The organism is Modestobacter marinus (assembly GCF_011758655.1).
Lineage (GTDB): Bacteria > Actinomycetota > Actinomycetes > Mycobacteriales > Geodermatophilaceae > Modestobacter > Modestobacter marinus.
On record NZ_JAAMPA010000002.1, the window covers coordinates 114,048 to 226,454 of the forward strand.

Sequence of the window (112,407 nt, forward strand, 5' to 3'; positions counted from 1 at the left end):
GCGGCGTGCGTCGGAGCGCGCCGGCACCGACGACCTCGCCGCGTCGTGACGGCCCGGCGGACAGCAGGAGGTACCGCGTGACCACGGAGGCTGCGCCCGCTCCCATCCGGGTGTTCCTGCTCGACGACCACGAGATCGTCCGGCGCGGTGTCGCCGACGTCCTGGAGACCGACCCGGGCATCACCGTGGTCGGCGAGGCGAAGAACGCCGCCGAGGCGCTGGCCCGGGTGCCGGCGCTGCGGCCCGACGTCGCTCTCCTGGACGTGCGGCTGCCCGACGGCGACGGCGTCGCCGTCTGCCGGGAGCTGCGCTCCCGGCTGCCCGACCTCAGGGCCGTGATGCTGACCAGCTACAGCGACGACGAGGCGCTGTTCGAGGCGGTCATGGCCGGCGCCTCGGGGTACCTGCTGAAGCAGATCCTGGGGCAGGACCTGGTCAGCGCGGTGCGCACGGTGGCCGCCGGCGGGTCGCTGCTGGACCCGGCCGCGGCGGCGGCGGCTGTGCAGCGGATGCGCCGGGCGGCCGAGCCCAGCGGCCCGCTGGCCAAGCTCAGCGACCAGGAGCGGACGGTGCTGGAGCTCATCGGGGAGGGGCTGACCAACCGGCAGATCGGCGAGCGGATGTTCCTGGCCGAGAAGACGGTCAAGAACTACGTCTCGCACCTGCTGGCCAAGCTCGGGCTGGAGCGGCGCACCCAGGCCGCGATCCTGGCCACCGAGCTCCGCCGCCCGGGTCCGGCCGCACCCCGGGGCTGACCCCCGCGGTGGCCGAGGGTGATGCCCTCAGGGCAGCGGGGCGTGCCAGCGCACCAGCGTGCCGCCCTCGGGCAGCGGCTGGACCACCGACTCCCCACCCCGCCGCCGGGCCCGCTCGGCCAGGTCGCGCAGGCCGCTGCACGCCACGGTCGGGTCGATCCCGCGGCCGTCGTCCCGGACCTCGACGACGACGGCGTCGGCGACGTCCAGGGTGACCGTCACGTGCCGGGCGCCGGCGTGCCGGACGGCGTTGCCCACCCCCTCGCGGACGACGGCGGCCACGTCGACGGCGAGGTCGCCGGTGACCAGGCTGTCGACCGCGCCGGACGTCCGCACGGTCGCCTGCAGGTCCTCGCCGGCGGTCTCGGTGACGATGTCGAGGACCTGCCGTCGCAGGCTGCCGGCGTGCTCGCCGTCGTCGGTGGTGTGCAGGTCGAAGATCGTGGTGCGGATGTCGCGGACGGTCTCGTCGAGCTGGTCGACCACCTGGCGCAGCCGCTGCCCGACGACGTCGTCCCGCACCCGGGTGGCCGTGGCCTGCAGGCTGAGGCCGGCGGCGAACAGCCGCTGGATGACGTGGTCGTGCAGGTCGCGGGCGATCCGGTCCCGGTCGGCGTAGACGTCCAGTCGCCGGGCGACCTGCTGACGGGCCGCCATGTCCAGCGCCAGCGCCACCTGGTCGGCGAACTCGCTGACCAGCGGCCCGATGGCGGGGTCGAAGCGCGGGCTGCCGCCGCGGCGGGCTGCGATCACCACGGCGGCCTGCGCGTCGGTGCTGGGCAGCGGCACGCCGATCGCGGGGCCCCAGGGTGCGGCGTCGGGGTCCGCGCGCGGGAACCCGGTCAGGTCCACGGGGGTCAGCGCGCGCCGGTCGGGCACCGTCTGCGGGGTCGGTGCCTGCCCGAGGTGCAGGCGGTGCCCGGTGACGTCGGCCAGCCCGGCGCCGGACTGCGCCCGGACCTCGTGGGTCCCGTCGTCCGGGTCGGGGCCGGACAGCAGCCAGGCGCCGTCTGCCGCGGTCAGGGTGGCGACCCGGTCGACGACCAGCTGCAGCGCCTGTTCCGGGGGCAGGCCACCCAGCAGCGTGGCGCGGACGTCGCCGACCGCGGTCAGCCACCGGCGGCGGACCTCGCCCTCGGCGTAGAGCCGGGCGTTGTCGATCGCGATGCCGGCGGCTCCGGCCAGGGCCACCAGCACCGCCTCGTCCTCGTCGGTGAACTGGCCGCCGCCGTGCTTCTCGGTCATGTAGAGGTTGCCGAACACGGTGCCGCGGACCAGCACCGGCACCCCGAGGAAGGTGCGCATCGGGGGGTGCCCGGGCGGGAGACCCACCGCGGACGGGTGCTCGCCGAGGTCGGCGATGCGCAGCGGGCGCGGGTCGGTGATGAGCTGGCCCAGCACGCCCTTCCCCTCGGGCAGGTGACCCATCCTGGCCCGCTGCGCCTCGTCGATCCCGACGGTGAGGAACTGGCCGAGGCCGCCCTCCGGGCGCAGCACGCCCAGCGCGCCGTACTCGGCGTCGACCAGCCGCGCCGCGGCCTCGACGATCCGGCGCAGCGTCGCGTCCAGGTCCAGCCCGGCCGAGACGCCGAGGAAGGCGTCCAGGAGGTCCTGCACCCGGGCCTGGGTGCGGGCCACCGTGGAGAGCCGGTCCTGCACCTCCTCGAGCAGCTCGGTCAGCCGCATCGCCGCCAGGGGGGACTCGGCGTCGGTGCCCTCCGGCCCGGCCGCCGGCCGGGGCGTCGTCCCGTCCTCGCTCATCCCGTCCAGCTCGGCACCCCCGCCCCGTCCGTCGACAGGTCCGCCGGGGCGTCCGGCACGGCCGGGCGGGGCCCGATCCGCCGGCCGCGGACGAGGCGCACCTGCACGCCGACGTAGCAGTGCCCTGCCGGGGGGACCGACGTGCTGGTCCCCAGGCCGTCGAGACGGCGCACCTCGGCCGGGTCGGTGATCAGCCGGGAGGGGCCGACCACGGTGACCGCCCACCCGGTGCGGGCACCGACGTCGACCTCGTCGACCTCGAACGCGACCACCGCACCCCGGCTCGCCGCGGCGACCGCGCTGTCGGGGTGCGTGGGGACGTAGATCTCCCCGTCGCCCCGGGTGAAGGTCACCGGCTGGACGGCGGGCAGTGCGCCCTGGGTGAAGGCGATCCGGCCGATCGGTGCGGTGTCCAGCAGGCGCAGGCACTCGGCCTCGTCCAGGGACGGCGCGTCGCGTCCGTCGTCCAGGGTGTCCACCGGGTCTCCTCGGGGTGGTGCTGAGGGGCCCGCGCGGCCGCCGTCCCCCATCGTCGGCGAGCCGGGTGGGTCCGTGCCGGTGTCCTTGGTCCTCTCCTGGCGTCCGCGGGTCGCGCGGCGCGTCGTCGACTCCACCAGGCGCGGCGGGTCCGCGGGGACGGTGCTTGTGAGCCGGCCCACATCGTGGCTAGCCTGTGGCGGACTTCGAACAGAGCGCTCGATCATCGAGCTGCGGTCAAAGGAGACCTCATGGGACGAAGGACCGCGACGACGCGTACCGCTGCACTCCTCGCAGCGATGACCCTCAGCCTGGCGGCCTGCGCCGAGTCCGACGACGGCGGTGGCGGCGGCGGCGGGGCCGGCGCCGACGAGACCGGCCCGATCAAGATCGGCGCGGTCCTCGACATCACCGGTGCCGGAGCGTCCCTCGGTGTCCCCGAGCGCCAGGCCCTCGAGCTGCTCGCCGGGCAGCTGGAGGAGGAGGGCGGCATCGACGGCCGCGAGGTCGAGCTGATCATCGAGGACAACCAGTCCACCGAGGACGGCGCCGCCAAGGCGATGAACAAGCTGGTGAACGAGGACGAGGTCGACATCGTCCTGGGCGCCAGCCGCACCGGTCCGAGCCTGGCGATGCGGCCGATCGCGGAGTCCACCGAGACGCCGATGATCTCCCTGGCCGCGAACCAGGCGATCGTCGAGGGCTCGGAGTGGGTCTTCAAGACCGCGCAGAACGACCGGGTCGTGATCGAGCGCATGATCGACTACATGGCCGAGCAGGGCTGGACGACCGTCGGCCTGGCCCGGGACGCCTCCGGCTTCGGCGAGGGCGTCGCGGAGATGTTCGACGAGATCGGCGCCGAGCAGGGCATCTCCGTCGTCGCGACGGAGAAGTTCGCCCCGGACGCCACCGACTTCACCGCACAGATGGTCAACCTGCGTGACGCCGGTGCCGACGTGAACGTGATCTGGGGTATCCCGCCGGCCGCCGGTCTGGCGCAGCGGGCCTACGACCAGCTGGGCATCGAGACGCCGGTGATGCAGAGCCACGGCATCGGCAACCAGGTCTTCCTGGACACCGCCGGGGACGCCGCCGAGGGCATGGTCGCGCCGCTGGGCCGCCTCGTCGTCGCCGACCAGCTGCCCGCCGACGACCCGCAGAAGGAGATCATCACCTCCTTCATCGACGACTACACCGCCGAGTACGGCGCCGGGCCCTCCACCTTCTCCGGGCACGCCTACGACGCCTGGCAGCTGGCCATCGACGCCCTGAGCGAGGAGGGGACCGACCCCCAGGCCATCCGCGAGCACCTGGAGGGCGTCACCGACTTCACCGGGATCAGCGGCATCTTCACGATGACCCCGGAGGACCACGCGGGGCTGCCGAAGGAGGCGCTCGCGCTGGTCACCGTGGAGGGCGGTCAGTGGAAGCTCGTCCCGGACGAGGGCAACTGACGGCGCCGTGAGCGTCGCCGTCTGTTCCTGCACGGGGGCCCTGCTCCCGGTCCGGCCGGCGGACGGGTGCGAGGTGGGTCGGTGACCGACCTGCTGCAGCTGCTGTTCGCCGGGCTCAGCCAGGGTGCGGTCTACGCACTCGTCGCCATCGGCTTCGTCGCGATCTTCACCGTCAGCGGGGTCATCAACCTCGCCCAGGGCGAGTTCGCGGCGCTGGCCGGGCTGGTGGCCATCTCCGCGGTGGGCAGCGGGCTCCCGCTGCTCGCCGCGGTGGTCCTCGCCGTGGTGTCGGTCGCGCTGGTCGCCGTGATCATGGAGCGGCTGGTCATCTTCCCGGTCAAGCGGATGACGACCCTCGTGTCGCTGATCCTCACGCTGGGTGTCTCCACCGGGCTCAAGGCCCTGATGCTGCTGGTCTACGGCCCCAACGCGGAGGGGCTGACCCCGCTCACCCCGGGCGGCTTCTCCGTCGCCGGGGTCAGCATCCGGTACCAGGAGCTGTGGATCCTGCTGATCGCCGGGCTGGTCTCGCTGGCGGTCTACTGGTTCTACGAGCGGACCCTGGCCGGCAAGTCGCTGCGCGCCTGCGCGGAGCAGCCGGTGGCCGCCCGGCTGGTCGGCATCTCGCTGACCAAGGCCTCGCTGATCAGCTTCCTGATCGCCGGGACCGTGGGCGCGATCGCCGGCGTGCTGGCCAGCCCGATCTACTTCACCTCCTGGGAGTCCGGGCTCACCCTCGGGCTCAAGGGCTTCGTCGCGGCCACCCTGGGCGGGCTGATCTCGGTGCGGGGCGCCGTGCTCGGCGGCCTCCTGCTGGGCGTGCTCGAGACGCTCACCGCCGGCTACATCAGCACCGGCCTGCGCGACGCGGTGGCCTTCCTGCTCCTGATCATCGTGCTCGTCGCCCGGCCCGCCGGGATCTTCGGGCGTACCGCGGAAGCGAGGGTCTGACCCATGGCCGGTCGACCGGTCCGTCGACTGCCCCGGATCGGGGCCCGCAGCCGCCGCAGTCGCCGCGGCGACGTCATCGGCATCGCCGTCGTGGCGCTGCTGATGCTGGCGCTGCCCCTGGTCGCCTCCTCCAGCGTCATCAACGTCGGGGTCTACGCGCTCATCTACGCCCTCGCCGCGCTCGGGCTCTCCCTGCTGATGGGCCTGGCCGGCCAGGTCAGCCTGGGCCAGGCCGGCTTCTTCGCGATCGGGGCCTACACGCAGGCGGTGCTCGTCACCCGCTACGAGTGGAGCGGGCTGCCGGCGTCGGTGCTGGCGGTCGCGGTGACGATGCTGGCGGCCCTGCTGGTGGGGCTCCCGCTGCTGCGGCTGCGCGGCCACTACCTCGCCCTGGCCACCCTCGGCTTCGGCGTGATCGTCACCGTGCTGGCCACCGAGTCCGACTTCCTGGGCGCCACCTCCGGCATCTACGGCATCACCAAGCCGGAGATGAACGGCCGCACCTACAACTCCCCGACCGAGTACTACCTGCTGCTGGTCCCGGTCGTGCTGCTGGGCCTGTGGCTGGCCCGCAACATCGTGGAGAGCCGCATCGGCCGCGCGCTGGGCGCGGTCAACGACTCGGAGGTCGCCGCCGAGTCCCTCGGCGTGGACACCTTCCGGCTGCGGGTGCAGGTCTTCGTGCTCTCGGCCGCCTACGCCAGCGTCGCCGGGACGGCGTTCGCCCACTGGCTGGGGGTCATCAACCCGAACGCGGCCAACTTCCCGCTGTCGGTGAAGTTCCTGCTGATGGCCGTGCTCGGCGGCGTGGGCAGCGTCTACGGCGCGGTCGTCGGGGCCTTCGCCGTCGAGGGCCTGGACGACGGCCTGCGCCGGCTGATCCCCGAGCTGCTGCCCGGTGCGGTCGGTGAGGTGCAGCTGATCGGCTTCGGCATCCTGCTGACCACGATCATGATCTTCCTGCCCGGCGGGCTGCACCAGCTGTGGACCGGGGCACGGCGTCGCCTGGCCGGCAGCGCTCCCGAGCCCGCCGACGACGAGGAGGAGATCCACCTCGAGACGGTGGCCGACGACGTCCCGCTGCTCGCCCGGGAGGGGCGGCCGGCCGCGGGCACGCCACTGCTGGAGGTCCGCGGGCTGACCAAGCGCTTCGGCGGGGTCACCGCCGTCGACGACTTCGACCTCACCGTCTCGGCGGGGGAGATCGTGGCGCTGATCGGGCCCAACGGCGCCGGCAAGACCACCGCGTTCAACATGATCAGCGGGGCGGTCACCCCGACCGCGGGCGAGGTCACCATGGCCGGCACCCGGGTGGAGGGGCGCAAGCCGCACGTGTTCGCCCGGGCCGGGGCGACCCGGACGTTCCAGAACCTGCAGATCTTCTCCTCGGCGACCGTGCTGGGGAACGTGATGGTCGGGCGTCACCTGCGCAGCCGCGCCGGGATGCTCGGGGCGGCACTCGTGCTGCCGGCCCGGCGGGAGGAGCGCGCCGTCGAGGAGTCGGCGCGCGAGCTGCTGGACCTGCTCGGCCTGGGGGAGGACGCCGACCGCCTCGCCGCCGACCTGCCCTTCGGCCGGCAGCGGCTGGTCGAGATCGCCCGGGCCCTGGCCCTCGACCCCGACCTGCTGCTGCTGGACGAGCCCATGGCCGGCCTGTCCGGCACGGAGCGGCGCGAGCTGGCCCGGTTGCTGCGCCGGCTGCGGGCCGGCGGCATGGCGATCGTCCTGGTCGAGCACGACGTCGAGGCGGTGCTCGCCCTCGCCGACCGGGTCGCCGTGCTGGAGGACGGCGTCCGGATCGCGCTCGGCACGCCCGACGAGGTGCGGCACGACCCGGCGGTGGTGGCGGCCTACCTGGGCGTCGAGCCGGAGGACGGTGCCGCGGCCGCGGTCGCCGAGGCGGGCGCACCGTGAGCCGGTCGCGCCCGGGCGGACCGGCCGCCGGCGAGTCCGGGGAGGGACGGTCATGAGCCTGGAGGTCCGCGGACTGCACGCCGGGTACGGCCGGCTGGCCGTGCTGCACGGCATCGACCTCACCGCCGGGGAGGGCGAGCTGGTCGCCGTCATCGGCGCGAACGGGGCGGGCAAGACGACGCTGCTGCGGGCGCTGTCCGGGCTGCTGCCGGTCACCGCCGGCACGGTGCACCTGGCCGGCACCGACGTCACCGGGTACGGGCCGGAGAAGCTGGCCCGCACCGGGCTGGCGCACGTGCCGGAGAACCGGCTGGTGTTCCCGTCGCTGACCGTGGTCGACAACCTGGTGCTGGGGGGCTACACCCGCCGGCGCGGGCCGGCGGCCGACCGGGCGCAGGCCCGCGACCGGGCGATGGCGCTGTTCCCGCGGCTGGAGCCGCGGCTGGAGCAGGCCGCCGGGACGCTGTCCGGCGGTGAGCAGCAGATGCTGGCCATCGCCCGTGGGCTGATGGCCCAGCCGCGCGTGCTGGTGCTCGACGAGCCCAGCGTCGGGCTGGCGCCGCGGCTGGTGGGGGAGATCTTCTCCGCCCTCGGCAAGCTCCGCGACGACGGCCTGACCCTGGTGGTCGTGGAGCAGAACGCCCGCGCCGCCTTCGCCGTCGCCGACCGGGTCTCGGTGATGGACCGCGGCCGGGTCGTGCTCGAGGGCGACCCGGCGGCGCTGTCGACCGACCCGCGGGTGTCCGGGGGCTTCCTCGGCGGCGGCTTCGCGGCCGACGCCGACGCCGAGGCGTCTGCCGGGCCGGCGGCACCCGCGGTGCCGCGCGCCGGCAGCGGGGCGACCCGGGCGACCGAGCGGCCGTGAGCCCCGCGGAGATGGTCGCGCTGCTGCGCGTCCGGCGCCCGGAGCTGGACGGCGACCGGCGCCGGCTGGCCCGCTGCCACACGGTGGCGGACCTGCGGACCACCGCCCGCCGGCGGCTGCCGCGGGCGGTCTTCGACTACGTCGACGGCGCGGCCGAGGACGAGGTCACGATGCGCCGCAACCGGGCCGCCTTCGACGAGTGGGAGCTGGTGCCCTCGGTGCTCCGCGACGTGGGGGAGGTGGAGCTCGGCACCGAGGTGCTCGGTGCCCGCACCGCGCTGCCGATGGTGCTGGGGCCCACCGGCTTCACCCGGATGGTGCACCCGGACGGCGAGCTGGCCGTGGCCCGGGCGGCCGCGGCCCGCGGCATCCCGTACACCGCGGCCACGATGGGCACCACGTCGCTGGAGGACGTCGCAGCCGAGGTCGCTGCCGCGGCAGGCGGCCCGACGCAGTGGTTCCAGCTCTACGTGTGGCGCGACCGCGGGCTGTGCAAGGAGCTGATCAGCCGCGCCCGCGAGGCCGGCTACCGGGCCCTGGTGCTGACCGTGGACACCCCCGTGCCCGGGGCCCGCGAGCGGGACCTGCGCAACGGCCTGACGATCCCGCCGGAGCTCGGCCTGCGCACGCTGGCCGACGGCGCCCGCCGGCCGCACTGGTGGTGGGGCCTGCTCCGCTCGGAGGCGGTCACCTTCGCCAACGTGCAGCACGTGGCCGGCGGTCCGCAGGCGGTGATGGAGTTCGTGGGCCGGCAGTTCGACCCGACCGTCACCTGGGACGACATCGCGTGGATGGTCGAGGCCTGGGGCGGGCCGTTCGTGGTCAAGGGCGTGCTGACCGCGGCCGACGCGCGGCGGGCGGCGGCGGCCGGGGTGGACGCGGTCGTGGTCTCCAACCACGGCGGCCGCCAGCTCGACCACGTCGGGGCGACGCTGACCGCGCTGACCGAGGTCGTGGACGCCGTCGGCGCCGACCTGGAGGTGCTCGTCGACTCCGGGTTCCGGCGGGGCACCGACATCGCCACGGCGCTCGCGCTCGGTGCCCGCGCGGTGCTGCTGGGCCGGCCGCAGCTGTACGGCCTGGCCGTCGGCGGGCAGGCCGGCGTCGAGCGGGCGGTCGACCTGCTCGCCGCCGAGCTGCGCCGAGCGCTCCAGCTGCTCGGGGTCACCGACGTGGCCCAGCTCGACCGCTCGGTGCTGCGCCACCGCTGACCCGCCCGGGCCCCGCCGCCGGGGCCTCTGGCGCCGCCGCGCCCGGTCCCGCCGCTGGGCCTGGGGCCGCTGCCGAGGTGTGGGCTCGGCGGCGGCAGCTCAGCCGCGGGCCGCCCGCGCGGCCGGGCCGATCCGCTGCTCCAGCAGGTCCTCGGGCAGCACCACCTGCACCGTCGTCCCGCGGCCCAGCTCCCGGCCCCGGGCGTCGGTGGCGGTGCAGGCGCAGGTCAGCCGGTTGCCCGAGACCTCCGTGCAGCGGGCCACGACGGTGACGCCGTCCCCGACCCACGCCGGCCCCAGGTGCTCGACCGCCACCGACCGGCCGATCCCCGCGTGACCGGGCTGGAGGTGCTGCAGCAGCAGCTTGCGGCCGGCCTCCTCGAAGTGCTTGGCCATGCTGTAGGTCGCGTAGACCGGGTGCACGGGGCCGAGCTCGTCGAAGTGCACGGTGAGCTCGTGGGTGACCACGACGTCCAGCGTCGCGGTCGCGCCCACGGGGATGTCGAGCGGCGGGACGTCGGGCACGGTGTCCTCCTCAGGTCGCCGGCCCGGCGGGGACCGGGGAGGTCCCCGCCGGGCGGGTGGGCAGCGGTCGGCGGGTCAGAGCCGGGGGATGGCGGACGCCGGGTCCTCGATCGCGTCGGCCACCGCCCGGATGAAGCCGGAGGCGGTCCCGCCGTCGCAGACCCGGTGGTCGAAGACGAACGACATCTGGGTGATCTTCCGGACCACGATCTCGCCGTCGACCACCCACGGCCGGTCGAGGATGCGGCCGAAGCCGAGGATCGCCACCTGCGGGTGGTTGATGATCGCCGCGCTGCCGTCGACCCGGAAGCCGCCGTAGTTGTTCAGCGTGAAGGTGCCCGCGCTGAGCTCCTCGGCGCTCGCCCGGCCCTCGCGCGCCCGGGCGGTGAGCGCGCGGATCTCCCGGTCCAGCTGCTCGGTGGTCATCGTCTCCGCGCCCAGCACCGCCGGGACGACGAGCCCGCGGTCGCTCTGCACGGCCAGGCCCAGGTTGACCCGGTCGTGCTCCACGATCTCCTGACGCTCGGTGTCCAGCCGGGAGTTCAGCACCGGGTACTGGCGCAGCGCCGCGACGACGAACCGGGCCAGGTAGGCCAGCAGCCCCGGCCCGGGGTCGGTCGCGGTGCGCGCGCTCTCCCGCAGCTCGACCAGCGGGGTGGCGTCCACGTCGACCCAGACGGTCGCCTCGGGGATCTCCGACCGGCTGCGGGACAGCGCGGCCGACACCGCCCGCCGGAACCCGTTGAGCGGGATCCGGCGCTCGCCGTCGACCGGCGCGGTGGGGGGCGCGGTGGTGGGCGCGGCGGACGACGCGGCGGACGGCTCCGGCGTCGTGGCCTCGGCGTCGGCCGGCGCGCTGGAGGCCAGCTCGACGTGGGCCCGGGTGATCACCCCGCCGCCGTGGGCTGCAGCCAGCTCGTGCAGGTCCACGCCCTTCTCCCGCGCCAGCCGCCGGACCAGCGGGGAGACGACCTGCAGCACCCCGCGACGGCCACCGGGCTCCTCGGCAGCAACGGCGGCCGGTGCGTCCGCCGGTGCGGCGGCCGGTGCGGGAGCGGGAGCCGGGGGCTGGGCGGCGGTGGCCGGCGCGGCGGCGGGCTGCCCGGCCGACCGGGGGCGGCGCCGTCGTCCTGACCCGCTGCTGGCCGTCGTGCCGTAGCCGATGAGCACGTTGCCCGAGCCGGCCTGCTCCTCCTCGCGGTAGGCCGCGGCCGCGGGGGAGTCGGCGGCGTCCGGCTGGACCGGCGCCGCGGCCGGCTCGGGCGCGGACTCCGCCGCGGCCACGGTGATCAGCGGGCTGCCGGTCAGCACGGTCTCGCCCTCGCCGGCGTGCAGCGTGGCCACCCGCCCGGCGAACGGGGTGGGCACGTCGACGACCGACTTCGCCGTCTCGACCTCCACCACGATCTGGTCGACGGCCACGACGTCGCCCTCGGCCACCAGCCAGCGGACCACCTCGACGTCGGTGAGGCCCTCGCCCAGGTCGGGGAGCAGGAAGGTCTCGGTGCTCACGACAGGTCCCACTGCAGGTCGTCGACGGCGTCGAGCACCCGGTCGACCCCGGGCAGCTGGACGTGTTCGAGCTTGGGCGACGGGAAGGGGATGTCGAAGCCGACGGCCCGGCGGACCGGTGCGGCCAGGGAGTGGAAGCAGCGCTCGGTGACCCGGGCGACGATCTCGGAGGCGACGCTGGCGAAGCCGGGGGCCTCGGCGACCACGACGGCGCGCCCGGTGGACCGCACCGCGGCGCAGACCGTCTCGTCGTCGAAGGGCACGATCGAGCGGAGGTCGACGACCTGCAGGCTGCGCCCCTCCTGGGCGGCGACCTCGGCGGCCTCCAGGGCGACCGGGACGGACGGTCCGTAGGCGATCAGCGTGGCGTCGGTGCCCTCGCGGCGGACCACCGCCTGCCCGATGCCGGGCACCTCCGCGCCGAGGTCGACCTCCTCCTTGGTCCAGTAGAGCTTCTTGGGCTCCATGAACACGACCGGGTCCGGGGAGGCGATGGCCGCGCGCAGCAGCCGGTGGGCGTCCGCTGCGTTGGCCGGGGTGACGACGTGCAGGCCGGGCGTGTGCGCGTAGTAGGCCTCGGAGGAGTCGCAGTGGTGCTCGACCCCGCCGATCCCGCCGGCGTAGGGGATGCGGATGACCATCGGCAGGGTCACCGCCCCGCGGGTGCGGTTGCGCATCTTCGCCACGTGGCTGGTGATCTGCTCGAACGCGGGATAGGCGAAGGCGTCGAACTGCATCTCGACCACCGGCCGCATGCCGTTCATCGCCATCCCGACGGCCATGCCGACGATGCCGGACTCGGCCAGGGGGGTGTCGAAGCAGCGGGTGTCGCCGAACTCCGCGGTCAGCCCGTCGGTGATCCGGAAGACGCCGCCCAGGGCGCCGACGTCCTCGCCGAAGACGACCACCGAGTCGTCCTCGGCCATCGACTCCCGCAGGGCGCGGTTGAGCGCCTGCGCCATGGTCAGCTTCACGTGCCCGGTCGTCGCGGTCATCAGTGCTCGTCCTCTCGGCTCAGCTCGTCGGCCACGACCGCGGCCTGCTCGACCAGCTGCGGTGTCGGGGTGGCGTACACGTGCGCGAACAGCTCGGCCGGCTCCGGCGTGGCGTCCCGGGCCAGTTCGGTGCGCATCCGGGCGGCGAGCTGGTCGGCGTCGGCGGTGACCGCGGCCAGTGCGGCGTCGTCGAGCAGGTCGTGCCGGCGCAGCCACGTCTCCAGCCGGGTCAGCGGGTCGCGCTGCACCCAGTCCGCCACCTCGTCGTCCTGGCGGTACCGGCGGGAGTCGTCGGCGTTCGTGTGCGGCTGCATCCGGTAGGTGTGCGCCTCGACGAGCTGCGGGCCCTCGCCGGCCCGGGCCCGCGCCATGGCGGTGCCGAGCACGGTGAGCAGCGCCGCGACGTCGTTGCCGTCGACCCGCTCGCCGGGCACCCCGTAGCCGATGCCCTTGTGCGCGAGGGAGGGGGCGACCGACTGCCGGGCGAGCGGCACCGAGATCGCGTACTGGTTGTTCTGCACCAGGAACACCACCGGCGCCCGGAAGACCGCGGCAAAGTTCAGTGCCTCGTGGAAGTCGCCCTCGCTGGTCGCGCCGTCACCGCACAGCGCGAGGGCGACGGTCGGCTCGCCGCGCAGCCGGGCGGCGTGCGCGACGCCGACCGCGTGCAGCAGCTGGGTGGCCAGCGGGGTCGCCTGCGGGGCGACCTTGTGCCGGTGGGGGTCGTAGCCGGAGTGCCAGGCGCCCTGCAGGGGCAGGAAGGCCTGGGCCACGTCGACGCCCCGGATCACCACGGCGGCGGTGTCCCGGTAGGTGGGGAAGAGCCAGTCGTCGTCGGTGAGCACCTGGGCGGCGGCCACCTGGCACGCCTCCTGCCCGTGCGAGGAGGGGTAGACGGCGAGCCGGCCCTGGCGGGCGAGCGCGCCGGCCTGGTCGTTGATCCGGCGGGCGGTGGTCAACCCGGCGAAGGCGCGCAGCAGGGCGGCGTCGTCCGGCAGCTCGTGCGTGGCCTCGTCGACGGTCCGGCCGGCCGGGTCGATGAGCTCGACCGGGTGAGGTGACGGCAGGAGGAGATCCAGGTCACGTGTCATGGTGGGATCCTGGATCAGGCGTCATCTGCACGCCAGGAGCTGGCAGAACGCGAGAGGACGTCGCGTCGGACCACCCCACATCGAGCCAGATGTCCAGCGCCCGACCGTGAAACGCACCGAGGAGGAGACACGTGGCCAGTGCCCTGGACGACATCGACCGCCGCATCCTGGACGAGCTGACCGCCGACGGCCGGATGCCCATGCGGGCGCTGGCGGAGAAGCTGCACATCTCCCGCGCCAACGCCTACGCGCGGGTCGAGCGGCTGCGGACCTCGGGGGTGATCCGGGGGTTCTGCGTCGACGTCGACCCGGTCGCGGCCGGGCTGGGCACCTCCGCCTACGTCACGCTGAACACCCGGCAGGCCGACTGGCGGCACGTCCGGGAACGGCTGCGCGCCCTGCCGGGCATCGCGCACATCGGCCTCGTCGGCGGGGAGTTCGACGTCATCCTGCTCGTCCGCGCCCGGGACAACGCCGACCTGCGGCGGCTGGTGCTCGACGAGATCCAGGGCATGCCCGGGGTGCTGAACTCGCGCACGCTGCTGGTCTTCGAGGAGCCCCCGCCGCTGGCCTGCGCCCGGGTCTGAGGCGCTGGCAGTCCCGCTGCGGTCGGTGGCGACCCTGCCACTGGCAGTCCGGCGCCGGGCGGGTCATCGTGGAGACACGGCACCCCGTCCGGGGGCGCCGGTCTGGGGACGGGGGAGCCGGTGGAGCTGTTCCTGTTCCTGGCGCTGGGCGTACTGCTCTTCCGTGCCCTCGGGCGCAGCTCCCGGCCGGCGGCCCGGCCGGCCCGGCCGCGCACCGACACCTGGCTGGACGGGGTGGTCGAGGCCGTGGTGGAGCTGGCCGGCGACGTCACCCGCGGGGTGCGCACCCTGAGCCGGCTGGACGCCGACCGCAGGGGACGGCGCGGCCGGTCGCCCTGGAGCTGACCGGCCGGCGCCGGGCCCTCAGGACAGCACGCCGAGCAGCAGCGTCACCGTCCCGAAGACGAGCCCCGAGGCGATCAGCGTGACCGTCGTGTAGCCGAGGATGTCGCGCATCTTCAGCCCGGCGATGGCCAGCACCGGCAGCGCCCAGAACGGCTGGATCATGTTCGTCCACTGGTCGCCGTAGGCGATCGCCATGATCGCGACCACCGGGTCGACGCCCAGGCTCTGCGCGGCGTCGATCATCACCGGCCCCTGGACGGCGAACTGCCCGCCGCCGGAGGGGACGAAGAAGTTGACGACGCCGGCGGAGAGGAACGCCAGCAGGCCGAAGGTCGCCGGGGAGGCGATGTCGACGACGGCGTCGGAGAACACGGCGATCAGGCCGGTCGTAGACATGATCCCCATGATCCCGGCGTACAGCGGGAACTGGAGCAGGATCTCCCCGACGTTGGCGGCGGCGTTCTTCACCAGCGCGATGAGCTCGAACGGGTTGCGGACCAGCAGGAAGATCAGCGCCAGGAAGGTCCAGTTGACGATGTCCAGGCTCGCGGTGCCGCCGTCGGCGTAGTGGTGCACCAGGTAGGCGACCAGGGCCAGCCCGACCAGCGTGGTGACCACCCGGCTGCCGTCGACCCGGTCGGCCGGGGTGACCACCTCGTCGTCCAGCGCCACCCCCTCGGCGTCGCGGACGTGCGCCGGCAGCTCGACCACGCGGTCACCGCCGCGGGGCGCGACCGCGGCGAGCGCCAGGCCGACGACCAGGATGGTGACCACGGCCGCGGTGACGTTCCACCAGGTGAAGATCGTCTCCGTGATCGGGATCGTGCCGCCGAGGGCCTCGGCGAGGAACGAGCCCTCCGTCGCGGCGGTCAGCGGCCCGGAGCCGGAGTAGCCCATGTGCCAGATGACGTAGCCGGAGTACCCGGCGGCCACCAGCAGCGGGAAGTGCAGCCGCAGGCCCCGCTCCCGCCCCTGGACGGCCAGCTCGCGGGCGAGCAGCGCGCCGACGACCAGGCCCAGGCCCCAGGTGATCAGCGAGGCCAGCGCCGCGATCACGAAGACGTAGAGGTAGGCCTGCAGCGCCGTCTTGGGCACGGCGGCCAGCCGGGTGAGCAGCCGCCGCACCGGCGCGGTGTTGGCCAGCGTGTGCCCCAGCAGCAGGATCAGCGCCATCTGGGTCATGAAGGCCAGCAGCCCCGACAGCCCGTCGCCCCAGCCGTCGAGGACCTCGATCGGCCCTGAGTCGGTGAGCAGCAGCGCGAGGGCGGCGACGACGAACGTCAGCACGACGGCGAACACGAGGGCGCTGGGGATGTAGCGCTCGACGACGGAGTTGACCGGCCGCATCAGCGCGGAGAGGCCGCTCGACCGGTCCGGGGAACTGGAGCCGGCATCCGTACGGGGGGTCCTGGTCATCGACGCTCGCTTCCGGGGAGACCGGGCGGCCGGGGCCGCGCCGGGATCGGGCTGTCAGGGCAGGCGCCGCACCGACGGGAGCGCTGACGAGGAGCGCCGGCGACGGACGGCGACCCAGGGATACTGGCACCCGCGTCGCCCCCCGCGCGCGAGGGGCGGGCGGCAGACTGCGCACGTGCGGGTCACCGAGCGGGTCAGGGAGCAGGACAGGTGAGCAGCGCTCCGGGCGGGGTCCGTGCGCTGCGGGCGCGATGGGCGGCCGGTGAGGCCTGCCACGGGATCTGGAGCCAGCTGCCGGGCGCGGCGACCGCGGCGCTGCTGGCCGGCACCGGCGCGGACTTCGTCGTGCTGGACCTGCAGCACGGCGCGCTCGCCGAGGCCGAGCTGCCCGGGGTGACCGCGGCGGTGACGGCGGCCGGCTCGCTGCCGCTGGTGCGCACCCGCAGCGCGCAGTTCGCCGACGTCGGCCGGCCGCTGGACCTCGGTGCCCACGGCGTCCTCGTCCCGACCGTGTTCGGGGCCGACCACGTGCGGGAGGTCGTCGCCGCCTGCCGCTACGCGCCGCTGGGCACCCGGTCGGCCGGGCGGCTGGCCGGCGGGGCGGACGAACCGCTGGTGCTCGTCGTCCTGGAGACCGCGGAGGCGCTGGCGGAGCTGGACGACGTCCTGGCCGTCGACGGCCTCGACGGCGTCTACGTCGGGCCGGTCGACCTCGCCTCCTCGCTGGGCCTGTCCGGCGACCCGGCGCAGCTGGGCGAGGTGCTCGCCTCGGTCATCAGCCGGGCCCGGGCGGCCGGCGTGCCGGTGGGCGTGCACGCGTTCGACGGGGCCGGTGCGGCGTCCTACGCGGCGCAGGGGGCCACGATCGTCACCGCGGCCATGGACACCGTCGCGCTCACCGCCGCCCTGTCCGAGCACCTGCGGCTGGCCCGCGGCGGCTGAGGGCGGCGGGTGCCCCGCGGCCGGCCCGGCCGCGGGGCGTCGTCTGTGGGTCGGCGTCCGGCTCAGGCGGAGGAGCGGGACGCCGGGACCGCCGCGGCGGGCTCGTCGTCGGCGACCGTGTTGGCGGGGAACGCCACGTCCGGGCGGTCGCCGCGTTCCAGCTGCTGCGGTCGGGTGCCCCGTGGCGGGGTGGGCAGCGCCCCCGGGTGCGCCCGTCCCCACTCCGACTCCACGTCGCTGAGCAGCGCCTCGAGGTAGGAGCGCAGCTGCACCCGGCACGCCTGGCTGAAGGCCTTCAGGTAGGCGACCTGCTCCTTCAGCTCCTCGGACTCCGGCTGGCCGCCGCCGACCACCGGAACGCCGTTGCCCCGCATCGTCGCGGCGGCCTCCTGCGCCGCCTCGATGATCGCGCCGGCCTTCTCCCGCGCGGCCGTGAGCTGCTCCTCGTACTGGGCGCGCGCCTCGCTGGTCATCTGCCGGCTGAAGTCCTCCGCCTCGGCCACGTACTCGTCGGCGGTCAGCTGCGCGGTCGCCAGGATCCCGACGGCCTGGTCGCTGGGGGAGGGCCGGGACGCCGCGGCGTCCACCTGCTCCTGCAGGGCCTGCAGCTGCGCGCGCAGCTCGGCGTTCTCCTCGGCGAGCTGGACGTTCTCCCGCGCGAGCCGCCCGTTCTCCTCGGTGAGCTGGGCGAGCCCGTCGGCCGCCCGGGCCACGAAGGCGTCGACCTCGCGGTCGGTGTAGCCGGGGTGCAGCATGCTCGCCGGGGTGAAGTGGACGGCACGGAGGTCGTCGGCCGTGGGCGGCCCCGCCTCGTAGCCGGACCCTGAGCTGCTCGTGGTCATTCGGTCACCTTCCCGTCGAGAGTCGGGCTCGGTCGGCTGGGGGCGAACACCTCGGTGCGGATGCGCGCCATGGGCACCCCGGAGTGCAGGAGGCGGGTCACGGTGTCCTCGATCATGGCCGGGTTGCCGGCGACGTACACGTCCCGGCTGTTCCAGGGGCCGTGCCGGAGGACGACGTCCCCGATGTCCCCGTGCTCGGACGGCGAGCCCTTCTCCTGGGACACCGCCGGCGTCACCGTCAGCCACGGGTGCTCCTGCTCCAGGCGGCGCAGGTCGGCCCGGTCGTAGAACGCGTCCTCGGTCCGCGCGCCGACGAACAGGTCGACCCGCCGGGGCGGTCCGTGCCGGGCGACCTGGTCGACGATCGCCTTCACCGGTGCCAGCCCGGTGCCGCCGGCGACCAGCAGCAGGTCCCGGTCGGAGCCGGTGTCCAGGCTGAGGTGGCCGACCGGTGGCCCGAGCCGCAGCACGTCGCCCACCTGGGTCAGCCGGACCAGCGCGGAGCTGACCGGCCCGCCGTCGCGGGCCTTGACGTGCAGCTCGAGCACGCCGTCGGGGCGGGGGGCGTTGGCGGGGGAGTACCAGCGCCACAGCCGCGGGCGCTGGTCGATCTCCAGCGAGATCGCCTGCCCCGGCAGGTACTCCAGCGGCGTCCGCGGGCGCACGTGCACGACGGCGACGTCCAGCGTGCGCCGCTCGTGCGCGACCACCTCGGCCTCCCACCAGGCCGGCTGGTCGGTCACCTCGTCGGCCGCGCCGATCATGACGTCGGCGATCAGCCCGTAGGCCTCGGTCCAGGAGGCGGCCAGCTCCTCGTCCCACTCGTCGTCGAAGTGCTCGAGCGTGGCCAGCAGGCTGGCGCCGACGGCGGGGTAGTGGGCGGCGAGCGCACCGAACTTGCGGTGGTCGCGGCCCAGTTGCTGCAGGATCGGCACCAGGGCGTCGAGGTCGTCGACCCGGGACATGACCTCGCCCAGGGCGGCGAACAGCCGGTCGCGCTGGGTCGCCATGGACACCGGGAACATCTCCCGCGTCTCCGGGTGGGTCAGGAACAGGTGGGAGTAGAACCACAGCGGGACCTGGTCTCCGTGTGCGGCCGCCTTGCCGAAGCTGGCCCGCATCGCGGGGATGTCCATGCACCCTCCTGGTCGCTGGTCCGTGGCCGGCGCGGCAGCGGTACGCTCGCCGGCGGCCTCCTGGCTGGGCCACGCCCGTGGTCGGGGACCCGGACACCCTGGGGAGTCTGGTGCTCCGGGCCGGGCCATGCCACTCCGCGGGGCAGGCCACTCCGCGGGGCAGGCCACTCCGCGGGGCCGGCCACCGGGCGGTCAGCCGGGGCCGGGGCCGCCCGAGCCGGCGGGGTACTCCTCCAGCGGCACCTCGCCGGCGGCCCAGGCCCGCAGCACCGGGTCGACGAACCGCCAGGCCTCCTCGGCCTCCGCGGCGCTGACCGCGGTGCGGCTGCTGCCGGAGAGCAGGTCGGTGAGCACGGCGACGTAGGCGGTCCGCTCGCCCGGCGCCTGCACCGCCACCCCGGCACCGGCGTGCCGGGCGCCGTCCAGCGGCACCTCCAGCCGGTCGCCGGCGAGCCGCCGGACCTCCGGCGGCCACGCGTCGGGCGCGGGCGCCCGCAGGTGCAGCACCACGCGCTTGCGGTCGGCCGCCAGCGCCTTGCCGGTGCGCAGCACGAACCGGGTGCCGGCCCACCGGGGCGTGTCCACCGCGAACTCCAGCTCGGCGAAGGTCTCGGTGCACCGGGCCGGGTCGACGCCGTCCGCGTCGACGTAGGCCGGCACCGGTCCGCCGGCGGTGTAGCGCGCCCGGCGGGTGGCCGTGACCTCGGGCACCCGCACCGACCGGAGCAGGTCCAGCCGCGCGCGGTGCAGGTCGGCCTCGGCCGGGGTCGCCGGCAGCTCCATCGCGAGCACGGTGAGCACCTGGACCAGGTGGTTCTGCAGCACGTCGCGGACCGCGCCGGTCCGGTCGTAGAACCCGGCCCGCCCGCCGGCGTCCAGCGTCTCCTCCCAGACGACGTCGACCCGGGCGAGGTGCTCGGCGCTCCACCGTCCGGCCAGGACGCCGCCCGGCCGCCGGAGCCCGGCCAGGGTGGCCACGGCCGGCATGCCCAGGAAGTGGTCGACCCGGTAGGCGTCCCCGACGTCCCCGGTGGCCTGCGCGAGCAGGGCGTTCAGCGCCCGGGCGTCGGCCAGGTCCCGGCCGAAGGGCTTCTCCACCGCGATCCGGCTGCCCGGGGGGAGCCCGGCGGCCCCCAGCGCGCGGACGGCGGCGGGGAACAGCACGGGCGGCAGCGCCAGGTACACGGCGAGCGGCCCGCTGCCGCCCGATGCCGCGACCGCGTCGGCCACGGTGCCCGGCGTGGTGAGGTCGACCCGGCGGTAGCGGGCCGCGTCCACCAGCGCCTGCCGGGCGGCCGCGGGCACGTCGCCGGCGTGCTCCTGCAGGCGGGCGGCGACGTGCCCGGCGAACCGGGCGTCGTCCCAGTCCTGCTCGGCGGCCCCCACCAGCGCGAAGCCCTCGGGCAGCCGCCCCGCCGCGAGCGACGCGGCCAGGGCGGGCAGCAGGAAGCGGCCGGCGAGGTCGCCGGTGGCGCCGAGCAGGAGGAGCCGGGCGATCACCGGCCCGCGGCGTCCCGCCAGGAGTGCTCGGGGGCGAAGCCGAGCACCCGGCGGGCCTTGTCGATCGACAGCAGCGTCTCGTGCACCCCCACGTCGCCGCGGCGCGGGACGTCCGGGAACTGGTCGGCCAGCAGCTCCTCGTTCGGGCGGGCGGAGACCGTGTCGGCGTTGGCGACGATGAACACGTCGGCCCCGGGCTCGCGGTGCTCCAGGCCGCGGCGCACCGCCTGGGCGCCGTCGCGGGCGTCGATGTAGCCCCACAGGTTCCAGCGGCGCAGGGCCGGGTCGGCGTCGTAGCCGGGGAAGGCGGCGTAGTCCTCGGGGTACATGACGTTGCTGAACCGCAGCCCGGTCATCGACAGGTCCGGGTGCCACCGGCACAGCTGCCGGGCCAGCTCCTCCTCCAGCGTCTTGACCAGCGAGTAGGTGGTCGTGGGCCGGGGTGCGTACTCCTCGTCGACCGGGACGTAGGGCGGGGTCTCGTCGAAGGGCAGGCCCAGCACCGTCTCGCTGGAGGCCCACACGATCTTCCGGACGCCGGCCCGCAGCGCGGCGCTGTAGACGTTGTAGGAGGCGGTCACGTTGTTGGCGAACGTCGCCGCGTTCGGCACGAGGCCGGGCGCCGGGACGGCGGCCAGGTGCACGAGCGCGTCGATCGGCGCGCGGTGCTCGTCGAACCCGCCCAGCGCCTCGACCGCCTGGCCGGCGTCGGTCAGGTCGACGACCGAGGACTCGACGTCGGCCCGGGGGCTGGGGGTGCGGTCCAGGGCGAGGACGTCCCAGCCGTGCTCCAGGAGGTGGGTGACCACCGCCCGGCCGAGCTTGCCGCTGCTGCCGGTGACTGCTGCCCGCGCCATGGTTCTCCTCTGTCCGCCGATGTGCCCGGGACAGCCTTCCCCGTCGCGGGCGGGACCGCACACCGGGGCCGGGACACTGGACGTCATGACCGAGCAGGAGACCGGGCCCGGCCGGCCCAAACCGGTGCCCGACCTGATCGCCCCGGGGCTGGACGTGCTGTTCTGCGGGATCAACCCGTCGCTGCGCTCGGCCGAGACCGGTCAGCACTTCGCCCGGCCGGGCAACCGGTTCTGGCCGGCGCTGCACCTGGCCGGCCTCACCCCGCGCCGGCTGACCCCGGCCGAGGGGCCGGAGCTGCTCCGCTTCGGCCTCGGGGTGACCAACGTGGTCGACCGGCCGACCCGGACGGCGGCCGAGCTGGACCCCGCCGAGCTGCGCGCCGGGGCGGCGGCCCTCGAGGCGCTGGTGGCCCGGTACCGGCCGCGGGTGCTCGCCGTCCTCGGCGTCACCGCCTGGCGGCAGGCCTTCGACCGGCCGCGGGCCACGCTGGGTCGCCAGCCCGAGCGCATCGGCGGGGTCACCACGTGGGTGGCGCCGAACCCCAGCGGGCTCAACGCCCACCACCAGCTGCCCGACCTCGCCCGGCTCTACCGGGAGCTGCGCGACGCGCCGTCCGAGGTCAGCGGCTGAGCTCCCGCCCTCAGCCCAGCAGGTCCGACAGCTCCAGGACGCCGCCGGCCGCCTCGAACTCGGCTCGCGCCGCGGCCAGCACGGCCGGGTCGACCAGGGCGTCCAGCGCGGTGAGCGCCAGGCCCACCGCGCCGTCCAGCACCGCCCGGTCGCCGGCCGGGGAGGCGGCGGCGGTCGCGAAGCCGGTGGTGTGCATGGAGGTGTCCGGGTCGGCGATGGCGATCATCGGGTGGATCGAGGGCACCCGGACGCTCACGTTCCCCAGGTCGGTCGACCCGGCGAGCGACGCCGGGGTCACCCCGGGCGGGAGGGCGGTGCGGCCGCGGCGCGCCTGGTGGCGGGTCCACCGGGCGGCGAGCTCGAGGTTGGCCCGGATCGGCAGGTAGGCCGGCAGCTCGTCCCAGTGCAGCTCGTACCCGCAGCCGGTCATCGCCGCCGCGGCGGCCATGACCGCCTCCACCCGCCGGCTGAGGTCGGCCAGCGTCTCCGGGGTCGCCGAGCGCACGTAGTACAGCGCCTCGGCCGTCTCCGGGACGACGTTGGGCCGCTGGCCGCCGTCGGTGATCACGCCGTGGACCCGGTCGGTGTCCGGGATGTGCTGGCGCAGCATCGCCACGCCGGTGTAGCCGGCGACCACGGCGTCCAGGGCGTTGCGGCCCATGAACGGCTGGGCGGAGGCGTGCGCGGCGATGCCGGTGCAGGTGACCCGCAGCTGGCGGCGGCCGAGGAAGGGCTGCACCGCGGCGTCGTAGGAGAAGGGGTGCAGCATCACCACGGCGTCCACGCCGTCGAACGCCCCGGCGCGGGCCATCAGCTCCTTGCCGCCGCCGCCCTCCTCGGCCGGGGTGCCCAGCAGCAGCGCCGTCCCGGGGACCGCGCCGTCGGCGAGCACGGCGGCCAGGCCGAGGAACGCGCCGACGGCGGCGGCGCAGATGACGTTGTGGCCGCAGCCGTGGCCGATGCCGGGCAGGGCGTCGTACTCGGCCAGCACCGCCACCGTCGGACCGCCGCTGCCGGTGCTCGCCCGCAGCGCGGTCTCCAGCCCGGACACCCCGACCTCCGCCTCGATCCCGCACCGGGCAAGCAGGTCGGCGACCGCCCGGGCCGAGCGGTGCTCCTCATAGCCCTCCTCGGGGTGGGCGTGCAGGTCGTGGCTGAGCCCCAGCAGGTCCGCCGAGGCCGCCTCGATCGCCTGCTCGGCCCGCGCGAGCAGCTCCTCGGGTGCGCCGTCGTGTGCCGAGGCGAGCGGCTGGGCGGTGGCGGCCGCGCGGTCGGTGGCCGCCCGCAGCTGGTCCAGGTGGGCGGTGTCCGCCGGGCGGGGGAGCCGGGCGTCGGCGTGGTCGGTCATGCGCCGTGTCTACCCGGTCTCGGGACGCCGGGGAGGTCCGGCGGGGAACGATCGGGGTCGACCGGTGGTTGAGCGCTTGACGGACGGCGCCCCTCGTCGTCCCCGAGCCCCAGGAGGACCCCATGCACCTCGGTGTCGACAGCTTCGTCGCAGCGGTGACCGACCCCACCACGGAGCGCCTCGTCGGCCCGGAGGAGCGGATGGCGGACCTGCTCGAGGAGATCGAGCTCGCCGACCGCGTGGGGCTGTACTCCTTCGGGATCGGTGAGCACCACCGCAGCGAGTACTACGACTCCGCACCGGCGATCATCCTGGCGGCCGCCGCCGCGCGGACCTCCCGGATCCGGCTGGGCAGCGCGGTCACCGTGCTGAGCGCCGCCGACCCCGTGCGGGTCTTCCAGCAGTTCGCCACCCTCGACCTGATCGCCAAGGGCCGGATCGACCTGGTGGTCGGGCGCGGCTCGTTCACCGAGGCATTCCCGCTGTTCGGCCTCTCGCTGGGCGACTACGACACCCTCTTCACCGAGAAGCTCGACCTGCTGCTGCAGATCCGCGACTCCGAGCAGGTCACCTGGTCCGGCCGGCACCGCCCGGCGCTGACCGGGCAGGGGGTCTACCCGCGGCCGCTGCAGGACCCGCTGCCGATCTGGGTCGGCGTCGGTGGCAGCCCGGAGTCCTTCGCCCGGGCCGGTCTGCTCGGCCTGCCGCTCATGGTGGCGATCATCGGTGGCGAGCCCCGCCAGTTCGCACCGCTCATCGACCTCTACCGCCGCGCCGGTGCGCAGGCCGGGCACGCGCCCGAGAAGCTCCAGGTGGGGCTGCACGTGTTCGGCTTCGTCGCCGACAGCGACCAGGTCGCGGCGGACACGATCTACCCGGGCTGGCACGAGATGTTCGCCAAGATCTCCCGCGAGCGCGGCTTCTCCCCGCCGTCCCGGGCGCAGTTCGACGCCACGAGCGGGCCGAACGGGGCCTTCTTCATGGGCGACCCGGACACGGTGGCCGAGAAGCTGGTCCGGATCTCCGGGCAGCTCGGCGGCGTCGACCGGATCTCGCTGCAGATGACCAACCCGCGGCTGGCGCACGCCGACCTGCTGCGCGGCATCGAGCTGCTGGGCACCGAGGTCGCCCCGAAGGTCGCCTCCGCCTGACGATTCAGTTAACCCTGGCCTTATATAAGCGACAGCTGTAGCTTCGTCGACGTGCACGCGTTCGACGTCCTCGGCGACCCGGTTCGCCGGCGCATCCTGGAGCTGCTCGCCTCCGGCGAGCAGGCCTCCGGTGCGCTGGCCGCGGTCGTCCAGGAGGAGTTCGGCATCTCGCAGCCGGCGGTCTCCCAGCACCTGCGGGTGCTGCGGGACAGCGGCTTCGCCCGGGTGCGGGCCGAGGGCGCCCGGCGGTTCTACGCCGTCGACCCGACGCCGCTGCGGGAGGTCGACGTCTGGTTCGACCAGTTCCGTCGCTTCTGGGACCAGCACCTGGACGCGCTGGACACCGAGCTGCGGCGTGGGGTGCGCGCACGAGACCACGGGGACCAGGCGTCGCCGTCCCGGCAGGGGACGGCGGCCGACACCGAGGAGTGCGCATGAGGAACGTCCTGGACGAGTTGGCGGCGGCGGAGCGGGTCGTGTCACGGCGGGAGCCCGACGGCACTGAACTGGTCTCCGCGCTGGTCCGGCGCAGCTACGACGCGGCCGTGCCGGACGTGTGGAGCGCGCTGACCGACCCCGAGCGGCTGGCCCGCTGGTTCGCCCCGGTCACCGGGGACCTCCGCCCCGGGGGAGCGTTCGCCGTCGAGGGGAACGCCGAGGGCGAGGTCCAGGGCTGTGAGCCGCCGCGCCGGCTCACCGTCACCTGGGGTGGGCCGGTCAGCATCGTCGAGGTGCGGCTGTCCGAGCGCGGCGGCGGCACCCTCCTGGAGCTCGAGCACACCGTGCCGGTCGAGTTCGTCGGCAGCGGGGCCGGGGCGCTCTACGTCGGCCCCGGCTGGGACGTCGCCGTCCTGGGGCTGGCCGGTTTCCTCCGCGGGGACGTCGTCGACGACCCGGCCGCCTGGGAGAACACGCTGGCGGGGCAGCAGGCCGCTGCGCGGTCGATCGACGCCTGGGCCGAGGCGGTCCGCGCCGGCGGCACCGCGACCGAGGAGGAGGTCGACGCGGGGATCGCCGCGGCGCGGGCCCAGTTCACCCCGGACCTGGTCAGCGGGGCCTGACCGCCGGATCGGCTGCCCGCTACCGGGCGGCTGATCGGCCGGGAGAGCCGGCACGGTCCCGACGCCCGCCGCCGTCCTGAGCCGGCGTCGCGACGGGGCGCGCGACCGTGCCGGCGGCGCGTGACCGGGGCCACTCGCCCGGTCGAGACCCGACCCTGCTGTGCACGCGACAGCAGGTGACGGCCACCATGTGTGGGTGAGCGGAGGCGGGGAGTCGGGGGCGTCGCAGGCGCAGGGCCCGCCCTCCGGCGCGTCACCGACCGGCCGCCGCCGCGCTCGCCGGCGGGTGCGCAACCTGGTGCTGCGGGGCGTCCTGCTCGTCGCCGCCGGTGCGGCGGTCGTCGTCTTCCGGGACCGGATCGCCGAGTGGTGGGACGGTCTGGTCGGCATCGCCTGGTCGTGGGTGGTCCTCGCCGCCCTGAGCCAGCTGCTCTCCCTCCACTTCCTCGCCCTGCAGCAGCGCGGTCTGGTGCGCGCCGGCGGCGGTGACGTCCCGCTGCGGCACGCCACGGTCACCATCTACGCGGGCAACACCATCGCCTCGACGGTGCCGGTCGCCGGCGCCCCGGCGAGCGCGGCGTACACCTACCGCCGGCTGCACGCGCTGGGCAACAGCCCGGCACTCGTGGGCTGGGCGCTGGCGGTCTCCGGGATCGCGGCCACGGCGACGCTGGCGGTCGTCCTGGCCGTGGGGTCCGCGGCGACCGGGTCGTTGTGGGGTGCGCTCGGCGCCTTCTTCGCCACCGCGGCCGGGGTCGTGCCGGTGCTGGGCCTGGTGCTGGTGCTCCGGCACGAGCGGTCGCGCACCGTCGTCGTCCGGTTCGCCACCGGCGTCGTCACGGCGCTCGCCCGATGGGTCCGGTCGCTGCGCGAACGGGACGTCGGCCGGCGGATCGACGAGCTGCTGACCTCGCTGGGCGCCTTCCGGCTGTCCTTCGGCACCGCGACCGCCGCCGGCCTGTTCGCGCTCGCCAACTGGGTGCTGGACGTCGCGGGCCTGGCACTGGCCCTCGTGGCCGTCGGCGCGCCGATCCCGTGGCAGGGGCTGCTGCTCGCCTGGGCCGCCGGCGCGCTGGTCTCCTCCGCGCGGCTCACCCCGGGCGGCATCGGTGTGGTCGAGGCGGCGCTCGCCTCGGCGCTGGTCGCCGCCGGCCTGCCGGCCAGCCAGGCGGTGCCGGCCGTGCTGGTCTACCGGTTGGTCAGCCTGTGGCTGCCCGTCGGCATCGGCGCGCTGCTCCTCCTGGCGGACCCGGGTTCGACGGCGCGCGGGGGCCGGCGCCGGCACGCCGGCACCCGCGGGAGCTGACCGCCGCCGGCGACCGGCCGGGCCGTCGTGGCTGCCGTGCGAGTCCAGCCGGTCGCGGGTGATCCGTCGGCGGGGGCGCCGCGATCCGCCGGGGCCTGGGTGGTCCGTCAGCGGGACGCCGTGCCACTCCGCCTGGTCCCGGGCGGGCCGTCGACGGGGACGTCTCGTTTCGCCTGGTCCCCGGCGGGCACACCGGCTGGCGTGCGTGACCTCTCCGAACACCCCTCGTCCGGCCCGGCCACCGCACCCAGCGGCCGGGCGCCGGGCGTCCCGCCCACCTTCGTCGACGGCACCCGGTGGTGGGTCGACGCCCGCCTGCGCGCGCTGGTCCAGGCCCGCATCGAGGCCCGGCTGCTGCGGCGGCTCGGCGGCCCCGTGCTCGACGGCCGGGTGCTGGAGCTGGGCACCGGCCGGCGCGGCACCGGGCTGCGGTCGGCGGTGGACACCTTCGGTGCCGCGCACGCCGACGGGATCGAGCTCTTCCCCGCCAGCGTGGCCGACTGCCGCGCGGCGGTGCGCGACCTCGGCGGCCGGGTGCAGGTCGACCAGGGCGACGCGACCCGGCTGAGCGCCGCGGACGCCTCCTACGACGCGGTGTTCGGTTACCACGTGCTGCACCACACCGAGGACTGGCGGGCGGTGGTGGCCGAGGTCGCGCGGGTGCTGCGGCCCGGCGGCCGGTTCTACTCCTGCGAGATGACCGCCCGGTTCATCGACAGCCGGCCGCTCCGCGCCGTCTCCCGGCACCCGGCCGACGGCGACCGGCCCACCCCGGAGGCACTCGCCGCGGCCTGCCGGGCCGCCGGGCTGACCGTCACCGCCCAGGAGGACCGGCTGGCCGGCTGCTGGACCGGCCTCGTCGCCACCCGGTCGTGACCGGGGACAGCCCAGCACCGGGGACGGTCGGCACCCTCCGCACGGCGCTGCGGCTGCTGCGCCGGCACGCCCCGGCGGCCTTCCTCGCCGCCGCGGCCGCCGCTGCGGTCAACGCCGTCCCCGACGTGCTGCGCCAGGTGGCGGTCTGGGACGACCCGCGGCTGAGCGCCGCGCTGGTCGTCGACGTCCTCGGCTTCCTCACCGGTCTGGTCGCCCAGCTCTGGGTCACCGGGGCGGTGGCGGGCCTGCTCGACGGCGGGCGGCTGAGCCCGTCCGGTGCACTGCGGCGTGGCTCCGCGCTGGCGGTGCGGGCGGTGCGGCGCGCGCCGGGCACGGTGCTGGCCGGGGTGGTCACCGGGGGAGCGGTCTCGGCGCTGCTGACGATCCCGGCGTCGGTCGCCGCCCTGGGCGCCGACCGGGTGCTCGGGCCGCTGGACTCACCCGACGTCGGTGCCTTCGCCGTCGCCACCGTCAGCGACTTCGTGGCCAGCACGGCCACGCTGCCGTACCTGGCGTTCGTGGTGGTCCTGGTGGCGACCGGTTGGCGGGCCGGGCAGCCGGGCACCAGCCGGTCATGACGTGGAACTGGGACGTGACCCGCAAGAGCATCGGGACGCTGTCGATCTGGCTGGGCACCGGTGCCCTCTTCGCCCCGCGGGCGATCACCCGGGTGCTGGGGGTCGACGAGCGCGCCACGCGCACCGACGTCGCCCTGCCGCTGCTGGTCCGGCTGATCGCCGCCCGGAACATCGCGATGGGCGCGGCGCTGCTGGTCACCCCCGTGCCCCAGGCCCGGCGCACCACGGAGGTCACCCTGCTGCTCACCGCGCTGGACGGGGCCGCCGTCCTGGTCGGTCGGCGCGGCGGGGACGTGGCGGACCGGAGCGCCGGGCTGTCGATGCTCGTCCTCGCGCTGTCCGCTGCCGGCGCCGTCCACTGGCACCGCCGCTGACCGCGCCCCCGGCGGACCGGGCCGGTCAGTCGGCCGTCGGCCCACCGGCGAGCAGCGCCCGCACCGCGTCGATCGTGTCGGCCTCCGCCGGGGACTTGTCCGGGCGGTAGCGCAGCACCCGGGCGAACCGCAGGGCCACGCCGCCGGGGTAGCGGGTGCTGCGCTGGGCGCCGTCCACCGCGATCTCGACCACCAGATCGGGACGCAGCAGCACGCCCCAGTCGGGGTGCTCGGCGGCGTGCCCGGGGAACGTCCGGGTCTGCCAGGCCAGCAGCTCGTCGGTCATCCCCTTGAACGTCTTGCCGACCATCACCGGCCCGCCGCCGTCGGGGTCCCGGGCTCCCAGGTGGATGTTGGACAGCGATCCCGCGCGCCGTCCGTAGCCCCACTCGGCGCCGAGCACGACCAGGTCGAGGGTGTGCACCGGCTTGACCTTCTGCCACGCCTTGCCGCGTCGGCCGGCGGCGTAGGGCGCGTCCAGCGCCTTCACCACCACGCCCTCGTGGCCGGCGGTCAGCGCGTCGTCGAGGACGCCGGCCGCCTGCTCCGGGGTCGGCCGGCGCACCCCGGGCATCCGCAGCGCCGCGTGCGCGTCGTCGGCCAGCAGCCCGGCCAGCGCGTCCAGCCGCACCGCCAGCGGCTCGTCCAGCAGGTCCCGGCCCTCCAGGTGGAGCACGTCGAACAGGAACGGGCTGAGCAGCACGCCGGCGTCGGCGCTGTCGCTGCCGAAGCGGCTCATCGTGTCCTGGAAGGCGCGCGGCCGGCCGTCGTCGTCCAGCGCGAGGGTCTCCCCGTCGAGCACGGCGGTGTCACAGGGCAGCGCCCGGACCCGCTCCACCAGCTCCGGCACACCGTCGGTCACCTCCCGCAGCGACCGGGTCCACACCCGGACGACGTCGCCGTCCCGGTGCACCTGGATCCGGGCACCGTCCAGCTTGAACTCCACGGTCACCTCGGCGCCGAGGTCGGCGAGCGCCGCGTCCAGCGACGACCCGGGGCTCGCCAGCATCGGCCGCACCGGGCGGCCCACCTCCAGCCGCACCGCCTCCAGCGCCGCCACCCCGCCGGTCAGCGCGAGCGCGGCCGTCTCCGGCAGCCGGCCGGAGAGCATGAACGCCCGGCGGACGACGGCGGCCGGGACCTCCGCCGCGGCGGCGACCGCATCGAGCACGACGCCCTCCAGCGCGCCCTGCCGGAGCTCGCCGGTGAGCAGCCGGACCAGGAACCGCTGCTCCTCCGGGGTGGCCGCGTCGAGCAGCGCGCCCAGCACGGCGTCGCGCCGCGCCGCGGACCCGGCCCCCGTCGTCCCGGCCAGCTCGGTCAGCGCCGAGTCGACGGCCGGGACGGTCAGCGTCGGCGCCTCCGCGGTGCCGCCGCCCAGCCGGGACAGGGTGCGCCAGCCGACCCCGAGCCGCCCCTGGCGGGGTTCCCCGGCCAGCCACCCGGTGACCGGCACGACCTGCTCCGGCCCGGCGGCCCGCAGCAGCCCGGCGATGGCCGCGGCCTTGGCGGTCCGGGACCGGGTGGCCGTGACCGCGGTGGACACGGTGAGGACGTCGGCGAGCAGCACCCGGTCATGTTCCCAGCCCGTCGCGCCCGAGGGCTCCCGCTCCGGGCCGCCGCAGGCCAGGATGCGGGCATGGACGTCGACGCACGGCTCCGCGACCTCGGGATCGAGCTGCCCACCCCGATGGGGCCGGGCGGCAACTACCTGCCGGCCATGGCCGCCGGGGACCTGCTCTTCCTCTCCGGCACCGGCCCGGTCCGGCCCGACGGCACGCTGGTCACCGGCAAGGTCGGCGACGGCGGGCTCGACCTGGACACCGCCCGGGAGGCCGCCCGGCTCACCGGCCTGCAGCTGCTCGCCGCGCTGCGCGCCGAGCTGGGCGACCTCGGCCGGGTGCGGCAGGTGGTCAAGCTCTTCGGGATGGTCAACTGCCGGCCCGGCTTCAACCGCACGCCCGCCGTGATCGACGGCTGCTCGGACCTCCTCGTCGACGTGCTGGGCGACGCCGGCCGGGGCGCCCGGTCGGCGGTCGGCATGGCCGAGCTCCCGTTCGACATCGCGGTGGAGATCGAGGCCGTCGTCCAGGTCACCGCGTGAGCCCGTTCCCGACGAGACCCCAGGAGACGACGTGCTGCTCGAGACGATGACCTTCGAAGAGGTGCAGGCCGCGCTCGCGGACGGGCGGTGCGACGTCATCGTGCCGTGCGGTGCGGTGGAGCAGCACGGCCCGCACCTGCCGCTGGACGTGGACGCGGTGCACGCCGACCGGCTGGCGGTCGAGCTGGCACAGCGACTGGGGACGGCGCTGGTCGCCCCCACCATCCGGGTGGGCGTCTCGCCGCACCACATGGGCTTCGCCGGCACGATCAGCCTGCGCCCGGAGACCTTCGAGGCCGTCTACACCGACTACTGCCAGAGCCTCGCCGCGCACGGCTTCCGGTCGATCCTCTGCTTCTCCGCCCACGGCGGGAACTTCGCGCCGCTGGCCGAGATGGCCCAGCGGCTGGACGCCGCCGTGGGGCCGGACTGCCGGGTGGTCGTCTACTCCGACCTCCTCGGCCTGGTCGACATCTGGCGGTCCGCCGTCGCCGACGCCGGCGGGGACCCCGACGGGGTGGGCGGTCATGCCGACGTCGCGGAGTCCTCCGTCTACGCGCACCTGCGCCCCGGGCAGGTGCGCACCGAGCGGCTGGTCCGCGGGTACAGCGGGCCGGTCGACGACGCCTTCCTGCAGCGGATGTTCACCGGCGGCGTCCGGGCCATCTCCGAGACCGGGATCATGGGCGACCCGCACGGGCTGTCGACGGCCATCGGCGAGCTGTGCGTGCAGCGGGTCGCCGACGCGCTGGCCACCCACTTCACCCAGCGGCTGGAGGCCGTGCGGACGCTGCCCTGACCCCGGGAGCGCTGCTGTCACGGTGCGCGCACGACGACCTCCGTCAGGTGGCCGCCGCGCGTGCCACCATGAGGTCGTGGCCACCACCTCCGCCTCCGCCAGCGCGCTGCTGCACCACGTGCGCACCGGACGGGCACGGAGCCGTGCCGAGCTGGTCGCGCTGACCGGCTCGTCGCGGAACACGGTCAGCGCCCGGGTCGACCAGCTGATCGCGGCCAACCTGCTCGAGGAGGGCGGCCGCGGCTGGAGCACCGGGGGGCGGCCGCCGACGCTGCTGCGGTTCAACAGCCGGGCCGGGTGCGTGCTCGCCGTCGACCTGGGGGTGACCAGCGTCGACGTCGCGGTCACCGACCTGTCGGCGGAGATCCTGGCCACCGTCGGCCACCCGATCGACATCGCCGACGGGCCCGAGGCGGTGCTGGCCGAGGTCGACCGGCTGGCCCAGGTGGTGCTGGCCGAGGCGGGCCTGACCCCGGCCGACGTGTGCGCCGTCGGGGTCGGCGTCCCCGGTCCGGTGGAGTTCTCCACCGGCCGGCCGGTGCACCCGCCGATCATGCCCGGCTGGCACGACCACCCGATCCCCAGCGCGTTCGGCCGGTACGACTGCCCGGTCTTCGCCGACAACGACGTGAACGTCATGGCGCTGGGCGAGATGGGCATCGCCGGGTCGACCGAGGACGTCCTGGTGATCAAGGTCGGCACCGGCATCGGCTGCGGCATCGTCGTCGACGGCCAGGTGTACCGCGGCGCGCAGGGGAGCGCCGGCGACATCGGGCACATCTCCGTGCCGCCGCCGCACGGGGTGCCGGTGCTCTGCCGGTGCGGCAACGAGAACTGCCTGGAGGCGATCGCCGGTGGCGGCGCCCTGCTCCGCGACGCGCTGGCGGCCGGGCTGCCGGTGACGACGACGCGCGAGCTGGTGCAGCTGGCCGCGCACGGTGACGGGCCGGCCCTGGAGCTCGTCCGCAACGCCGGGCGGACCATCGGCACCGTCCTCGCCAGCCTGGTGAACTTCTTCAACCCGCACCGGATCGTGATGACCGGGGGGGTCGCCCAGGCCGGGCCGCCGCTGCTGGCCGGCATCCGGGAGGCCGTCTACGGCCGGTCTCTCCCGCTGGCCGCGCGCGCCCTGGACATCTCGGTGAGCGCTGCCCCCGACCTGTCCGGGCGGCTGGGTGCGGCCCTGATGGCGATCGAGGGCTTCCTGGACGAGGACGCCGCCTACCAGGTGGCGCGCGCCGGTGCAGGGGCCCCGACCGCCCGCTGATCTGCGGGTCCGTCCCCCGGGCAGTCCGTCGCCATGCGGACGTGCCGGGCTCCCGGCTGCCCTGCCGCGATTGCGGTTCGGTAACGCTGCGGCGGCCCCTTGACCCCTCTGTGACGCCGGACATAGTGTGCCGCCTGACGTACTTCTGTTCAGAGCTGAGCATAAGTCTGGAGTTGGTGGCATGACCGGCGTCCCGACCGCCTGGCACGAGGGCTCCGCGTGAGCGCGCCGTCGGCGGCACCGCTGCTGGAGATGCACGGCATCGTCAAGCAGTTCCCCGGCGTCCGGGCCCTCGACGGCGTCGACCTCGACGTCCGGGCCGGCGAGGTGCACTGCCTGCTCGGCCAGAACGGCGCGGGCAAGTCGACCCTGATCAAGGTGCTGGCCGGCGCGCACCAGCCCGACGAGGGCCGGATCAGCTGGGACGGCCAGCAGGTGACCCTCGGCGATCCGCAGGCGGCGATGTCGCTGGGCATCGCGACCATCTACCAGGAGCTCGACCTGGTGGCCGGGCTGACCGTCTCGGACAACGTGTTCCTGGGCCGGGAGCGGTCCCACCTCGGGATCACCCGCCCGGCGCAGGCGAACCGGGCCGCCGGGGAGCTGCTGGCCCGGCTGGGGCACCCGGAGATCCGGCCCACCGCCGAGGTCGGCTCGTTGTCGGCGGCCAGTCAGCAGATGGTCAGCATGGCCCGGGCGCTGTCCCAGGACGCCCGCCTGATCGTGATGGACGAGCCCTCGGCGGTGCTCGACAGCGAGGAGGTGGAGCACCTCTTCCAGGTCATCCGCGACCTCACCGCCGAGGGGGTCGCCGTCGTCTACATCTCCCACCGGCTGGAGGAGATCCGCGAGGTCGGTGACCGGATCACGGTGCTCAAGGACGGCCGGACGGTCGCCACCGGGCTGCCGGCGGCCGACACCTCCACCCGGGAGGTCATCACGCTGATGACCGGCCGGACGATCGAGTACGTCTTCCCGACCCGCCGTGAGTTCCCCGGCCAGGCCGCCGAGCCGGTGCTGGAGGTGCAGGACCTCTCCCTGGCCGGCACGTTCAGCGACGTCTCCTTCGTCGTCCGGCCGGGGGAGGTGCTCGGCCTGGCCGGGCTCGTCGGCTCCGGCCGGTCGGAGATCCTCGAGACCGTCTACGGCGCCCGCAAGGCCACCACCGGCACGGTGCAGATCGCCGGACGCCGGTTGCGGCCGGGGAACGTGGCCGCCGCCGTCGACGCCGGGATCGGCCTGGCGCCGGAGGAGCGCAAGAGCCAGGGCCTGCTGCTGACCGAGCCGATCTACCGCAACATCACGCTCTCCAGCCTGGCCCGGTTCGCCCGCGGTGGCCTGCTGTCCGGCGGGGCGGAGAAGCAGGCCGCCCGGGACCAGGCCGAGGCGCTGGACCTTCGGCCGGTCGACGTCGAGCGCGAGGTCCGCACCCTGTCCGGTGGCAACCAGCAGAAGGTCGTGCTGGCCCGGTGGCTGCTGCGCGACTGCCGGGTGCTGCTGCTCGACGAGCCCACCCGGGGCGTGGACGTGGGCGCCCGATCGGAGATCTACGCACTGATCCGGGAGCTGGCCGACCGCGGCGTCGCCGTCGTCGTCGTCTCCAGCGAGATCCCGGAGGTCCTCGGCCTGGCCGACCACGTGCTGGTGGTCGCCGACGGCGCGATCGTCGCCCGCGGCCGGGCCGACGAGCTCGACGAGCACCGGGTGCTCGACCTGGTCATGGAAGGCGCGGCCCCGGTCCCGGGCGCCGCCCGTGAAGGGGACGTGGCGTGATGAGCGAGACCACCACTGCGACACCACCGGCGGGCAGCGCCAGCGGCACCTCCGACGGGGGCGGCAAGGGCCCCGGCCTGCTGGCCGGACCGCTGGGCCGCAACCTCGGGCTGGTCGTGGCCCTGCTGCTGCTCTGCGTCGTCGGCGCCCTCACCGCGCCCGGCCGCTTCGTCGACGTGGACAACGTCCTGACGATCCTGCGGCTGGCCGCCGTCGTCGGCGTGGTCAGCGTCGGGATGACGTTCGTGATCATCGGCGGCGGGATCGACCTGTCGGTGGGAGCGCTGGTCGCGCTCTCCTCGGTCTGGGCGACCACCCTGGCCACCCAGCAGATGGCCGCGGACTTCCACTGGATCGTCATGGTGTTCACCGCGATCGCGGTGGGCGCCGGGGCCGGGCTGATCAACGGGGTCGTCATCGCCTACGGGAAGCTGGTCGCCTTCATCGCCACCCTGGCGATGCTCGCGGCCGCCCGGGGCCTGGCGGAGATCCTCGCCAACCGGCGGACCCAGATCGTCCAGGACCGGAGCTTCATCGAGTTCTTCGGCGGCGACGTCCTCGGCATCCCGACCCTGGTGATCATCTTCGCGCTGGTCGCCGCGGCCGGCTGGGTGCTGCTCAACCGCACCACCTTCGGCCGCCGCACCTTCGCCGTCGGCGGCAACGCCGAGGCCGCCCGGCTGGCCGGCATCCGGGTGCAGCGGCACACCGTCTGGCTCTACGTGCTCTCCGGGGTCACCTGCGGCATCGCCGCGGTCATGCTGATGGCCCGGACGACGACCGGCAGCTCCACCCACGGCACCCTGCTGGAGCTGGACGCGATCGCCGCCGTCGTCATCGGCGGGACGCTGCTGGTCGGTGGGCGCGGCACCATCGTCGGCACGGTGCTCGGCGTGCTGATCTTCACCACGCTCGGCAACGTCTTCACGCTGAACAACCTGTCCAGCTCGGCGCAGGCCGTGGCCCGCGGCGTGATCATCGTGCTCGCCGTCCTGCTGCAGCAGCGGCTGGCCGCCGGCGGTGCCCGGCCGCGGAAGAAGGCCCGCGGGGGCGGGGGCAGCGGTGCCGCCGCCCCCGGCAACCCGACCGGTGCCCTGCCCGGCGGGTCGGCCGCCGCCGGCGGTCCGGCCGGGGCCCGCCCCGGTGACTCCGGCGGTCGCCCGCCGGCGTGAGCCCCTCCCGACCTGAGCCTGCAGCGGCGTCCCGCCGCGCCGCGGGATCAGCACCACCGTCGGCCAGCCCGTCCGGCCGGCGGCGCACCACACCGAACACCCCGACTCCTGGCTGTGCGGCCAGGACGGCGATCTGCGAGGAGAGAACATGTCTGCAACGAGGCAGCGTCCGTACGGTCGCCTGCTGTCCACCGCCGTCTGCGTGGTCGGGGCCGGTGCCCTGGTGACCGGCTGCACCAGCAACACCCCGGAGAGCTCGGGCTCCGACGAGGGCGGCGACGTCGTCGCCAGCTCCAACGACGAGACCGGTGAGACGGTGCGGATCGGCTTCTCCGCACCGGCCGCCGACCACGGCTGGATGGCCGGCATCAGCAACGCCGCCCAGGCCGAGGCGGACCGCCACGAGGACGTCGAGCTGGTCGTCGCCGAGGGCACCAACGACGTCAGCACCCAGATCGCCCAGGTGGAGACCTTCATCAACGAGGGCGTCGACGCGATCGTCCTGCTGCCCTTCGACGGCGCCGCGCTGACCCCGGTGGCGCTGCGGGCGATGGAGGCCGGCATCCCGGTGATCAACGTGGACCGCGAGTTCTCCAGCCCCTTCGCCGCCCGGGCCACCGTCCTGGGCGACAACTACGGGATGGGCGTCTCCGCCGGCACCTACGTCTGCTCGCGGCTGGGCGACCAGCCCGACGCCGTCGTCGCCGAGATCGCCGGCATCGACTCGCTGCCGCTGACCCAGGAGCGCAGCCAGGGCTTCGCCGACGCCCTGGCCGACTGCGGCCTGGACGTCGACAACCGGGTGGCCGCGGAGTTCACCGTCGAGTCCGGTGAGGAGGCGGCGGCGAACCTGCTGCAGGCCGCGCCGCAGATCGACGCGCTGTGGAACCACGACGACGACCAGGGCGTCGGCGTCCTGGCCGCGATCAACAACGCCGGTCGCGACGAGTTCTTCATGGTCGGCGGGGCCGGCTCGGCCAACGCCATGCGGGACATCCAGTCCGGCGAGTCGGTGCTCGAGGCGACCGTCATCTACCCGGCGACGCAGGCCGCCGACGGCATCGCGCTCGCCCGCCTGGTCGCCCAGGGCAAGAGCATGTCGGACCTGGTGTCCCAGGAGGTCCCGCGGGAGATCGTGCTGAACGCGCCGGTCGTCACGGCCGAGAACGTCGACCAGTACATCGACGACGCGTTCGAGTCCTGACCGCACGCCCGGTGCCGCCGCTGACCCCCTCCGGTCAGCGGCGGCACCGGTCCCACCCCTGGAGCCTGCGATGACCCTCCCTGCCCGGCCGGCGCTGCGCGTCGGAATGATCGGCCACGCCTTCATGGGCGCGGCGCACTCCCACGCCTGGCGCACCGCGCCGCGGTTCTTCGACCTGCCGCTCACCCCGGAGCTCACCGTGCTCGCCGGCCGCGACCCCGCCGGGGTCACCGCCGCGGCCGCCCGGCTCGGCTGGGCCGACACCGAGACCGACTGGCGCCGGGTCCTGGAGCGGCCCGACGTCGACCTGGTCGACATCTGCACCCCCGGCCACACCCACGCCGAGATGGCGATCGCCGCCCTGGCGGCCGGCAAGCACGTGCTGTGCGAGAAGCCGATGGCCAACTCCGTGGCCGAGGCCGAGGCGATGGCCGAGGCCGCCGAGCGGGCCGCCGACTCCGGGGTGCGGGCGATGGTCGGCTTCACCTACCGGCGGGTGCCGGCCATCACCCTCGCCCGGCAGCTGGTCGCCGAGGGGCGGCTGGGCCAGATCCGGCACGTGCGCGCCCAGTACCTGCAGGACTGGATCGCCGACCCCGCGTCGCCGATGTCCTGGCGGCTGGAGAAGGACAAGGCCGGGTCCGGCGCGCTGGGCGACATCGGCGCGCACATCGTCGACCTGACCCAGTTCATCACCGGGCAGACGCTCACCGGCGTCAGCGCGCTGCTGGAGACGTTCGTGGCCAAGCGGCCGCTGCCGGCCAGCAGCGGCAAGCTCGGCGGGGTCGGCGGCGAGGGGATGGGCGAGGTCACCGTCGACGACGCCGCCGTCTTCCTGGGCCGGTTCACCGGGGGAGCGCTGGGCACCTTCGAGGCCACCCGGTTCGCGCTCGGCCGGAAGAACGCCATCCGGATCGAGGTGAACGGCTCGGCCGGCAGCCTGGCCTTCGACTTCGAGGACATGAACGTCCTGCACTTCTTCGACGGCGGGGAACCCGCGGCCACGGCCGGCTTCCGCCGGATCGTCGTCACCGAGCCCGAGCACCCCTACGTCGGCGCCTGGTGGCCGGCCGGTCACGGGCTGGGCTACGAGCACGGCTTCACCCACCAGGTCGTCGACCTGGTCACCGCGCTGGCCGCGGGGGAGCAGCCGACGCCGTCCTTCGCCGACGGCCTGCAGGTGCAGCGGGTGCTGGACGCCGTGGAGCGCAGCGCCGCCGACCGCTCGACCTGGACCGAGATCCCCACCCACGCCGCTCAGGACGAAGGACCTCGTCCTCCCCACCACTCGCAGGCTCGCGGCGGTCCCCTGGACGAGGCCGAAGAGCCGAACGAACGAAAGGACCTCTCCTGATGCCCCGTCCCGTCACGCTGTTCACCGGCCAGTGGGCCGACCTGCCGTTCGAGGAGGTGTGCCGGCTGGCCTCCGGGTGGGGCTACGACGGCCTGGAGATCGCCTGCTGGGGCGACCACCTCGACGTCGTCCGGGCCGCCGAGGACCCGGCCTACGTCAAGGAGAAGCTGGACCAGCTGGAACGGCACGGGCTGCAGGTGTTCGCCATCTCCAACCACCTCAACGGCCAGGCGGTCTGCGACGACCCGATCGACGAGCGGCACCGCGGCATGGTGCACCCGCGCGTCTGGGGCGACGGTGACCCGGAGGGTGTGCGGCAGCGGGCCGCGGAGGAGATGAAGGCGACCGCGCGGGCCGCCCGGGCACTGGGCGTCGACGTCGTCGTCGGCTTCACCGGCTCGAAGATCTGGAAGACGGTGGCGATGTTCCCGCCGGTGCCCGAGTCGATGATCGACGAGGGCTACGCCGACTTCGCCGCCCGCTGGAACCCGGTCCTGGACGTCTTCGACTCCGTCGGCGTGCGGTTCGCGCACGAGGTGCACCCGTCGGAGATCGCCTACGACTACTGGACGACGGTGCGCACCCTGGAGGCGATCGGACACCGGGAGGCCTTCGGGCTCAACTGGGACCCCAGCCACTTCGTCTGGCAGGACCTGGACCCGGTCGGCTTCCTCTGGGACTTCAAGGACCGGATCTACCACGTCGACTGCAAGGACGCGAAGCGCCAGGTCGGCAACGGGCGCAACGGCCGGATGGGGTCGCACCTGCCCTGGGCCGACCCGCGGCGCGGCTGGGACTTCGTCTCCACCGGCCACGGCGACGTCCCGTGGGAGGCCTGCTTCCGGATGCTGAACACCATCGGCTACACCGGCCCGATCTCGGTCGAGTGGGAGGACGCCGGGATGGACCGGCTGGTGGGGGCACCCGAGGCGCTGGAGTTCGTCCGGCGGCTGGCCTTCGACCCGCCGGCCGCCGCCTTCGACAGCGCCTTCGCCAGCGGGAACTGAGGGCAGCACCCCTCCGGTGCCCGCGCACGGGGGCGGGCACCGGATGGGGCGTTCGCCCGATGTGCCGGCCGGTCCCGGCGAGCACCCTCGGCTGCACCACACCGAGGGAGGACCCGATGACCGCCACCATCAGCGACACCGAGCTCAAGGCACGCCACCGCGCCATGTGGGCCACCGGGGACTACCCCCGGATGGTCGACACCTTCCTGACCCCGCTCGGCCACCGGCTGGTCGACGCCTGCCGGGTGACCGACCGGGACCGGGTGCTCGACGTCGCCGCCGGCACCGGGAACGCGGCGCTGCCGGCGGCCGCGCGCGGGGCCCGGGTCACCGCCAGCGACCTCACGCCCGAGCTGCTCGACGACGGCCGCCGGCGGGCCGAGGCCGCCGGGCTGCAGCTGGAGTGGACCGAGGCCGACGCCGAGCACCTGCCCTTCGACGACGCCTCCTTCGACGTCGTGATGTCCACGATCGGGGTCATGTTCGCCCCGCACCACCAGGAGTCGGCCGACGAGCTGGTGCGGGTCTGCCGGCCCGGCGGCCGGATCGGCCTGCTCTGCTGGACGCCGGAGGGGATGCTCGGCGGGCTCTTCGCCACCATGAAGCCGTTCATGCCGCCCCCGCCGCCCGGCGCGCAGCCACCGCCGCTGTGGGGGAGCGAGGAGCACCTGCGGGGGCTGTTCGGCGGCCGGGTCGAGTGGACGACGCTGGACCGGGACACGCTGGAGGTCGCCGCCTTCCCGGAGGCGCACGGGTACGCCCGGCACTTCACCCGGTTCTACGGTCCGACGATCGCGGCGCGGGCCAACGCGGTCAGGAACGGCGCGGAGCAGGAGTTCGACGCCGCGCTGGACGCCTTCTGCGAGCAGTGGGACCTGGGCACCCCGGGTGCGGCCCGCTACGAGATGCAGTACCTGCTCGCCGTCGGCACCCGGCGCTGAGGCCGCAGGGGGTCCTCACCGGGTCCCGTGCGTGGGACGCTCGTCCCGTGCAGGGGCCCGGCGGGGCTGCGCTGACGGGGGCAGGCAGGCAGGCGCTGGAGCGGGCGGACTGGGCGTCCGCCCGCTCCGCCTTCGCCGCTGCCCTCACCGCAGGTGGGTCGGCCGACGCCCGCGACGGGCTGGCCCAGGCCCTGTGGTTCCTCGGCCGGGTCCCCGAGGCGATCGCCGTGCGCGAGCAGGCGTTCGAGGAGCACCTGCGCGCCGGCCGCTGCGCGGAGGCCGCCCGGAGTGCGGTGTGGGTCGCCCACCAGCACCTGCTCAGCGGCCGCGGCTCTGCGGCGCGCGGCTGGCTGGCCCGGTCCGAGCGGTCGATGGCCGGCCAGCCGCTGTGCGCCGGGCACGGCTGGGTGGCCGTCGAGGCCGCCCGCCAGGCGGCGACGGTAGCCGAGCAGGCCACGGCTGCGGCACACGCCCTGGAGGTCGCCCGGGTGACCGGGGACGGCGACCTGGAGGTGCTCGCGATCAGCCTCCTGGGACGCGCCGAGGTGCGGGCCGGGCGGTGGCGACCCGGGATGCGACTGCTGGAGGAGGCCATGGCGGCGGCGACGGCCGGCCGGGTGGCCGACCTGCACACGCTGGGCGAGGCCTACTGCAACCTGGTGCTCGGCTGCTCCTGCGCCGGGGAGTGGACGCAGGCCGCGGAGTGGTGCGCGCACGTGGAGTCCTTCGCCCGCGGCGCCGCGATCGCGCCGCTGTTCGGCGCCTGTCGCACGGTGCACGCCGACCTGCTGATCGCCGGCGGCCGGTGGTCGGACGCGGAGACGGCCCTGCAGGAGGCGCTGGCCGTGCCCGCCGGGCAGCTGCTGGAGGTGAGCGCCCCGACGGTCGCCTCGCTGGCCGAGCTGCGGGTCCACCAGGGGCGGCTGCGCGAGGCCGCGCAGCTGCTGGCGGGCCGGGAGGAGCACCCGGCGGCGCTGCGCCCGCTGGCGCTGCTGCGGCTGGCCGGCGGGCACCCCCGGCCGGCGGCCGTCCTGCTCGAGCGCGGCCTGCGGGCGGCGCCGGACGACGCGGTCGTGGCCGGCGGCCTGCTCTCCCCGCTGGTGCACGCCCGGCTCGCCCTCGGCGACGTGCCCGGCGCCCGGACGGCGGCCGACGAGCTCGCGACCCTCGGCGCGGCGACCGGCATCCGGCTGCTGGCCGCCCGTGCCGCGCTCGCCGCAGCCGGGATCGAGCTCGCCGCCGGGCAGGCTCCCGCGGCGGCTGGGCCGGCCCGCCGCGCACTCCGCGACTTCACCGGGCTGGTCATGCCCTTCGACGCCGCGCTCGCGCGGCTGGCACTGGCCCGGGCGGTGGCCCGCGACGATCCCGGCGCCGCGGTGGACGAGGCCGGTGCCGCGCTGGCCGCCCTCCAGGGGCTGGGCGCCGCGCCGGCGGTCGCCGTGGCCACGGCCCTGCTCCGCGAGTTGCGTGCGCCGGTGCGGCGCTCGGCGCGGGGCGCGGGGGCGCTGTCCGCCCGGGAGGAGGAGGTGCTGGCGCTGGTCGCCCGGGGCCTGTCGAACGCCGCCATCGGCCGGGCCCTGGTCATCAGCGAGAAGACCGCCGGGCACCACGTCAGCCACATCCTGACCAAGCTGGGGGCGCACAACCGGGCCGAGGCGGCCGCCGAGGCCGTCCGTCGCGGGGTCCCGGCCGGGTGAGCCGGGCCGGGTGAGCTGGGCCGGGTGAGCGGGGCCGGAGCCGGACCAGGGGTCGCCCGGCCCGAGGAGCACCGCTTGCCCCCGGACGGCGGGGAAGTGATGCTCCTCACATGGTCACCGCACCGGGTCCGACGTCGTCGGTCGAGGAGACGCCCGCGTCCACCGGCAAGGTGGACCGGAAGTACTACGAGAAGGAGCTCGCCCGGCTGCAGGCGGAGCTGGTGAAGCAGCAGGAGCACGTCCGCGCGCGGGGCCTGCGGGTCGTCGTCCTGTTCGAGGGCCGCGACGCCGCCGGCAAGGGCGGGGCGATCCAGCGCATCACCGAGAGCCTCAACCCCCGGCACGCGCACGTCGTCGCCCTCCCCGCGCCGACGGAGCGGGAGAAGGGGCAGTGGTACTTCCAGCGCTACGTGGCGCACCTGCCCGGCCCCGGCGAGATGGTCCTGTTCGACCGGTCCTGGTACAACCGCGCCGGCGTCGAGCGGGTGATGGGCTTCTGCACCGACGAGGAGTACGAGGAGTTCCTGCGCTCCTGCCCGGAGTTCGAGCGGATGCTCGTGCGCAGCGGCATCACGGTCCTGAAGTACTGGTTCTCGGTGAGCGACACCGAGCAGGAAAAGCGCTTCCAGAAGCGGCTGGAGGACCCGACCAAGCGCTGGAAGCTCAGCCCGATGGACCTGGAGGCACGCAACCGCTGGGTCGACTTCTCCCGGGCCAAGGACGCGATGTTCGCCGCGACCGACATCCCCGAGGCCCCCTGGTGGGTCGTCGAGGCCGAGGTGAAGAAGCGGGCCCGGCTCAACGTGATCGCCCACCTGCTGTCCCAGGTCCCCTACGACGACCTCACCCCGCCCGCGCCGGAGCTGCCGCCCCGGCCGCCGGTGCAGGACGACTACGTGCGCCCGCCCAAGGAGAGCCAGCACATCGTGCCCGACGTCGTCCCCTGAGGTCCCGGGGTCGCCGGGCGCCCGTGGTCGGGGCCCGGCGCCGGTGGCTGCCGACGCCGGGACCCGGCGGTCAGGTCACTGCCCGGCGCCGGCGACCTCCGGCTGCCGGTCCCGTCCGGCGAGCGAGGCGTACCAGGCCGTCTCGAACTCCAGGTAGCTGCCGAACGACGTCGCATCGCCGAAGGGCAGGATCTGCGTCGCCCAGAAGCCGGCGACCCCGTTGTCGCGGTCGATCCAGTAGAAGAGGTTGGCCAGACCGGCCCAGCTGAGTGCGCCCGCGGGCCGTCCCGTCGGCGCCTGCTCGTCGTTGATCATGAACGGCAGCGACCAGGACTTCGGCATCCCCGGGAAGAACTCCGCGTCGTTGGACAGCGACGGGATCACCCCGGGCAGCCCGGTCACCTTGAGGTCACCGAGGTGGTTCTGCACGGCCATCCGCACCGTCTCGGGCCGGAGGACGGTGCCGTGCTCGCCCTGCCCGTCGTTGAGCCACATCCGGAGGAAGCGCAGGTAGTCACCGACCGTGCCGTAGAGGCCGTGACCGCCCATGTCGACCTCCGGCGGCGAGGGCAGCTCGAAGTCCATCGGCGTCAGCGACCCGTCCGCGCCGCGGGAGTGCATCGAGGCCAGCCGGCTGCGCAGCCGGTCGTCCAGCACGAACGACGTGTCGGTCATCCCGAGGGGCCCGAACACCCGCTCGGCGAACACGTCGCCGAGGCGCTGCCCGGTGATCCCCTCCACCACCTGCCCGACCCAGTCCAGGTTGCTGCCGTACTCCCACCGCTCGCCCGGGTCGAACAGCAGCGGGGTGGTCAGCGCGGCCTTCGTGGCGGTGATGACGCTGGGCTGCCCGTGTTCCTCGGCCAGCCGGTTGTAGTGCTCGTTGAAGAAGTCGTACCCGAAGCCGCCGGTGTGGGTCAGCAGCATCCGGGTGGTCACCTCCCGCCGCGGGTCGCGCAGCCGCGGGCTGCCGTCGTCGCCGAAGCCGTCGAGCACCTTCAGCTCGCCGATCGCGGGGGCGTGGGTGCGGGCCGGGGCGTCCAGGTCCAGCCGCCCCTCCTCGACCAGCTGCAGCGCGGCCGTGGCGGTGACGGCCTTGGTGGTCGAGAACAGGGCGAAGACGGTGTCGGGGGTCATCGGCTGGTCCCCGCCGAGACGGCGCACCCCGGCGGTGCCGGTGTAGACGGTCTCCGTGCGGTCGGTGACCATCGCGACGACCCCGGCGACGGGGGCCTCCGCCCGGGTGGCGCGGTCGAGCACCGCGTCGGCGGCGGCGCTGAACGGGTGGGTCATGGCAGTCCTCCAGGTGGGTGGGGTGGGGGTCAGCGGATGTCGAAGCCGGGGTAGCCGGACGAGGCCGCCTCGGCGCACTTGTCCCGGTAGGCGCCGACACCGCCGGTGTAGGACAGGACGCGGCGGGGCTTGCCGGGCACGTTCGCCCCGAGGTACCAGGACGACGTCCGGGAGATGAGGTTCACGCCGGCCGTCTCGTCGTGGTGCGCGACCCAGGCGTCCTCGACGGCCTTCGTCGGCTCGATGACCGTCTTGTCGGCGGCCCGCAGGTGGGCGATCAGGTCGCTGATCCACTCCGTCTGCTGCTGCAGGCAGGTGGTCATGTTGCACAGCGCCGCCGAGGGCGCCAGCGGGACGGCGGTGGTGAGCAGGTTGGGGTACCCGTGGACCATCAGCCCCATCGTGGTGCGGATGTCCCGGCTCCAGTCCTCGGTCAGGGAGCGGCCGCCGCGCCCGCGGATGTCGATCCGGGTCAGCGCCCCCGTCCCGGCGTCGAAGCCGGTGGCCAGGATCAGCACGTCCAGCTCGTGCACCGTCCCGTCGGCCAGCACCAGCCCCTCGGGGACGACGTGGGAGATGGGGTTCTCGCGCACGCCCACCAGCTCGACGTCCGGGCGGTGGTAGACCTCCAGGTAGTCGGTCTCCAGCGGCACCCGGTGGGTGCCGAAGCCGTAGTCGGTGGGGATCAGCACGTCGTGCAGCCGCGGGTCCCGCAGCCGCTCGCGCATCTTGTCCCGGACGAACTCCGAGATCTCCTCGTTGACGTCGGCGTCGAAGAACATCTCCGCGAACGAGGCGAGCCACAGCTTCAGCGAGCCGTTGGCGTGGATCTCCTCCAGCTCCGCCCGCCGTTGCTCCGGGGTCAGCTCGGCCCAGGCGTGCGCCCACTCGTACTCGAAGCCGGTGAAGGTGCGGGGCAGGGTGTCGCGCAGCTCGGGGAACCGCGCCTTGTAGCCCGCGACGTCGTCCGGACCGAAGCGCGGGTTCTTCATCGGCAGCACGTACTGGGGGGTGCGGGCGAAGACGGTCAGGTGCCCCACCCGACCGGCGATCGTCTGGATCACCTGGATGCCGGTGGCGCCGATGCCGACCACCCCGACCCGCCTGCCGTCGAGCTCGACGCCCTCGGCCGGCCAGCGGGAGGTGTGCACGACCGTGCCCCGGAAGGTGTCCTGCCCGGGGAAGACCTCGGTCAGCGGCGCCGACAGCATCCCGGCGCAGGTGACGAGGAACTGGGTGTCGATCGTCTCGCCGCGGTCGGTCGTGACCGTCCACCGGCCGCGCTCCTCGTCGAACCGGGCGGCGGTGACCGTGGTCCCGAACTCGATGTCGCGGCGGAGGTCCAGCCGGTCGGTGACGTAGTGCATCCACCGCTCGATCTCGGGCTGGTCGGGGAACCGCTGGCTCCAGCTCCAGTCCTTGTACAGGTCCTCGTCGAACAGGTACTGGTAGATGTAGGCCTCGGAGTCGAACCGCGCACCGGGGTAGCGGTTCCAGAACCAGGTGCCACCGACGTCGTCCGCGGCGTCGTAGGCGCGCACCTGCAGCCCCTGCTGGCGCAGCTGGTGGAGCTGGTAGAGGCCGGCCACCCCGGCGCCGATGATCAGGGCGTCGAGCTCGCGGGTCGCGGAGGCCCCGTGGGTGCCGGTGTCCGGGGCTGCCTGCACGGTCATCTGATGCCCTACCCTTCGATGTGGTCTGGATCACGTTCGCGATCACATCGTCGGGGCTCCCCGACCGGGCGGACCGTCCCAGATTGGGACACTGCGTGGCCGGTCCGCGGCTGGGGCGGACCGGCCGGCGGGCACACCGTGGAGGTGACCGTGCACCAGGGGCGCGACGATCTCCGGCACGTGGCCGCTGCCCGGGCGGAGTTCCTCGAGCGTGGGGTGGCCGGGGCGACCGGCGTCCGGGACCTGGTCGTGGCCTCCTGGCGGCGCAGCCGCTCGGCCGGCGTCGACGCCGCCGAGTACCGGATCAGCTACCACGAGGACGTCGACCTGGACTCCCGGCTGGTCCGCAGCGCACGGCCGGTGATCGACCGGCTGGCCGCCGAGATGGTCGACGTGCCGGTCGCGATCGCCCTGTCCGACGCGCAGGGGCGCATCGTGCACCGGCTCGACTGCTCGACCGCGGTCGGCCGCCAGCTCGACCGGGTCGACTTCCACGCCGGCTTCGACTTCGGCGAGGGCGGCGTGGGCACCAACGGCATCGGGACCGTCCTGGAGGCGGGGGCGTCGGTCAGCGTCGTCGGTGCCGAGCACTTCACCGAGGCGCTCGTGCGGTTCGCCTGCACCGGGGCCCCGATCACCGACCCGGTGACCGGCCGGGTCCACGGGGTGCTGGACGTCAGCTCGCTCGCCGAGACCTGGACGCCGCTGATGCACACGCTCGTCCGGCGGGCAGCCGTCGACATCGGCCGCAACCTGCTGCAGGACCGCAGTGAGGCCAAGCGGGCGCTCTTCGAGACGTTCCTCCGCGCCGACGCCCGGCCCCGGCAGGCCGTCATGGCCGTCGGCGACTCGTTGACGGTGAACCGGCGGGCCCAGCAGCTCTACTCCGCCGCCGAGCAGGTCGTGGTCCACCAGCACGCGCTGTTCCTGATGAGCCGGCGGGACCGGGTCACCGACTCCGTCACGCTGGAGTCCGGCCGCACCGTCCGGCTGCGCGGGACCCGCATCCTGGTCGGCGAGGAGGTCGCCGGCATCGTGCTGCTGCTCGACGACGAACCCGGCCGGCCGCGGCCGGCCGCGGCGTCCCCGGTGGGCCATACCCGGGTGGTCGCGGGCACGGACGGACCGGCGCCGCAGGTCCCGTCGCCCGCGGGCCGGTCCCCGGGGTGGCGGACGGCGTGCGCGCAGGTCGGCGCCGGCCTCGCTCGGGGCGACCGGCTGCTCGTCCTGGGGGAGCCGGGGACGGGCCGGCGGACGCTCGTCGTCGAGCTCTTCGGCCGCCTGCACCCGACGGGGCCGGTGGTGGTGGGGGAGGTGGACCAGGTGGTCGCGGACGGGGTGCCCGCCGCGGGGCCCGGCGCCGGGCCGACCCTCGTCGTCCTCCGGCACCTGGACCGGATCGGTCCGGACGCGGCCCGCCGGCTCCCCGCCCTCCTCGACTCGCTGCCGCCGGACCGGTACGTCGTGGCGGCGACGCTGGACGACGGGCGCACGGACGCCGACCTGCCGTTCCAGGTGGTGCTGCGGGAGTTCGCCCAGGCGGTCCGGGTGCCACCGCTGCGCTACCGCACCGAGGACCTGCCACAGGTCGTCGAGCGGCTGCTCGCCGAGCTGGCCCCCGGCCGCGGGGTGCGACTGCACCCCGCGGCGAGCCGGCTCGTCGAGCACCACCCCTGGCCGGGGAACCTGGTCCAGCTGCGGGAGGCGCTGGCCGCCGCCCTGCAGCGGCGGCCGGTGGGCGAGCTGCAGCCCGATGACCTGCCGGCCTGGTGCCGCACGGGGGGCAGCAGCCGGACCCTGACCCCACTCGAGTCGGCCGAGCGGGACGCGATCGTCACCGCGCTGCACGACTGCCGGGGCAACCGCGTGCGCGCGGCGGCGTCGCTCGGGATGGCCCGCAGCTCCCTGTACCGCAAGATCAAGAGCTACGCGATCACCGACGCGTGAGCGGTCCTCCGGGAGTGCGCCGGACCGACCGGCGCGCCCAGGTGCCCGCGGGGACTACCCGACGTCGTCGAGGACGTGCCGGGAGAGCCAGTCGTTGCCGAAGGCGCCCCGCGAGTCCAGCCGGTCGACCAGGGCACGGAAGTCGGCGTGACGGGGGTACCGGGGCGCCAGCGTGGCCGCGTCGGCGAGGAAGAGCTTGCCCCAGTGCGGGCGGGCGCCCAGCGGCAGCAACCGGGCCTCCAGCTCGACCAGCAGCTCCTCGACCTCGGCCTGAGCGGGCAGCCAGGTGAAGTGCAGCCCGAGGGCGGGCTCGCCGTACGCGGTGCTCATCCAGAGCTGGTCGGCGGCGATGGTGCGGACCTCGCAGATCTGCAGCAGCGGCCGGATCCGGTCGCCCAGCGAACGCAGCTCCTCCAGCGCCTGCACCGCTGAGCTCAGGGGCACCAGGTATTCGGACTGGATCTCGTTGCCGTTGCTGGGCGTGAAGCCCATCCGGAAGTGCGGCAGCCGATCCGACCAGAGCCCCGGGCTGCCCAGCTGAGCGGTGGTCGGCGCCGGGTCGATGCCGGGCAGCGGGTGCCGCTCGGCGGTGGCCTCGACGGCGCCGAACAGGTCCCCGGCGGCTGCGCCGGGGACGTCGGTGCGGGACTTGACCCAGACCATGTCGACGTCGGCGCCCAGCAGCGTGAACAGGCTGACGCTGTAGCCCCAGGCGAGCACCTCGTCCAGGTTCGCGTACAGCGACTCCCAGGCCAGCCGCTCGAACACCCGCTGCTGCACGTCGAAGGCGGGCTCGACGTCGAGGGTCACCCGGGTGACCGCGCCGAGCGCGCCGAGCCCGACCACCAGGCCCTCGAAGTCCGCGTCGCCGCGAGCGCTCCGCACCAGCTCCCCGCCGGAGGTCACCAGCTCCAGGCCGGCGACGGCGGTCGCCAGGTTCCCGTTGCCCACCCCGGAGCCGTGGGTGGCCGTGGCCACCGCCCCGGCGATGGAGATGTGCGGGAGCGAGGCCAGGTTGTGCAGCGCCAGGCCCTCCCGCTGCAGGGCGGTGGCCAGCTCGCCGTACCGGAGGCCGGCGTCGACGGTGACCGTGCGCCGGTCCCCGCTCACCTCGACCCGCTCCGAGGTCATCGCCTCCAGCGACACCAGCTCCGCGCTGTCGCCGATCGCGGTGAAGGAGTGCCGGGAGCCCAGCACCCGGACCTGCCGCGCGTTCGCGATGGTCTCCTGCAGCTCGGCCAGCGACCCCGGCCGGTGCAGCTGTGTCGCGCGGTAGGTGTGGTTGCCTGCCCAGTTCGTGGTCGCCAGTGCCACGGGTGCCTCGGTCACGGGCCCAGTCTCTCCCAGGACACCGCTGCCGGTGCGGGACGTCCGGGGCCGCGTGGCCGCGTGGGTCAGAGCAGCCGGTCCAGGTCGTCGGGGCCCGGACCGGTGCCCCCGGAGTCGCGGACGGGGGAGGACTCGGGGACGTCGTCGTCCGGTGGTTCGTCGGCGACCGGCCCCTCCGCGTAGAGGGTGCTGGGGTCCTTGGGGTCCATCTCACGCACGGCGGGTGCCTACCCGGGCCTGCCCGGGCGAACCGCCGTGCCGGGTCACCAGGGGCCCTCGCCGCCACCGAAGAAGACCGTGATGAACATCCAGCCGAAGACCACCAGCAGGGCCAGGAACTCCAGCGCGTAGAGCTGCCAGCCGCCGTTGGCGATCTGCTTGCGCAGACCTCCGTCGTCCGAGCGACCGGGTTCGTCCGAGTCGGCCATGGGGTGCTCCTCCCAGGTCGGGAGCCACACCGCGGCGCGCGCGTGGCCGGGGCCACGCCGCGCCGGCGGACGGGCTCGGGTCCCGGGCTCGGCTCGCCCGGGTCGACCAGCACCATGCCCAGCCGGGCCGGGGTCCAGACGTGGATCCGGCCGTTCGTTCCCGGGCGGCGCCTCGGGTGCCACTTGAAGTTGCCATTGACACCCTTCCGCCGCCCTCCCTACGGTCAGCCCGTTCCACCGGACTGATCGAGGGCTCGACCCCGTTCGCCGTTCCTGGTGCTGAGGGGGAAGGCCCGCTGCCACCGTGCGATGACGCCGGTGGCCCGCCACGGACACCGGAGTCCCGCATGCCTGGACGCGCCACCCTGCCCTCCTCCTGCCCGCCGGCCGCCGCCACGGCGTCCAGGCGGCACCGACGGCGTCACTGGCCACTCGTCGCGACGATCAGCACCGGGCTGCTCGTCGGCAGCGCGGCGGCGCCGGCCGGCGCTACCGAGGGCGACTCCGAGCGGGGTCGCGGCTCCGACCGCGGTTCCGCCAGCACGACCGTCGAGCCCTTCGGCACCGCGCCCGACGGCACCCCGGTCGAGCGCTGGACGCTGAGCAACGGCGACATGACGGTCCGGGTGCTCACCTACGGCGGCGTCATCCAGACCCTGGAGGTGCCCGACGCGAACGGGGACGTGGAGAACGTCGTCCTCGGCTTCCCCGACGTGGCCGGCTACGCCTCCGACGCCGACCCGTACTTCGGGTCGCTCATCGGCCGCTACGGCAACCGCATCGCCGGTGGGACCTTCGACCTGGCCGGCGAGACCTACCAGCTGCCGCTCAATGACGGGCCGAACACCCTGCACGGCGGACCCGACGGGTTCGACGACCGGGTGTGGACGGCGACCCCCATCGGCAACCGGCACGTCGCGGCGCTGCGGCTGGACCTGGTCAGCCCGGCCGGCGACCAGGGCTTCCCCGGCACGCTCACCACCTCGGTCGTCTACGCCCTGGACTCCCACGAGCGCCTGGCGGTCCGGTACGAGGCCACCACCGACGCGCCGACCGTCGTCAACCTCACCCAGCACACCTACTGGAACCTCGGCGGCGAGGGGTCGGGCACCATCTACGACCACGAGCTGGAGATCGACGCCGACGCGTACACGCCGGTCGACGAGACGCTCATCCCGACCGGGGAAATCGCGCCGGTCGAGGGCACGCCGTTCGACTTCCGCGAGTCCACCGCGATCGGTGAGCGGATCCGGGTGGCCGACCAGCAGCTGCTGTACGGGCAGGGCTACGACCACAACTGGGTGCTCAACCGCGAGGACGACGGCGCGCGCGAGGGCTCGGACAGCGAGGACGGCCTGGAGGAGGCCGCCGTGCTGCACGACCCGGACAGCGGCCGGACCCTGAAGATGCTCACCACCGAGCCGGGGCTGCAGTTCTACTCCGGCAACTTCCTCGACGGCACGATCGTGGGCACCGGCGGCAGCGTCTACCGGCAGAGTGACGGGCTGGCGCTGGAGACCCAGCACTTCCCGGACTCCCCGAACCAGCCGGAGTTCCCCTCGACCGAGCTGCAGCCGGGGGAGACCTACCAGAGCACCACGGTGTTCATGCTCTCGAACTGAGGCCGCGCGGCCGGCTGCGGGCGGGGCTCCCCGCCCGCAGCCGGCTCACCTCAGCCGTCGGTGACGCCGGCCGCCGGCGGCTCAGGCGTCGTAGTCGACGGTGACCTCGTCGGTCAGCGGCAGCGACTGGCAGGTGAGCACGTAACCGGCGTCCACCTCGCCAGGGTCCAGCGCGTAGTTGCGGCGCATCTCCACGTCGCCGTCGGTGACCCGGGCCCGGCAGGTGCCGCACACCCCGCCCTTGCACGCGAACGGCAGGTCGCCCCGCACCTGCTGCGCCGAGTCGAGCACCGGCACCCCGCGCGGCAGCGTCAGCGTCGTGGTGCGGCCGTCCAGCACGATCGTCACCGAGCTGCTGGGGCCCTCGACGGTCTGGTCGTCGCCGCGGACCGGCTCCGGCGGCAGGTCGTCGACGTAGAACAGCTCCTGGTGCACCCGCTCGGCCGGCACGCCCAGCTCGGCGAGCAGCTCCCGGGCGTCGGTGACCATCCCGTGCGGCCCGCACAGCCACCAGTGGTCGACGTGCGGTGCGTCGGTGAGGGCGCCGACCAGGGTGCGCAGCCGGTCGCCGTCCAGCCGGCCACTGGTCAGCTCGGCGTCCCGCGGCTCGCGGGAGAGCACGTGCACCAGCTGCAGCCGGGTGCCGTAACGGTCCTTCAGGTCGGCGAGCTCGTCGGCGAACATGACGGTGTTCGTGCGGCGGTTGCCGTAGAAGACGGTGACCGTCGACTCGCCGTCCCGCAGGACGGTGGCGGCCAGCGACAGCACCGGGGTGACCCCGGAGCCGGCGACGACGAAGACGTGGTCCCCGGGCGCCGAGAGATCGGCGGTGAAGGTGCCCGACGGTGGCAGCACCTCGATCTCGTCGCCGGGGCGCACCTCGTTGACCAGGTAGGCGGAGAAGAAGCCGCCGGGCACCTCGCGGACCCCGACCCGCGGCGCGGCACCGACCGGCGCGCAGATCGAGTAGGAGCGCCGCTCGTCCCGGTCGCCGTCCACCCGGCGCAGCGTCAGCGCCTGACCGGGGCGGAACCGGTAGTCCTCGGCCAGCTCCGGTGGGACGTCGAAGGTCACCGCGACGGCGTCGTCGGTGAGCCGCTCGACCTTCGCGACCTTCAGCGGGTGGAACTGCGGTCTGCGGCGGGTGCTCGCCGTCATCAGAATTCCTTCAGGTGCTCGAAGGGCTCCAGGCAGACCCGGCAGCGACGCATCGCCTTGCACGCCGTCCCGCTGAACTCGCTGATCTCCTCGGTGTCGGCCGACCCGCACTGCGGGCAGGCCGCCACCCGCCGGGACGGGCCGAGCTGCAGGGGCACCGGACCGGTGGCGCGCACCGGCGCGTCCCCGGGCGGCGCGATCCCGCCGGCGGCCAGCTTGCGACGGCCCTCGGCGCTGATCCAGTCGGTGCTCCAGGCGGGGGAGAGGACCGTCCGGACGTCGACGTCGGCGAACCCGGCGCGGTGCAGGGCGTGCACCAGGTCCGCGCGCATCACGCCCATCGCCGGGCAGCCGGAGTAGGTGGGGGTGATCTCCACGACCACGGTGCCGTCCTCGTCCCGGACGTCGCGCAGCACGCCGAGGTCGGCCAGCGTGAGCATCGGCAGCTCCGGGTCGGTGACCGTCTCCGCCACCGCCCGCGCGTCATCCCTCCCGACAGAAATGGCCATTTCTGCCCTCACCAGGTCGCGGCCGGGTGCTCGCGGGCGGTGGCCTGCAGCTCGGTCAGCAGGGTGGTGAACTCCGGGTCGTGGTCACCGGCGCGGCCGTGGCTGGGCTGCGGGGCCGGCCACTCGGGCACGGTGAGGGTCGCCCGCTCGAGCACGAGGGTGAGCACGTCCCGCACCTCGTCGGCGAGCTCGGCCGGGTCGACGGCCACGCCGGCCGCGGTCAGCCGGGTCTCGACGTCGGTGGCGGTGAAGAGGTCGGCGAGCAGCGGCCAGACGGTGTCGACCCCGGCCTGGGTGCGGCGGTGGGACTCCGGGGTGCCGTCCCCGAGCCGGAGCACCCAGCGGGCGGCGTGGTCGCGGTGGTAGGTCAGCTCGGGCACGCCCTTGGCGGCGATCGCGGCGAGCACCGGGTCGCGGGACTCGCGCAGCCGGGCGAAGAGCGCCAGCCGCCAGGCCGAGGCGGCCAGCAGCCGGACGACGGTCTGCCCGAAGTCGCCGTTGGGGGCCTCGACCAGCCCGGAGTGGCGGAACTCGTCGGGGTCGCGGAAGTAGGCGAGCGCGTCCTCGTCGGGGATGCTCGCCGTCGCCCGCTCCCGGCTGCGGCCGAGCACGCCGACCGAACCCGCCCGGGCGAGCAGCAGCCGGGCCTGGCCGAGCAGGTCCAGCCCGCAGTTGGCCAGGGCGACCTCCTCCTCCAGCTCGGGGGCGTTGGTCACCCACTGGGTGAGCCGCTGGCACAGCACCAGCGCGTCGTCGCCGAGCATCAGGCAGTAGGCGCCCAGGTCGGCGGGGTCGATGCCCTCGGGCACGGTGGTGTCGACCCCGGCCAGCGGTTCGTCGAAGCCGGTGCCGAAGGCCCACTGCCCCTCGCCCCCGTGCGCGTGGTCCAACGCCTCGTACACGGTCTCTTCGTGAGCCATGCGGAACCTCTCTTCCGGGCACGGAGTGCACGGCCATCGGCCCCCTCGCAGGGGCCCGCTCGCCGAGGAACGAGGCGAGTGGGGGGGCGAGGGGGTCCTTCACATGTGGGGGACGTTCTCCGGGATCTCGTAGAACGTCGGGTGCCGGTAGACCTTGTCGCCGCTGGGGGCGAACAGCGGGTCCTTCTCGTCGGGGCTGGAGGCGGTGATGTCGCTGGCCCGCACCACCCAGATGCTCACGCCCTCGTTGCGCCGGGTGTAGAGGTCACGCGCGGCGTGCACGGCCATCTCGTCGTCCGGGGCGTGCAGCGAGCCGACGTGCACGTGGTTCAGCCCGCGCTTCCCGCGGACGAAGACCTCGTACAGCGGCCAGTCGCGCCGGGCGGTGGCCGGCGAGGCCTCCACCGGGACCTGCGGACCGGTGGGGACGGCGCCGTGCCCGCCCTCGGCGGTGACGTCGCCGGTGCCCGGCTCGCTCATCAGGCGTTCACCGCGTGCACGGCGGCGGCGTGCTTCTCGGCGTAGGCGGTCGCGGCCTCGGTGACCCAGGCGTTGTCGTCGCGGGCGGCCCGGCGGCGGGCGATCCGCTCGTCGTTGCACGGGCCGTTGCCGGCCAGCACCTGCTTGAACTCCGACCAGTCGATCGGGCCGAAGCGGTAGCGGCCGGTCTCGGGGTCCAGCGCGAGCTCCGGGTCGGGGAGGGTCACGCCGAGCACCTCGGCCTGGGGCACGGTCATGTCGACGAAGCGCTGGCGCAGCTCGTCGTTGCTGTGCCGCTTGACCCCCCACGCCATCGACTGCGCCGAGTTGGGGCTGTCGTCGTCCGGCGGGCCGAACATCATCAGCGAGGGCCACCACCAGCGGTCGACGGCGTCCTGCACCATTGCCTGCTGCTCGGGAGTGCCGCCCATCATGGTCATCAGCAGCTCGTAGCCCTGCCGCTGGTGGAAGGACTCCTCCTTGCAGACCCGGATCATCGCCCGGGCGTAGGGCCCGTAGGAGCTGCGGCACAGCGGCACCTGGTTGCAGATCGCCGCACCGTCGACCAGCCAGCCGATGACGCCGACGTCGGCGTAGGTGAGCGTGGGGTAGTTGAAGATCGAGCTGTACTTCTGCTTGCGCTCGATGAGCTTGTCGGTGAGGTCGGCCCGGTCGGCGCCGAGGGTCTCGGCGGCCGAGTAGAGGTACAGCCCGTGGCCGGCCTCGTCCTGCACCTTGGCCAGCAGGATCGCCTTGCGCCTCAGGCTGGGGGCGGCGAGCAGCCAGTCGCCCTCGGGCTGCATGCCGATGATCTCCGAGTGTGCGTGCTGGGCGATCTGCCGGATCAGGCCCTTGCGGTAGCCCTCGGGCATCCAGTCGCGCGGCTCGATGCGGTGGTCGGCCGCGATCGTGGCGTTGAACTGCTCCTGCAGCGCTGCGGTGTCGACTTCGTCAGGGTCGGGTGCGGCCGGGCGGTCCAGCGTGGGCGCAGACATGTCGTCCCCTCGTCGGGCGATCATTTACTGACCATGCGGTCGGTATTCAGTCTCCACCACGCGCCGCCGGGGCACAACCCGTCCCGACCGGACGGCGCGCCGCGGGTTGACAGCCGACCGGGCGAGGAGTTGGTTACTGACCACCTGGACGGTATTTGGGCGCCCTCGTGCGCCCGGCCGGCCGGCCGGCAACGACGCTCGGCGACCGCGGAGGCAGCAGCGCATGACCACAGCGACCGGGAACACGGGCACGGACGAGGGCATCCGCCGGCTGGGCTCGGCGCCCGACCCGGCGCTGCTCGACCCGGCCGAGCGGATGGGCGTCGACGAGCTGCGCGCGCTGCAGCTGGAGCGACTGCAGTGGACCCTGCGGCACGTCTACGCCAACGTGCCGCACTACCGGACGGCGTTCGACGCCGCCGGCGTGCACCCCGACGACTGCCGTGAGCTGGCCGACCTCGCGCGGTTCCCGACCACGAGCAAGGCCGACCTGCGGGAGAACTACCCGTTCGGCATGTTCGCCGTCCCGCAGGAGCAGGTCCGCCGGGTGCACGCCTCCTCGGGCACGACCGGGCGGCCGACCGTGGTCGGCTACACCGAGGACGACATCGAGACCTGGGCGACCGTCATGGCCCGCTCCATCCGGGCGGCCGGCGGCCGGGCCGGGGACAAGCTGCACAACGCCTACGGCTACGGCCTGTTCACCGGCGGCCTGGGCGCGCACTACGGCGCGGAGAAGCTGGGCTGCACGGTCATCCCGGTCTCCGGTGGCATGACCCCGCGCCAGGTGCAGCTGATCCAGGACTTCCAGCCGCGGGTGATCATGGTGACGCCGTCCTACCTGCTCACGATCATCGACGAGTTCGAGAAGCAGGGCCTGGACCCCCGCGCCTGCTCGCTGCAGATCGGCATCTTCGGCGCCGAGCCGTGGACCGAGGAGATGCGCCGGGAGATGGAGGAGCGCCTGGACATCGAGGCGATCGACATCTACGGCCTGTCGGAGGTGATGGGGCCCGGCATCGCGCAGGAGTGCGTCGAGACCAAGGACGGCCTGCACATCTGGGAGGACCACTTCTACCCGGAGGTCATCGACCCCGACACCGGCGAGGTGCTCCCGGAGGGCGAGCGGGGCGAGCTGGTGTTCACCTCGCTGACCAAGCAGGCGATGCCGGTCATCCGCTACCGCACCCGTGACCTCACCCGGCTGCTCCCGGGCACCGCCCGGCCGGGCATGCGCCGGATGGAGAAGGTCACCGGCCGGACCGACGACATGATCATCCTGCGTGGGGTCAACGTCTTCCCGACCCAGATCGAGGAGGTCGTGCTCCGCACCCCCGGGCTGTCCCCGCACTTCTCCCTCGAGCTGACCACCCGCGGCCGGATGGACCACCTGACCGTGCACGTGGAGGCCCGACCGGACTGCCCGACCGACCGCCGCGCCGCCGCGGCCGGCGAGGTCGGCCAGGCCGTGAAGGACACGATCGGGATCACGGTGGACGTCTCGGTCGTCGACCCCGAGACGCTGGCCCGCTCGGTGGGCAAGCTGCAACGGCTCACCGACCGCCGCGAGCGGAGCGGGGCGTGAGCACCGCCGGGGCGACCGCCGGCGCCGGGGAGCGCGGATGACCGTGATCCCGGCCCGGCGCGGGCGGCCCGGGCACTCCCTGGACTCGCTGCTGGACACCGCGGTGGCCGTGTTCATCGAGCGCGGGTACGAGGCGACGAGCATGGACGAGCTGGCCGCCCGGCTCGGCGTCACCAAGTCGGCGATCTACCACCACGTGCCCAGCAAGGTGGAGCTGCTGCGGCTGGCCCTCGACCGTGCGCTGAACGCGCTGTTCGCCGTCCTGGACGAACCCGGGGCGCTCGACGGTCCGGCCATCGACCGGCTGGAGCACGTCGTCCGCGGCTCGGTGCGGGTGCTGGCCACCCACCTGCCGTTCGTCACCCTGCTGCTGCGGGTGCGCGGGAACTCCGCGGTCGAGTCCGAGGCGCTGGGCCGGCGCCGCGAGTTCGACCGGGTCGTCACCGACCTGGTCCGCCTGGCCGAGGAGGAGGGCGACGTGCGACCCGACGTCGACCCCGCGGTCACCAGCCGGCTGCTGTTCGGCACCGTCAACTCCCTCACCGAGTGGTACCGCCCCGGCCGCGGCCTGGACGCCGACGCGCTGGCCGACGCGCTGGTCACCACCACCTTCAGCGGCCTGCGCACCGCCCCCGCCGCACCCGTCCCCCCGGAGGCACCGCGATGACCGCACCGATGCTGCCCAGCTACGTCGCCGGCCGCTGGTACACCGCCCCCGACGAGGGGACGCCGGTCGCCGACGCCGTCACCGGCGAGACCGTCGTCCGGGTCTCCAGCACCGGGCTGGACGTGCCGGCGATGCTCGACCACGCCCGCTCGGTCGGCGGCCCGGCGCTGCGCGAGCTGACCTTCCACCAGCGCGGCGCCCTGCTCAAGCAGCTGGGGCTGCGGCTGATGGCGGACAAGGACGCGTTCTACGCGCTGTCCCGGCGCACCGGCTGCACCGACCGGGACACCGCCGTGGACGTCGACGGCGGCTTCGGCACCCTGCTGTCCTACGCCAGCAAGGCCCGCCGGGAACTGCCCGACGACACCGTCGTGCTCGACGGCGCCCCCGAGCCGCTGGGCCGGGGCGGCACTTTCCTCGGCCAGCACCTGTACACGCCGCTGCGCGGGGTCGCCGTGCAGGTCAACGCGTTCAACTTCCCGGTCTGGGGCTTCCTGGAGAAGTTCGCGCCCGCCTTTCTCGCCGGCGTGCCGACCGTGGTGAAGCCGGGCAGCCAGACCGCCTACCTGACCGAGGCCGTCGTCCGGTCGATCGTCGACAGCGGCCTGCTGCCCGAGGGCAGCCTGCAGCTGCTCGCCGGCAGCGCCGCCGGCGTCCTCGACGGGCTGGCCGGGCAGGACCTGGTCTTCTTCACCGGCTCGGCGTCCACCGCCCGCAAGCTGCGCAGCCACCCCGCGGTGGTGGCGAACTCGGTGCGGTTCAACGCCGAGGCCGACTCGCTCAACTGCGCGGTGCTCGGCCCCGACGCCACCCCGGACACGCCCGAGTTCGGGCTGTTCGTCGACCAGCTGGTCACCGAGATGACGGTCAAGGCCGGGCAGAAGTGCACGGCCATCCGCCGGGCGCTGGTGCCCCGCGAGCTCGTGGACGACGTCGTGGAGGCGACCCGCGCGGCGCTGGCCGAGGTCGTCGTCGGTGCGCCGGGCGCCGAGGGCGTCACGATGGGCGCGCTGGCGAGCCTGGACCAGCGGCAGGAGGTGCTCCGGGCGGTGAAGGCGCTGCGCGGGGTCGCCGACCTGGTCGCCGGGGACCCCGACGACTTCTCCGTGGTCGGCGCCGACCGCGACCGCGGCGCCTTCCTGCCGCCGATGCTGCTGCGCTGCGACGACCTCTCCGCCGGCGAGCCGCACGACGTCGAGGCGTTCGGGCCGGTGAGCACGGTGCTGCCGTACGACGGCGTGGCGCACGCGGTGGAGCTGGCCGCCCGCGGGCAGGGCAGCCTGGTCGGCTCGATCGTCACCCACGACCCGGCGGTCGCCCGGGAGTTCGTGCTCGGCGCCGCGCACTCCCACGGCCGGGTGCTGGTGCTGGACCGGGACGACGCCGGGGAGAACACCGGGCACGGCTCCCCGCTGCCGGTGCTGGTGCACGGCGGGCCGGGGCGGGCCGGCGGTGGCGAGGAGCTCGGCGGCATCCGCGGGGTGCTGCACCACATGCAGCGCACCGCCGTGCAGGGCTCGCCGGACATGCTGACCACCATCGGTGGGCGCTGGGTGACCGGCGCCCAGCGGCGCGACGACGGCGTGCACCCGTTCCGGAAGTCGCTGGCCGAGCTGCGGATCGGCGACTCGGTCACCGCCGGGCCGCGGGCGGTCACCCTGGCCGACATCGAGCACTTCGCCGAGTTCACCGGCGACACCTTCTACGCCCACATGGACGAGGCGGCCGCGGCGGCCAACCCGCTGTTCGGCGGGCGGGTCGCGCACGGCTACCTGATCGTCTCCTGGGCCGCCGGGCTGTTCGTCGACCCCGACCCCGGCCCGGTGCTGGCCAACTACGGCGTGGACGCCCTGCGGTTCCTCACCCCGGTCAAGCCGGGCGCGGAGCTGACGGTCACGCTGACCTGCAAGCAGATCACCCCCCGGGGCGGCGCCGAGCACGGCGAGGTGCGCTGGGACGCCGTCGTCGTCGACGGCGACGGGAAGCCGGTGGCCACCTACGACGTGCTGACCATGGTGGCGAAGACCTGGCCCCCGGCGGCCGACCCGAGCTGAACCCGGCCGGGCACGCGGCCCGGGTCAGCCGGCGGCGGTGGAGCCGTCCGGCCGGCGGGTGACCTCGACGTGCGGCCGGGTCTGCCACAGCGCCCACTCGGCGCTGATGTCCCCCGCGGTGCGCAGCAACCGGGGGAGGTGTTCGGTGAGCAACCGGTCGGTGGAGGTCTCGGCGGCGTGCACCGTCACGTTCATCGCGGCGCGGACGGCTCCGGTGCCGTCCCGGACCGGCACCGCGACCGAGCGGACGCCCGGCGCCAGCTCCTCGTCGGCCAGGGCCCAGCCGCGGGCGCGGACCTCGGTCAGCTCGGTCTGCAGCTGGTCGGCGGAGCGGCCGATGTAGGTGGGCAGCCCGGCCCGGCTCGGCTCGGCGAGGGTGGCCTCCAGCTCGGCGGGGGAGAGGGCGGCGAGCAGCACCTTGCCCTGCGAGGTCTGCGCGGCGGGGAAGCGCGTGCCGATCTCCACCCGCAGGGTGATCAGCTTCGGGACGGCGACCCGGGCGACGTAGACGATGTCCGAGCCGTCCAGCTGGGCCATCGAGGAGGACTCTCCGGTCTGCGCGACCAGGGTCTCCAGGTGCGGGCGGGCGATCTCCCACAGCCCAAGCGCCCCGACGTAGGCCATGCCGAGGGTGAGCACCTTCGGGGTCAGCCGGAAGGCGCCGGCGGAGGACCGGACGAAGCCCAGCTCCTCCAGGGTCAGCAGCAGCCGGCGTGCCGTGGGGCGGGCCAGCCCGGCGGCGGTGGCGACGTCGCTGAGCGACATCACCGGGTGGTCGGCGTCGAAGCAGGCCAGCACGTCGAGCCCGCGCGCGAGCGCCTCCACGAAGTCCGGCCCGGTACCCCGTCCAGCCACTGCGTCCCCCTCCCCGTGCGTCGTCGTCCTGCGCTGCACCGGGCCCGGTGGGGCCCGGCGCAGCGCGGGGTGCTCAGTGTGCGGTGTGCTGGTCCAGCGAGGGCTCACCGAAGACGTTGCCCCGTGCGCCGTGCGTGGAGTGGGACTTGTACTCGGTGTAGGTGTACGGGTTGTCCAGCACGTCGTCGTCCGGCAGGTCCGGGTTCATGCCGGCCGCCCACGCCTCCGGGCCGAGGGTCGACTGCAGGTGCTCGACCGTCGCCTCGACGGTCCGCCGCACCGACGCCAGGTCGGCGCCGACGAGCTGGTGCTCGTGCTTCACCACCCGGCCGCCGACGAGCACGGTGTGCACGTCGCCGCGCTGTGCCTGGAAGGCCACGTGCCCGTAGGGGTTGAGCACCGGGAAGGAGACCGGCGACCGGTCGTTCTTGATCAGCACGACGTCGCCCTGCTTGCCCGGCTCCAGGCTGCCCAGGTCGTCCCGGCCCAGCGCCAGCGCGCCGCCCCGGGTGGCCCAGTCGACGACCTGCTCGGCCCGCAGGTGCACCTGGGTGACCGTCTGCCCCTGGGCGTGCGCCTCGAGGTGCTCGCGGGAGCGGTCGGCGCCCAGGGTGCTGCGCATCGCGGAGAACAGGTCGCTGCTCCACCACACGCTGGTGTCCATCGACAGCGAGACCGGGATGCCGTGCCGGCGCACCTGCCAGGTGGGCGGGTAGCCCTGCCCGGCGCTCTGCTCGGACTCCGTGGACACCGAGATCGAGCCGCCGGTCGCGGCGATCCGGTGGTAGGAGTCGGTGGTCAGCGTGGCGGCGTGCACGTAGACCGTCTCGGGGGTCATGAACCCGTTCTCGTGCATCAGCCGGATGCCGTCGTCGTTGGTGGCGCCCCAGACGCCGGCGTGCGTGGTGACCGGCAGCCCGAGCTCGCGCGCCGCCTCGAAGGCGGGCTTCTCCGGGAACGCCGGGTCGCCGGTGACGTCGAAGGCCAGCTGCAGCCCGAGCTTCCCCTCGTCCTGGCGGCGCTTCAGGAACGCCTGCACGGCCGGGTCGGTGGCCCACTCCCACGGGCCGGCCTGGATGTTGCCGTAAGCCAGCAGGAACCGGCCGGGGACGGCGAGCAGGGCGTCGGCGGCGGCCTCGGCGTGGTCGACGGTCTGCAGCCCGTGCGACCAGTCGACCGTGGTGGTCACCCCGGCCTCGACGGCGTCCCAGGCCGAGAGCAGGTTGCCGGCGTACACGTCCTCGGGGCGGAAGGCCTTGCCGTGCTCGAGGTAGTACCAGACGAAGTACTGGGTGAGGGTCCAGTCGGCGCCGTAGCCGCGCATCGCGGTCTGCCACATGTGCCGGTGGGTGTCGATCATGCCGGGCATGACGACGCCGCCCTGCGCGTCGATCTCCAGGGTCCCGGCCGGCACCTCCAGCTGCGGGCCGACGGCGGCGATCCGGCCGTCGACGACGAGCACGTCGGCGTCGGGCAGCACCGTGTGCGCGTCGTCCATGGTCAGCACGGTGCCGTTGCGCAGCACGACCGGGCGGTCGGTCGCCTGCCCCGCGACGTCGGTGTCGGGCTGGGACATCGTCTTCCTCCAGGCCGTCACCGGGACTGTTGCGGACGGGTGTCCGCACAACGGTCAGCCTGGCGACGGCCCTACTGTCGGGGTGATCGCGACCACATGTCAAGGCGAACCAGGCCGCGAGCCGTCCCGGTTGACAGCGGAACGGCGCGGTGGCGAGACTCGGTAGCACTCCGGACGCCCGTCCGCTTGACGGCGCTGCACCGCTCGAGGGGCGACACCCGATGACTGGACACCCACTGCCACCCGGCTCCTCGGCAGGCCCAGGACCGCTCTCCGGCCTGCTGGTGGCCGACTTCTCCCGGGTCCTGGCCGGGCCCTACGCCACCATGCTGCTGGCCGACATGGGCGCCGAGGTGGTCAAGGTCGAGAGCCCCGGCGGCGACGACACCCGCAGCTGGCAGCCGCCGGTGCGCGAGGGCGTGTCGACCTACTACCTGGGCGTCAACCGCAACAAGCGCTCCATCGCCCTGGACCTCAAGGACCCGGCCGACGCCGCCGCCGCGCAGGAGCTGGCCCGCCGGGCCGACATCGTCATCGAGAACTTCAAGACCGGCGGGCTGGGCCGCTTCGGCCTGGACTATGCGACGGTCAGCGCGACGAACCCCGGCGTCGTCTACGCCTCGATCACCGGCTTCGGCCCGCAGCCCGGTGGCGCGCAGCTGCCCGGCTACGACCTGATCGTGCAGGCCATCTCCGGCCTGATGAGCCTCACCGGCGACCCCGAGGGCGAGCCGTTCCGGGCCGGGATCTCGGTCTTCGACGTGATGGCCGGCCTGCACGCCACCATCGGCGTGCTGTCGGCGCTCAACGTGCGGCACGAGACCGGGCGCGGCCAGCACGTCGAGGTCAACCTGCTCTCCTCGGCGCTGTCCGGGCTGGTCAACCACGCCAGCGCCGTCGTCGCCGGCGGCGTCGTCCCGTTCCGGATGGGCAACAGCCACCCCAGCCTGTTCCCATACGAGCCGCTGCCCTGCGCCGACGGGGACCTGATCATCACCGCCGGCAACAACGGCCAGTTCCGCCGGCTGGTCGAGGTGCTCGGCGTGCCGGAGCTGGCCGACGACCCGCGCTTCGCCCGCAACGAGGACCGCACGGCCAACCGGGACGAACTGCGCCCGCTGCTGGTGGAGCGGCTGCGCACCCGCACCAAGCAGGACTGGTTCACCGACATCATCGCCGCCGGCGTGCCCTGCGGGCCGATCAACACCGTCGACCAGGGCGTCGCCTTCGCCGAGTCGATCGGCCTGGACCCGGTGGTGACCGTGGGGGAGGGGACGGCGGCGGTGCCCTCGGTGCGCCACCCGATCACCTTCTCCGAGACCCCGGCCGACTACCGACTGCCGCCGCCGGCCCTGGACGAGCACGGCGCCGAGCTGCGACGGTGGCTGGCCACCGAGGAGGACGCGTGACCACCCCCGAGTACCCGACCGCGCTGGGCGCCTCCAGCCGTGAGTCGATCACGCTGCTGGGCACCGACCTGGCCCGTGACGTCATGGGCACCGTCGGCTTCGGCGAGCTGGCCTTCTGGCTGGCCACCCAGCGGCGGCCCACGCCGGGGGAGACCCGGGTCTTCGAGGCGGTGCTGGCCGCGCTCGCCGACCACGGCTTCACCCCCACCGCGATCGTCACCCGGCTCACCTACCTGTCGGCGCCGGACTCGGTGCAGGGCGCGCTCGCCGCCGGCCTGCTCGGTGGCGGCTCACGCTTCCTCGGCGTCACCGAGGACTCCGGCCGGTTCCTCGACGACGTGCTGACCGGCGTGGACGGCGAGCTGCCGACCGACGACGCCGGCTGGGACGCCCTGGCCCTGGAGACGGTGACCGCCCAGCGGGCGGCGCGGCGCTTCGTGCCCGGGCTCGGCCACCACGTGCACAAGGACGGCGACCCGCGCACCCCGCGGCTGTTCCAGATCGCCACCGAGGAGGGGCTGTTCGGCCCGCACCTCTCGCTGTTCGCCGCGATCGGCCGGGTGCACCCCCAGGTGCTCGGCAAGACCCTGCCGCTCAACGGCGCCGGCGTGTGCGGTGCTGTGCTCGCCGACCTGGGCCTGCCGCTGGAGCTGCTGCGCGGCTTCGCCCTGCTGGCCCGCACCGCCGGGCTGATCGGGCAGCTGGCCGAGGAGCTGCGGCACCCGGTGGCCAACGACGTCTTCCTGTCCGTGGACCTCAACAACCGGTCCGTCGCCCCCGACCCGTACGTCCCTGACCTCAACGGAGACAGTCATGGCTGAACTGGCCGCGGTCATCGCGTCCACCCACCACCCCTTCTACTACCGGGCCAGCACCGCCACCGGTGCCGACCGGCCGCCGTTCGCCGACGAGTGGGTGGCGAAGATCGAGGCGTTCCGCGAGACGCTGACCCGCGCCGAGCCCGACGTCCTGGTGATGGTGGGCAGCGACCACTTCCACCAGCTGTGGCTGGACAACATGCCGCAGTTCCTCGTGGGCAAGGCGCCGTTCTTCGACGCCAACTTCCACAACGAGGAGCGCGAGTTCGGGCTGCCGAAGATGACGCTGCGCGGCGAGGAGGACCTCGCGGCGCACCTGCTGCGCGACGGGCTGGACCGCGACTTCGACCTGGCGTTCAGCAACGAGCTGCGGATCGACCACAGCATCACCTGCCCGATCATCACCCTCCGCCCGCAGGCGGACCTGCCGATCGTGCCGGTCTACACCAACATCTTCGCCCCGCCGCTGCCCCAGCCGAAGCGCTTCGTCGCACTCGGCCGGGCGATCCGGGAGATGGTCGAGTCCTGGGAGAGCGACAAGCGGGTGGCGGTGATCGGCACCGGGCACCTGTCCCTGGAGCTGGGCGGGCCCCGCCAGTTCGGGGAGCACGGGCCAGACCCGGAGTTCGACCGCAAGGCCGTCGAGTGGATCGCCAGCGGGGACATCGAGGGCTGCCTGGCCGAGGTGTCCCTGGAGTCCCTGCACCACCCGGGCAACGCCACCCACGGGTTCATGGACTTCATGCTGATGATGGGCGTGGCCGGCGAGGGCGCGAAGGCCGACCACGTCGACACCCTCGACCTGTTCCACACCATGGAGGCCTACTTCACCTGGTACCCCAACGGGGTCCCGAGCGGCAGCGGGGTGTCGGCATGAGCAAGTACCTGCTGGACAAGTTCCTGTTCACCGTCGACCGCGACCCCGAGCTGACCGAGCGGTACCGGGAGGACCCGGCCGGCACGGTCACCTGGTGGGAGCAGGAGATGGCCAACACCATGCTCAACTGCATCCCCGCCGAGAAGACCACCTGGCTGGCCTTCACCGACGATGAGCGCCGCGCGCTGGCCGAGCACGACCACGTCGCGCTGTTCCAGATGGGCGCGCACCCCTTCCTGACGCTCACGCTGTTCATCGCGATGTTCGAGCGCGACCACGGGCCGATGGAGTACCAGCGCGCCTACGGCAGGGCGATGGAGCACATCTCCATGCCGTACCCCGACATCGCGACCTGAGCCGGTGCGCGCCGCCGTCCTGACCGAGCCGGGTGCGCCGCCGACCCTGGCGGAGCACCCGGACCCGGTGCCCGGGAAGGGGCAGACCCTGGTCCGGGTGACCGCCGCCCCGGTCGTGCCGCTGGACCTGCTCTGCGCCTCCGGGACGTCGTACTTCGGCCGCCCGGCTGTGCCCTACGTCCCCGGGGTGCAGGGGGTCGGGGTCGTGGTGTCGTCGGGGCTGCTGGCCCCCGGGACCCGGGTCTGGTTCGCCACCTCGGCGGGGATGAGCCCGGGCGACGGCAGCCTGGGTGAGCTCTGCGCCGTGCCGGACGCCGACGTCGTCCCGCTCGCCGGGGACCTGCCCGACCCGGTCGTGGCGGCACTGGGTCTCTCGGCGGTGGCCGGCTGGATGGCGCTGACCTGGCGGGGGCGCCTCCGGCCGGGGGAGCGGGTGCTGGTGCTCGGTGCCGGCGGCGCGGTCGGCCAGGCCGCGCTGGGGGCCGCCCGCGCGCTCGGGGCCTCGCGGGTGGTCGGGGTCTGCCGGTCGGCCTCCGCGGCCGACCGGGCTCGCCGGGCCGGCGCCGAGGACGTCGTCCTGACCGGGGACGGCGACGACCTGGCCGCGCGGATCCGGCAGGCGGTCGGCTCCGACGTCGACCTCGTCGTCGACCCGGTGTTCGGTGCCGTGGCCGCGGCGGCCTGCTCGGTACTGGCGCCCGGGGGGCGGCTGGTCAACCTGGGTGGCGCGGCCGGGGACGCCGCCGAGTTCTCCTCCGCCGTGCTGCGCAGCCGCAGCATCGACGTCCTCGGCTACACGAACAACGCGCTCACCGGCGAGCAGCGGGCCGCCGCGCTCACCGCGGTGCTGCGGCACGCCGCGGCCGGGCAGCTCCGGGTGGAGCACGCCGTCCTGCCGCTGGCGCGGGTCCAGGAGGCCTGGGCGGCCACGGCGGCGGGCAGCGGGAGCCGGTCGGTCGTGGACCTGTCCGAGCCCTGACCGGACGCGCCGGTGGAGACGTACGGGACGGGTGTGACCGGTGGGCAACGCGAGGAGCATCACCCGATGAACTGCCCGGGGCGGATTGTCACGATTCGATCACGCAGCTACGTTGGCTCGGTCCAGTCGGTCGCCACGTCCCCGCCCGGGGAGCCCGACCGGACGCCGCCGAGTCGCCCTCCGGGGCGAGCCGGGGACCCACCGCACCACTGGGGTGAATCCCGCCTCCGGGCAACCGTCCGGAGCGGGTAGGGCTGCTTCCCGCCCGAACCCGTCAGCTGACCTGGTAGGCGGCCATCGGAAGACACCTGTACGGAGCACTCCTGCCCATGCGCGCCCGCACCACCACCTCCCGCTCCGCCAGCCACCGGCGTTCGCCGGCCGGCATCCGCCGCCCCGGGCTCTACCTGGGTGTCGCGGCGGCCGGGGCCGTCCTGGTCAACGTCGTCGTCGGAGTCGGTCCGGCGGCCCAGGCGGACCCCGTGGCGTCCGAGCCGGTCAGCGTCGCCGAGCAGCTGGGCCTGGCCGCCGGGTCCAACGCCGTGGACGGGGTCGAGGACCTCCGGCCGCTCGAGGAGCTCGCGGCCAGCCGGGCCACCCGGGAGGCCGAGCAGACCGCCGCCCAGCAGGCGCAGGTGGCAGCCGACCAGGCCGTGCTCGACCAGCAGGCCGCGGAGGCCGAGGCCGCCCGCGTGGCCGCCGAGGCCGAGGCCGCAGCCGCCGCGGAGGCAGAGGCGGCTCGCGTCGCCGCCGAGGCCGCGGCCGCCGCCGAGGCCCAGGCGGCCGCCGCGAAGCCGGCTCCGGCGCGGGCCAGTGCCGCGGCCCAGCCCGCAGCCGCAGCGGCCGGTACCGCGGTGTCCACGATCGCGAAGATCAACAACACCGCCGGCCCGATCAAGCCGCAGGCGCAGGCCGCCGCGAACGCCGTGGTCAGCAACGTGCCCGGCGCCGGCTCGATCACTCTGGGCGGCACCCGGCCCAGCGCCGCCGACCCGCACGGTCACCCGTCGGGGCTGGCGGTGGACTACATGGTCATGTCCGACTCCGCGCTCGGCGACGCGATCGTCGCCTACCACATCGCGAACTGGGCCGAGCTCGGCGTGGACTACATCATCTGGGAGCAGCGGATGCTCTCCTCGCCCGGCGGCTCCTGGAAGCAGATGGAGGACCGGGGCAGCGTGACGGCGAACCACTTCGACCACCCGCACGTCAACTACCGCTAGGCGACCTTGGCGCTGGCCGGGGCGGCCCAGGACGACGACGATGGGGTCGTGTTGCGGTCGGTGCTCCGGGCCGCGCTCATCGGTGTCATCGTCCTGGTCGTGGTGGTCGGCCTGCTCTGGACGTTCCAGCGCCGCCTGATCTACCTGCCCGACGACGGTCCCGTCCCGGCCGCCGCCGACGCCGTCCCCGGTAGTCGGGACGTCGAGCTGACCACCGCCGACGGGCTGGCCCTCGGTGCCTGGTTCGTGCCCGGCCCGACGGCCGACGCCCCCGCGGTGCTGGTGGCCAACGGCAACGGCGGTCACCGCGCTGTCCGGGCACCGCTGGCTCGGGCTCTGTCGGCCGCTGGACTGGCGGTGCTGCTGTTCGACTACCGCGGGTACGGCGGCAACCCGGGCAGCCCGACCGAGGCCGGGCTGGCGCTGGACGTCCGTGCGGCGCGGGACTGGCTGCTGGCCGAGGGCGGGGTCTCTGCGAACCGGCTGCTCTACTACGGGGAGAGCCTGGGCGCCGCCGTCGTCACCGAGCTGGCCGTGGCGCACCCGCCGGCCGGACTGGTCCTGCGCTCGCCGTTCGTCGACCTGGCCGCGGTCGGCCGCGAGCACTATCCGTTCCTGCCGGTCCGGCTGCTGCTGCGCGACCGCTACCCGGTGGCCGAGCAGGTCGCCCGGGTCGAGGTGCCCACCACCGTCGTCCTCGGCACCGCCGACTCGATCGTGCCGCCGGAGCAGAGCAAAGCGGTGGCCGCTGCCGCCGGGCAGCTGCACCGCACGGTCGAGGCACGCGGCGCCGACCACAACGACGCCGTCCTGCTGGACGGCGACCAACTGGTCGCCGCCGTCGTCGAACTCGCCCGGCTGACGACCGGCACCTGACCACCAAAATGGCCATTTTGGTGGTGGGGGGTGGGGGGTCAGGTGCCGCAGAAGGTCTGGTAGGTGGCGCCGAAGTCGGCGGGGGCGGGGGCGGCGTACCGCGCCAGGTCCGGTCGCTCGGTGTACGGGTGGGTCACGGCGTCCAGCAGGGGGCCCAGCGGCGCCAGGTCGCCCGCGGTCGCCGCGCTGAGCGCCTCCTCGACGAGGTGGTTGCGCGGGACGTACACCGGGTTCACCCGGTCCATGCCGTCGGCGTCCGGGGCCAGCGCGCGCCAGCGCTCCGCCCACGCGTCGAAGGTGGCCAGGTCGAGGAACAGGTTGCGCACCGGGTCGACGTCACCGCGGGCGGCGGCGCCGAGCAGGCGGAACGCGGACGTGTGGTCGACGTGGCCGGCCTGCAGCAGCGCGAGGAACTCCTCGACCAGCGGCGCGGCCACCGCGTCCTCCAGGCCGTCGGGGAGGCCCAGCTTGGCCCGCATCCCGGCCGACCAGGCCGCGTCGTACTGCGGCCGGAAGCGCCCCAGCGCCTCGACCGCGAGCTCGATCGCCCGCTCCTGCTCCTCGGCGAACAGCGGCAGCATCGCCTCGGCGAGCCGGGCCAGGTCCCACTCGGCGACGATCGGCTGGTTGCCGTAGGCGTAGCGCCCGCCGGTGTCGATGGAGCTGTAGACCGTGGCCGGGTCGTGGGCCTCCAGGAAGGCGCACGGCCCGTAGTCGATGGTCTCGCCGGAGATGGTCATGTTGTCGGTGTTCATCACCCCGTGCACGAAGCCCACCTGCATCCACCGGGCCACCAGCTCCGCCTGCGCGGTGACCACCGCGGCGAACAGCGCGAGGTACGGGTCCTCGGCCTGCGCGCCCTCGGGGTGGTGCCGGCTGATCGCGTGGTCGGCCAGCCGGCGCAGCAGCTCGGGCTCGCCGCTGACCCGGGCGTACTGGAAGCTGCCCACGCGCAGGTGGCTGCTCGCCACCCGGGCGAGGACGGCGCCGGGCAGCAGGGTCTCCCGGCGCACCGCGCGCCCGGTGGAGACGACGGCGAGCGAACGGGTGGTGGGGATGCCGAGGGCGTGCATCGCCTCGCTGATCACGTACTCGCGCAGCATCGGGCCGACCGCGGCCAGCCCGTCGCCGCCGCGGGCGAACGGCGTGCGCCCGGAGCCCTTGAGGTGCAGGTCGCGCAGCCGGCCGTCGGCGTCGGTCAGCTCACCGAGCAGCAGCGCCCGGCCGTCGCCGAGCCGCGGGACGAAACCGCCGAACTGGTGCCCGGCGTAGCCCTGGGCCACGGGGGTGGCCCCGGCCGGGACGGCGGTGCCGACCAGCAGCTGCAGCCCCTCGGGGGTCCGCAAGGCGGCCGGGTCGAGACCGAGCTCGGCCGCCAGCGGCTCGTTGAGCGCGAGCAGCTGCGGCTCGGGGGCTTCGTCGGCCTGCCAGGCGACGGCCATCTCCGGCAGCTCACGGGCGAAGCGGTGGTCCAGGCTGAGGGCCGGTGCCGGTGCGAGACTCACCCGACCGAGGCTACGTCGGATCCCGGGAGCGGCGGCCAGGTCGGATCTGGCCACCGGCCAGTCGCCGCGGCTCGGGGCACCAGGTGCACCGCCGCGGAACGGTCCGGCAGACGGTCGAGATGTGAGGACGGTGCGACATGGGTGCGGACGGACGGCGTGCGGGCCTGGCCGGGCTCGTCTTCCCGGCGCTGCTGCTGGCCGGCTGCACGGACGGCGGGCCGGAGGAGGCGATCCGCTCCTACGAGGTCGACCTGGTCGCCGCCGAAGACGGCTCGCTGCAGGTCGAGGAGACGATCGCCTACGACTTCGCCGACTCCGAACGCCACGGGATCGAGCGCCTCATCCCGGAGCGGGCCCCGTACGAGCAGACCCGCGACCGGCTGTACCCGATCAGCGACGTCACGGTGCAGAGCCCCACGGGCGCGCCCGCCGACACGGAGGTCACCAGCGAGGACGGCGTGCTGACCGTCCGGGTCGGCGACGAGGACACCGAGGTCACCGGCCGGCACACCTACGTGCTGAGCTACCGGGTCGACGGGGTCGCCGACCCGGGGGACGACGGCGACCGGCTGGCCTGGAACGCCGTCGGGACCGGCTGGGACGTGCCGATCGACGAGGTCGACGTCCAGCTGTCCGCTCCCGCAGGGCCCGTCGGCGGCGACTGCGCGGTCGGCGCGGACGACTCCCGGACCGCGTGCCCGGTGGATCGCACCGCGAGCGGGGACCTGCGCGCCCAGGCCACCGGGCTGGCGCCGGGGGAGGGCGTGACGGTGAGCGGCACCTACCCGGCGGGCACCTTCGCCGGTGCGGAGCCGGTGCTGGAGGAGACGTTCAGCCCGGCGCAGGCCTTCCGCGCCACCCCGACGACCGCGGGCCTGGCCGTCGGCGCGCTCCTCGCCCTCGTCGTCCCCGCCCTGCTCCGCGCCCGCCGCGGCCGACCGGCGCGGGCGCCCGGGCCGGGCGCGCCTCAGCTCACCCCGCCGCACGACGCCCGCCCGGCCGAGCTGGGCACCGTGCTGGACGGCCGCGCCCAGCGGCACGAGGTCATCGCCACGCTGCTGGACCTGGCGGTCCGCGGGCAGCTGCGGATCGAGGAGACCGACCCGGACGACCCGGACGACGCCGAGCAGGGTGACGGCGGACAGGACGACGACGGGCCGGACGACGACGGGGTCCCGTCGGACTGGCGGCTGGTCCGCACACCGGCCGACCCGCGAGGTCTGCGGCCCTACGAGCGGCAGCTGCTCGACGACGTCTTCGCCGACGGTGCGGTCGTGCGGCTGTCGGACCTGCAGTCGCGGTTCACGGCCGTGGAGAGCCGAGCCTGTGCGGCGATGTACCAGGACGTGGTGGAGCGTGGCTGGTTCCGCGCCGACCCCGCCGCGGTCCGGCGCCGCTGGTACGTCCTCGGCGCCGGGGTGCTCGTCGCCGGCGTCGTGCTGACCGTCGTCCTGGCCGCCACCAGCACCTGGGCGCTGGCCGGCAGCGGCGTCGTCCTCGCCGGGCTGGTCCTGCTCGGGCTGGCCGGGCGGATGCCGCAGCGCACCCCCGAGGGCGCCGAGGTGCACGAGCGGGCGGCCGCGTTCCGGGACCACCTCGCCGCCTCGGACGCCCCATGGGTGGCCGACCTCGAGCAACTCGCTGGCCCCGCGCGCACCGACCTGCGGCTCCGGCACCTGCCGCACGCGGTGGCCCTCGGCGTCGCGGAAGAGTGGACGGCCCGGGCCCAGGCGGCCGGTCCCGGCACCACCCCGACCTGGTACCGGCCGGCCGACGGCGCCGGACACGTGGCCGTGTGGCCGGCGCTGCTGGCGTTCTCCTCCCCGCAGAACCCGGCGCTCTCCCCGCCGGCGAGCGCGGGCAGTGGCACGGGTGCGACCTACGTGGGCGGCGCGGCCGGGGGAGGCGGCGGCGGCAGCTGGTGAGCCGCCGTCACAGCGGCTCGACCACCGCCGCCTCCTCGGGCACACCCAGCTCGACGGTGACCGGCGGACCGCCGTCCCGGGGCCAGCACCGGTGGTCGCGGAAGGCCAGCGGCAGCCCGCGCGCGGTGAACGGGTCGGCGGCGTCCATGGCCTGGACGTGCACGTGCGGCTGGGTCGAGTTACCCGAGTTGCCGCACTCGGCCAGCTGCTGGCCGGTCGCGACCCGGTCGCCGGCGCGCACCCGCAGCGACCCGGCGCGCAGGTGGGCCAGCACGACGTGGGCGCCCTGGTCCGGCAGCTCGAGGACCACGTGGTTGCCGGCCAGGGCCCCGGCACCGTCGCGGGCCCGGCTCGCCTGGGTCACGGCGTAGGGCACCCGGGCGGCGGGCGAGCGGCGGGCCACGCCGTCCGGCTCGCCGTCGTGCACCGCCACCACCCGCCCGGACGCCGGGGCGAGGACGGGCTGCCCGAAGGCGACGAACCGGTCGACCGGCTCGGTGCCCAGCAGCGACCGCCAGTCCCGGGTGGTCGCCGTCCGCCGGCCCTGCACGGCGGTGAAGTCGATGGCGTACGTCGTGGCGAACAGGTGCGTGCCGTGGCTCGGCACCCGCCGCGCCGGGCTGTTCTCCACCCGCCAGGTGCCCCGGAACGGCAGCGCGAGCACGACCGGTCCGGGGCCGGCCATCAGAGGTCGCGGCGGACGAAGGACATCGCGGCCAGGGCCCACACCATGACCACCCAGAGCACGGCCCAGCCGAGGTACGTGGCGGTCAGCGGCGCCGTGCTGAGGAACGGGAACGCCCCGGCCCCCTCGTCGGCGCCGCCGAACTGGACGATCGCGGACGGGTCCTGGAAGGCGTTCATCGCCCCGCGCCACAGCCCGTCGGTGGGCAGCAGCACCCTGGAGACGCTGCCGACCCGGCCGACGGCGTCGTTGCCCAGCGCCTCGCCGATCGCGCCCACCACCCCGGCCACCCAGGTCGTGCAGAACAGGCCGACGGCCACCACGCCCGAGGCCATCGGCGAGATGACCGTCGCCAGCAGCACCGTGAGGGTCAGCAGCACCACCGTCTGGGCGGCGAGCAGCGCCAGCGCGGTCGCCGGCGCCGGCGGCCAGTAGTCGACGGTGACCCGGACGACGAGGACCTGGGCCAGCCCGGCCAGGACGACGAAGCCGCTGCCGAAGGCCACCAGGCCCAGCCACTTGCCGAGCAGGAACGCCGAGCGGCGGATCGGCCGGGCCAGCATCGACAGCGCGATGCCGGACTCCGTCTCCCCGGACAGCGTGGGGCCGGCCAGGAACGCGGTGCCCAGGGCGGCGACCAGGCTGTAGCCGAACATCACCAGGTTCAGCAGGATCGACGCGGTCAGCCGGGCCTCGCCGCTGGTCAGCGACTCGGCGGCCAGCCGGGAGAAGCCCCAGCTGCTCAGCCCGAGCAGCCCGACGGTGAGCGCGACGAGCGCGAACAGCACCCGCCGCCGGGAGGCCTCGCGCAGGGTGAGCGCGGCGATGGTGAGCACCGTGCGGGTCGTGGTCACGACGGGCCCGCCGCCCGGGTGGCGGCGCCGTCCCGCAGGATGCCGAGCAGGCGCTCCTCCAGGCTGATCCGCACCGGCTCGACCGCGTGCACCCGGACGCCGAGGGCGACCAGGTCGCGCACCAGGTCGGGCACCGCCGTCCCGTCGTCGTCGGCGGAGAGGGCCACGGTGGACCACTCGCCCTCCCGGTCGACCCGGCCCACCGCGGTGAGCCGCTGCTGGGCGGCGGGGGAGAGGTCGGTCAGGTGCAGCCGCACCTCGCGCTGACCGAGCAGCTCGGCGAGGGTGCCGGAGGCGGCGACCCGGCCGCGGTCCAGGACGACGACCCGGTCGCAGACCCGCTCGACCTCACCGATCAGGTGGGAGTTGAGCAGCACCGCGACCCCGCGGGACCGCAGCTCCAGCACGATGTCGCGGACGTCGGCGCGGCCCAGCGGGTCCAGCGCGCTGGTCGGCTCGTCCAGCACCACGAACTCCGGCCGGCCCACCAGGGCGACGGCCAGGCCCAGCCGCTGCTGCATGCCCTTGGAGAAGCCGCCCACCCGGTCGTCGCCGCGGCGGGAGAGGCCCACCAGCGCCAGGCACTCGCGTTGCTCGGCGGCGGGCACCCCGGCGCCGGAGAGCCGGGCGTGCAGGGCCAGCACCTCGGCCGCGGTCAGCCAGGGCTGGTAGCGGAAGAGCTCGGGCAGGTAGCCGACCCGGGCGCGGGCGGCCGGGTCGGCGGACCGCTGCCCGAGCAGCATCGCCTCGCCGGAGTCGGGGCGGACCAGCCCGAGCAGCATCTTGATCACGGTGGTCTTGCCCGCGCCGTTGGGCCCGAGCAGCCCGACGATCTCCCCGCGGCCGACCTGCAGCGAGACGTCCTCCACGGCCAGGTGCTTGCGGTACTGCTTGCGCAGCCCGGTGCACCAGGCCGCCGGTGCCGGGGGCAGGCCCGCCACCAGGTCGGCGGCGTCCTGCACCCCGGCACCGCTGTCCACGGTGCTCATCCTCAGCGCAGGTCCCGGGCGACCGACAGCAGCTCCTCGGTGTCCAGCGAACCGGCCACCGCGGTGACCACGCCGTCGGAGACCCACACCACGGCCGCCATCGCGCCGTCGTTGCCGGTCAGCACCGTGGCCTCCTCGCCGTCGACCTCGGCCGTCGAGCTGGTCGCCAGCTCGGCGGGCACGGGGATCGGGAGGGTCGAGCCGTCGGCGGTGAAGCTCCGCAGCTGCGCGGCGACGTCCTCGGGCAGGCCGGGCAGCGACAGCAGGTGGTCGCGGACGGTCTCGAAGGGGACGCCGGAGGAGTACGCCGACGGGGCGACGGCGCGCCCCACGACGAGCGCGGGGAGCCCGGACTCGGACGACCAGACCTGGGCGACGCCCGGGCCGGCGACCAGCCGCACCGAGCTCCCGTCCAGCCCAGGCGGGGGCGGCGGCAGCACCTCACCGGCCGCGGCGGCGGCCTGGGCGGCGCGGTCGGCCGAGTAGGTGAAGGTGGCGCTGAGCTGTCCGCCCACCGAGATCATCGGCTCGCCGGTGACGCCGCCGGGCAGGTCGGCGACCTCGGGGACGTCCAGCCCGGACTCCTCGGCGGCGGTCGCCGCGTCGGGGACCTCGTGCACCTCCGGGTCGCCGGTGAGCTCGACGTCGCCGTAGGCGCTCAGGTCCGGCAGCGCGACGAGGTCGCTGCTGGTGAGGGTGAGCGGGGCGACCTCCTCGGTGCGGAAGACCTGCAGCCAGTCGTTCGCGGCCGCGGTGCCGGCACCCGCCAGCACGACGCCGAACGCCAGGACGGCGGCGGCCGGTCGCCGGAACCCGCGGGACCGGCCGGGGCGGGCCCGCTCGGGGCGGGCGGTGGACCCGGTAGCGGGTACGGCGGCGGGCAGGGCCGCGGTGAGCCGCCGCCAGCCGGCGTCGACGTCGGTGCTGCCCTCGGTCGCCAGCGCGGCGCCGACGAGGTCGGCGTCCCGGCGGGTGGCGGACAGTGCACTCAGGCACTGCGGGCACCCGGCGACGTGCGCCCGGTCGGGGTCGGAGACGCCGGCCGGCTCGTCGAGCAGGCGGCGCAGCGTGCCTTCAGTCGGATGACGCATGACGGGTCAGCTCCTTGCGCAGTGCGGATTCGGCGCGTCGGACGGTGGTGCCGACGCTGCCGGGGGACATGTCGAGTGCCGCGGCGACCTCGGCGTAGCTGAGGCCGCTGTGCCGGAGCACCAGGGCCACGGCCTGCTTGCGGGGGAGCCCGCCGAGCGCGGCCCGGACGCGGCTGCGGTCCTCGCGGGTGACCACCGTCTCGGCGACGTCAGGGGTGACGACGTCGCCGAGGCGGTGGACGGTCTCCTCCCGGGACGCGCGGCGGCGCCCGGAGCGGATCAGGTTGAGGGCGGTGTGGACGGCGGCGACGGACAACCAGCCGGGCGCCTCCGCGGCCGGCACGGTGGACCGGCCGAAGGCCAGGAAGACCTCCTGGGCGACGTCCTCGGCCTCGTCCCGGGAGCCGAGCACCCGGGCGGCCACCGCCACGACCTGCGGATAGTCGCGCCGGAACACCTCGCCGAGGTCGGACCGCACGGCACCTGCCACCGTCCCGCCCTTCCTCCCGACCCGGGCCGCCGTGCGCCCCGGCACGGGCAGCTGCAGCGCCGCCGGGGGTCCGTACCGAACGAGGTCCATGCCCCTACAGCACCGCCGCGGCCGGAGATGTGACACCCGCTCGCCACGAGCATGCCCGGCTCAGGCGGCGACCCAGCGGATCGGCAGACGCTTGACCCCGCGCTGGAAGCTCGACCGGAGCAGCGCCGGCGGCCCGTCCAGCTCCAGCACGCTGGTGCGCCGCAGCAGTTCGGCGAACAGCGCGCGCATCTGCACCCGGGCCAGCTGGGCGCCGAGGCAGAAGTGCGGCCCGTGGCCGAAGGACAGCTGCGGGTTGGGCGACCGGCGGACGTCGAAGCGGTCGGGCTCGGGGAACACCCGCTCGTCCCGGTTGGCCGAGGTGAAGGAGACGACGACCTTGTCCCCGGCCCGCACCCGGGCGTCGCCGATCGTGACGTCGCGGGTCGCCGTCCGGCGGAAGACCATCACCGGCGTCCACCAGCGCAGCATCTCCTCCACCGCGCCGGGCAGCAGCCCCGGGTCGGCCCGCAGCTGGGCCAGCGCCTCCGGGTGCGAGAGCAGGGCGATGAGGCCGCCGGGCAGCCCGTTGCGCAACGTCTCGTTGCCGGCCACCGCGAACAGCCAGAACATGTTCTCGAACTCCGCGTCGCTGACCGGTGCGTCGTCCCCGCCGGTCTGCGCGAGCAGGATGGACATGACGTCCCGGCCGGGGGCGCGGCGCTTCTCCTCGGCCAGCAGCCGCGCGTAGGCGTAGAGGTCCGGCATGCCGGCGCGGGTGCGCGGGTCGGGCAGCCGCCCGTCGGCGTCCGGTGCCGGGCGCAGCGCCACCGCCTGCCGGGCCATCGCCGTCCCGCTGCGGGCGTCGAAGACGGCGGAGGAGGCGTAGTCGGGGTCCTGCCAGCCGATCACCCGGTTCGACCAGTCGAACATCAGCCAGCGGTCCTCGGTGGGGACGCCGAGCACGTCGGCCAGGGTGACCAAGGGCAGGTCGGCGGCGACGTCCTTGGCGAAGTCGCACCGGCCCTCGCGGCGCCCGGCGACCATCCGGTCGACCAGTGCGGCCGCGGTCGCCTCGATCGAGGCGGTCAGCGCCGCCACCGCGCGCGGGGTGAACGACCGGGTCAGCAGCCGGCGCAGCCGGGAGTGGTCCGGCGGGTCGGTGTTCAGCATCATCCGGCGGACCCAGGCCAGGTCACCGGCGTCGCGGACCTGGGTGGCGCCGAGCCAGGAGGAGAAGGTGGCCGGGTCCGTGAGCACCCGCTCGACCTCGGCGTGCCGGAGGACCAGCCAGAGACCGGGGCCGTCCGGTTCGTCGACCCAGGTGACCGGGCCCGCGGCGCGCAGCCGGGCCAGCTCCGCCAGCGGTGGGCCGGTCTCGTAGGTCGCGGGGTCCAGGACGGCGGCGGTGTCCGCGGCCGGCGCCGGGGTCACAGGTCGTCCAGGAAGCGCTCCACGGTGCTCAGCAGCGCCACGGGCGTCTCGTACATCGCGTAGTGGCCGGCGTTGGGCAGCACCTCCAGCGAGGCGTTGGGGTAGTGCTGCAGGAACGTCTGCTCCATGACCGCGGCGCTCAGCGCCGGGTCGTGCTCGCCCACCACGACCCGGACCGGGACCGGGTGGCCCTGCACCTCGGCGGAGAAGTCGGTGCCCGCCCAGGCGTCCAGGTACGCCCGGAAGGCCGCGGGGTCGGACTGGTCGAGGGAGAACTGCACCATGCGCTCCAGCCAGGTGCGGCTCAGCCGGCCACCGGTGGTGAGGTCGAGGATGGCGTACCGGTTGCCCCGGTCCTCGGCGGCGCCGCGGAACAGCGGCCCGGACTGCTCGTCGAACGGGACGCCGGTGGCGGGCACCGGGCTCACGCCGAGCAGCCCGTCGACCCGGCCGCCGGCGTCGAGGAGCACGCGCTGCATCGCGCTGCCGCCCATCGAGTGCCCGACCACGGCGAAGGAGGACCAGCCCTGGGCGTCGACGGCGGCGAGGGCGTCGGCGGAGATCTCGGCGAGGCTGTACTCGCCGGCCTCGCCGCGCCGGGCGCCGTAGCCGCGGTAGTCGAGGAACAGCCAGCTGTACCGGTCGCCGTCGACCAGGTCGGGGAGGTGGCCCCAGCCGGTCGCGGAGCCGAACCAGCCGTGCAGGGCCAGGACCTTGCGCGGGCCGGTGCCGATCACGAGGGGTGCGTTCGCCATCCCGGGAGTGTCGTGGGCCACATCCGGGGAGGCAAGAGGCCCGTCAGCCCCGCCGCCGGAGCTCCAGCGACAGCCAGCCGGCGAGGGCGAGCGGCACGGCGAGGAAGCCGGTCATCGCCGGGACCGTGCCGAACGTCGAGCCCAGCCAGGCCAGCAGCAGCGGGGTGCCGAAGCCGGCGTAGGCGAAGGCGTAGAAGGCGCTGTTCATCGCGCCCCGGGCGTGCGGGGGTGCCAGCTGGGCGGTGAGGGTCAGCCCGGCGGTGAGGCAGAGGCCGCCCGCCCCGCCGAGCAGCGCCGCCGCGGGCAGCAGCAGCGCCTCGGACTCCCCGACGATCGCCGCGATGCCGAGCGAGTGCCCGACCCCGGCGAGCACCATGCCCAGCGGTGCGGCACCCCGCGGCGAGCGCCGGCCCAGCCGGGCGGCGACCGCGCTCGCGCCCAGCGCCAGCCCGGCGACCAGCCCGGCGTAGGCGACGCCGACCCCGTCGGGGACCACCAGCAGCGGCAGCAGGGTCGCGGCGATGGTCGGGAAGGCGAACACCCCGACGGCGGTGGGGGCCAGCACCGCCCAGAACGGCCGGCGGGCCTCCGGGGGCAGGCCCAGCGTCATCAGCTTGCCGCCCTGGCGTGCCTGCACCGTCTCCGGCACGGTGGCCAGCGCGCCGAGCCCGATGACCAGGACGGCGACGTGCACCAGGTAGGGCAGCGTGGTCGGGGCCGGGCCGTACTGGGCGAGCAGCCCGCTCATCGCCGGTGCCACGGCGAAGCCCAGCGACGTCGACACCGCGCCCCGGGTGGCCGCCGACTGCTGGCCGTCCGGGCCGGCGAGTTCCTGCAGCCAGGCGTTGGCCACCGAGAACACCACCCCGGAGACGACGCCCTGCAGCAGCCGCCCGGCGTAGAGCAGCGGCAGGTGGTCGACGGCGGGCAGGAACAGCAGCGAGACCAGGCCGGCGAGGACGGCGAACGGCAGGACCAGGGCCCGCCGGCCGAACCGGTCCGAGGCCGGCCCGGACAGCGTCAGCGCCGCGATGAGGCCGAGGGCGTAGCAGCCGAAGACGGCGGTGACGTCGGCGTCGGAGAGACCCAGGGTGCGCCGGTAGACCAGCAGCAGCGGCGTGGGGATGTTGGTGCCCAGGGCGACGGTGAACAGCCCGAAGGTCAGCGCGTCCAGCCGCCGCCGCACCGGGTCCCGCTGGAGCGTGTCCGCCGACATCCCCGGCACGCTACCGGCCGGTGGAGTCCTGCCCCGCCCGGACGAGCCGCGGCTCGGGTACGGCGGCCGCCGGCGGGCAGGGGCGGTCGCCCGGTGGGTCGCAGCGGACCGTCCGGAGGATGCCGACATGCTGGCTGATCGATTGACTCTCGATCGGTTACAGTCGATGATCGGCGTATGTCGACCGATCCGCGCCCGTTCGCGCGAGCCCAGGTCGCCGCGTCCCGCCGTCCGGCGGCCGGCTCCCTGGGGGCGGCGCGCTCCGAGGCGGTCGACGTCCTGGTCGTCGGTGCCGGGCTGGCCGGGCTGCACGCCGCCACGCTGCTCGCCCGGCGGGGCCACGACGTGCTGCTGGCCGAGCGACGTCCGCGCCTCGACTGCGCGATCCGGACCACCGGCATCTTCGTCCGCAAGACCCTCGACGACTTCCCGCTGCCACCCGACCGCCTCGGGCCGCCGATCCGGCGGGTGGTGCTCTACCCGCCGTCGCTGCGCCGCCCGGTGACGCTGGACAGCGCCCGCGACGAGTACCGGGTGGGGGACATGGGCGGGCTGTACCTGGCCGCCGCCCGCGCCGCGACCGACGCCGGTGTGCGCCTGGTGTTGGCCACCAGGTACGCCGGTCGGGGGGAGGGGCACTGGCTGCTGACCGGCCCGGACGGCCCGGTGCGGGTGCGCGCCCGGTTCGTCGTCGGTGCCGACGGCGCCCGCTCGGGGGTCGCCCGGGACCTGGGGCTGGACCGCAACCGGCACCTGCTGGTCGGTGGCGAGGAGGTGTTCGCCGTGCCGGGCAGCACCGACCCCCCGGCCTTCCACTGCGTCCTCGACCCCTCCCTGGCGCCCGGCTACCTGGCCTGGGTGGTCAACGACGGGGAGCACGCCCACGTGGGCGTGGCCGGGTACCCCGACCGCTTCCCCGACGGCCTGCGCCGGGCCGTGCAGCGGTTCGGGGCGAGTGCACCCGGGCTGTCCGGCGTGGTCCGGCCGGACGACGTCGAGCTGCGCGGGGGTCCCATCCCGGTGGGCGGCCTGCTGCGCCGGATCGGCTGCGCGGACGGGCTGCTCGTGGGCGACGCCGCGGGCGCGGTCTCCCCGCTCACCGCCGGTGGGCTCGACCCCTGCCTGCGGCTGTCCGAGCACGCCGCCGACGTGCTCGACGAGGCGCTGCGGACCGGCCGGCCGGGGGCGCTGGACCGCTACGACGGCGCCGCGCTGCGCCGGAGCTTCCGCGGGCGGCTGCTGCTGCGCCGGGCGCTGGCCCAGGTCCGCACCCCGGCCATGGCGGCGGCGGCGTCCACCGCGCTGCACACCCCGCTCGGCCGGGCGGTGGCGCGGCACGTCCTCTTCGGCGACCGGTCCTTCCCGACCCCCGGCTGACCGCCCCCGGAGCTCAGACCGCTGGTCAGACGGCGATGGCGGTGACGAACACGCAGACCCCCTCGCCGTCCGCGGGGTGTGCCCGCAGGCCGACGAGCCGGAGCAGCGCGAGCTCCACCCGGTGGGCCAGCCGGCGGAGCCCGTGGTACTCCATCGAGCCCGCGGTCCGGACCTCCAGCTGGTCGAACCCGGCCTGCCGGACGTGCTCGGTCAGCATCCAGTCGGGGAGCAGCGTGATGTGCCCCGGCTGGTAGTAGTGCCCGGGCCCGAAGAACACCGGGGCGCCGCGCAGCACCGTCTTCAGCAGCGAGTGCGGGTGCGTGACGTTCGGGGTGCTGACCAGCAGCCGGTCCCCGACCCGCAGCATCGACCGGATCGACCGGAGCACCTGCCGCGGGTTCTCCACGTGCTCCAGCGTCTCGACGCAGACGACGATGTCGAAGGGGCCCCGGGTCTCCTCGGTGAGCTCGGGGTGGTCCAGGTCCAGCCGGGTGATCCAGTCGTGCGGCGGCTCGAGGTCGGTGGGCACCACGTCGAAGCCGGCGTCCTTCAGCCGCATCGCCAGCGCACCGCACCCGGCCCCGACCTCCAGCACCCGGCCCCCGGCCGGGAGGGCGGCCTGCACGAGGGTCACCGCGTACTCGTGGACCCCCGGGGCCGCGTGCACGGAGTGGCCGGCGTAGGACCGGACGCTCGCGGTCCGCTGGACGGTCTGGCGCTCCACCCGGGTCACCGGCACAGGGTGCCAGGACCCCGCCCGGACGGCGATCCGAAGCCCGAGCGGGCCCCTGCGGGGGCAGCACCCGGCGCCCTGCCGCCCGCCGGAGGCGCGGGCGATACGTTGGGCGCATGTCGAACAGCTCGTCGCGGGACGTGCCCGGGAGCACCGTCCGCGAGCTGGGCCTGCCCGCCCGCGCGGTGACCGCGCTGCACCGGGCCGGGGTCGACACCGTGGCCGACCTGGCCGCGCTCACCCGGGCGGAGCTGTCCGGGATCGCCGGGCTGGGCCCGGGGTCGATCGCCGCGATCCGCGCCGTCGTGCCCGAACCGTCCACCGGCACCGCCCGCCCGGCGCAGACCCGGCCGGCGCAGCCCCGGCCGGCGCAGCCCCGGCCGGCGCAGCCCCGGACCGAGCCGGAGCCGGTCGAGGAGGAGTCGCCGGACGCGCCGGCGATCCCGTCGTTCGACTCGTTGCGCGACCCGCGGCGGCGGACGGCGTTCGACCTGCTCGTGCCGGCGACCTCGCCGGAGCCCACCCCGCCTGCCGAGCCCACCCCGCCTGCCGAGCTCGCCCCGCCAGCCGAGCCCGCACCGTCGGCCGAGCCCGCACCGTCGGCCGAGCCCGCCCGGGTGCAGGGCCCCGCCCGGAGGCAGGACCCCGCCCGGAGGCAGGACCCCGCCCCGGCGGCCACGCCGCGGCCGGCGACGCCGCCCCCGGCCGAGTACGCCGACCTGCTGCGGTGGGCCGCCCACCTGACGGTCGCGGCGGCGGCCGTCCCGCTGCGGGTGGCCCGGTGGTCGGTCCGGGAGTCACTGCGCCGGCTGAGCGGCGCCTGACCACAGCCCGTCCGACCGGCGGGGGCAGCCTGCCCCGCCGGCTCAGAACTGGAAGACGATCCGGGCGGGCACGTGCCCGGCGAGCACGTCGTCCATCGCCTCGTTGACGTCGTCGAGCTTGCGGTCGGCAGTGACGACGCGGGTGCGGCCGGCGGCGTGCAGGGCGAAGACGTCGGCGAGGTCGTTGCGGGTGCCGACGATCGACCCGATCACCGTCTTGCCGGCCAGCACGGTGTCGAAGATCGGGAGCTGCATGGTCCCGTCGGCCGGCAGCGCCACGCAGACCAGCCGGCCGCCGCGCCGCAGCGACCGGTAGGCCTGGTCGAAGGAGGCCGGCGCGGCGGCGAGCGCGACGGCGACGTCGGCGCCACCGAGGGCCTGGATCGCGGCGACGGGGTCGGTGGTGGCCGCGTTGACCACCTCGTCGGCGCCGAGCTCGCGGGCCATCTGCAGCTTGTCGTCCTGGACGTCGACGGCGACGACGAAGCCGCCGGCGATCCGGGCGTACTGCAGGGCCAGGTGGCCCAGCCCGCCGATGCCGAAGACGGCGACGGTCTCGGCCGGGGCGACCCGGGCGACCCTGATCGCCTTGTAGGTGGTGACGCCAGCGCAGGTGAGCGGGGCGGCGTCGGTGCTGGAGACGCCGTCGGGGACGGGTGTGGCGAAGTCGGCGGCGACGACGGCGTACTCGGCGAGGGCGCCGTCGACGGAGTAGCCGGAGTTCTGCTGGGACTCGCAGAGCGTCTCCCAGCCCCCGATGCAGTGCCGGCACTGCCCGCAGGCCGACCCCAGCCAGGCGATCGCGACCCGGTCGCCGATCGCCCGGGTGGTGACGCCCTCGCCCAGCTCCTCGACGAGGCCGATGCCCTCGTGCCCGGGCGTGAAGGGTGGCGTGGGCTTGACCGGCCAGTCGCCGCGCGCGGCGTGGATGTCGGTGTGGCAGAGCCCGCTCGCCTGCATCCGGACCAGCACCTGCCCGGGCCCCGGCCGGGGGGCGGGCACGTCCTGGACCTGGAGGGGTGCACCGAGTGAGGTGACGACGGCGGCCTTCATGGGCTTCTCCGTTTCGGCAGGGGGGCGTCCCGGTGGTGGGGCGCCGCGACGTCGACGATCACGGCAGCCGGCGGCCCCGGGCAGGGGCCAACGTCCCCGGCCGGCGGGACGAGGGCCTCCTGCGCCGGTCGCCTGGGACGGCGACCGTCGAGGGTGCCTGGAACCGTCCGGGCCGGGAGCCCCGAGCACCGCGCCGGGGTCGCCGCGCCCGCCCGCACCGGGACCCCCACCGCACTGGAACGGAGCACCTCGTGGAGACCGTCGTCTACGTCGCCGTCGTCATCGCCCTCTGGGTCCTCACCGGCCTCGCCGCCGTGGTCGTGCTGCTCGCCCGGCAGGGCCACCGCGCGGGGGCGTGGTACCTGATGGGCGCCGTCCTGGGGCCGCTGTTCGTCCCGATCGCCGCCGAGCGTGCCCGCCGGGACGTCGCGGTGCTGGAGCGCGCGGACGGCGGGCGCCCGGGCGGTGACCCGGGCCGGCTGACCGTCGTCGTCGGGGTGGACGGCTCGACCGAGTCCGACCAGGCGGTCCGGGCGGCCGGGCAGCTGTTCGCCGGTGCGACGTTCGTCCTGGTGAGCGTGCTGGACCCGGACGAGGGCGAGTTCCCCGACGACCCCCGGCGCGCGGCCGCCCACGACCTGCTCACCGACCGGGCGAGCTGGCTGCCGGAGGGCGCCGTGGTGGAGATCGGCTGCGGGCAGCCCGCGAGGGTGCTGCAGGAGGTCGCCATCGCCGAGTCCGCCGACGTCCTCGTGCTCGGTCGTCGCGGGCGGGGCTTCTCCCGCCGGTTGATGGGCAGCGTCGCCGCGCGGCTGATGCACGAGGCCGCCGTGCCGGTGGTGGTGGCGCCCGACGCGGTCGTCCGGGAGCAGGAGGTGCCGACCGCGTCGGGTCAGGAGCGGCCGGCCCGCTGACCGGACGCGGTCAGGCCCGCGGGGCGGACGGGGCGGTGGCCCGGTCGGCCAGCAGGCCGGCCAGCTCCTCGGCGATCTCCCCGGCCCACGCCTGCACGGCCGCCCAGTCCCGGAAGTCGCCGACCGGTGCGCGCATGGCCGTGACCATGGCCCGCTCGCCGATCCCCAGGCGGTGCGGGTCCAGCCGCCCCGGCAGGACCCGGTGCCCGCGGGCGCGCACGGACGACCGGATCGGCTCGGCGTCGTGCGGCTCGTCCGGCGGGAAGGGGGGTGCGCCGATGGGCCCGCTGCTCAGCAGCCAGACCGGCCGGCCCCGCAGCGCCGGGGCGTGCGCCGCCGCGTAGTGCCGGGCGGGCTCCAGCCACCGGCCGGCGTACACGCCGCTGCCCAGCACCACCGCGTCGAAGCCGCCCGGCTCGGGGTCGCGCTCCACCGGGACGACGACGGCGACGAGCCCGCAGCTCCGGCCGGCCGCGGACTCCTGCAGGTCCCGGGCGACCGCGCCGGCGATCTCGGCCGTGGAGCCGTGCCGGCTGGCCACGGTCACCAGGACCCGCGGTGGGGATGTGCTCATCGTCGTTCCTCTCGGCGACCGACCTGACCGGTGTGCTGCCGTCAGGGTCGGCGCTCGGCGGTGTGGCGCGCCGGGGTCCCGGGTCCTGCGGGTCAGGGACCTTCGGCCCGCCCCGGACGCGGGCCCGGGTCAGCTCCGGTCGGCGCCGCCGGGGTCCGCTCCATCGGTGGAGACGCGCACCGCCACGACGCCGGGCACGGTCCGGGCCAGGGTCTCCACGGCCGCCCGGTCACCCGCGTCGGGGCTCGTGCCGGCGGGGGCGTCGTGGGAACGCCGGACGGTGGCGACGCCGTCGGCGACCGCCACGTCCCACGCGCCGGGTTCCTGCGTGTAGCCCTCCACCAGGCCGAGCAGGTCGGCGCGGATCTCCTCGTCGGGCCGGACCAGGCTGCGCAGCAGGTCCCGCCGGCTGACGATGCCGGCCAGCCGCTCCCCGTCCAGCACCGGCGCGCTGCGCACGCGGTCGTCGACGAACAGCCGGGCGACGTCGGCGACGTCCGCGGTGACGGGCACCGTCCGGACCGACGTGGTCATCACGCCCCGGACGAGCAGGGCCGGCGGCGCGTCCGGCGCCGGCGTGCGGAGCAGGTGCAGCCGGGGGTCCGGGGGCAGCCGGTCCCGCAGGACGTCGGCCTCGGCGACGATCCCGACCAGTGCACCGTCGTCGTCGACCACCGGCAGGGCGGCGAAGCCCCGCTCGGCCAGGACCTCGGCGGCGTACTTGGCGGAGGTCTCCGGCCCCACGGTGACCACCTCGCGCGTCATGACGTCCCTGACCTGCACGGCTCCTCCAGCTCCCCAGCGGTGTCCTCGGCGGTGCCCTCGACCGTAGAGCCGCCGGCACGTCCCCCGCAGGGTCCGGCGCGGGTGCCGATCGGGACCTTGGACCCCGCCGGCGGGGACGTGCGCCCGTCCCCGCCGCCCGGCCACCCGGCGAGGGTGGGGCCGAGTCCGGCGGCGCGGCCGGACCGGGACCCGAGGAGGCCGTGATGGGCGAGGCGACGGAGCGGAGCGGCCGATCGGGAGCGACCGAGGGCGCCGGCCGGCCGCGCGTGGTGGTCGGCGTCGACGGGTCGGCGGTGTCACAGGAGGCCCTGGGCTGGGCGCTGGCCGCGGCCGGCCGCCGGGGTGCGGTGCTGGAGGTGGTGTCCACCTACCCGATCGACATCTGGTGGGCCGACGCCTACCTGACGGACCGGACCTGGGTGGAGACGGTGCGGGTGGATGCCGAGGCCCGGACCCGCGCGCTGGTCGAGGAGGCACTGCGGGGGTCGGTCACCGGCGGCACCGTCCCGGTCAAGGTGGTCGTCGTGCCCGGGGCGCCGGCCGAGCACCTGGTCCGGCTCTCCGCGGGGGCGGACCTGCTGGTCGTGGGCAGCCGCGGACGGGGCGCCGTGCGCAGCACGCTGCTCGGCTCGGTGGCGCTGCACTGCTCCACCCGCGCGTCGTGCCCGGTGGTCGTCGTGCACCCGCAGGAACCGGCCGGCCACGCCCGCGTGGTGGTGGGGCTGGACGGCTCGGCGGCGTCCCGGGCCGCCCTGGCGCACGCCGCCACGATGGCAGCCGAGCTGGGCGCGGAGGTGGAGGGCGTCGCCGCCTGGCGGCTGCCGACCTACTGGAGCGACGTCTCCGTGATGCTCCTGGACTCCGCGACCGAGATCCGCGACGCGGCGGAGCGCCGGGCGCAGGAGATGGTCACCGCGGTGCTCGGCCCCGAGCCGCGGGTGCCGGTGTCGATCGTGGCCGTGGAGGGCCCGGCGGGGGACGCGCTCGTGCAGCGCGCGGCCGGTGCGGCGCTCCTGGTCGTCGGCAGCCGGAGCCGCAGCCGGCTGCCGGGGGTGCTGCTCGGCTCGATCGCCCTGCACTGCGTGGTGCACGCCCCCTGCCCGGTGATGGTCGTGCACCCCGGAGCCCCGGCCGACGCGCCGCACCCGGAGGCAGAGCTGGCCGACGCCGGCAGCTGACCCCCACGCGCGTGGGGCGACTCGCCGTCCGGGCTCGCGCGGAAGGGTGAAGCCTGCTTCACTGGTCTACGTCGTGGAGGGGAGTACCCCACGCCACCCCGTCGTCAGCACGGCCCACGTGGCCCGGCGGGGCGGGGCTCCCGGGCAGCCGTCCGGGAGCGGGGGAGACCTCCGGTCGCAACCTGACCGGGAGGTGCCCTGTGAACGTCCCCCTGTGGATCTGGCTGGCCGTGCTGGCGGTCATCCTCGTCATGCTCGCCGTCGACCTGTTCGCCCACCGGCACGCGCACGTGATCGGCGTGCGGGAGGCCGCCGCCTGGTCGGCCGTCTGGGTCGCGCTCGGCGTCGCGTTCGGCGCCGTCGTCTGGTGGCAGGCCGGCAGCGAGTTCGGCCAGCAGTACTTCGCCGGCTACCTGATCGAGAAGTCCCTCGCCGTGGACAACGTGTTCGTCTGGGCGATCGTGCTGTCGTACTTCGCCGTGCCGCGGGAGTACCAGCACCGGGTCCTGTTCCTCGGCGTCGTGGGGGCGCTGGTGTTCCGCGGGGCGTTCATCGCCGCCGGCTCGGTGCTCATCGCCAGCTTCAGCTGGGTGCTGTACCTGTTCGCGGCGTTCCTGCTGGTCACCGGCGTGAAGATGGCCCGGCAGCGCAACGAGCACCTGGACCCCGAGCGGTCGCGGGCACTGCGTGCCTTCCGCCGGTTCGTGCCGATGACCGACGCCTACCACGGCCAGCGCCTCCTGGTCCGGATCGGCGGGCGCCTGGTCGCCACGCCCCTGCTCGCCGTGCTGGTGGTCATCGAGGTCACCGACGTCGTGTTCGCCGTCGACTCGATCCCGGCGATCTTCGCGGTCACCGACGAGCCGTTCCTGGTGTTCACCGCCAACGCCTTCGCCGTCCTGGGACTGCGCGCGATGTACTTCCTGCTCGCCGACCTGATGCACCGCTTCGTGTACCTGAAGACGGGCCTGGCGCTGGTGCTGATCTGGGTCGGGGTGAAGATGATGCTGAAGGTCGACCTGTTCTACATCCCGACGACGATCTCGCTGGCCGTCGTGGCCACGATCATCGGGGTGTCGGTGGTGGCGAGCCTGCGGGCGACCCGCGGCCAGGGCCGGGCGCCGGTGACCGGCGGAGCCGCGGCGCCCTTCCGGGTCGCCTCGGCCGAGGAGACGGCGGCGCTGGAGCCGACCTGGCGGCGGCGGGCCGGGACGACGGAGGAGGTGCACGTCGGGCGATGACCGGTGAGCGGCGGTGGACGTTCCTGACCAACCACGGGCACGTCCTGCTGGCCGTCGCCGGCGCCCCCGACCTGCGGGTCGCGGAGATCGCCGCGCAGGTGGGCATCACGCCCCGCGCTGCGCTGGCGATCCTCCGCGACCTGGAGGACACCGGGTACGTGCGGCGGACGCGGGTCGGCCGGCGCACCCACTACACCGTGCAGCCGCACCAGCCGTTCCGGCACCCCGCCGCGGCGGCGCACGAGGTGGACGAGCTGCTGGCCATCCTCGGGAGCCCATCGCCGCCGGGCTGACACCGGACGGCCGAGGCACGTCCACCGGGGCCGATGACGGCTCACGGGAAGCGCATGGGAATCGCTCAGCAGCTCACCAGATCCGCATAGCACGCTCACTGACATGAGAACAAGCCGCCCCCAGCGCATGATCGTCGCCGGAGTCCTCGCCTCCCTGCTGTTCGGGACGGCGGCCTGCGGTGCCAGCACGGAGTCCACCGCGAGCGCCGCGGCGACGTCCTCCGTCTCGGCCGCGGCGACCGGCACGACCGACGCCGCCAGCACCGCCACGGACAGCACCACCACGAGCCCGACCCTGGAGAGCCTGGTGGCGGAGGTGGCGGGCCAGTTCCAGCAGTTCGCCTACACCGATCCCGAGACCGGGACGACGATGTCCTACAACCTGTACCTGCCCGAGGACTACGACCCCTCGCAGACCTACCCCCTGGTCACCTACATCGCCGACTCCAGCCAGGTGGGCGACGACGCGACGATCCCGCTGTCGCAGTACGGGGCGCTGATCTGGGCGAGTGCCGAGGAGCAGGCGAAGCAGCAGAGCATCGTGCTGGTGCCCGCCTATCCGGAGACGATCCTGGACGACCACGGCAGCTACACGACCACGGAGTACGTGGAGATGACCGCCCGGCTGATCGAGTCGGTGACCAGTGAGTACAGCGTGGACGCCGACCGCGTGTACGGGACCGGTCAGTCGATGGGCGCCATGACGACCATGCTGCTGGCCGCGGAGCACCCGGACCTGTTCGCCGCCGAGCTGATCGTCTCCGGGCAGTGGGACGTGAGCGCGCTGGCGAACCTGGCGGGGGAGGACTTCGTCTACACCGCCGCCGCCGGGGACGAGAACGCCTCCGGTGGTCAGGTCGACGTCGAGGCGATGCTGGACGCGGCCGGCGTCGACTACAGCGCCGCCACCGAGTGGGACGCGACCTGGTCGGCCGAGGAGCTGGATGCGGCGGCCACCGAACTGCTCGCCGAGGGCAACAGCATCAACTTCGCCACCTTCGCCGAGGGCACCGTCCTGGAGGCGAACAGCTCGGCCGCCGGCGCGATGAACAGCGAGCACATGGCCTCCTTCCAGCCCGCCTACGAGATCGAGGCCCTGCGCGACTGGCTGCTCGCGCAGACCGCCGGCTGACGCAGACCGCCGGCTGACGCAGGGCGCCCGGCACCGTCCGGGCGCCCTCACCGGCGCAGCTCGACCACCTCGTCGAGCCGGCCGAGCTTCTCCGGGTTGCGGACGGCGTACATGCGGGCGATCCGGCCGTCCTCGACGACGAAGGTGACCGCGGTGTCGAACTCGCCGCCCGGGTCGATCCGGGCGGCGACCGCGCCGTTGACCAGCGGTGTGGTGATCGGCACCCCGGGCGCGACCTCCGCGAACCGGGACAGCGCCGCGGCCACCCGCTCCCGGCCCGCGAACGGGCGCCGGGCAGCGGGCGCCAGGCCTCCGCCGTCCGCGACCACCACGACGTCGGGCGCCAGCACGTCCAGCAGGGCCGCCACGTCACCGCCGGCGAGGGCGGCGAGGAACCGGTCGACGACCTGCTGCTGCTCCGGCCGGCTCACCGCCATCCGGGGACGGCGGGCGGCCACGTGCTGGCGGGCGCGGTGCGCGATCTGCCGGACCGCGGCGCTCGACCTGCCCACCGCCCCGGCGATCTCGTCGTAGGGCACGTCGAACACCTCGTGCAGCACGAGGACCGCACGTTCGATCGGCCCGAGGGTCTCCAGCACGGTCAGCATCGCCAGCGAGACGCTCTCCGCCAGCTCGACGTCCTCGGCGACGTCCGGGCTGGTCAGCAGTGGCTCGGGCAGCCACTCGCCGACGTAGTCCTCGCGGCGGCGGGCCAGGGTTCGCAGCCGGTTGAGCGCCTGCCGGGTGGTGATGCGGACCAGGTAGGCCCGCGGGTCGCGCACCACCGCCCGATCGACCTCGGCCCACCGCAGCCACGTCTCCTGCACGACGTCGTCGGCGTCGGCGGCCGAGCCGAGCAGCTCGTAGGCGACGGTGAACAGCAGGCTGCGGTGGGCCACGAAGGGGTCGTCGGTCATGCCGCGGCGAGGCCCGTCCCCGACGGGGTCGCCAGCGGCGGCAGGCCGCAGGACGCCGCGAACTCCGCCGACCGGACGCCGAGCGCGACGTTGGTCCGCGCCGAGAGGTTCATCGCGCCGATCCTGGCAGTCAGCTCGACCAGTGCGGGCGCGCCGAGGTCGGCGAGCAGGGCGGCCGACAGCTCGTCGGTCACCGCCGGTGGGGTCTGGCTCATCGCCTCGGCGTACTCCATGACCCGGCGCTCCAGCGGGGTGAAGGCGTCGGACTCCCGCCATCGCGGCACCTCGCGCGCCTTGGCCTCGTCGAGCCCGCGGTCGTGCGACAGGAAGTGGTGGAGGTCCAGGCAGAAGCTGCAGCCGACGGCGCCGGCCGCGGCCATGGCGGCGAAGGTCGCGAGGTCGCGGTCCAGCCGGTTCCAGCGCTCGGACTTCCGGCCCAGCCCCATCAGGGCCTTGAACACGGGCGGGTGCTGCCACATCACCCCGACCGGCTCCGGGACCTCGCCGAACATCCGTCGGGTCATCGCCTTCACCAGGCCGCCGTACACGCCGGTGACCTCGACCGCGGGAACGCGGGTGCTGCTCGCCATGTCTCCTCCAGGGTGTGTGGTGGGTCGACATGGAGACACCGGCCGCGCCCCGGGTGTGACAGCGTCGGTCTCGTGACCTACGGCGGTCAGTCCCCGCGCGGTCGCTGCGCGCGCGGCGTCCGGGGCATCGGTGCGTTCCACCCGAACCGGACGCCGAGCATCCGGACGGTGAAGCAGAGGGCCGCGGCGCCGACGGCCGTGGCCGGGCCGTACGCGTCGAGCCGGAGTGCCACCACGGTGGCCGCGGCCCCCAGCAGCGCCGGGATGGCGTAGAGGCCGCTGCGGAACACCGACGGGACCTGCCCGATCAGGACGTCGCGCAGCGTGCCGCCACCCACACCGGTGAGCGCACCGAGGAGCACCGCCTGCACCGGGCCGAGCCCCAGGGCGAGTGCCTTGGCGGCGCCGGTGACCGCGAACAGGCTCAGTCCGGCGGCGTCGAGCACCGTGATCGGGGTGTTCAGCCGGTCCAGTCCCGGCCCGAAGACGAAGGCCACCAGCCCGCCGACGGCGGCCACGGCCAGGTAGCGCCAGTCGCTGAAGGTCGCCGGCGGCAGGCTGCCGAGCAGGACGTCCCGGATGATCCCGCCGCCGAGCGCCGTGGTCATCCCGAGCGTGACCACGCCGACGATGTCCAGCCGGGTCACCCGCAGCGCGGTCAGCGCACCGTTCAGGGCGAAGGCGAACGTCCCGACCAGGTCGAGGGTGAGCAACAGCGTCGCCTCGGTGCTCACCGGCCGGTTCTACCAACCCGCGCCCGACCCGCTGCGGCGGGGCCACCGCGGCGCCGTGCGCCGGGAGGCTCCTGCGGTCCCGGAACGTCCCTACGATCCCGGTCATGGCCGGCGGACCCGTCTCCCAGCAGCGTCTGGCGGACCTGGCGCTGCTGCGCCGGGTCCGGGACCGGATCGACCGCGAGTACGCCCAGCCGCTGGACGTCGAGGCGCTCGCGCGCGGCGTGCACGTGTCGGCCGGGCACCTGAGCCGGGAGTTCAAGCGGGCGTACGGGGAGTCGCCCTACGCCTACCTGATGACCCGGCGGATCGAACGGGCGATGACCCTGCTGCGGCGGGGCGACCTGAGCGTGACCGAGGTCTGCTTCGCCGTCGGCTGCGGGTCGCTGGGCACGTTCAGCACCCGGTTCACCGAGCTGGTCGGGATGCCACCGAGCGTCTACCGCGAGCGGGCCGCCCGGGGGAGCGCCGGGATCCCGCCGTGCCTGGCGAAACAGGCGACCAGACCGGTCAGGAATCGAGAAGCCCGGGCGCCGGTGCTGGCCCTAGCGTCGACGCCATGGACCTGACCATCCACCACACCTTCCTGCCGCACACCGACCCGGAGGCCTCGCTGGCCTTCTACCGCGACGTCCTGGGCTTCGAGGTCCGCAACGACGTCGGCTACGAGGACATGCGCTGGATCACCGTCGGTCCGGCCGGCCAGCCGCAGACCACCATCGTGCTGCACCCGCCGGCCGCCGACCCGACCCTCACCGACCAGGAGCGCAGCACCGTCCTGGAGCTGATCGCCAAGGGCAGCTTCGCCGCGCTCACCCTGGCCACCGACGACCTCGACGGCACCTTCGGCACCATCGCGGCCAGCGGCGCCGAGGTGCTCCAGGAGCCGACGGACCAGGACTACGGCGTGCGCGACTGCGCGTTCCGCGACCCGACGGGGAACCTGATCCGGATCAACCAGCGGGCCTGACCCGTCGTGGGAGTGCCGGTCGCCCACGGCCCCGGCGCCGGGCCGGCGTCCGGCCGGTCCCCGGTGCCGGGGGCGGCGCCGCCGCCGTGGGACCCCCGGTTCGAGGGAGTCGGTCCTTGGTGCGGCGGGGGACGGCGGGCACACTCCCGACGTGATGGACGACGGCCAGGCGACGAACGGACCCGACCCCGACCCCGGCGTCGGGTCCGCCACCCCCCGCGGCGGGAGCGCCGGACCGTCCGAGCAGGTCGTGCCCCTGTTGATCCCCGGGGAGACCTGCTGGCGGATCGAGCGGGCCGCCCGTTTCGCCGTCTTCGTCGACGCGGCCGAGTACTTCGCCACGCTCAAGCGGGCCGTGCTGCGCGCCGAGCGGCGGGTGCTGTTCATCGGCTGGGACTTCGACCCGCGGATCCGGCTGGACCCGCTGGCCGGGGGCCGGCCCAAGGACGACCGGCTCGGGGCCGTGCTCGAGCGGGCGGTGGAGCAGAAGCCGGAGCTGGAGATCGGCGTCCTCCAGTGGGACCTGGGCATGCTGCGCGCCCTCGGCCGGGGCCTGCAGCCGATCGTGCTGCTGGACCGGCGCACCCCCGACCGGCTCACCCTGGCCATCGACACCCACCACCCGGTCGGCGGCGCGCACCACCAGAAGATCGTCGTGGTCGACGACTGCCTGGCCTTCACCGGCGGCATCGACGTCACCGCCGACCGCTGGGACACCCCCGACCACGCCGACAGCAACCCGCACCGCCGGTCGCCGGCCGCCGGACGTGCGGAGGGCCGGCCCGCCGGACCGTGGCACGACGCGACCAGCATGCTGACCGGTCCCGCCGCGCGTGCCGTCGCCGAGCTCGCCCGCACGCGCTGGGAGAGCGGCACCGGGCAGCGGCTCGAGCCGCTGCCGGAGGGACGGGACTGCTGGCCCGAGGAGGTCCAGCCGCTGCTCTCCGACGTCGACGTCGCGATCGCCCGCACCCGGCCGGAGCACGACGGCGTGGAGCTGGTCCACGAGATCGAGCTGCTCTGGCTCGCCGGCATCGCCGGGGCCCGCCGGTCGATCTACGTGGAGAGCCAGTACTTCGCCAACCACCGGATCGCCGAGGCGATCGCCGAACGGCTGCGGGAGCCCGACGGCCCCGACGTCGTCGTGGTGAACCCGGAGACCGCCGACGGCTGGCTCTCGGAGAAGGCGATGGGCACCGCGCGCGCCCGGGCGCTGCGGATGGTGCGCGAGGCCGACGTGCACGACCGGTTCCGGCTCTACTTCCCGGTCACCGAGCAGCGCGCGCCCATCTACGTGCACGCCAAGGTGGCCGTCATCGACGACCGCCTGCTCCGCCTGGGTTCGGCCAACCTGAACAACCGGTCGATGGGCCTGGACACCGAGTGCGACCTGGCGATCGAGGCGGTGCCGGGCGAGCCGGGCGCCGACCGGGTGGCCGGGACCATCGTCGCCTTCCGGGACCGGCTGCTCGCCGAGCACCTGGGGTGCACCCCGGAGGAGGTCGGCGCGGCGATCGCCGACTCCGACTCGCTGGTGCAGGCCATCGAGCGGCTGCGCCGGCCGACCGGACGCTCGCTGGAGCTGTTCGAGCCCCCGGAGCTCGGCCCGGTCGAGCAGGTGCTCGCCGAGACCGAGGTGCTGGACCGGGAGAAGACGCCGGACCGGTGGCGCCGGGTCGAGCGGTTCTTCGCCCGCAGCCGGCAGCCACGGAGGCGGACGCCGGCCTGACCCGACGGTCGCCGGGCCCGCCCGGGCGCCGGGCGGGCCCGGCACCGGTCGACCCGGGGCGGGTGCCTCAGGCCGCCGGTTCCTCGGCCGGTCCCGTCGGCAGGGGCAGGAGCAGGGCGTCCAGCGGCAGCCGCTCGCGCGGCGCCTGCTCCCGGGCCGCCAGCGCCTCGGGGAGCTCGGCCTGCCCGTCGTGCCGGCCGACGGCCAGGACGACGAGCGGCACCACCGCGGCCGGCAGGTCGAGCAGGGCGGCCACCCGGTCGCGGTCGAAGCCGCCGAGCTGGTGCAGCGCGAGGCCCTCGTGCTGGGCCTGCACGCTGAGGTGGGCGACCGCCTGGCCGGTGTCGTAGGCGGCCCACGGCCGCGGGGCGCCGTCCGGGCCGGTGGTCTGCGCCGCGACGACGACGAGCGCGGAGGCCGCGTGCGCCCACAGCTGGTTGCCCGCCGCCAGGGTGTCCCGGACGGCGGTGAACGCGTCCGTGCCGCGGCGGGCCACGGCGAACCGCCAGGGCTGGGTGTTGCTCGCGCTCGGCGCCCAGCGGGCCGCCTCGAGCAGCGCGGTCAGCTGCGCGTCGGGCAGCTCGTGCACCGCGTCCAGGCCGCGGGGGCTCCAGCGCTCGGCCAGGAGCGGGTGCAGGGGGACGGTGGTGACGGCGGTCTTGCGGACGGTCATGCCGGTGCAAGCGTGCCGCGGACACGGGGGCATTTCGTGCGACCGGTCACGTCGGCCGGCCGGGGCCGCCGGGGCGTGCGTCCGGAGCCGGTGTGGCGTCCCCGGTCGGTGACCGGGTGGTGCCGCTGCGGGTAGTACCGTCCGCCGGGGTCCCCGGCGGCAGCTCCGCCCGGGCCACCGGGTCCGCCCGGTGCGCACACCACGGACACACGGAGTCGCCATGCCCGGTCAGCCGGCCGCCGGAGCCACCCACGCACGCGGGAACGCGGCCGCCGTCGCCGAGCCCTTCGGCACCGCGCCCGACGGCACCCCCGTCGACCGGTGGACGCTGAGCAACGGTCCGGTGACCGTGCGGGTGCTCACCTACGGCGGCATCGTCCAGAGCGTCGAGGTGCCCGACGCCGGCGGCCGGGTGACGAACGTCGTCCTCGGCTTCGCCGACCTCGCCGGCTACGTGGAGCACAACAACCCGGGGCCGTACTTCGGCGCGCTCATCGGCCGGTTCGGCAACCGTCTCGCCGGCGGCCGCTTCACCGTCGACGGCCGCACGCACCAGCTGCCGCTCAACGAGGGGCCCAACACGCTGCACGGTGGCCCGGAGGGCTTCGACCGCCAGGTGTGGACGACCACCGACGTCTCCGACGGCGAGGTCGCCGGGGTCCGGCTGACACTGGTCAGCCCGGCCGGGCACCAGGGTTTCCCCGGCACGCTGACCACCGTCGTCACCTACACCCTGGACGCCGCGTCGCGGCTGACGGTGCACTACGAGGCCACCACCGATGCGCCCACCGTGGTCAACCTGACCAACCACACGTACTGGAACCTCTCCGGTGAGGGCTCCGGGAACGTCCACGGGCACGTGCTGCAGCTCGACGCCGAGGGGTACCTCCCGATCGACGGCACGCTGATCCCCACCGGCGAGATCGCCCCGGTGGAGGGCACGCCGTTCGACTTCCGCACGCCCACCGCGATCGGCGACCGGTTGCGGGCCGGGCACGAGCAGCTGGTGCGCGCCCGCGGCTACGACCACACCTGGGTCCTCGGCCCGACCGGCGAGGAGGAGCTGCGGCGGGCCGCGGTGCTGCACGACCCGGCCAGCGGGCGCACGCTCACCGTCGCGACCACCGAGCCAGGTGTGCAGTTCTACTCGGGCAACTTCCTCGACGGGACGCTGGTCGGCACGGGCGGGCGCGTCTACCGGCAGGGTGACGGGGTGGCGCTGGAGACCCAGCACTTCCCGGACTCGCCGAACCAGCCGGGCTTCCCGTCGACGGAGCTGCGGCCGGGCCGGACGTACCGGAGCACCACGGTGTTCGAGCTGCCGGGCGACGTCCGGGCCGGCTGAGCCCGGGGTCGGTCCGGCCGGGCCGGTGGCTCCGTAGGGTGACCGCGTGCCCGAGCGACAGCTGACCCTCATGGCCGTGCACGCCCACCCGGACGACGAGGCGACCAGCACCGGGGGCGTGCTCGCCCGCTACGCCGCGGAGGGTGTGCGCACGGTGCTCGTCACCTGCACCGACGGTGGCTGCGGCGACGGACCCGGCGGCGTGAAGCCCGGCGAGCCGGGCCACGACCCGCGCGCGGTGGCGGCCGCCCGGCAGGCCGAGCTCGCGGCGAGCTGCGCGGCGCTGGGGATCGGCCACCTGGAGCAGCTGGGCTACGCGGACTCCGGGATGAGCGGCTGGTCGACCAACGACGCGCCCGGGTCCTTCTGGACGACGCCGGTGGAGGAGGCGGCCGACCGGCTCGTGGCGCTCATCGAGGAGCACCGCCCCGACGTCGTCGTCACCTACGACGAGAACGGCTTCTACGGCCACCCCGACCACGTCCAGGCCCATCGGGTCACCATGGCGGCGCTGGCGCGGACCGGGACGACGGCCAAGGCCTACTGGACGACGATGCCGCACTCGGCGATGGCCGAGTTCGCCCGCATGGCCCGCGAGCAGGGTGTGGACCTCGAGGCCGAGCTGCCTCAGGACGGCCCGCAGCTCGGGCTGCCCGACGACCAGGTGACCACCTGGGTGGACGTGGCCGCCTACGCCCGGCAGAAGTACGACGCCCTCGCGGCGCACGGCAGCCAGGAGGAGAACATCCTCTTCCTCCGGATGCCGATGGCCGACTTCACCGCGGCGATGGGCGTGGAGACCTTCCTGCGGGTGCACGACACCACCGGTGCCGCCGTCCCGGAGGACGACCTGTTCGCCGGACTGCGCTGACCTGCCGCCCGCCTCCGTGGTCTTCCGGCAGCGACGCCGACCCGTACATGGACCCGCCGCTGCTGGGTACCCCCTGGTCCAACCGACACAGAGGAGGAACCGACATGGGCATCGTGTCCGGACTGATCAAGGCCAACCTGCTCAAGCGACTGCTCAGCCGCTTCACCGGCGGTAATCGCACGAAGTGAGCCACCCGGCCGGCTCGAGCCGGCCGCAACCGGTGCCTGCGGGCACCGGGCACCAGCCCCCACGGCGTCCCGCCGTGGGGGCTGGTGCGTTCTCGGGGGCGGTCCACGCGGGCGGAGTTGGCATCCCCGGCTCTTGGCACGCCGCGTGCGACGGCGGATGATCCGCCGCAGCGGCGGGAGGTGCGGTGACCCAGTCCCCGGAACCGGTGGAGCTCCGCCCCGGTCTCCTGGTGGTGCCGGTGCAGCGGCAGGTCCTGGACGACGTCGTGCCGGCGGCGGCGGAGCACTGCGTCCTGGTGAACGTGGGCCGGCCCTACCGCCTGCTGGAGACCCTGGACTCCCGTCAGCAGGCCACCACGGGTCTGCCCGGGGACGTCGCTGTCGTGCCCGCCGGGGCCGAGTTCGCGGTACGGACGCGGGACGGTGCCCCGCAGGACGTCTCCACGTTGGTGGTGGCCGTGGCCCCGCAGCTGCTGGACGAGGCACTGAGCGCGGCGGGGAGCCACCGGACGGCGGGCCCGGCCCCGGTCGTGGGAGCACGGTCCCCGGCCGTCGCGACCCTGGCACGCCTCCTGGAGGCCGGGCTGGACGACACCTCCGGCCTCGGCCGGCTGATGCTGGAGTCGACGGGGCTGGCACTGGTCGCCGCCCTCGCCCGGGACCACACCACGGCCCGGACGCCGACCACCGCGGCGCCCGCCGGGCTCTCCCGCGGTCAGCTGGAGCGGGTGCTCCGGCGCGTCGAGGACGACCTGGCCGGGCCCCTGTCGGTGGGCGAGCTGGCCGCCCTCGCCGCCGTGAGCGAGTTCCACTTCAGCCGGCAGTTCCGCCTCGCGACCGGCGCCAGCCCGCACCAGTACGTGCTGAGCCGGCGGCTGGCCCGGGCCCGTCAGCTGCTCACCGCGACCGACCTGCCGATCGCGGTCGTCGCCGCGCGCTGCGGGTTCGCCGACCAGAGCCACCTGACCCGGCACGTCCGGCGGGCGCTCGGGACCACCCCGGCCGCGCTGCGGGCCGCCGGCCGCGGTGCCTGAGCAGGAACGTCCCAGGACCGGGCAGGAACGTGCACGCGCGGCGCCGGCCGCCGGCGGGAGGGTGGTCCTCCCGAACCGAGCGGAGGAGACGAGGATGCAGCAGGCAGAGCGGGACCTGGCGCTGGTGCGTGAGGTGTACACGGCGTTCGAGCAGGCGGACGTCCCGCGGATCATGGCGCTGTTCGCCGAGGACGGGACGGTGGCCCAGTCCCCGGAGCTGCCCTGGGGCGGCGTCCACGTCGGGCACGAGGGGCTCGGGTACTTCCTGGCCACCTTGACCGGGCACCTGGACTCCCACCCGGAGACCGAGCGGCTGTTCGCCGACGGGTCCGGTCACGTGGTCCAGGTCGGCCGGACCCGCGGCGTGGTGCGGGCGACCGGTGCGCCGTTCGACGTGCCCGAGGTGCACGTCTTCACCGTCTCCGGCGGCCGGGTGCACCGCTTCGAGGCCTACCTGGACACCGCGGCCCTGCGCGCCGCGCTGGCCGCCCCGGCGGCGGTGCCGGCCGCGACCTGACCGGTGCCGACGGGTGGGCGCCCCGGCTCAGTGGTGCGGGCGTCCGGCGTCGGTGCCGGCAGGGGCGGGTCCGGCCGCCGGACGGGGCAGCGGCGGCATCGCCGGCGGGGCGATGAGCTCCTGGTAGGCGGCGGTGTGGGCGCGCAGTGCGGTGACCGCATCGGCGACGTCGGCCGTCGTCCGGCCGGTCGGGGCGGCCACCCGCTCGGCCTGGAACACCGCGTCGCAGACGTCGGCGACCGTGTCCAGGTACGCCCGCGCCTCCGTCGCCGGCTCGTCCCGGCACACCGTCTGCGGGTCCTGCGTCCGCTGGCGCAGGCGCTGCTCGAGCCGGCTGCCCTCGGCCTCCAGGGCCGGGAGCAGGTCCGGGACCTCGCCGAGGTGCGCCCCGGCGGCCCGGGCGGCGGCCACCTGGCGGCGCAGCCGGTCCCGGGACCGGGCGACCTCGAGCTGGAGCTCGGCGCAGGTGCGCCGCTGCCCCGGGGGCAGCCGCCGTGCCGTGACCGCGGTGGCGCCCTGCACGCCCAGCTCGCGGCCGCGCGAGGCCAGTTCCCGGCTCCGGGCCACCAGCGGGCTGCGCCGGACCCGCCGGACGACCAGCCACCCGGTGAGCAGGGCCATCAGCAGCAGGGTCACGAACACCCCACCGAGGACGGCGAGCACCGTGCTGTCCAGGGAGAGCAGCCACGACAGCTCGTCGTCGGCCCGGACGTCCAGTGCGCCGGCAGGGCCGGTCGGCAGCGGGGTGGTCATGGTGCTCCTCGTCCAGGGCGGTGGGCCGGCTGGGAGGACAACGTACCCACTCCGCCCGGCGGTTCCCGGGTCGGCTGAGCTTGCTCGTCCGGCACTGCATCCACGTCGCTGCCGGCAGCGGAAGAACTGCGTGTCCGTGATCGAGAACAGGCACGAGGCCGCGATCCCGCAGGAGACCCCGTGAACGTCGAGAACACCTTCACCTTTGACTTCTTCCAGTACACGATCGTGTCCCACGTCTTCACCTTCGGCTACGCCGCGATGGCGGCCGGCCTGGTGTACTTCGTCCTGACCAGCAAGAACTCGTTGCCCCGGTACCAGCTGTCCTCCACCTTGTCCGCGGTCGTGATGCTGTCGGCGTTCCTGGAGCTGCTGGTCATCTCCCAGAAGTGGGACAGCGCCTTCAGCTGGGACGGCGAGGCGTTCAGCCCGACCGGCACGCTGTTCTCCAACGGCTACCGGTACATGAACTGGACGATCGACGTCCCCGTGCTGTTGCTCCAGATGCTGATCGTGCTCGGGGTGACCGGCGCTGCGTTCCGCCGCGGCTGGATCGTCTTCACCGTCGCCGGACTCGGGATGATCTACACCGGCTATGCCGGCCAGTTCTACGAGGTCGAGCGCAGCGCGCCGTTCTGGATCTGGGGCTCGATCAGCACGGTGTTCTTCCTGGTGATCCTCGTGCTGGTCTACCGCACCGTGTACGGCAACGTCGGGCGGCTGCCCGCGGAGGTCCGCCCGCTGGTCAAGGCCGTGTGGTGGCTGCTGCTGGTCTCCTGGATGCTCTACCCCGGCGCCTACCTGATGCCGGCGATCTGGGACTCCGCCGACGGCGTGGTCGCCCGGCAGATCACCTACACCATCGCCGACGTCACCTCGAAGGTCGTCTACGGCATCCTGCTGGCGGTCATCGCCCGGAAGGTGAGCAAGCACGAGGGGCACGACGAGGCCGTGGCCTCCGACGTCACCATGCCCCGCGGCGGCATCACCGACGTGGCGGCTCCCGGTCGGGCTGCCTGACCCGGAGGACGGCGTCGTGACGGCGGACGCACCGCCGCGGGTGACCGCGCTGACGACCCGGCTGTCGGTCGGGGTCGTCGGCGCGGTCGTCGTGGCCGCGGTGCTGCTGCCCGACCAGCTCTCGGCGTGGGCGCTGGGGATCCTGGCCGCCGGGGTGCTGCTCGGGTTGCCGCACGGGGCGGTCGACCACCTCGTGCCGGACTGGGTCGCCGGGCGACCGGGGCGGGTGCTGCGCCCGGGGGTGCTGGTCGGCTACGCGGCCACCGCGCTGATCGCGCTGGGCGCCCTCCTCGTGGCGCCGGTGGCGAGTCTCCTGGTGCTGTTCGCCGTGTCCGCGGTGCACTTCGGCATGGGCGAGGTGGCGTTCGACGCCGAGCGGTCGGGGACGTCCTGGCGGCCCGCGTGGCGTGACCTGGCACCGGTCGTCGGACTGGGTGGGCTGCCCGTCGCGGTCCCGCTCGCCCGGTGGCCCGAGGAGGCCGACCGGGTGCTCGCGGCGCTGTCCCCGGGGCTGCCGGCGCTGCTGACCCCCGGCGTCCGGCAGGCGGCACTGGCCGTCGTCGGCGTGGCCGTGCTGGTGACGGTGCTCGGTGCGCTGGTCCACGGCCGGCCGGGGTGGGCGGGGGAGGCGGTCCTGCTCAGCGCGCTGTTCCTGCTCGTCCCGCCGGCGGCCGCCTTCGGGGCCTACTTCGGGGGGTGGCACGCGGTGCGCCACATCGGCCGGCTGCTGGTGCTCGACCCCCGCAACGGCGAGGACCTGGCGGCCGGCCGGCTCGGTGCCCCGCTCCGCCGCTACGCAGCCGCCGCCGCTGCTCCCACGGCCGTGGCCCTCGCCGGCATCGCACTGCTCGTCGCCGGCGCGCAACGGCCCGACTGGACGGCGGGCGCCCTGGCCGTCCTCCTGGGGCTGACCGTGCCGCACATGGCGGTGGTGGCGCTGCTCGACCGCCGGGCGCCGTCCCGGCCCGGGCGACGGCCGGTGCGGGTGGTCCGGTCCGCGGGCGGCTGAGTACCGGCGCCCGACCGCCCGCGGGGGGAGGGCCGCTGGGCCACCTACGAGGCGTCCCGGCGCAGCAGCGACCAGCCGCCGGCGACGAGCGCCGCCCCGGACCAGCCGACCAGCAGCGTCGTGGCCGTGGCAGCCGTCAGGTCCGGCTCCCCGAGCAGGACCCAGACGGCACCGGTGCCCGGCAGCAGCTCCCCGAGCTCGGCCAGCCACGGGACGCCGAAGCCCGGCAGCAGGGCCGGCAGCACCAGCTGGAGCAGGAACACCGTGGCCAGCGCCCCGGCGGTGCTGCGCAGCAGCAGGCCGAGCCCGACGGCCAGGACGCTCCCGGCGGCCAGCACCGCCGCGATCCCGCCGAGGCTGGCGACCAGGTCGCCGGCGGACAGGGTCAAGGTCGGTGCGATGGCCCAGGCGGCGACGTCGGCGACCAGCGCGAGGAGCACCCCGGCCACCGTGGCGACCACGACCGGCACGGTGACCCGGGCGGCCAGCAGCACCCCGCGGCGCGGCGTCCACTGCAGGGTCGGGCCGATCGACCCGCTGGCGTGCTCCTGCGTGACCGCGAGGACGGCGAGCACCAGCAGGGCGAACTGGCCGAGCAGCACGCCGAACTCGCCGGCCAGGGTCGCCGGCAGGCCGGCCGACGGATCGGCCGGTCCGGTGGCCTCGTCGTAGGCCGCGGTGGCGCCGATGCCCACGACGGTGACCGCGCCGGCCAGCAGGCACCACCACGTCGTCCGCACCGTGCGCAGGCGCAGCCACTCGGCCCCGGCGGCCCGCCGGAGGACGGTCGCCGTCCCCGGCTCCGGGCGGGGCGTCCCGGTCGTCCCGGCGGCGACCCCGGTGGCGCTCATCGCTGCACCAGCCCGACCGGCTCAGGCGCACCGGCGACCCGGTACTGGACGCTGTCCCCGGTGAGGTCGAGGTAGACCTGCTCCAGCGAGGAGTGCTCCTCGGCCAGCCGGTGCACCGCGATCCCCACCTCCAGCGCGACGTCGCCGACGGTCTCGGCCGTGGTCCCGGAGACCAGCAGGTCACCGTCGTCGGTGGGGGACACCTGCAGCCGTCGACGCAGCAGCGCGGCGGCCAGCGCGTCGGGCGACGGCGTCCGTACCCGCACCTGCTGCCGGGCGCCCTCGCCCCGCACGACCTCCTGCATCGACGCGTCCGCGATCAGCCGACCGCGGCCGATGATCACCAGGTGGTCGGCGGTCTGCTCCATCTCGCTCATCAGGTGGCTGGACAGCAGCACCGTCCGGCCTTCGTCGGCCAGCCCGCGCACCAGCCGGCGGACCCACCGCACGCCGTCGAGGTCCAGGCCGTTCATCGGCTCGTCGAACAGCAGGACGGCGGGGTCGCCGAGCAGGGCGGTGGCGATGCCCAGCCGCTGGCGCATGCCCAGCGAGTAGCCGCGCACCCGCCTCCGCGCCGCGGGCCCGAGCCCCACCTGGTCGATGACGTCGTCCACCCGGCGCACCGGGATGCCGTTCGTGCGGGCCGCGACCCGCAGGTGGTCCCGACCCCGGCGACCGGGGTGGACGGCGCCCGCGTCGAGCAGTGCCCCGGCCGCCCGGAGCGGCTCGGCCAGCGTGGCGAAGGGCCGGCCGGCCACCAGCGCGGAGCCGGCGGTGGGCCGGTCGAGCCCGAGGACCATGCGCATCGTGGTCGACTTGCCGGCACCGTTCGGGCCGAGGAAGCCGGTCACCTTGCCCGGCTGGACGTCGAAGGTCAGGTCGTCGACGGCCCGGACCTCGCCGTACTGCTTCGTCAGCCCACGCACCTGGATCATGCGCGCGGCCCGGCGGGGGCGGGACGGCGTGGCCGCCACAGGGGAGCTGAAGTCATGACAGGGAGCGTGTCGGTCCGGCGGCCCGGGGCGGATCACCCCGCGGTGCCGACCGGGTTCCCCCACGCGGGGGAGGCGGACCGGGCGCCCGAGGGGGAGCCGCCCGGCGCGGCGGTGAGCCAGGATCGGGCCGTGTCCCCGACGAGCGCGCCACACCCGGCGACCGACATCGCCGCGCGGGTGCGGGCGCTGCTGGTGGCCGCCCGCCCGGGCTGGCGCGGCCGGGCCCTCTACGCGCTGGTCAGCCTGCCCCTCGGCGGGCTGTTCCTGCTGCTCTACATCGGGCTGGTCGGCTCGGTGATCGCCGTGGTCTACGGCATCGGCGTGCTGCTGGTCCTGCTGGTGCTGGCGATCACCCGGGGCCTGGCCGGCCTCGCGCGCCGGCTGGCCCGCCGGCTGCTCGGCGTCGACGTCCCGGACGGTGAGCGGGTCCGGGACCAGCGCGGCGTCGTCCGGAGACTGCGGCGGCTGGTCTTCGCCGCCGACACCTGGCGGGCGCTGGGCTGGCTCGGGGCGCGGGTGCTCCTCGCCGTGGCCACGGCCACCACGCTGCTGCTCGGCGCCGCCGTCTTCGCCGCGCTCGGCTGGGGCATCGACTGGGACCCGATCAACGCGCTCCCGCTGCTCGCGCTCATGGCCCTGGACGTCGCCCTGACCGTGGCCGCGGTCGACCTGCTGGTGCGGCTGTCGGCCTCGGTCGCGCCCCGGCTGCTCGGTACCGCGCCGGAGCAGCGGATCGCCGCGCTGCAGCAGAGCACCCGCCGGCTGGCCGACCGGAACAAGCTCGCCCGCGACCTGCACGACACCATCGGCCACGCGCTGACCGCCAGCCTGCTGCAGGCCACCGCCGCGCGCCGCACGCTCACGCCCACCGACGACCGGCCGCTGCACCCGGACTTCGCCCGGCAGGCGCTGGGGCACATCGAGATCAACACCCGGACCGCCCTCGCGGAGCTCGACCGGGTGCTCACCGTGCTCCGGGCCGAGGACGGCGGCCGGGACCCCGCCCCGTTCGCCGCACCGACGCTGGCCGACCTGGAGGACCTGCTCGCCGGCCTGCGCGACGGTGGCCTGCCGGTCGACCTCGTGGTGGACGGGGAGGTCGACGACGTGCCCGCCGCGGTCCAGGAGCTGGCCTACCGGGTCGTCCAGGAGGGGACGACGAACGTGCTGCGGCACGCGGGCACCCCGCCGACGGTCGCCCGGGTCGTCCGCAGCGGGCCCACCCTCGTCGTCCAGGTGCACAACGACCCGGTCGCGCAGCTCGACGTCCGCCCGGGCCCCGGCGGCGGCCGTGGGCTGACGGGCCTCCGGGAGCGGGCGGTCGCCGCGGGCGGCACGTTCCGCGCCGAGCGGACGCCGTCCGGTGGGTTCGACCTGTGCGTCACCCTGCCCCTGTCGGGCGCGGCATGACCGGCCTGCGGCTGCTGCTCGTGGACGACGACGTGCTGGTCCGCTCCGGGCTGCGGGTGATCCTGGAGAGCGAGCCCGGCCTGACCGTGGTGGGCGACGCCGGCACCGGGCGGGAGGCGCTGGCCGTCGCGGCCGACACCGATCCGGACGTCGTCCTCATGGACGTCCGGATGCCCGACATGGACGGCATCGCGGCGACGGCGGAGCTGGTCGCCCGCGACCCGCAGCGTCCGCGGGGGCTGGTCCTGACCACCTTCGAGGACGACGACTACCTCTTCCGCTCGCTGCAGGCCGGCGCCAGCGGCTTCGCGCTGAAGCGGTCGGACCCCGACGCGCTGGTGGACGCCATCCGGGTCGTCGCCCGCGGCACGTCCCTGGTGCTCCCGGACCTGACCCGGCGGCTCATCGCCACGCACGCACCGTCCCGCGTCCGGGGGCCGGCTGCGCTGCCGGAGCTGACCGGCCGCGAGGCCGACGTGCTGCGGCTGGTGGCGGGCGGGCTGTCGAACGCCGAGATAGCGACCGAGCTGTTCCTCAGCCGGGAGACGGTGAAGACGCACGTCAGCAGCGTGCTGCTCAAGCTGGGCGCGCGGGACCGCACCCAGGCGGTCATCGCGGCCTACGAGAGCGGCTTCCTGACCGGCTGATCACCGGAGACCGCTTCCGCGGGGGTCAGGTGGCCAGCGATCCGGCGAACACCTGCCAGGCGAGCACGCTCTTCGCGACCAGGCTCAGCACCAGGTAGGCCTTCTCGCCGAAGGCGTAGCTGCGCCACGGGCCGACCTCCCGGTACTGCAGCCACTGGTTGACCGCGAAGCTCATGAAGAACACGAACAGCGACACGAAGATCCCGATCACGAAGCCCGGGAGCTGGGCGGCGCCGACGATGTTGGCGGTGATGGCGACCCAGGGCGCGGCCCCGGCGACGCACCCGAACCAGAACGGCAGCATCGTCGTCCGGGTGCGGCCGGGCGGGTTCATCAGCTCCTGCAGCCAGCCGAAGAGGATCATCGCGACGTTCGCGCCGGCGATGCCGATCAGTGCGCTCAGCCCGGTGATGCCGGTGTAGCTGCAGATCAGCAGCACCATGATCGTCGAGCTGATCGAGTACTCCGACCACCGGAACCGGTTGATCCCGCGGCGCAGGCCGGCCTCGTACCGCCCGCGGAGCGCGGTGGCGGTCAGCAGGTGGTCCACCGCGGCCAGCCCGAGGAAGACCGCGATGGCCGACCCCACGCCGATGTCGACCAGCGGTTCCGGCGCCGGCGGCGGCGTTCCCGGTGGGCCGGTCGGGAAGGACGTCGTCACGGTGATGGCGAAGCTGCTCGCCAGCAGCACGACGGCGACGGTTTGGGCTGCGTGCAGCACCGTGAGCGCCAGGTTCCACCGTCGCAGGCCGGCCAGGCGCGCGCCGTCCACCCCGGTCGCGACCGGTACGACCCCAGGACTGTCCGGCTTGCTCACGAGGACCTCCACGAGGGGGAGCGGCCGGGCGGGATCCCCAGCGGGAAGACCCCGCACCGTAGCGCGCCCCGGCCGGGTCGAGGGGTGGCGCGAGGAGCCCGGAGGGTGTCCGATGTGGGCCTGCGCATCGATGACGCCCGAGGAGTCTCCATGCTGCGTCCGCGGACCACCCTGCTCGCCCTCACCGCGCTGACCGCCGGTGCGCTCGCGGCCGGGGGGCCCGCCAGCGCCATGCCCCTCGATCCGCTGCCCCTCGACCCACTTCCGGTCGACCCCCAGCCCGTCGACCCGCTGCCGGAGAAGCGGTCGTGGGCCGTCGGCACCGGAGGCGCGGTCGCCACCGTGGACGCCGATGCCACCCGGGTGGGCCTGGAGGTCCTGGCCGCCGGCGGCAACGCCGCGGACGCGGCCGTCGCCGCGGCCGCCGCGCTGGGCGTGACGGAGCCGTACTCGGCCGGGGTCGGGGGTGGCGGCTTCTTCCTGTACTTCGACGCGAGCACCGGGACGGTCACGACGATCGACGGCCGGGAGACCGCACCGCTCGCGATGGGCGCGGACGCCTTCCTCGACGAGGCCGGCGAGCCCCTGCCGTTCACCGAGGCCGTGCAGAGCGGGCTGTCGGTGGGCACGCCCGGGACGCCGCAGACCTGGGCGACGGCGCTGGCAGAGTTCGGCACCTGGTCGCTCGCGGACACGTTGCAGGGCGGGATCCGGCTGGCCGACGAGGGCTTCGTCGTCGACGAGACGTTCCGGCAGCAGACCGCGGAGAACGAGGAGAAGTTCCGCACGTTCGAGCCGACGACCGAGCTGTTCCTGCCGGGCGGGGCACTGCCCGAGGTGGGGTCCACCTTCGTCAATCCCGACCTGGCGGAGACCTACCGGCTGCTGGCGGCCGAGGGCGTGGAGCCGTTCTACTCCGGGGAGCTGGCCGGGGAGGTCGTGCGGACGGCCCAGGACCCACCCGAGGCGGCCGGCGTCGAGGACGTCCGGGCCGGGCTGCTGGCGGAGGAGGACCTGGCGCGGTACGAGGCGCCGCTGCGGGAGCCGACCCTGGTCGAGTACCGCGGGCTCGAGGTCTACGGGATGGCCCCGCCGTCCAGCGGCGGCTCGACCGTCGGTGAGGCGCTGAACGTCCTGGAGCCGTTCGAGCTGGGGGCGCTGCCCGCCGTGCCGGTGCTGCACTCCTACCTGGAGGCCAGCGCGCTGGCCTTCGCCGACCGCAACGCCTACGTCGGCGACCCGGCGTACAGCCAGGTGCCGCTGGCCGAGCTGCTCTCCGACGAGTTCGCCGCGGAGCGGGCCTGCGCCCTGGACCCGGAGGCGGCGATGGCGAAGCCGACGACCGCGGGCAGCCCGGACGGCGAGTACGGCCCGTGCCCGCCGGACGACGGGCTCACCGTGGAGGAGGGTACGGAGGGACCGTCCACCACGCACCTCACGGTCGGTGACTCCGAGGGCAACATCGCCAGCTACACGCTGACGATCGAGCAGACCGGCGGCAGCGGGATCACGGTGCCCGGTCGCGGGTTCCTGCTCAACAACGAGCTGACCGACTTCACCTTCGCCGCCGCCGACCCCACCGTGCCCGAGCCGAACCTGCCCGCCCCGGGCAAGCGGCCGCGCAGCAGCATGGCGCCGACGATCGTCCTGGACGAGGGGGAACCGGTGCTGGCCCTCGGCTCGCCGGGTGGCAGCACGATCATCACGACGGTGCTGCAGACCCTGGTCAACCGCATCGACCGCGACCTGGACCTCGCCGCGGCGATCGCCGCGCCCCGGGCCAGCCAGCGGAACACCGCCGTGGTGACCGCGGAACCGGCGTTCGTCGCCGCCTACGGGCCGGAGCTGGAGGCGCTCGGGCACGAGTTCAGCGTCGTGGAGGAGATCGGGGCCGCCACGGGCATCGAGTACCTGCCGGGTGGCCTGATGCTGGCCGCCGCGGAGCCGGACCGACGCGGTGGGGGCAGCGCGGGCGTCGTGCGCGACCTGCTCGACAACCCGCTGGCGGCGGTACCGGACGTGCCCGGTCTCGCGCCGCAGCTCGGGGAGGACTGAGGGCCGTGGACGAGCCGAGAGGACAGGAGGAGTCGCCGTGACCACACCAGCTGCACCGGATCCGGACGCCGGACCCTCGCCCCAGGAGGACGCGCCCGGCGTGGAGCTCGGCCTGTCCGACGACGCCGGCGGCACCTTCGAGCCCGAGGAGGACCCGGACGACGCCGACGGCCCGTCCACCTGACGCGGCGGTCAGCGGGAGGGGCAGCCGACCGGCGGGTCGTGGCCGGCTACGACCCGCCGGCGGTCCGGGGTGAGCGGCTGAGGAAGTCGTCGGCGATCTGGTCGAAGGTCGCCCAGCGGATGCCCTGGTGTGAGTTGACGTGCTCGATGAGCCGTTCGAGCATCAGCAGCACCTGCGGGCGTCCGGAGACGTCCGGGTGGATGGTCATCGTGAAGGCCGCGCGGTCCATCTCGCGGTGCACCCAGTCGAACTGGTCGCGCCACATCTGCTCGATGTCCCGCGGGTTGACGAAGCCGTGGCTGTTCGGGCTGGACTTGACGAACATCATCGGCGGCAGGTCGTCGAGGTACCAGTTGGCCGGGATCTCGACCAGGTCGGTCTCCTCGCCGCGGACCAGCGGCTCCATCCAGCTCTCGGCGGGCGCCGAGTAGTCGATCTTCGTCCAGGAGTCGCCGACCCGGACGTGGTACGGCTCGAAGTCCCGGTGCATCAGCGAGTGGTCGTACTTGATGCCCCGCTCGAGCAGCAGCTCGTTGGTGACGCCGCTGAACTCCCACCACGGGGCCACGTACCCGGTGGGACGGCGCCCGGTCCGCTGCTCGATCAGCTCGATGCAGCGGTCGAGGACCGCCTGCTCCTGCTCCCGGCTCATCGCGATCGGGTTCTCGTGGCTGTAGCCGTGCACGCCGATCTCGTGCCCGGCGGCGACGCAGGCGTCGAACTGCTCCGGGAAGGTCTCGATCGAGTGGCCGGGCCAGAAGAACGTCTGCGTCAGGCCGTGCCGCCGGAACAGCTCGAGGATGCGCGGGACACCGACCTCACCGGCGAACACCCCGCGGGAGATGTCGTCGGGGGAGTCCTCCCCGCCGTAGGAACCGAGCCAGCCGCCCACGGCGTCGATGTCGACGCCGAAGGCCACGAGGATCTCCTTGCTCATCGTCGAGCGCTCCTTCACGTAGGCCGCCCCGGGCCGGGGCGGTGGTGTCAGACGGCGAGGTGCTGGGCCAGCACCGGCCGTGGGTCCCCGGGGGAGAGGGCGAGCGCGGCGGCCAGCAGCAGCCGCCCCTGCCACGGGCTCAGGTCGCCGGCGAACAGGGCGCCGGCGCGGGCCAGCCGGGCCCCGCCGGCGGCGTAGAGGGGGGCGACCGGACCCGACGGCACCCGGGAGCAGACCAGGACGGGGACCCCGCCGGCGACGAGCTCCTCGGTGGCCTCGGCGACCGCCGGGGGGACGTTCCCGGCGCCGAGCGCCTGCAGCACGACCCCGGCGGCGCCGGCGGCGACCGAGGCGCGCAGCAGTGCGGCGTCCACGCCCAGGTGGCAGGCCACGACGTCGACGCGGGGCAGTTCCGCCTCCGGGTCGAGGGGGAGGGGTGCCGGACGTGGGGGCCTGGCCAGCGGCAGCACCGACTCTCCGGCCAGCCGGAGCACCGGGCCCCGCCCCGGCGCGCCGAAGGCACCGCCGCGCAGGGTGTCGACCTTGCGGACGCCGCGGGCGGCGAAGACCAGGCCGTCGAAGCACAGCAGGGCACCCAGGCCGCGGGCCGCGGGCGAGGCAGCGGTGCGCAGCGCATCGGCGAGGTTCGCGGGGCCGTCGGGAGCCGGACTGTCGAACGGGCGCTGCGCGCCGGTGAAGACGATCGGCCGTGGGTCGTCGTGGAGCAGGTCGGCGAGGTACGCGGACTCCTCCATGGTGTCGGTGCCGTGGGTGACCACGACGCCCTCCACGCCGTCCACGAGACAGCGGCGGGCCGCGGTCACCAGGTCCCGCAGGTCCGACGTCGTGAGGGCGAAGCTGGCGACGGTGCCGAGGTCGCTGGTGGTCACGGTCGTGCCGGCGGGGGACCGGGCCACCGCCAGCAGCTCCGCCGCGGGGGTGACCGGCGCGAGCCCGTCCGCCTCCTGCCGGCTGGCGATGGTGCCGCCGGTGGCGAGCAGGTGCACCCGTCCCATGCGACCTCCGTCCGGGCCCGGCGCCGGCCTGGGCGGCGACGTGCCCCACGGTCCTCCGTCCACCGCTCACCGGCGACCCGAGGCGCTGCGGACGGGGGCTCCCGCAGGGCCGGGCGGCGCCCATCGCATCGGCGGGTGGTCCCCGGGCCCTGACGGGCGCGCCACCGGGGGTGCACGATGCACCGAGGAGCAGTCCGTCGACCGTCTGGGGTGGCCGTGACCGGTGAGGGAGAGAACGGGCACGTCGTGCTCACCGCAGCTGACGGCGAGGGCTACGGCTCGCTGCGGCGTCGGGCCACACCCCGTGCGGAGCGGTACGCCCTCGGCAAGTCGTTGCGCAAGCAGGTGCCCCGGTCCGCGCTCGGGCAGTGGACCGCACCGGCCGACCGGCCCGACGTCGTCGACCAGATCCGGGCCTCCCACCTGGGGCGCGTCGAGCGGCTCGTCCCCGTGCGGGTGGCCCGGATGGCCGCCTCGCCCTACGGCTTCCTCCGGGGCACGGCGGTGGTGATGGCCGCGGACCTCGCCGGCCTCCCGGCCACCGGGATCCGGCCGGTCATCTGCGGGGACGCCCACCTGGGCAACTTCGGCTTCTACGCCTCCCCGGAGCGCGACCTGGTCATCGACCTCAACGACTTCGACGAGGCGCACCCGGGCGGCTGGGAGTGGGACCTCCGCCGGCTGGCGGCGAGCGTCTGGGTGGCCGGCCGGCAGAACTCGGCCACCGAGGAGCAGTGCGAGGACGCGGTCGCGTCCATGGCGCGCCGGTACCGGGAGCACGTGCGCTGGCTGGCCGGGCAGCCGCTGCTGGCCCGGTCGTTCGAGCGGCTGGACGTCACCGGGCTGCACACCACGGTCGAGGACCAGTCGCTGCGCACGGAGGTCGAACGGGCCGCCCGGCGGGCCCGCAAGCGGGTGAGCGACCGGGCGCTGCCCCGGTTCACCGAGGAGCGGGAGGAGGGACGGCGCATCGTCGAGGAGCCCCCGCTGATCACCCGGCTCGACGACGACGAGGCCGCCGCGGTGGCCGACGGGCTGGACGGCTACACCGGCACCCTGCCGTCCCACTGGCGGCGGGTGCTCAGCGGCTACACGCTCGTCGACGTCGCCCACAAGGTGGTCGGGGTGGGCAGCGTGGGGCTGCGCGCCTACGTGGCCCTGTGCGAGGGGAGCAGCCCCGACGACGTGGTGTTCCTGCAGCTGAAGCAGGCCCGCCGGTCGGTCGTGGCCGAGCACGTCCACGGCGAGTCGGCCTGGCACGCCCACCAGGGGCAGCGGGTCGTGGAGTACCAGCAGGCGCTGCAGACGGTCAGCGACCCGCTGCTGGGCTGGACGACGATCGGGCCGCGGCAGTACTACGTCCGCCAGTTCAGGAACATGAAGGGCACCATCGCGATCGACTCCCTCGACGCCGCTGCGCTGAGCGACTACGCGGGGGTCTGCGGCCGGCTGCTGGCCAAGGGGCATGCCCGGACCAGTGGCGCGTCCATGATCGCCGGCTACCTGGGCCGCTCCGACAACGTCGACGTCGCGCTGTGCCGGTTCGCCCGCGCCTACGCCGACCAGACGGAGCGGGACCACGAGACCCTCGTCCAGGCGGTGGCCCGCGGCGCACTGCCCACCGAGCCGGGCGGCTGACCGGCACCGCGCTGACCTCGGCCGGGCCTGCACCTCCCGCGGGCCGGGTTCCTGCAGCGTGCCCGCGGTGCGCCGC

111 protein-coding genes and 1 riboswitch are annotated in these 112,407 nt (G+C 75.1%); of the genes, 63 read left to right on the forward strand and 48 right to left on the reverse strand.

The genetic code is table 11. The features are described 5' to 3' along the window. Positions 1-77: 77 nt before the first annotated feature. Positions 78-755: a response regulator gene (locus FB380_RS16540; protein WP_308423020.1), complete on the forward strand. Its 678-nt coding sequence runs from the start codon at positions 78-80 to the stop codon at positions 753-755. A 27-nt stretch (positions 756-782) separates the two neighbouring features. On the opposite strand, the gene FB380_RS16545 is transcribed toward FB380_RS16540, so the two are convergent. Next, positions 783-2,516 (reverse strand): sensor histidine kinase, encoded by a 1,734-nt coding sequence (locus tag FB380_RS16545; protein ID WP_166756464.1) that lies wholly within the window; start codon positions 2,514-2,516, stop codon positions 783-785. Next, positions 2,513-2,995, reverse strand: a complete 483-nt coding sequence (locus FB380_RS16550; RefSeq protein WP_208383656.1) for a pyridoxamine 5'-phosphate oxidase family protein — start codon at positions 2,993-2,995, stop codon at positions 2,513-2,515. Before FB380_RS16550 ends, FB380_RS16545 begins: the two co-directional genes overlap by 4 nt. Positions 2,996-3,292: 297 nt before the next feature. Between FB380_RS16550 and FB380_RS16555 the strand changes: the two genes are divergently transcribed. The 5 genes from FB380_RS16555 to FB380_RS16575 all read left to right on the forward strand — a co-directional run bounded on the left by FB380_RS16555 (position 3,293) and on the right by FB380_RS16575 (position 9,388). After that, positions 3,293-4,447: an ABC transporter substrate-binding protein gene (locus tag FB380_RS16555; RefSeq protein WP_166756465.1), complete on the forward strand. Its 1,155-nt coding sequence runs from the start codon at positions 3,293-3,295 to the stop codon at positions 4,445-4,447. A gap of 81 nt (positions 4,448-4,528) precedes the next feature. After that, positions 4,529-5,398 carry a branched-chain amino acid ABC transporter permease gene (locus FB380_RS16560; protein ID WP_166756466.1) on the forward strand — a complete coding sequence of 290 codons (870 nt, stop codon included), beginning with the start codon at positions 4,529-4,531 and terminating at the stop codon, positions 5,396-5,398. A 3-nt stretch (positions 5,399-5,401) separates the two neighbouring features. After that, positions 5,402-7,312 carry a branched-chain amino acid ABC transporter ATP-binding protein/permease gene (locus tag FB380_RS16565; protein ID WP_166756467.1) on the forward strand — a complete coding sequence of 637 codons (1,911 nt, stop codon included), beginning with the start codon at positions 5,402-5,404 and terminating at the stop codon, positions 7,310-7,312. A gap of 52 nt (positions 7,313-7,364) precedes the next feature. Next, positions 7,365-8,177 carry an ABC transporter ATP-binding protein gene (locus FB380_RS16570; RefSeq protein ID WP_166756468.1) on the forward strand — a complete coding sequence of 271 codons (813 nt, stop codon included), beginning with the start codon at positions 7,365-7,367 and terminating at the stop codon, positions 8,175-8,177. After that, positions 8,174-9,388, forward strand: a complete 1,215-nt coding sequence (locus FB380_RS16575) for an alpha-hydroxy acid oxidase (protein ID WP_208383657.1) — start codon at positions 8,174-8,176, stop codon at positions 9,386-9,388. Before FB380_RS16570 ends, FB380_RS16575 begins: the two co-directional genes overlap by 4 nt. Before the next feature lie 99 nt (positions 9,389-9,487). Here the strand turns inward: FB380_RS16575 and FB380_RS16580 are convergent, their stop codons facing one another. The 4 genes from FB380_RS16580 to pdhA form a co-directional block, all read right to left on the reverse strand. After that, positions 9,488-9,913 (reverse strand): thioesterase family protein, encoded by a 426-nt coding sequence (locus tag FB380_RS16580; RefSeq protein ID WP_166756469.1) that lies wholly within the window; start codon positions 9,911-9,913, stop codon positions 9,488-9,490. Between the two features lie 75 nt (positions 9,914-9,988). After that, positions 9,989-11,425 (reverse strand): dihydrolipoamide acetyltransferase family protein, encoded by a 1,437-nt coding sequence (locus tag FB380_RS16585; RefSeq protein ID WP_166756470.1) that lies wholly within the window; start codon positions 11,423-11,425, stop codon positions 9,989-9,991. Beyond that, positions 11,422-12,420 carry an alpha-ketoacid dehydrogenase subunit beta gene (locus FB380_RS16590; protein ID WP_166756471.1) on the reverse strand — a complete coding sequence of 333 codons (999 nt, stop codon included), beginning with the start codon at positions 12,418-12,420 and terminating at the stop codon, positions 11,422-11,424. The genes FB380_RS16585 and FB380_RS16590 overlap by 4 nt, the downstream gene beginning before the upstream one ends. Then, the gene (gene pdhA / locus FB380_RS16595; RefSeq protein ID WP_166756472.1) at positions 12,420-13,511 is read right to left on the reverse strand and encodes a pyruvate dehydrogenase (acetyl-transferring) E1 component subunit alpha; all 1,092 of its coding nucleotides are present in this window, start codon (positions 13,509-13,511) and stop codon (positions 12,420-12,422) included. Before pdhA ends, FB380_RS16590 begins: the two co-directional genes overlap by 1 nt. Before the next feature lie 131 nt (positions 13,512-13,642). Between pdhA and FB380_RS16600 the strand changes: the two genes are divergently transcribed. Continuing rightward, a complete protein-coding gene (locus FB380_RS16600; RefSeq protein ID WP_166756473.1) occupies positions 13,643-14,098 on the forward strand; it encodes an Lrp/AsnC family transcriptional regulator in 456 nt (151 codons plus the stop codon). A gap of 120 nt (positions 14,099-14,218) precedes the next feature. Beyond that, a complete protein-coding gene (locus tag FB380_RS16605) occupies positions 14,219-14,443 on the forward strand; it encodes a hypothetical protein (RefSeq protein ID WP_166756474.1) in 225 nt (74 codons plus the stop codon). Positions 14,444-14,461: 18 nt separating this feature from the next. On the opposite strand, the gene FB380_RS16610 is transcribed toward FB380_RS16605, so the two are convergent. Then, positions 14,462-15,859 carry a short-chain fatty acid transporter gene (locus FB380_RS16610; protein ID WP_208383658.1) on the reverse strand — a complete coding sequence of 466 codons (1,398 nt, stop codon included), beginning with the start codon at positions 15,857-15,859 and terminating at the stop codon, positions 14,462-14,464. 210 nt (positions 15,860-16,069) lie between these two features. Between FB380_RS16610 and FB380_RS16615 the strand changes: the two genes are divergently transcribed. Further along, on the forward strand, positions 16,070-16,801 hold the full coding sequence (locus FB380_RS16615) for an HpcH/HpaI aldolase family protein (protein WP_166756475.1): 732 nt from the start codon (positions 16,070-16,072) through the stop codon (positions 16,799-16,801). Positions 16,802-16,863: 62 nt separating this feature from the next. On the opposite strand, the gene FB380_RS16620 is transcribed toward FB380_RS16615, so the two are convergent. The 4 genes from FB380_RS16620 to FB380_RS16635 all read right to left on the reverse strand — a co-directional run bounded on the left by FB380_RS16620 (position 16,864) and on the right by FB380_RS16635 (position 21,136). Next, positions 16,864-17,643 (reverse strand): DivIVA domain-containing protein, encoded by a 780-nt coding sequence (locus FB380_RS16620; protein WP_166756476.1) that lies wholly within the window; start codon positions 17,641-17,643, stop codon positions 16,864-16,866. After that, entirely contained in the window at positions 17,640-18,779 is a 1,140-nt protein-coding gene (locus FB380_RS16625; RefSeq protein WP_166756477.1) for a globin domain-containing protein, read from the reverse strand. Before FB380_RS16625 ends, FB380_RS16620 begins: the two co-directional genes overlap by 4 nt. Positions 18,780-18,971: 192 nt before the next feature. Then, complete coding sequence (locus FB380_RS16630; protein ID WP_166756478.1) at positions 18,972-20,279, reverse strand: glucose-6-phosphate dehydrogenase; 1,308 nt, start codon at positions 20,277-20,279, stop codon at positions 18,972-18,974. After that, positions 20,276-21,136 (reverse strand): NAD-dependent epimerase/dehydratase family protein, encoded by an 861-nt coding sequence (locus FB380_RS16635; protein ID WP_166756479.1) that lies wholly within the window; start codon positions 21,134-21,136, stop codon positions 20,276-20,278. Before FB380_RS16635 ends, FB380_RS16630 begins: the two co-directional genes overlap by 4 nt. An 85-nt stretch (positions 21,137-21,221) precedes the next feature. Here FB380_RS16635 and mug point away from each other — a divergent pair, with 85 nt between their 5' ends. After that, positions 21,222-21,767, forward strand: a complete 546-nt coding sequence (gene mug / locus FB380_RS16640; protein WP_166756480.1) for a G/U mismatch-specific DNA glycosylase — start codon at positions 21,222-21,224, stop codon at positions 21,765-21,767. 10 nt (positions 21,768-21,777) lie between these two features. Here mug and FB380_RS16645 read toward each other — a convergent pair whose 3' ends face one another. Continuing rightward, entirely contained in the window at positions 21,778-23,115 is a 1,338-nt protein-coding gene (locus FB380_RS16645) for a M20 family metallopeptidase (RefSeq protein ID WP_166756481.1), read from the reverse strand. A gap of 122 nt (positions 23,116-23,237) precedes the next feature. Here FB380_RS16645 and FB380_RS16650 point away from each other — a divergent pair, with 122 nt between their 5' ends. From FB380_RS16650 to FB380_RS16680, 7 genes are all read left to right on the forward strand, one after another. After that, positions 23,238-24,266 (forward strand): Atu2307/SP_0267 family LLM class monooxygenase, encoded by a 1,029-nt coding sequence (locus FB380_RS16650; RefSeq protein ID WP_166756482.1) that lies wholly within the window; start codon positions 23,238-23,240, stop codon positions 24,264-24,266. A 51-nt stretch (positions 24,267-24,317) separates the two neighbouring features. After that, positions 24,318-24,704 carry an ArsR/SmtB family transcription factor gene (locus tag FB380_RS16655; RefSeq protein ID WP_166756483.1) on the forward strand — a complete coding sequence of 129 codons (387 nt, stop codon included), beginning with the start codon at positions 24,318-24,320 and terminating at the stop codon, positions 24,702-24,704. Next, positions 24,701-25,327: an SRPBCC family protein gene (locus FB380_RS16660; protein WP_166756484.1), complete on the forward strand. Its 627-nt coding sequence runs from the start codon at positions 24,701-24,703 to the stop codon at positions 25,325-25,327. Before FB380_RS16655 ends, FB380_RS16660 begins: the two co-directional genes overlap by 4 nt. A 196-nt stretch (positions 25,328-25,523) precedes the next feature. Continuing rightward, the gene (locus FB380_RS16665; RefSeq protein WP_166756485.1) at positions 25,524-26,633 is read left to right on the forward strand and encodes a lysylphosphatidylglycerol synthase transmembrane domain-containing protein; all 1,110 of its coding nucleotides are present in this window, start codon (positions 25,524-25,526) and stop codon (positions 26,631-26,633) included. A gap of 201 nt (positions 26,634-26,834) precedes the next feature. Then, complete coding sequence (locus FB380_RS24845) at positions 26,835-27,509, forward strand: class I SAM-dependent methyltransferase (RefSeq protein WP_166756486.1); 675 nt, start codon at positions 26,835-26,837, stop codon at positions 27,507-27,509. Next, the gene (locus FB380_RS16675) at positions 27,506-28,087 is read left to right on the forward strand and encodes a hypothetical protein (RefSeq protein ID WP_166756487.1); all 582 of its coding nucleotides are present in this window, start codon (positions 27,506-27,508) and stop codon (positions 28,085-28,087) included. Before FB380_RS24845 ends, FB380_RS16675 begins: the two co-directional genes overlap by 4 nt. Next, positions 28,084-28,461, forward strand: a complete 378-nt coding sequence (locus FB380_RS16680; RefSeq protein WP_166756488.1) for a DUF4267 domain-containing protein — start codon at positions 28,084-28,086, stop codon at positions 28,459-28,461. Before FB380_RS16675 ends, FB380_RS16680 begins: the two co-directional genes overlap by 4 nt. A gap of 25 nt (positions 28,462-28,486) precedes the next feature. Here the strand turns inward: FB380_RS16680 and FB380_RS16685 are convergent, their stop codons facing one another. Continuing rightward, a complete protein-coding gene (locus FB380_RS16685; protein ID WP_166756489.1) occupies positions 28,487-30,031 on the reverse strand; it encodes an ATP-dependent DNA ligase in 1,545 nt (514 codons plus the stop codon). Between the two features lie 69 nt (positions 30,032-30,100). On the opposite strand from FB380_RS16685, the gene FB380_RS16690 reads away from it, so the two are divergent. From FB380_RS16690 to ppk2, 11 genes are all read left to right on the forward strand, one after another. After that, a complete protein-coding gene (locus FB380_RS16690; RefSeq protein ID WP_166756490.1) occupies positions 30,101-30,565 on the forward strand; it encodes a RidA family protein in 465 nt (154 codons plus the stop codon). Positions 30,566-30,596: 31 nt separating this feature from the next. Next, complete coding sequence (locus tag FB380_RS16695; protein WP_208383659.1) at positions 30,597-31,364, forward strand: creatininase family protein; 768 nt, start codon at positions 30,597-30,599, stop codon at positions 31,362-31,364. 76 nt (positions 31,365-31,440) lie between these two features. Next, positions 31,441-32,631 (forward strand): ROK family protein, encoded by a 1,191-nt coding sequence (locus FB380_RS16700; RefSeq protein ID WP_166756491.1) that lies wholly within the window; start codon positions 31,441-31,443, stop codon positions 32,629-32,631. Between the two features lie 219 nt (positions 32,632-32,850). Next, positions 32,851-34,404 carry a sugar ABC transporter ATP-binding protein gene (locus tag FB380_RS16705; RefSeq protein ID WP_229681929.1) on the forward strand — a complete coding sequence of 518 codons (1,554 nt, stop codon included), beginning with the start codon at positions 32,851-32,853 and terminating at the stop codon, positions 34,402-34,404. Beyond that, positions 34,404-35,576 carry an ABC transporter permease gene (locus FB380_RS16710; protein WP_166756492.1) on the forward strand — a complete coding sequence of 391 codons (1,173 nt, stop codon included), beginning with the start codon at positions 34,404-34,406 and terminating at the stop codon, positions 35,574-35,576. The genes FB380_RS16705 and FB380_RS16710 overlap by 1 nt, the downstream gene beginning before the upstream one ends. Positions 35,577-35,724: 148 nt before the next feature. Further along, a complete protein-coding gene (locus tag FB380_RS16715) occupies positions 35,725-36,780 on the forward strand; it encodes a substrate-binding domain-containing protein (protein WP_166756493.1) in 1,056 nt (351 codons plus the stop codon). 70 nt (positions 36,781-36,850) lie between these two features. Next, positions 36,851-38,134, forward strand: a complete 1,284-nt coding sequence (locus FB380_RS16720) for a Gfo/Idh/MocA family protein (RefSeq protein ID WP_229681930.1) — start codon at positions 36,851-36,853, stop codon at positions 38,132-38,134. Further along, entirely contained in the window at positions 38,134-39,141 is a 1,008-nt protein-coding gene (locus FB380_RS16725; protein WP_166756494.1) for a sugar phosphate isomerase/epimerase family protein, read from the forward strand. Before FB380_RS16720 ends, FB380_RS16725 begins: the two co-directional genes overlap by 1 nt. A 116-nt stretch (positions 39,142-39,257) precedes the next feature. Next, a complete protein-coding gene (locus FB380_RS16730) occupies positions 39,258-40,082 on the forward strand; it encodes a class I SAM-dependent methyltransferase (protein WP_166756495.1) in 825 nt (274 codons plus the stop codon). A 47-nt stretch (positions 40,083-40,129) separates the two neighbouring features. Then, positions 40,130-41,779, forward strand: coding sequence for a helix-turn-helix domain-containing protein (locus FB380_RS16735; RefSeq protein WP_166756496.1), 1,650 nt, complete (start codon positions 40,130-40,132; stop codon positions 41,777-41,779). 110 nt (positions 41,780-41,889) lie between these two features. Continuing rightward, positions 41,890-42,726, forward strand: coding sequence for a polyphosphate kinase 2 (gene ppk2, locus FB380_RS16740; protein ID WP_166756497.1), 837 nt, complete (start codon positions 41,890-41,892; stop codon positions 42,724-42,726). A gap of 75 nt (positions 42,727-42,801) precedes the next feature. On the opposite strand, the gene acmB is transcribed toward ppk2, so the two are convergent. Both acmB and FB380_RS16750 read right to left on the reverse strand, forming a co-directional pair. Then, complete coding sequence (gene acmB / locus FB380_RS16745; RefSeq protein ID WP_166756498.1) at positions 42,802-44,019, reverse strand: methyl acetate hydrolase AcmB; 1,218 nt, start codon at positions 44,017-44,019, stop codon at positions 42,802-42,804. 29 nt (positions 44,020-44,048) lie between these two features. Beyond that, positions 44,049-45,692 carry a flavin-containing monooxygenase gene (locus FB380_RS16750; protein ID WP_166756499.1) on the reverse strand — a complete coding sequence of 548 codons (1,644 nt, stop codon included), beginning with the start codon at positions 45,690-45,692 and terminating at the stop codon, positions 44,049-44,051. A 144-nt stretch (positions 45,693-45,836) separates the two neighbouring features. Between FB380_RS16750 and FB380_RS26035 the strand changes: the two genes are divergently transcribed. After that, entirely contained in the window at positions 45,837-47,639 is a 1,803-nt protein-coding gene (locus FB380_RS26035) for a sigma-54-dependent Fis family transcriptional regulator (RefSeq protein WP_208383660.1), read from the forward strand. A 54-nt stretch (positions 47,640-47,693) separates the two neighbouring features. Here FB380_RS26035 and FB380_RS16760 read toward each other — a convergent pair whose 3' ends face one another. The 3 genes from FB380_RS16760 to FB380_RS16770 all read right to left on the reverse strand — a co-directional run bounded on the left by FB380_RS16760 (position 47,694) and on the right by FB380_RS16770 (position 49,396). After that, the gene (locus tag FB380_RS16760; protein WP_166756500.1) at positions 47,694-48,968 is read right to left on the reverse strand and encodes a D-arabinono-1,4-lactone oxidase; all 1,275 of its coding nucleotides are present in this window, start codon (positions 48,966-48,968) and stop codon (positions 47,694-47,696) included. Between the two features lie 65 nt (positions 48,969-49,033). Then, positions 49,034-49,186 carry a hypothetical protein gene (locus FB380_RS16765; protein ID WP_164699637.1) on the reverse strand — a complete coding sequence of 51 codons (153 nt, stop codon included), beginning with the start codon at positions 49,184-49,186 and terminating at the stop codon, positions 49,034-49,036. Positions 49,187-49,231: 45 nt separating this feature from the next. Continuing rightward, a complete protein-coding gene (locus tag FB380_RS16770; protein ID WP_166756501.1) occupies positions 49,232-49,396 on the reverse strand; it encodes a hypothetical protein in 165 nt (54 codons plus the stop codon). Between the two features lie 347 nt (positions 49,397-49,743). Here FB380_RS16770 and FB380_RS16775 point away from each other — a divergent pair, with 347 nt between their 5' ends. After that, a complete protein-coding gene (locus FB380_RS16775) occupies positions 49,744-51,018 on the forward strand; it encodes an aldose epimerase family protein (RefSeq protein WP_166756502.1) in 1,275 nt (424 codons plus the stop codon). Positions 51,019-51,099: 81 nt separating this feature from the next. On the opposite strand, the gene paaE is transcribed toward FB380_RS16775, so the two are convergent. The 5 genes from paaE to paaA all read right to left on the reverse strand — a co-directional run bounded on the left by paaE (position 51,100) and on the right by paaA (position 55,080). Next, positions 51,100-52,176, reverse strand: a complete 1,077-nt coding sequence (paaE, locus tag FB380_RS16780) for a 1,2-phenylacetyl-CoA epoxidase subunit PaaE (protein ID WP_166756503.1) — start codon at positions 52,174-52,176, stop codon at positions 51,100-51,102. Next, positions 52,176-52,685 (reverse strand): 1,2-phenylacetyl-CoA epoxidase subunit PaaD, encoded by a 510-nt coding sequence (gene paaD / locus FB380_RS16785; RefSeq protein ID WP_166756504.1) that lies wholly within the window; start codon positions 52,683-52,685, stop codon positions 52,176-52,178. The genes paaE and paaD overlap by 1 nt, the downstream gene beginning before the upstream one ends. A gap of 8 nt (positions 52,686-52,693) precedes the next feature. Beyond that, positions 52,694-53,605 carry a 1,2-phenylacetyl-CoA epoxidase subunit PaaC gene (gene paaC / locus FB380_RS16790; protein ID WP_166756505.1) on the reverse strand — a complete coding sequence of 304 codons (912 nt, stop codon included), beginning with the start codon at positions 53,603-53,605 and terminating at the stop codon, positions 52,694-52,696. 99 nt (positions 53,606-53,704) lie between these two features. Next, a complete protein-coding gene (paaB, locus tag FB380_RS16795) occupies positions 53,705-54,085 on the reverse strand; it encodes a 1,2-phenylacetyl-CoA epoxidase subunit PaaB (RefSeq protein WP_188959527.1) in 381 nt (126 codons plus the stop codon). Further along, entirely contained in the window at positions 54,085-55,080 is a 996-nt protein-coding gene (paaA, locus tag FB380_RS16800; protein WP_166756506.1) for a 1,2-phenylacetyl-CoA epoxidase subunit PaaA, read from the reverse strand. The genes paaB and paaA overlap by 1 nt, the downstream gene beginning before the upstream one ends. 223 nt (positions 55,081-55,303) lie before the next feature. Here paaA and paaK point away from each other — a divergent pair, with 223 nt between their 5' ends. From paaK to paaZ, 3 genes are read left to right on the forward strand one after another with little or no spacing between them, the layout of a single operon-like run. After that, a complete protein-coding gene (gene paaK, locus FB380_RS16805; protein WP_166756507.1) occupies positions 55,304-56,665 on the forward strand; it encodes a phenylacetate--CoA ligase PaaK in 1,362 nt (453 codons plus the stop codon). A 37-nt stretch (positions 56,666-56,702) separates the two neighbouring features. Further along, entirely contained in the window at positions 56,703-57,332 is a 630-nt protein-coding gene (locus FB380_RS16810; RefSeq protein ID WP_166756508.1) for a TetR/AcrR family transcriptional regulator, read from the forward strand. Next, positions 57,329-59,386, forward strand: coding sequence for a phenylacetic acid degradation bifunctional protein PaaZ (paaZ, locus tag FB380_RS16815; protein ID WP_166756509.1), 2,058 nt, complete (start codon positions 57,329-57,331; stop codon positions 59,384-59,386). Before FB380_RS16810 ends, paaZ begins: the two co-directional genes overlap by 4 nt. A gap of 24 nt (positions 59,387-59,410) precedes the next feature. Here the strand turns inward: paaZ and FB380_RS16820 are convergent, their stop codons facing one another. Further along, on the reverse strand, positions 59,411-60,241 hold the full coding sequence (locus FB380_RS16820; protein ID WP_166756510.1) for an IclR family transcriptional regulator domain-containing protein: 831 nt from the start codon (positions 60,239-60,241) through the stop codon (positions 59,411-59,413). Between the two features lie 73 nt (positions 60,242-60,314). Next, positions 60,315-61,817, reverse strand: coding sequence for an amidohydrolase family protein (locus FB380_RS16825; protein WP_166756511.1), 1,503 nt, complete (start codon positions 61,815-61,817; stop codon positions 60,315-60,317). 221 nt (positions 61,818-62,038) lie between these two features. Between FB380_RS16825 and FB380_RS16830 the strand changes: the two genes are divergently transcribed. The 7 genes from FB380_RS16830 to FB380_RS16860 all read left to right on the forward strand — a co-directional run bounded on the left by FB380_RS16830 (position 62,039) and on the right by FB380_RS16860 (position 68,355). After that, positions 62,039-63,226, forward strand: coding sequence for a CaiB/BaiF CoA transferase family protein (locus tag FB380_RS16830; RefSeq protein ID WP_166756512.1), 1,188 nt, complete (start codon positions 62,039-62,041; stop codon positions 63,224-63,226). Next, positions 63,223-64,047, forward strand: a complete 825-nt coding sequence (locus tag FB380_RS16835; protein ID WP_166756513.1) for a citryl-CoA lyase — start codon at positions 63,223-63,225, stop codon at positions 64,045-64,047. Before FB380_RS16830 ends, FB380_RS16835 begins: the two co-directional genes overlap by 4 nt. Further along, a complete protein-coding gene (locus tag FB380_RS16840; protein ID WP_166756514.1) occupies positions 64,040-64,921 on the forward strand; it encodes a DODA-type extradiol aromatic ring-opening family dioxygenase in 882 nt (293 codons plus the stop codon). The genes FB380_RS16835 and FB380_RS16840 overlap by 8 nt, the downstream gene beginning before the upstream one ends. Next, positions 64,918-65,277, forward strand: coding sequence for a hypothetical protein (locus FB380_RS16845; protein WP_166756515.1), 360 nt, complete (start codon positions 64,918-64,920; stop codon positions 65,275-65,277). The genes FB380_RS16840 and FB380_RS16845 overlap by 4 nt, the downstream gene beginning before the upstream one ends. 4 nt (positions 65,278-65,281) lie before the next feature. Next, entirely contained in the window at positions 65,282-66,256 is a 975-nt protein-coding gene (locus FB380_RS25550; protein WP_166756516.1) for a quinone oxidoreductase family protein, read from the forward strand. Positions 66,257-66,412: 156 nt separating this feature from the next. Continuing rightward, positions 66,413-66,564, forward strand: a riboswitch (cyclic di-AMP (ydaO/yuaA leader). Between the two features lie 21 nt (positions 66,565-66,585). Continuing rightward, a complete protein-coding gene (locus FB380_RS16855; RefSeq protein WP_166756517.1) occupies positions 66,586-67,479 on the forward strand; it encodes a VldE C-terminal domain-containing protein in 894 nt (297 codons plus the stop codon). Between the two features lie 48 nt (positions 67,480-67,527). Further along, on the forward strand, positions 67,528-68,355 hold the full coding sequence (locus tag FB380_RS16860; RefSeq protein ID WP_229682242.1) for an alpha/beta hydrolase: 828 nt from the start codon (positions 67,528-67,530) through the stop codon (positions 68,353-68,355). A 38-nt stretch (positions 68,356-68,393) separates the two neighbouring features. Here FB380_RS16860 and FB380_RS16865 read toward each other — a convergent pair whose 3' ends face one another. Then, positions 68,394-69,860, reverse strand: coding sequence for a protein adenylyltransferase SelO (locus FB380_RS16865; protein WP_166756518.1), 1,467 nt, complete (start codon positions 69,858-69,860; stop codon positions 68,394-68,396). Between the two features lie 137 nt (positions 69,861-69,997). On the opposite strand from FB380_RS16865, the gene FB380_RS16870 reads away from it, so the two are divergent. Next, positions 69,998-71,785, forward strand: coding sequence for a DUF2207 domain-containing protein (locus FB380_RS16870; RefSeq protein WP_166756519.1), 1,788 nt, complete (start codon positions 69,998-70,000; stop codon positions 71,783-71,785). Positions 71,786-71,792: 7 nt separating this feature from the next. On the opposite strand, the gene FB380_RS16875 is transcribed toward FB380_RS16870, so the two are convergent. Genes FB380_RS16875 through FB380_RS16910 form a run of 8 tightly spaced genes read right to left on the reverse strand, consistent with a single transcriptional unit; the run spans position 71,793 to position 79,326 of the window. Continuing rightward, positions 71,793-72,470, reverse strand: coding sequence for a M23 family metallopeptidase (locus FB380_RS16875; RefSeq protein WP_166756520.1), 678 nt, complete (start codon positions 72,468-72,470; stop codon positions 71,793-71,795). Beyond that, a complete protein-coding gene (locus FB380_RS16880; protein WP_166756521.1) occupies positions 72,470-73,324 on the reverse strand; it encodes an ABC transporter permease in 855 nt (284 codons plus the stop codon). The genes FB380_RS16875 and FB380_RS16880 overlap by 1 nt, the downstream gene beginning before the upstream one ends. After that, positions 73,321-74,313: an ABC transporter ATP-binding protein gene (locus tag FB380_RS16885; RefSeq protein WP_166756522.1), complete on the reverse strand. Its 993-nt coding sequence runs from the start codon at positions 74,311-74,313 to the stop codon at positions 73,321-73,323. The genes FB380_RS16880 and FB380_RS16885 overlap by 4 nt, the downstream gene beginning before the upstream one ends. A 2-nt stretch (positions 74,314-74,315) precedes the next feature. After that, entirely contained in the window at positions 74,316-75,404 is a 1,089-nt protein-coding gene (locus FB380_RS16890) for a hypothetical protein (protein WP_166756523.1), read from the reverse strand. Beyond that, positions 75,388-75,984: a sigma-70 family RNA polymerase sigma factor gene (locus FB380_RS16895; protein ID WP_166756524.1), complete on the reverse strand. Its 597-nt coding sequence runs from the start codon at positions 75,982-75,984 to the stop codon at positions 75,388-75,390. The genes FB380_RS16890 and FB380_RS16895 overlap by 17 nt, the downstream gene beginning before the upstream one ends. Positions 75,985-76,044: 60 nt before the next feature. Continuing rightward, positions 76,045-77,355 (reverse strand): cytochrome P450, encoded by a 1,311-nt coding sequence (locus FB380_RS16900; protein ID WP_166756525.1) that lies wholly within the window; start codon positions 77,353-77,355, stop codon positions 76,045-76,047. Further along, positions 77,352-78,110, reverse strand: coding sequence for an alpha/beta fold hydrolase (locus tag FB380_RS16905; RefSeq protein WP_166756526.1), 759 nt, complete (start codon positions 78,108-78,110; stop codon positions 77,352-77,354). The genes FB380_RS16900 and FB380_RS16905 overlap by 4 nt, the downstream gene beginning before the upstream one ends. 43 nt (positions 78,111-78,153) lie before the next feature. Further along, the gene (locus FB380_RS16910) at positions 78,154-79,326 is read right to left on the reverse strand and encodes an MFS transporter (protein WP_166756527.1); all 1,173 of its coding nucleotides are present in this window, start codon (positions 79,324-79,326) and stop codon (positions 78,154-78,156) included. Between the two features lie 177 nt (positions 79,327-79,503). On the opposite strand from FB380_RS16910, the gene FB380_RS16915 reads away from it, so the two are divergent. Beyond that, entirely contained in the window at positions 79,504-80,703 is a 1,200-nt protein-coding gene (locus FB380_RS16915; protein WP_166756528.1) for an NAD(P)/FAD-dependent oxidoreductase, read from the forward strand. A gap of 25 nt (positions 80,704-80,728) precedes the next feature. On the opposite strand, the gene FB380_RS16920 is transcribed toward FB380_RS16915, so the two are convergent. Next, entirely contained in the window at positions 80,729-81,436 is a 708-nt protein-coding gene (locus tag FB380_RS16920; RefSeq protein WP_229682241.1) for a class I SAM-dependent methyltransferase, read from the reverse strand. Positions 81,437-81,552: 116 nt separating this feature from the next. On the opposite strand from FB380_RS16920, the gene FB380_RS16925 reads away from it, so the two are divergent. Beyond that, on the forward strand, positions 81,553-82,260 hold the full coding sequence (locus FB380_RS16925) for a DNA-directed RNA polymerase subunit alpha C-terminal domain-containing protein (RefSeq protein WP_166756530.1): 708 nt from the start codon (positions 81,553-81,555) through the stop codon (positions 82,258-82,260). Between the two features lie 42 nt (positions 82,261-82,302). On the opposite strand, the gene adhP is transcribed toward FB380_RS16925, so the two are convergent. After that, a complete protein-coding gene (adhP, locus tag FB380_RS16930) occupies positions 82,303-83,313 on the reverse strand; it encodes an alcohol dehydrogenase AdhP (RefSeq protein WP_166756531.1) in 1,011 nt (336 codons plus the stop codon). Positions 83,314-83,564: 251 nt separating this feature from the next. Between adhP and FB380_RS16935 the strand changes: the two genes are divergently transcribed. Next, positions 83,565-84,227, forward strand: coding sequence for a universal stress protein (locus FB380_RS16935; RefSeq protein ID WP_166756532.1), 663 nt, complete (start codon positions 83,565-83,567; stop codon positions 84,225-84,227). Between the two features lie 10 nt (positions 84,228-84,237). Here the strand turns inward: FB380_RS16935 and FB380_RS16940 are convergent, their stop codons facing one another. Both FB380_RS16940 and FB380_RS16945 read right to left on the reverse strand, forming a co-directional pair. After that, positions 84,238-84,801, reverse strand: a complete 564-nt coding sequence (locus FB380_RS16940; protein ID WP_208383661.1) for a flavodoxin domain-containing protein — start codon at positions 84,799-84,801, stop codon at positions 84,238-84,240. Positions 84,802-84,930: 129 nt separating this feature from the next. Continuing rightward, entirely contained in the window at positions 84,931-85,566 is a 636-nt protein-coding gene (locus tag FB380_RS16945; protein WP_166756533.1) for a CBS domain-containing protein, read from the reverse strand. Between the two features lie 224 nt (positions 85,567-85,790). Here FB380_RS16945 and FB380_RS16950 point away from each other — a divergent pair, with 224 nt between their 5' ends. The 4 genes from FB380_RS16950 to FB380_RS16965 all read left to right on the forward strand — a co-directional run bounded on the left by FB380_RS16950 (position 85,791) and on the right by FB380_RS16965 (position 89,431). Next, positions 85,791-86,765 (forward strand): universal stress protein, encoded by a 975-nt coding sequence (locus FB380_RS16950; RefSeq protein WP_166756534.1) that lies wholly within the window; start codon positions 85,791-85,793, stop codon positions 86,763-86,765. A 200-nt stretch (positions 86,766-86,965) separates the two neighbouring features. Then, on the forward strand, positions 86,966-88,006 hold the full coding sequence (locus FB380_RS16955; protein ID WP_166756535.1) for a TerC family protein: 1,041 nt from the start codon (positions 86,966-86,968) through the stop codon (positions 88,004-88,006). Beyond that, entirely contained in the window at positions 88,003-88,299 is a 297-nt protein-coding gene (locus FB380_RS16960) for a winged helix-turn-helix domain-containing protein (RefSeq protein WP_166756536.1), read from the forward strand. Before FB380_RS16955 ends, FB380_RS16960 begins: the two co-directional genes overlap by 4 nt. Before the next feature lie 127 nt (positions 88,300-88,426). Next, a complete protein-coding gene (locus FB380_RS16965; protein WP_166756537.1) occupies positions 88,427-89,431 on the forward strand; it encodes a carboxylesterase family protein in 1,005 nt (334 codons plus the stop codon). Between the two features lie 47 nt (positions 89,432-89,478). On the opposite strand, the gene FB380_RS16970 is transcribed toward FB380_RS16965, so the two are convergent. The 3 genes from FB380_RS16970 to FB380_RS16980 form a co-directional block, all read right to left on the reverse strand. Beyond that, positions 89,479-90,348 carry an RNA polymerase sigma-70 factor gene (locus tag FB380_RS16970; RefSeq protein ID WP_166756538.1) on the reverse strand — a complete coding sequence of 290 codons (870 nt, stop codon included), beginning with the start codon at positions 90,346-90,348 and terminating at the stop codon, positions 89,479-89,481. Next, the gene (locus FB380_RS16975; protein ID WP_166756539.1) at positions 90,345-90,938 is read right to left on the reverse strand and encodes a carboxymuconolactone decarboxylase family protein; all 594 of its coding nucleotides are present in this window, start codon (positions 90,936-90,938) and stop codon (positions 90,345-90,347) included. Before FB380_RS16975 ends, FB380_RS16970 begins: the two co-directional genes overlap by 4 nt. An 86-nt stretch (positions 90,939-91,024) precedes the next feature. Then, positions 91,025-91,672 carry a trimeric intracellular cation channel family protein gene (locus FB380_RS16980; protein WP_166756540.1) on the reverse strand — a complete coding sequence of 216 codons (648 nt, stop codon included), beginning with the start codon at positions 91,670-91,672 and terminating at the stop codon, positions 91,025-91,027. A gap of 104 nt (positions 91,673-91,776) precedes the next feature. On the opposite strand from FB380_RS16980, the gene FB380_RS16985 reads away from it, so the two are divergent. From FB380_RS16985 to FB380_RS16995, 3 genes are all read left to right on the forward strand, one after another. Then, positions 91,777-92,241: a helix-turn-helix transcriptional regulator gene (locus FB380_RS16985; protein WP_166756541.1), complete on the forward strand. Its 465-nt coding sequence runs from the start codon at positions 91,777-91,779 to the stop codon at positions 92,239-92,241. After that, positions 92,232-92,642: a VOC family protein gene (locus FB380_RS16990; protein ID WP_166756542.1), complete on the forward strand. Its 411-nt coding sequence runs from the start codon at positions 92,232-92,234 to the stop codon at positions 92,640-92,642. The genes FB380_RS16985 and FB380_RS16990 overlap by 10 nt, the downstream gene beginning before the upstream one ends. Before the next feature lie 250 nt (positions 92,643-92,892). Further along, a complete protein-coding gene (locus FB380_RS16995; RefSeq protein WP_229682240.1) occupies positions 92,893-94,371 on the forward strand; it encodes a phospholipase D-like domain-containing protein in 1,479 nt (492 codons plus the stop codon). Between the two features lie 67 nt (positions 94,372-94,438). Here FB380_RS16995 and FB380_RS17000 read toward each other — a convergent pair whose 3' ends face one another. Then, the gene (locus tag FB380_RS17000; protein ID WP_166756543.1) at positions 94,439-95,044 is read right to left on the reverse strand and encodes a nitroreductase family protein; all 606 of its coding nucleotides are present in this window, start codon (positions 95,042-95,044) and stop codon (positions 94,439-94,441) included. A 220-nt stretch (positions 95,045-95,264) separates the two neighbouring features. Here FB380_RS17000 and FB380_RS17005 point away from each other — a divergent pair, with 220 nt between their 5' ends. The 5 genes from FB380_RS17005 to FB380_RS17025 all read left to right on the forward strand — a co-directional run bounded on the left by FB380_RS17005 (position 95,265) and on the right by FB380_RS17025 (position 98,999). Beyond that, complete coding sequence (locus FB380_RS17005) at positions 95,265-96,389, forward strand: aldose epimerase family protein (protein ID WP_166756544.1); 1,125 nt, start codon at positions 95,265-95,267, stop codon at positions 96,387-96,389. Between the two features lie 46 nt (positions 96,390-96,435). Continuing rightward, on the forward strand, positions 96,436-97,260 hold the full coding sequence (locus tag FB380_RS17010) for a PIG-L family deacetylase (RefSeq protein ID WP_166756545.1): 825 nt from the start codon (positions 96,436-96,438) through the stop codon (positions 97,258-97,260). Positions 97,261-97,307: 47 nt separating this feature from the next. Continuing rightward, the gene (locus tag FB380_RS17015) at positions 97,308-97,448 is read left to right on the forward strand and encodes a hypothetical protein (RefSeq protein ID WP_166756546.1); all 141 of its coding nucleotides are present in this window, start codon (positions 97,308-97,310) and stop codon (positions 97,446-97,448) included. 185 nt (positions 97,449-97,633) lie between these two features. Next, positions 97,634-98,482 carry a helix-turn-helix domain-containing protein gene (locus tag FB380_RS26040; RefSeq protein ID WP_166756547.1) on the forward strand — a complete coding sequence of 283 codons (849 nt, stop codon included), beginning with the start codon at positions 97,634-97,636 and terminating at the stop codon, positions 98,480-98,482. Between the two features lie 94 nt (positions 98,483-98,576). Then, on the forward strand, positions 98,577-98,999 hold the full coding sequence (locus FB380_RS17025) for a nuclear transport factor 2 family protein (protein ID WP_166756548.1): 423 nt from the start codon (positions 98,577-98,579) through the stop codon (positions 98,997-98,999). Positions 99,000-99,026: 27 nt separating this feature from the next. On the opposite strand, the gene FB380_RS17030 is transcribed toward FB380_RS17025, so the two are convergent. Further along, positions 99,027-99,752: a hypothetical protein gene (locus FB380_RS17030; protein ID WP_166756549.1), complete on the reverse strand. Its 726-nt coding sequence runs from the start codon at positions 99,750-99,752 to the stop codon at positions 99,027-99,029. A gap of 180 nt (positions 99,753-99,932) precedes the next feature. Here FB380_RS17030 and FB380_RS17035 point away from each other — a divergent pair, with 180 nt between their 5' ends. Both FB380_RS17035 and FB380_RS17040 read left to right on the forward strand, forming a co-directional pair. Further along, positions 99,933-100,772: a bacteriorhodopsin gene (locus tag FB380_RS17035; protein WP_166756550.1), complete on the forward strand. Its 840-nt coding sequence runs from the start codon at positions 99,933-99,935 to the stop codon at positions 100,770-100,772. A gap of 16 nt (positions 100,773-100,788) precedes the next feature. Next, a complete protein-coding gene (locus FB380_RS17040) occupies positions 100,789-101,781 on the forward strand; it encodes a Brp/Blh family beta-carotene 15,15'-dioxygenase (protein WP_166756551.1) in 993 nt (330 codons plus the stop codon). A gap of 44 nt (positions 101,782-101,825) precedes the next feature. Here FB380_RS17040 and FB380_RS17045 read toward each other — a convergent pair whose 3' ends face one another. Continuing rightward, positions 101,826-102,632 (reverse strand): hypothetical protein, encoded by an 807-nt coding sequence (locus tag FB380_RS17045; RefSeq protein ID WP_166756552.1) that lies wholly within the window; start codon positions 102,630-102,632, stop codon positions 101,826-101,828. Next, the gene (locus tag FB380_RS17050) at positions 102,629-103,567 is read right to left on the reverse strand and encodes an ABC transporter ATP-binding protein (protein WP_166756553.1); all 939 of its coding nucleotides are present in this window, start codon (positions 103,565-103,567) and stop codon (positions 102,629-102,631) included. Before FB380_RS17050 ends, FB380_RS17045 begins: the two co-directional genes overlap by 4 nt. 189 nt (positions 103,568-103,756) lie before the next feature. Here FB380_RS17050 and FB380_RS17055 point away from each other — a divergent pair, with 189 nt between their 5' ends. Together FB380_RS17055 and FB380_RS17060 are read left to right on the forward strand one after the other, a co-directional pair. Continuing rightward, positions 103,757-105,037: a sensor histidine kinase gene (locus FB380_RS17055; RefSeq protein ID WP_166756554.1), complete on the forward strand. Its 1,281-nt coding sequence runs from the start codon at positions 103,757-103,759 to the stop codon at positions 105,035-105,037. Then, a complete protein-coding gene (locus FB380_RS17060; protein WP_166756555.1) occupies positions 105,034-105,684 on the forward strand; it encodes a response regulator in 651 nt (216 codons plus the stop codon). Before FB380_RS17055 ends, FB380_RS17060 begins: the two co-directional genes overlap by 4 nt. A gap of 25 nt (positions 105,685-105,709) precedes the next feature. On the opposite strand, the gene heR is transcribed toward FB380_RS17060, so the two are convergent. Further along, positions 105,710-106,501, reverse strand: coding sequence for a heliorhodopsin HeR (gene heR, locus FB380_RS17065; protein WP_166756556.1), 792 nt, complete (start codon positions 106,499-106,501; stop codon positions 105,710-105,712). Positions 106,502-106,651: 150 nt separating this feature from the next. Between heR and ggt the strand changes: the two genes are divergently transcribed. Together ggt and FB380_RS17075 are read left to right on the forward strand one after the other, a co-directional pair. Continuing rightward, on the forward strand, positions 106,652-108,556 hold the full coding sequence (gene ggt / locus FB380_RS17070) for a gamma-glutamyltransferase (RefSeq protein WP_166756557.1): 1,905 nt from the start codon (positions 106,652-106,654) through the stop codon (positions 108,554-108,556). A 37-nt stretch (positions 108,557-108,593) separates the two neighbouring features. After that, positions 108,594-108,740 (forward strand): hypothetical protein, encoded by a 147-nt coding sequence (locus FB380_RS17075; RefSeq protein WP_166756558.1) that lies wholly within the window; start codon positions 108,594-108,596, stop codon positions 108,738-108,740. Between the two features lie 46 nt (positions 108,741-108,786). Here the strand turns inward: FB380_RS17075 and FB380_RS17080 are convergent, their stop codons facing one another. Then, a complete protein-coding gene (locus tag FB380_RS17080) occupies positions 108,787-109,677 on the reverse strand; it encodes a polysaccharide deacetylase family protein (RefSeq protein WP_166756559.1) in 891 nt (296 codons plus the stop codon). A gap of 47 nt (positions 109,678-109,724) precedes the next feature. Then, complete coding sequence (locus tag FB380_RS17085) at positions 109,725-110,693, reverse strand: asparaginase (RefSeq protein WP_166756560.1); 969 nt, start codon at positions 110,691-110,693, stop codon at positions 109,725-109,727. A gap of 216 nt (positions 110,694-110,909) precedes the next feature. Here FB380_RS17085 and FB380_RS17090 point away from each other — a divergent pair, with 216 nt between their 5' ends. After that, entirely contained in the window at positions 110,910-112,331 is a 1,422-nt protein-coding gene (locus FB380_RS17090) for a DUF2252 domain-containing protein (RefSeq protein WP_229682239.1), read from the forward strand. Positions 112,332-112,407 lie beyond the last annotated feature (76 nt).

Coding starts and splice junctions, on each gene's coding strand:
- FB380_RS17080 (WP_166756559.1), bottom strand. CDS start 109,677: ATGAGCAAGGAGATCCTCGTGGCCTTCGGCGTCGACATCGACGCCGTG.
- paaZ (WP_166756509.1), top strand. CDS start 57,329: ATGACCGCACCGATGCTGCCCAGCTACGTCGCCGGCCGCTGGTACACC.
- ggt (WP_166756557.1), top strand. CDS start 106,652: ATGCTGCGTCCGCGGACCACCCTGCTCGCCCTCACCGCGCTGACCGCC.
- FB380_RS17030 (WP_166756549.1), bottom strand. CDS start 99,752: ATGACCACCCCGCTGCCGACCGGCCCTGCCGGCGCACTGGACGTCCGG.
- FB380_RS16590 (WP_166756471.1), bottom strand. CDS start 12,420: ATGACCGCGACGACCGGGCACGTGAAGCTGACCATGGCGCAGGCGCTC.
- FB380_RS16680 (WP_166756488.1), top strand. CDS start 28,084: ATGACGTGGAACTGGGACGTGACCCGCAAGAGCATCGGGACGCTGTCG.
- FB380_RS16940 (WP_208383661.1), bottom strand. CDS start 84,801: ATGAGCACATCCCCACCGCGGGTCCTGGTGACCGTGGCCAGCCGGCAC.
- FB380_RS16710 (WP_166756492.1), top strand. CDS start 34,404: ATGAGCGAGACCACCACTGCGACACCACCGGCGGGCAGCGCCAGCGGC.
- FB380_RS16855 (WP_166756517.1), top strand. CDS start 66,586: ATGCGCGCCCGCACCACCACCTCCCGCTCCGCCAGCCACCGGCGTTCG.
- paaD (WP_166756504.1), bottom strand. CDS start 52,685: ATGGCCATTTCTGTCGGGAGGGATGACGCGCGGGCGGTGGCGGAGACG.
- FB380_RS16620 (WP_166756476.1), bottom strand. CDS start 17,643: ATGACCACGAGCAGCTCAGGGTCCGGCTACGAGGCGGGGCCGCCCACG.
- FB380_RS16840 (WP_166756514.1), top strand. CDS start 64,040: ATGGCTGAACTGGCCGCGGTCATCGCGTCCACCCACCACCCCTTCTAC.
- FB380_RS16645 (WP_166756481.1), bottom strand. CDS start 23,115: ATGACCGACCACGCCGACGCCCGGCTCCCCCGCCCGGCGGACACCGCC.
- paaE (WP_166756503.1), bottom strand. CDS start 52,176: ATGACGGCGAGCACCCGCCGCAGACCGCAGTTCCACCCGCTGAAGGTC.
- FB380_RS16650 (WP_166756482.1), top strand. CDS start 23,238: ATGCACCTCGGTGTCGACAGCTTCGTCGCAGCGGTGACCGACCCCACC.
- FB380_RS17085 (WP_166756560.1), bottom strand. CDS start 110,693: ATGGGACGGGTGCACCTGCTCGCCACCGGCGGCACCATCGCCAGCCGG.
- mug (WP_166756480.1), top strand. CDS start 21,222: ATGACCGAGCAGGAGACCGGGCCCGGCCGGCCCAAACCGGTGCCCGAC.
- FB380_RS16945 (WP_166756533.1), bottom strand. CDS start 85,566: ATGACGCGCGAGGTGGTCACCGTGGGGCCGGAGACCTCCGCCAAGTAC.
- paaK (WP_166756507.1), top strand. CDS start 55,304: ATGACCACAGCGACCGGGAACACGGGCACGGACGAGGGCATCCGCCGG.
- paaA (WP_166756506.1), bottom strand. CDS start 55,080: ATGTCTGCGCCCACGCTGGACCGCCCGGCCGCACCCGACCCTGACGAA.
- ppk2 (WP_166756497.1), top strand. CDS start 41,890: ATGGTCACCGCACCGGGTCCGACGTCGTCGGTCGAGGAGACGCCCGCG.
- FB380_RS16775 (WP_166756502.1), top strand. CDS start 49,744: ATGCCTGGACGCGCCACCCTGCCCTCCTCCTGCCCGCCGGCCGCCGCC.
- FB380_RS16885 (WP_166756522.1), bottom strand. CDS start 74,313: ATGAGCACCGTGGACAGCGGTGCCGGGGTGCAGGACGCCGCCGACCTG.
- FB380_RS16635 (WP_166756479.1), bottom strand. CDS start 21,136: ATGGCGCGGGCAGCAGTCACCGGCAGCAGCGGCAAGCTCGGCCGGGCG.
- FB380_RS16610 (WP_208383658.1), bottom strand. CDS start 15,859: ATGACCAGGACCCCCCGTACGGATGCCGGCTCCAGTTCCCCGGACCGG.
- FB380_RS17015 (WP_166756546.1), top strand. CDS start 97,308: ATGGACCCGCCGCTGCTGGGTACCCCCTGGTCCAACCGACACAGAGGA.
- FB380_RS16870 (WP_166756519.1), top strand. CDS start 69,998: ATGGGTGCGGACGGACGGCGTGCGGGCCTGGCCGGGCTCGTCTTCCCG.
- FB380_RS17000 (WP_166756543.1), bottom strand. CDS start 95,044: ATGACCGTCCGCAAGACCGCCGTCACCACCGTCCCCCTGCACCCGCTC.
- FB380_RS16990 (WP_166756542.1), top strand. CDS start 92,232: ATGGACCTGACCATCCACCACACCTTCCTGCCGCACACCGACCCGGAG.
- FB380_RS16565 (WP_166756467.1), top strand. CDS start 5,402: ATGGCCGGTCGACCGGTCCGTCGACTGCCCCGGATCGGGGCCCGCAGC.
- FB380_RS16660 (WP_166756484.1), top strand. CDS start 24,701: ATGAGGAACGTCCTGGACGAGTTGGCGGCGGCGGAGCGGGTCGTGTCA.
- FB380_RS16910 (WP_166756527.1), bottom strand. CDS start 79,326: ATGTCGGCGGACACGCTCCAGCGGGACCCGGTGCGGCGGCGGCTGGAC.
- FB380_RS17060 (WP_166756555.1), top strand. CDS start 105,034: ATGACCGGCCTGCGGCTGCTGCTCGTGGACGACGACGTGCTGGTCCGC.
- FB380_RS16890 (WP_166756523.1), bottom strand. CDS start 75,404: ATGCGTCATCCGACTGAAGGCACGCTGCGCCGCCTGCTCGACGAGCCG.
- FB380_RS16625 (WP_166756477.1), bottom strand. CDS start 18,779: ATGGACATCCCCGCGATGCGGGCCAGCTTCGGCAAGGCGGCCGCACAC.
- FB380_RS17045 (WP_166756552.1), bottom strand. CDS start 102,632: ATGAGCGCCACCGGGGTCGCCGCCGGGACGACCGGGACGCCCCGCCCG.
- FB380_RS16750 (WP_166756499.1), bottom strand. CDS start 45,692: ATGACCGTGCAGGCAGCCCCGGACACCGGCACCCACGGGGCCTCCGCG.
- FB380_RS17025 (WP_166756548.1), top strand. CDS start 98,577: ATGCAGCAGGCAGAGCGGGACCTGGCGCTGGTGCGTGAGGTGTACACG.
- FB380_RS17005 (WP_166756544.1), top strand. CDS start 95,265: ATGCCCGGTCAGCCGGCCGCCGGAGCCACCCACGCACGCGGGAACGCG.
- FB380_RS16715 (WP_166756493.1), top strand. CDS start 35,725: ATGTCTGCAACGAGGCAGCGTCCGTACGGTCGCCTGCTGTCCACCGCC.
- FB380_RS16915 (WP_166756528.1), top strand. CDS start 79,504: ATGTCGACCGATCCGCGCCCGTTCGCGCGAGCCCAGGTCGCCGCGTCC.
- paaC (WP_166756505.1), bottom strand. CDS start 53,605: ATGGCTCACGAAGAGACCGTGTACGAGGCGTTGGACCACGCGCACGGG.
- FB380_RS16975 (WP_166756539.1), bottom strand. CDS start 90,938: ATGGCGAGCAGCACCCGCGTTCCCGCGGTCGAGGTCACCGGCGTGTAC.
- FB380_RS16545 (WP_166756464.1), bottom strand. CDS start 2,516: ATGAGCGAGGACGGGACGACGCCCCGGCCGGCGGCCGGGCCGGAGGGC.
- FB380_RS16810 (WP_166756508.1), top strand. CDS start 56,703: ATGACCGTGATCCCGGCCCGGCGCGGGCGGCCCGGGCACTCCCTGGAC.
- paaB (WP_188959527.1), bottom strand. CDS start 54,085: ATGAGCGAGCCGGGCACCGGCGACGTCACCGCCGAGGGCGGGCACGGC.
- FB380_RS16875 (WP_166756520.1), bottom strand. CDS start 72,470: ATGGCCGGCCCCGGACCGGTCGTGCTCGCGCTGCCGTTCCGGGGCACC.
- FB380_RS16985 (WP_166756541.1), top strand. CDS start 91,777: ATGGCCGGCGGACCCGTCTCCCAGCAGCGTCTGGCGGACCTGGCGCTG.
- FB380_RS16825 (WP_166756511.1), bottom strand. CDS start 61,817: ATGTCCCAGCCCGACACCGACGTCGCGGGGCAGGCGACCGACCGCCCG.
- acmB (WP_166756498.1), bottom strand. CDS start 44,019: ATGACCCACCCGTTCAGCGCCGCCGCCGACGCGGTGCTCGACCGCGCC.
- FB380_RS16845 (WP_166756515.1), top strand. CDS start 64,918: ATGAGCAAGTACCTGCTGGACAAGTTCCTGTTCACCGTCGACCGCGAC.
- FB380_RS16770 (WP_166756501.1), bottom strand. CDS start 49,396: ATGGCCGACTCGGACGAACCCGGTCGCTCGGACGACGGAGGTCTGCGC.
- FB380_RS16720 (WP_229681930.1), top strand. CDS start 36,851: ATGACCCTCCCTGCCCGGCCGGCGCTGCGCGTCGGAATGATCGGCCAC.
- FB380_RS16950 (WP_166756534.1), top strand. CDS start 85,791: ATGGGCGAGGCGACGGAGCGGAGCGGCCGATCGGGAGCGACCGAGGGC.
- pdhA (WP_166756472.1), bottom strand. CDS start 13,511: ATGACACGTGACCTGGATCTCCTCCTGCCGTCACCTCACCCGGTCGAG.
- FB380_RS16690 (WP_166756490.1), top strand. CDS start 30,101: ATGGACGTCGACGCACGGCTCCGCGACCTCGGGATCGAGCTGCCCACC.
- FB380_RS16925 (WP_166756530.1), top strand. CDS start 81,553: ATGTCGAACAGCTCGTCGCGGGACGTGCCCGGGAGCACCGTCCGCGAG.
- adhP (WP_166756531.1), bottom strand. CDS start 83,313: ATGAAGGCCGCCGTCGTCACCTCACTCGGTGCACCCCTCCAGGTCCAG.
- FB380_RS16895 (WP_166756524.1), bottom strand. CDS start 75,984: ATGGACCTCGTTCGGTACGGACCCCCGGCGGCGCTGCAGCTGCCCGTG.
- FB380_RS17050 (WP_166756553.1), bottom strand. CDS start 103,567: ATGATCCAGGTGCGTGGGCTGACGAAGCAGTACGGCGAGGTCCGGGCC.
- FB380_RS16570 (WP_166756468.1), top strand. CDS start 7,365: ATGAGCCTGGAGGTCCGCGGACTGCACGCCGGGTACGGCCGGCTGGCC.
- FB380_RS16730 (WP_166756495.1), top strand. CDS start 39,258: ATGACCGCCACCATCAGCGACACCGAGCTCAAGGCACGCCACCGCGCC.
- FB380_RS16555 (WP_166756465.1), top strand. CDS start 3,293: ATGACCCTCAGCCTGGCGGCCTGCGCCGAGTCCGACGACGGCGGTGGC.
- FB380_RS16725 (WP_166756494.1), top strand. CDS start 38,134: ATGCCCCGTCCCGTCACGCTGTTCACCGGCCAGTGGGCCGACCTGCCG.
- FB380_RS16965 (WP_166756537.1), top strand. CDS start 88,427: ATGATCGTCGCCGGAGTCCTCGCCTCCCTGCTGTTCGGGACGGCGGCC.
- FB380_RS16905 (WP_166756526.1), bottom strand. CDS start 78,110: ATGGCGAACGCACCCCTCGTGATCGGCACCGGCCCGCGCAAGGTCCTG.
- FB380_RS16830 (WP_166756512.1), top strand. CDS start 62,039: ATGACTGGACACCCACTGCCACCCGGCTCCTCGGCAGGCCCAGGACCG.
- FB380_RS16970 (WP_166756538.1), bottom strand. CDS start 90,348: ATGACCGACGACCCCTTCGTGGCCCACCGCAGCCTGCTGTTCACCGTC.
- FB380_RS16960 (WP_166756536.1), top strand. CDS start 88,003: ATGACCGGTGAGCGGCGGTGGACGTTCCTGACCAACCACGGGCACGTC.